The sequence below is a fragment of the Erythrobacter sp. JB3-1 genome, assembly GCF_057364995.1.
The window spans coordinates 1-114,716 of sequence record NZ_CP200289.1 but is presented as its reverse complement, the minus strand read 5'-3'; the positions used below and the strand labels follow the sequence as shown (position 1 = coordinate 114,716).

General features: G+C 58.1%; 96 protein-coding genes, 6 tRNA genes, 1 other RNA gene and 4 pseudogenes (1 of these 107 running past the window's edge). 66 read left to right on the top strand and 41 right to left on the bottom strand.

Features of this window, described 5'->3' with window-relative positions:
* On the top strand, positions 1-1,370 hold the 3' portion of the coding sequence (locus tag AC0V6M_RS00535) for a lysine--tRNA ligase (protein ID WP_486136917.1). It extends 238 nt beyond the left edge of the window; only the last 1,370 of its 1,608 coding nucleotides appear in the window; the start codon falls outside the window, past its left edge; it ends in the stop codon at positions 1,368-1,370.
* Positions 1,371-1,462: 92 nt separating this feature from the next.
* On the opposite strand, the gene AC0V6M_RS00530 is transcribed toward AC0V6M_RS00535, so the two are convergent.
* Together AC0V6M_RS00530 and AC0V6M_RS00525 are read right to left on the bottom strand one after the other, a co-directional pair.
* Complete coding sequence (locus tag AC0V6M_RS00530; protein ID WP_486136916.1) at positions 1,463-2,131, bottom strand: prolyl hydroxylase family protein; 669 nt, start codon at positions 2,129-2,131, stop codon at positions 1,463-1,465.
* Between the two features lie 117 nt (positions 2,132-2,248).
* Positions 2,249-3,094 (bottom strand): RcnB family protein, encoded by an 846-nt coding sequence (locus tag AC0V6M_RS00525; RefSeq protein WP_486136915.1) that lies wholly within the window; start codon positions 3,092-3,094, stop codon positions 2,249-2,251.
* 167 nt (positions 3,095-3,261) lie between these two features.
* Here AC0V6M_RS00525 and AC0V6M_RS00520 point away from each other — a divergent pair, with 167 nt between their 5' ends.
* Positions 3,262-3,852 carry a pyridoxamine 5'-phosphate oxidase family protein gene (locus AC0V6M_RS00520; RefSeq protein WP_486136914.1) on the top strand — a complete coding sequence of 197 codons (591 nt, stop codon included), beginning with the start codon at positions 3,262-3,264 and terminating at the stop codon, positions 3,850-3,852.
* Positions 3,853-3,855: 3 nt separating this feature from the next.
* Here the strand turns inward: AC0V6M_RS00520 and AC0V6M_RS00515 are convergent, their stop codons facing one another.
* Positions 3,856-4,410 carry a hypothetical protein gene (locus AC0V6M_RS00515; RefSeq protein ID WP_486136913.1) on the bottom strand — a complete coding sequence of 185 codons (555 nt, stop codon included), beginning with the start codon at positions 4,408-4,410 and terminating at the stop codon, positions 3,856-3,858.
* Positions 4,411-4,596: 186 nt separating this feature from the next.
* Positions 4,597-6,270: an energy-dependent translational throttle protein EttA gene (gene ettA, locus AC0V6M_RS00510; protein ID WP_486136912.1), complete on the bottom strand. Its 1,674-nt coding sequence runs from the start codon at positions 6,268-6,270 to the stop codon at positions 4,597-4,599.
* Between the two features lie 170 nt (positions 6,271-6,440).
* Here ettA and AC0V6M_RS00505 point away from each other — a divergent pair, with 170 nt between their 5' ends.
* The 3 genes from AC0V6M_RS00505 to AC0V6M_RS00495 all read left to right on the top strand — a co-directional run bounded on the left by AC0V6M_RS00505 (position 6,441) and on the right by AC0V6M_RS00495 (position 10,501).
* Entirely contained in the window at positions 6,441-7,661 is a 1,221-nt protein-coding gene (locus AC0V6M_RS00505) for a GGDEF domain-containing protein (protein ID WP_486136911.1), read from the top strand.
* 166 nt (positions 7,662-7,827) lie between these two features.
* On the top strand, positions 7,828-9,009 hold the full coding sequence (locus tag AC0V6M_RS00500) for a GGDEF domain-containing protein (protein WP_486136910.1): 1,182 nt from the start codon (positions 7,828-7,830) through the stop codon (positions 9,007-9,009).
* A gap of 82 nt (positions 9,010-9,091) precedes the next feature.
* The gene (locus tag AC0V6M_RS00495) at positions 9,092-10,501 is read left to right on the top strand and encodes a M28 family peptidase (protein ID WP_486136908.1); all 1,410 of its coding nucleotides are present in this window, start codon (positions 9,092-9,094) and stop codon (positions 10,499-10,501) included.
* 68 nt (positions 10,502-10,569) lie between these two features.
* On the opposite strand, the gene AC0V6M_RS00490 is transcribed toward AC0V6M_RS00495, so the two are convergent.
* From AC0V6M_RS00490 to AC0V6M_RS00475, 4 genes are all read right to left on the bottom strand, one after another.
* Positions 10,570-10,646: transfer RNA gene (locus tag AC0V6M_RS00490), tRNA-Pro, on the bottom strand.
* Between the two features lie 55 nt (positions 10,647-10,701).
* Positions 10,702-10,778: transfer RNA gene (locus tag AC0V6M_RS00485), tRNA-Ile, on the bottom strand.
* An 87-nt stretch (positions 10,779-10,865) separates the two neighbouring features.
* Positions 10,866-11,897 carry a polysaccharide deacetylase family protein gene (locus AC0V6M_RS00480; protein WP_486136907.1) on the bottom strand — a complete coding sequence of 344 codons (1,032 nt, stop codon included), beginning with the start codon at positions 11,895-11,897 and terminating at the stop codon, positions 10,866-10,868.
* A gap of 44 nt (positions 11,898-11,941) precedes the next feature.
* Positions 11,942-14,092 carry a histidine kinase dimerization/phospho-acceptor domain-containing protein gene (locus AC0V6M_RS00475; RefSeq protein WP_486136906.1) on the bottom strand — a complete coding sequence of 717 codons (2,151 nt, stop codon included), beginning with the start codon at positions 14,090-14,092 and terminating at the stop codon, positions 11,942-11,944.
* 233 nt (positions 14,093-14,325) lie between these two features.
* Here AC0V6M_RS00475 and AC0V6M_RS00470 point away from each other — a divergent pair.
* A pseudogene (locus tag AC0V6M_RS00470) lies at positions 14,326-14,788 on the top strand (Lrp/AsnC family transcriptional regulator).
* Positions 14,789-14,812: 24 nt separating this feature from the next.
* Entirely contained in the window at positions 14,813-15,289 is a 477-nt protein-coding gene (locus AC0V6M_RS00465) for a GFA family protein (RefSeq protein WP_486136905.1), read from the top strand.
* 19 nt (positions 15,290-15,308) lie between these two features.
* On the opposite strand, the gene AC0V6M_RS00460 is transcribed toward AC0V6M_RS00465, so the two are convergent.
* The 9 genes from AC0V6M_RS00460 to AC0V6M_RS00420 form a co-directional block, all read right to left on the bottom strand.
* Positions 15,309-16,493: a hypothetical protein gene (locus tag AC0V6M_RS00460; protein ID WP_486136903.1), complete on the bottom strand. Its 1,185-nt coding sequence runs from the start codon at positions 16,491-16,493 to the stop codon at positions 15,309-15,311.
* A gap of 136 nt (positions 16,494-16,629) precedes the next feature.
* On the bottom strand, positions 16,630-16,830 hold the full coding sequence (locus AC0V6M_RS00455; RefSeq protein WP_486136902.1) for a hypothetical protein: 201 nt from the start codon (positions 16,828-16,830) through the stop codon (positions 16,630-16,632).
* A 32-nt stretch (positions 16,831-16,862) separates the two neighbouring features.
* A complete protein-coding gene (gene accC, locus AC0V6M_RS00450) occupies positions 16,863-18,212 on the bottom strand; it encodes an acetyl-CoA carboxylase biotin carboxylase subunit (RefSeq protein ID WP_486136901.1) in 1,350 nt (449 codons plus the stop codon).
* 21 nt (positions 18,213-18,233) lie between these two features.
* Positions 18,234-18,731, bottom strand: a complete 498-nt coding sequence (gene accB, locus AC0V6M_RS00445; RefSeq protein ID WP_486136900.1) for an acetyl-CoA carboxylase biotin carboxyl carrier protein — start codon at positions 18,729-18,731, stop codon at positions 18,234-18,236.
* A 222-nt stretch (positions 18,732-18,953) separates the two neighbouring features.
* Complete coding sequence (locus AC0V6M_RS00440; RefSeq protein WP_486136899.1) at positions 18,954-19,415, bottom strand: type II 3-dehydroquinate dehydratase; 462 nt, start codon at positions 19,413-19,415, stop codon at positions 18,954-18,956.
* Between the two features lie 64 nt (positions 19,416-19,479).
* Positions 19,480-19,893 carry a holin family protein gene (locus AC0V6M_RS00435; protein ID WP_486136898.1) on the bottom strand — a complete coding sequence of 138 codons (414 nt, stop codon included), beginning with the start codon at positions 19,891-19,893 and terminating at the stop codon, positions 19,480-19,482.
* Positions 19,894-19,970: 77 nt separating this feature from the next.
* A complete protein-coding gene (locus AC0V6M_RS00430) occupies positions 19,971-20,840 on the bottom strand; it encodes an HpcH/HpaI aldolase/citrate lyase family protein (RefSeq protein WP_486136897.1) in 870 nt (289 codons plus the stop codon).
* 80 nt (positions 20,841-20,920) lie between these two features.
* Positions 20,921-23,038, bottom strand: a complete 2,118-nt coding sequence (locus tag AC0V6M_RS00425; protein ID WP_486136896.1) for a TonB-dependent receptor plug domain-containing protein — start codon at positions 23,036-23,038, stop codon at positions 20,921-20,923.
* A gap of 104 nt (positions 23,039-23,142) precedes the next feature.
* Positions 23,143-23,219, bottom strand: a tRNA-Pro gene (locus AC0V6M_RS00420).
* 235 nt (positions 23,220-23,454) lie between these two features.
* On the opposite strand from AC0V6M_RS00420, the gene yajC reads away from it, so the two are divergent.
* The 3 genes from yajC to secF all read left to right on the top strand — a co-directional run bounded on the left by yajC (position 23,455) and on the right by secF (position 26,435).
* On the top strand, positions 23,455-23,775 hold the full coding sequence (gene yajC, locus AC0V6M_RS00415) for a preprotein translocase subunit YajC (protein ID WP_486136895.1): 321 nt from the start codon (positions 23,455-23,457) through the stop codon (positions 23,773-23,775).
* Positions 23,776-23,841: 66 nt separating this feature from the next.
* The gene (gene secD / locus AC0V6M_RS00410; RefSeq protein ID WP_486136894.1) at positions 23,842-25,440 is read left to right on the top strand and encodes a protein translocase subunit SecD; all 1,599 of its coding nucleotides are present in this window, start codon (positions 23,842-23,844) and stop codon (positions 25,438-25,440) included.
* A gap of 14 nt (positions 25,441-25,454) precedes the next feature.
* Entirely contained in the window at positions 25,455-26,435 is a 981-nt protein-coding gene (secF, locus tag AC0V6M_RS00405) for a protein translocase subunit SecF (RefSeq protein WP_486136893.1), read from the top strand.
* 14 nt (positions 26,436-26,449) lie between these two features.
* Here secF and AC0V6M_RS00400 read toward each other — a convergent pair whose 3' ends face one another.
* Together AC0V6M_RS00400 and AC0V6M_RS00395 are read right to left on the bottom strand one after the other, a co-directional pair.
* Entirely contained in the window at positions 26,450-27,649 is a 1,200-nt protein-coding gene (locus tag AC0V6M_RS00400; protein ID WP_486136892.1) for a glycosyltransferase, read from the bottom strand.
* An 8-nt stretch (positions 27,650-27,657) separates the two neighbouring features.
* Positions 27,658-28,239, bottom strand: coding sequence for a helix-turn-helix domain-containing protein (locus AC0V6M_RS00395; protein ID WP_486136891.1), 582 nt, complete (start codon positions 28,237-28,239; stop codon positions 27,658-27,660).
* 100 nt (positions 28,240-28,339) lie between these two features.
* On the opposite strand from AC0V6M_RS00395, the gene AC0V6M_RS00390 reads away from it, so the two are divergent.
* Positions 28,340-28,825, top strand: a complete 486-nt coding sequence (locus AC0V6M_RS00390) for a DUF6456 domain-containing protein (RefSeq protein WP_486136890.1) — start codon at positions 28,340-28,342, stop codon at positions 28,823-28,825.
* Between the two features lie 23 nt (positions 28,826-28,848).
* Here AC0V6M_RS00390 and AC0V6M_RS00385 read toward each other — a convergent pair whose 3' ends face one another.
* From AC0V6M_RS00385 to AC0V6M_RS00375, 3 genes are read right to left on the bottom strand one after another with little or no spacing between them, the layout of a single operon-like run.
* On the bottom strand, positions 28,849-29,199 hold the full coding sequence (locus tag AC0V6M_RS00385) for a SnoaL-like domain-containing protein (RefSeq protein ID WP_486136889.1): 351 nt from the start codon (positions 29,197-29,199) through the stop codon (positions 28,849-28,851).
* Between the two features lie 42 nt (positions 29,200-29,241).
* Positions 29,242-29,817, bottom strand: coding sequence for a uracil-DNA glycosylase family protein (locus tag AC0V6M_RS00380; protein ID WP_486136888.1), 576 nt, complete (start codon positions 29,815-29,817; stop codon positions 29,242-29,244).
* Positions 29,814-31,622: an ABC-F family ATP-binding cassette domain-containing protein gene (locus AC0V6M_RS00375; RefSeq protein ID WP_486139544.1), complete on the bottom strand. Its 1,809-nt coding sequence runs from the start codon at positions 31,620-31,622 to the stop codon at positions 29,814-29,816. The genes AC0V6M_RS00380 and AC0V6M_RS00375 overlap by 4 nt, the downstream gene beginning before the upstream one ends.
* Before the next feature lie 152 nt (positions 31,623-31,774).
* On the opposite strand from AC0V6M_RS00375, the gene AC0V6M_RS00370 reads away from it, so the two are divergent.
* The 3 genes from AC0V6M_RS00370 to AC0V6M_RS00360 all read left to right on the top strand — a co-directional run bounded on the left by AC0V6M_RS00370 (position 31,775) and on the right by AC0V6M_RS00360 (position 34,355).
* The gene (locus AC0V6M_RS00370; RefSeq protein WP_486139543.1) at positions 31,775-32,092 is read left to right on the top strand and encodes a PepSY domain-containing protein; all 318 of its coding nucleotides are present in this window, start codon (positions 31,775-31,777) and stop codon (positions 32,090-32,092) included.
* Positions 32,093-32,218: 126 nt separating this feature from the next.
* Positions 32,219-32,896: a response regulator transcription factor gene (locus AC0V6M_RS00365; RefSeq protein WP_472639193.1), complete on the top strand. Its 678-nt coding sequence runs from the start codon at positions 32,219-32,221 to the stop codon at positions 32,894-32,896.
* 82 nt (positions 32,897-32,978) lie between these two features.
* Complete coding sequence (locus AC0V6M_RS00360; protein WP_486139542.1) at positions 32,979-34,355, top strand: sensor histidine kinase; 1,377 nt, start codon at positions 32,979-32,981, stop codon at positions 34,353-34,355.
* A 14-nt stretch (positions 34,356-34,369) separates the two neighbouring features.
* On the opposite strand, the gene AC0V6M_RS00355 is transcribed toward AC0V6M_RS00360, so the two are convergent.
* Complete coding sequence (locus AC0V6M_RS00355; protein WP_486139541.1) at positions 34,370-34,687, bottom strand: chorismate mutase; 318 nt, start codon at positions 34,685-34,687, stop codon at positions 34,370-34,372.
* A gap of 64 nt (positions 34,688-34,751) precedes the next feature.
* Here AC0V6M_RS00355 and AC0V6M_RS00350 point away from each other — a divergent pair, with 64 nt between their 5' ends.
* The 3 genes and pseudogenes from AC0V6M_RS00350 (at position 34,752) to AC0V6M_RS00340 (ending at position 38,564) form a co-directional block, all read left to right on the top strand.
* On the top strand, positions 34,752-35,765 hold the full coding sequence (locus tag AC0V6M_RS00350; protein ID WP_486136887.1) for a polyprenyl synthetase family protein: 1,014 nt from the start codon (positions 34,752-34,754) through the stop codon (positions 35,763-35,765).
* 8 nt (positions 35,766-35,773) lie between these two features.
* Positions 35,774-38,204, top strand: a pseudogene (hrpB, locus tag AC0V6M_RS00345) (ATP-dependent helicase HrpB).
* 81 nt (positions 38,205-38,285) lie between these two features.
* Positions 38,286-38,564 (top strand): ETC complex I subunit, encoded by a 279-nt coding sequence (locus AC0V6M_RS00340; RefSeq protein WP_486136886.1) that lies wholly within the window; start codon positions 38,286-38,288, stop codon positions 38,562-38,564.
* Here AC0V6M_RS00340 and AC0V6M_RS00335 read toward each other — a convergent pair.
* The gene (locus AC0V6M_RS00335; RefSeq protein ID WP_486136885.1) at positions 38,561-38,872 is read right to left on the bottom strand and encodes a hypothetical protein; all 312 of its coding nucleotides are present in this window, start codon (positions 38,870-38,872) and stop codon (positions 38,561-38,563) included. The two genes, AC0V6M_RS00340 and AC0V6M_RS00335, sit on opposite strands and share 4 nt — an antisense overlap.
* Before the next feature lie 162 nt (positions 38,873-39,034).
* On the opposite strand from AC0V6M_RS00335, the gene ffs reads away from it, so the two are divergent.
* Positions 39,035-39,129, top strand: an RNA gene (gene ffs / locus AC0V6M_RS00330) — signal recognition particle sRNA small type.
* 137 nt (positions 39,130-39,266) lie between these two features.
* Here the strand turns inward: ffs and AC0V6M_RS00325 are convergent.
* A complete protein-coding gene (locus tag AC0V6M_RS00325; RefSeq protein WP_486136884.1) occupies positions 39,267-39,548 on the bottom strand; it encodes a hypothetical protein in 282 nt (93 codons plus the stop codon).
* Positions 39,549-39,766: 218 nt separating this feature from the next.
* Between AC0V6M_RS00325 and AC0V6M_RS00320 the strand changes: the two are divergent.
* The 4 genes and pseudogenes from AC0V6M_RS00320 to AC0V6M_RS00305 all read left to right on the top strand — a co-directional run bounded on the left by AC0V6M_RS00320 (position 39,767) and on the right by AC0V6M_RS00305 (position 45,034).
* Positions 39,767-41,676, top strand: a pseudogene (locus AC0V6M_RS00320) (DNA polymerase III subunit gamma/tau).
* 7 nt (positions 41,677-41,683) lie between these two features.
* Positions 41,684-42,025 carry a YbaB/EbfC family nucleoid-associated protein gene (locus AC0V6M_RS00315; protein WP_486136883.1) on the top strand — a complete coding sequence of 114 codons (342 nt, stop codon included), beginning with the start codon at positions 41,684-41,686 and terminating at the stop codon, positions 42,023-42,025.
* A gap of 115 nt (positions 42,026-42,140) precedes the next feature.
* A complete protein-coding gene (gene lon / locus AC0V6M_RS00310) occupies positions 42,141-44,528 on the top strand; it encodes an endopeptidase La (protein WP_486136882.1) in 2,388 nt (795 codons plus the stop codon).
* Between the two features lie 233 nt (positions 44,529-44,761).
* The gene (locus tag AC0V6M_RS00305) at positions 44,762-45,034 is read left to right on the top strand and encodes an HU family DNA-binding protein (protein ID WP_472644775.1); all 273 of its coding nucleotides are present in this window, start codon (positions 44,762-44,764) and stop codon (positions 45,032-45,034) included.
* A 118-nt stretch (positions 45,035-45,152) separates the two neighbouring features.
* Here AC0V6M_RS00305 and AC0V6M_RS00300 read toward each other — a convergent pair whose 3' ends face one another.
* Together AC0V6M_RS00300 and rlmB are read right to left on the bottom strand one after the other, a co-directional pair.
* The gene (locus tag AC0V6M_RS00300) at positions 45,153-46,058 is read right to left on the bottom strand and encodes a hypothetical protein (protein WP_486136881.1); all 906 of its coding nucleotides are present in this window, start codon (positions 46,056-46,058) and stop codon (positions 45,153-45,155) included.
* A 27-nt stretch (positions 46,059-46,085) separates the two neighbouring features.
* Positions 46,086-46,877: a 23S rRNA (guanosine(2251)-2'-O)-methyltransferase RlmB gene (rlmB, locus tag AC0V6M_RS00295; protein WP_486136879.1), complete on the bottom strand. Its 792-nt coding sequence runs from the start codon at positions 46,875-46,877 to the stop codon at positions 46,086-46,088.
* Positions 46,878-47,011: 134 nt separating this feature from the next.
* Here rlmB and AC0V6M_RS00290 point away from each other — a divergent pair.
* From AC0V6M_RS00290 to AC0V6M_RS00275, 4 genes are all read left to right on the top strand, one after another.
* Positions 47,012-47,097, top strand: a tRNA-Tyr gene (locus AC0V6M_RS00290).
* 560 nt (positions 47,098-47,657) lie between these two features.
* Entirely contained in the window at positions 47,658-48,320 is a 663-nt protein-coding gene (locus AC0V6M_RS00285) for a hypothetical protein (RefSeq protein WP_486136878.1), read from the top strand.
* A complete protein-coding gene (locus AC0V6M_RS00280) occupies positions 48,271-49,908 on the top strand; it encodes a YadA-like family protein (RefSeq protein ID WP_486136877.1) in 1,638 nt (545 codons plus the stop codon). Before AC0V6M_RS00285 ends, AC0V6M_RS00280 begins: the two co-directional genes overlap by 50 nt.
* Before the next feature lie 157 nt (positions 49,909-50,065).
* Complete coding sequence (locus AC0V6M_RS00275; protein WP_486136876.1) at positions 50,066-51,190, top strand: beta-ketoacyl-ACP synthase III; 1,125 nt, start codon at positions 50,066-50,068, stop codon at positions 51,188-51,190.
* On the opposite strand, the gene AC0V6M_RS00270 is transcribed toward AC0V6M_RS00275, so the two are convergent.
* Positions 51,151-52,227, bottom strand: a complete 1,077-nt coding sequence (locus AC0V6M_RS00270) for a phosphatase PAP2 family protein (protein WP_486136875.1) — start codon at positions 52,225-52,227, stop codon at positions 51,151-51,153. The genes AC0V6M_RS00275 and AC0V6M_RS00270 overlap by 40 nt on opposite strands.
* 161 nt (positions 52,228-52,388) lie before the next feature.
* Here AC0V6M_RS00270 and AC0V6M_RS00265 point away from each other — a divergent pair, with 161 nt between their 5' ends.
* Positions 52,389-53,144 (top strand): phosphatidylserine decarboxylase, encoded by a 756-nt coding sequence (locus tag AC0V6M_RS00265; RefSeq protein ID WP_486139540.1) that lies wholly within the window; start codon positions 52,389-52,391, stop codon positions 53,142-53,144.
* Between the two features lie 137 nt (positions 53,145-53,281).
* Positions 53,282-54,009: pseudogene (locus tag AC0V6M_RS00260) on the top strand (CDP-alcohol phosphatidyltransferase family protein).
* On the opposite strand, the gene AC0V6M_RS00255 reads toward AC0V6M_RS00260, so the two are convergent.
* Entirely contained in the window at positions 53,969-54,238 is a 270-nt protein-coding gene (locus tag AC0V6M_RS00255) for a hypothetical protein (protein ID WP_486136874.1), read from the bottom strand. The pseudogene AC0V6M_RS00260 and the gene AC0V6M_RS00255 overlap by 41 nt on opposite strands.
* Before the next feature lie 327 nt (positions 54,239-54,565).
* Between AC0V6M_RS00255 and rpsB the strand changes: the two genes are divergently transcribed.
* From rpsB to AC0V6M_RS00230, 5 genes are all read left to right on the top strand, one after another.
* Complete coding sequence (gene rpsB, locus AC0V6M_RS00250) at positions 54,566-55,318, top strand: 30S ribosomal protein S2 (protein WP_472639181.1); 753 nt, start codon at positions 54,566-54,568, stop codon at positions 55,316-55,318.
* Positions 55,319-55,430: 112 nt separating this feature from the next.
* On the top strand, positions 55,431-56,357 hold the full coding sequence (gene tsf, locus AC0V6M_RS00245) for a translation elongation factor Ts (protein ID WP_486136873.1): 927 nt from the start codon (positions 55,431-55,433) through the stop codon (positions 56,355-56,357).
* A gap of 164 nt (positions 56,358-56,521) precedes the next feature.
* A complete protein-coding gene (locus AC0V6M_RS00240; RefSeq protein WP_486136872.1) occupies positions 56,522-57,268 on the top strand; it encodes a hypothetical protein in 747 nt (248 codons plus the stop codon).
* A 576-nt stretch (positions 57,269-57,844) separates the two neighbouring features.
* A complete protein-coding gene (locus AC0V6M_RS00235) occupies positions 57,845-59,104 on the top strand; it encodes a vWA domain-containing protein (RefSeq protein ID WP_486136871.1) in 1,260 nt (419 codons plus the stop codon).
* A gap of 74 nt (positions 59,105-59,178) precedes the next feature.
* Positions 59,179-59,316 (top strand): hypothetical protein, encoded by a 138-nt coding sequence (locus AC0V6M_RS00230; RefSeq protein WP_486136870.1) that lies wholly within the window; start codon positions 59,179-59,181, stop codon positions 59,314-59,316.
* Between the two features lie 398 nt (positions 59,317-59,714).
* On the opposite strand, the gene AC0V6M_RS00225 is transcribed toward AC0V6M_RS00230, so the two are convergent.
* Positions 59,715-60,545, bottom strand: a complete 831-nt coding sequence (locus tag AC0V6M_RS00225) for a metallophosphoesterase (RefSeq protein ID WP_486136869.1) — start codon at positions 60,543-60,545, stop codon at positions 59,715-59,717.
* 171 nt (positions 60,546-60,716) lie between these two features.
* Here AC0V6M_RS00225 and pyrH point away from each other — a divergent pair, with 171 nt between their 5' ends.
* From pyrH to AC0V6M_RS00130, 19 genes are all read left to right on the top strand, one after another.
* Positions 60,717-61,439, top strand: a complete 723-nt coding sequence (gene pyrH / locus AC0V6M_RS00220; protein WP_472644787.1) for a UMP kinase — start codon at positions 60,717-60,719, stop codon at positions 61,437-61,439.
* A gap of 3 nt (positions 61,440-61,442) precedes the next feature.
* Positions 61,443-62,000, top strand: coding sequence for a ribosome recycling factor (frr, locus tag AC0V6M_RS00215; RefSeq protein WP_486136868.1), 558 nt, complete (start codon positions 61,443-61,445; stop codon positions 61,998-62,000).
* Positions 62,001-62,012: 12 nt separating this feature from the next.
* Positions 62,013-62,702: a polyprenyl diphosphate synthase gene (uppS, locus tag AC0V6M_RS00210; protein ID WP_486136867.1), complete on the top strand. Its 690-nt coding sequence runs from the start codon at positions 62,013-62,015 to the stop codon at positions 62,700-62,702.
* Between the two features lie 4 nt (positions 62,703-62,706).
* The gene (locus AC0V6M_RS00205; RefSeq protein ID WP_486139539.1) at positions 62,707-63,435 is read left to right on the top strand and encodes a phosphatidate cytidylyltransferase; all 729 of its coding nucleotides are present in this window, start codon (positions 62,707-62,709) and stop codon (positions 63,433-63,435) included.
* Positions 63,436-63,440: 5 nt separating this feature from the next.
* Positions 63,441-64,604, top strand: coding sequence for a 1-deoxy-D-xylulose-5-phosphate reductoisomerase (dxr, locus tag AC0V6M_RS00200; protein ID WP_486136866.1), 1,164 nt, complete (start codon positions 63,441-63,443; stop codon positions 64,602-64,604).
* A 16-nt stretch (positions 64,605-64,620) separates the two neighbouring features.
* Positions 64,621-65,730, top strand: coding sequence for an RIP metalloprotease RseP (gene rseP / locus AC0V6M_RS00195; protein ID WP_486139538.1), 1,110 nt, complete (start codon positions 64,621-64,623; stop codon positions 65,728-65,730).
* A 163-nt stretch (positions 65,731-65,893) separates the two neighbouring features.
* The gene (gene bamA / locus AC0V6M_RS00190) at positions 65,894-68,536 is read left to right on the top strand and encodes an outer membrane protein assembly factor BamA (RefSeq protein WP_486136865.1); all 2,643 of its coding nucleotides are present in this window, start codon (positions 65,894-65,896) and stop codon (positions 68,534-68,536) included.
* On the top strand, positions 68,536-69,222 hold the full coding sequence (locus AC0V6M_RS00185) for an OmpH/Skp family outer membrane protein (RefSeq protein WP_486136864.1): 687 nt from the start codon (positions 68,536-68,538) through the stop codon (positions 69,220-69,222). Before bamA ends, AC0V6M_RS00185 begins: the two co-directional genes overlap by 1 nt.
* 47 nt (positions 69,223-69,269) lie before the next feature.
* The gene (gene fabZ, locus AC0V6M_RS00180; protein ID WP_472644794.1) at positions 69,270-69,755 is read left to right on the top strand and encodes a 3-hydroxyacyl-ACP dehydratase FabZ; all 486 of its coding nucleotides are present in this window, start codon (positions 69,270-69,272) and stop codon (positions 69,753-69,755) included.
* A gap of 221 nt (positions 69,756-69,976) precedes the next feature.
* Positions 69,977-70,201, top strand: a complete 225-nt coding sequence (gene rpmE / locus AC0V6M_RS00175) for a 50S ribosomal protein L31 (RefSeq protein WP_472639169.1) — start codon at positions 69,977-69,979, stop codon at positions 70,199-70,201.
* A gap of 367 nt (positions 70,202-70,568) precedes the next feature.
* Positions 70,569-70,645: transfer RNA gene (locus tag AC0V6M_RS00170), tRNA-His, on the top strand.
* Positions 70,646-70,721: 76 nt separating this feature from the next.
* Positions 70,722-71,789 (top strand): Leu/Phe/Val dehydrogenase, encoded by a 1,068-nt coding sequence (locus tag AC0V6M_RS00165; RefSeq protein WP_486136863.1) that lies wholly within the window; start codon positions 70,722-70,724, stop codon positions 71,787-71,789.
* A 139-nt stretch (positions 71,790-71,928) separates the two neighbouring features.
* On the top strand, positions 71,929-72,714 hold the full coding sequence (gene ccmC / locus AC0V6M_RS00160) for a heme ABC transporter permease CcmC (protein ID WP_486136862.1): 786 nt from the start codon (positions 71,929-71,931) through the stop codon (positions 72,712-72,714).
* Between the two features lie 103 nt (positions 72,715-72,817).
* Positions 72,818-73,300 (top strand): cytochrome c maturation protein CcmE, encoded by a 483-nt coding sequence (gene ccmE / locus AC0V6M_RS00155; protein WP_486136861.1) that lies wholly within the window; start codon positions 72,818-72,820, stop codon positions 73,298-73,300.
* Between the two features lie 9 nt (positions 73,301-73,309).
* On the top strand, positions 73,310-75,352 hold the full coding sequence (locus AC0V6M_RS00150) for a heme lyase CcmF/NrfE family subunit (RefSeq protein WP_486136860.1): 2,043 nt from the start codon (positions 73,310-73,312) through the stop codon (positions 75,350-75,352).
* Positions 75,352-75,879 carry a DsbE family thiol:disulfide interchange protein gene (locus tag AC0V6M_RS00145; protein WP_486136859.1) on the top strand — a complete coding sequence of 176 codons (528 nt, stop codon included), beginning with the start codon at positions 75,352-75,354 and terminating at the stop codon, positions 75,877-75,879. The genes AC0V6M_RS00150 and AC0V6M_RS00145 overlap by 1 nt, the downstream gene beginning before the upstream one ends.
* Positions 75,880-75,926: 47 nt before the next feature.
* Positions 75,927-76,349: a cytochrome c-type biogenesis protein gene (locus AC0V6M_RS00140; protein WP_486139537.1), complete on the top strand. Its 423-nt coding sequence runs from the start codon at positions 75,927-75,929 to the stop codon at positions 76,347-76,349.
* Entirely contained in the window at positions 76,349-76,990 is a 642-nt protein-coding gene (locus tag AC0V6M_RS00135; RefSeq protein ID WP_486136858.1) for a tetratricopeptide repeat protein, read from the top strand. The genes AC0V6M_RS00140 and AC0V6M_RS00135 overlap by 1 nt, the downstream gene beginning before the upstream one ends.
* 156 nt (positions 76,991-77,146) lie before the next feature.
* Positions 77,147-79,069 (top strand): potassium transporter Kup, encoded by a 1,923-nt coding sequence (locus AC0V6M_RS00130; protein ID WP_486136857.1) that lies wholly within the window; start codon positions 77,147-77,149, stop codon positions 79,067-79,069.
* Between the two features lie 24 nt (positions 79,070-79,093).
* Here the strand turns inward: AC0V6M_RS00130 and AC0V6M_RS00125 are convergent, their stop codons facing one another.
* A complete protein-coding gene (locus tag AC0V6M_RS00125) occupies positions 79,094-79,690 on the bottom strand; it encodes a hypothetical protein (protein ID WP_486136856.1) in 597 nt (198 codons plus the stop codon).
* Positions 79,691-79,938: 248 nt separating this feature from the next.
* Here AC0V6M_RS00125 and AC0V6M_RS00120 point away from each other — a divergent pair, with 248 nt between their 5' ends.
* On the top strand, positions 79,939-80,139 hold the full coding sequence (locus AC0V6M_RS00120) for a hypothetical protein (RefSeq protein ID WP_472644805.1): 201 nt from the start codon (positions 79,939-79,941) through the stop codon (positions 80,137-80,139).
* On the opposite strand, the gene AC0V6M_RS00115 is transcribed toward AC0V6M_RS00120, so the two are convergent.
* The 5 genes from AC0V6M_RS00115 to AC0V6M_RS00095 all read right to left on the bottom strand — a co-directional run bounded on the left by AC0V6M_RS00115 (position 80,136) and on the right by AC0V6M_RS00095 (position 85,504).
* Positions 80,136-80,795 (bottom strand): inner membrane-spanning protein YciB, encoded by a 660-nt coding sequence (locus tag AC0V6M_RS00115; RefSeq protein ID WP_486136855.1) that lies wholly within the window; start codon positions 80,793-80,795, stop codon positions 80,136-80,138. The genes AC0V6M_RS00120 and AC0V6M_RS00115 overlap by 4 nt on opposite strands.
* Positions 80,795-81,733 (bottom strand): signal recognition particle-docking protein FtsY, encoded by a 939-nt coding sequence (gene ftsY, locus AC0V6M_RS00110; protein WP_486136854.1) that lies wholly within the window; start codon positions 81,731-81,733, stop codon positions 80,795-80,797. The genes AC0V6M_RS00115 and ftsY overlap by 1 nt, the downstream gene beginning before the upstream one ends.
* Positions 81,730-82,920 (bottom strand): MiaB/RimO family radical SAM methylthiotransferase, encoded by a 1,191-nt coding sequence (locus AC0V6M_RS00105; protein ID WP_486136853.1) that lies wholly within the window; start codon positions 82,918-82,920, stop codon positions 81,730-81,732. Before AC0V6M_RS00105 ends, ftsY begins: the two co-directional genes overlap by 4 nt.
* A complete protein-coding gene (gene dapF, locus AC0V6M_RS00100; RefSeq protein ID WP_486136852.1) occupies positions 82,917-83,738 on the bottom strand; it encodes a diaminopimelate epimerase in 822 nt (273 codons plus the stop codon). The genes AC0V6M_RS00105 and dapF overlap by 4 nt, the downstream gene beginning before the upstream one ends.
* 98 nt (positions 83,739-83,836) lie before the next feature.
* Positions 83,837-85,504 carry a putative bifunctional diguanylate cyclase/phosphodiesterase gene (locus AC0V6M_RS00095; RefSeq protein ID WP_486136851.1) on the bottom strand — a complete coding sequence of 556 codons (1,668 nt, stop codon included), beginning with the start codon at positions 85,502-85,504 and terminating at the stop codon, positions 83,837-83,839.
* A 159-nt stretch (positions 85,505-85,663) separates the two neighbouring features.
* Here AC0V6M_RS00095 and AC0V6M_RS00090 point away from each other — a divergent pair, with 159 nt between their 5' ends.
* The gene (locus AC0V6M_RS00090) at positions 85,664-86,074 is read left to right on the top strand and encodes an EVE domain-containing protein (RefSeq protein ID WP_486136849.1); all 411 of its coding nucleotides are present in this window, start codon (positions 85,664-85,666) and stop codon (positions 86,072-86,074) included.
* Between the two features lie 3 nt (positions 86,075-86,077).
* On the opposite strand, the gene AC0V6M_RS00085 is transcribed toward AC0V6M_RS00090, so the two are convergent.
* Positions 86,078-87,772, bottom strand: coding sequence for a thiamine pyrophosphate-binding protein (locus tag AC0V6M_RS00085; protein WP_486136847.1), 1,695 nt, complete (start codon positions 87,770-87,772; stop codon positions 86,078-86,080).
* Between the two features lie 183 nt (positions 87,773-87,955).
* Between AC0V6M_RS00085 and AC0V6M_RS00080 the strand changes: the two genes are divergently transcribed.
* Positions 87,956-88,225, top strand: coding sequence for a hypothetical protein (locus AC0V6M_RS00080; RefSeq protein ID WP_486136846.1), 270 nt, complete (start codon positions 87,956-87,958; stop codon positions 88,223-88,225).
* 24 nt (positions 88,226-88,249) lie between these two features.
* Here AC0V6M_RS00080 and AC0V6M_RS00075 read toward each other — a convergent pair whose 3' ends face one another.
* Complete coding sequence (locus AC0V6M_RS00075) at positions 88,250-89,599, bottom strand: MFS transporter (RefSeq protein ID WP_486136845.1); 1,350 nt, start codon at positions 89,597-89,599, stop codon at positions 88,250-88,252.
* Positions 89,600-89,706: 107 nt separating this feature from the next.
* Here AC0V6M_RS00075 and pgsA point away from each other — a divergent pair, with 107 nt between their 5' ends.
* Positions 89,707-90,315: a CDP-diacylglycerol--glycerol-3-phosphate 3-phosphatidyltransferase gene (gene pgsA / locus AC0V6M_RS00070; RefSeq protein WP_486136843.1), complete on the top strand. Its 609-nt coding sequence runs from the start codon at positions 89,707-89,709 to the stop codon at positions 90,313-90,315.
* 2 nt (positions 90,316-90,317) lie between these two features.
* On the opposite strand, the gene AC0V6M_RS00065 is transcribed toward pgsA, so the two are convergent.
* The 3 genes from AC0V6M_RS00065 to rnd are packed head-to-tail and all read right to left on the bottom strand — an operon-like array spanning position 90,318 to position 93,153.
* Entirely contained in the window at positions 90,318-90,995 is a 678-nt protein-coding gene (locus AC0V6M_RS00065; protein WP_486136842.1) for a hypothetical protein, read from the bottom strand.
* A gap of 1 nt (position 90,996) precedes the next feature.
* Positions 90,997-91,893 carry a LysR substrate-binding domain-containing protein gene (locus AC0V6M_RS00060; RefSeq protein ID WP_486136841.1) on the bottom strand — a complete coding sequence of 299 codons (897 nt, stop codon included), beginning with the start codon at positions 91,891-91,893 and terminating at the stop codon, positions 90,997-90,999.
* Positions 91,894-91,902: 9 nt separating this feature from the next.
* Positions 91,903-93,153 (bottom strand): ribonuclease D, encoded by a 1,251-nt coding sequence (rnd, locus tag AC0V6M_RS00055; RefSeq protein ID WP_486136839.1) that lies wholly within the window; start codon positions 93,151-93,153, stop codon positions 91,903-91,905.
* Positions 93,154-93,358: 205 nt separating this feature from the next.
* On the opposite strand from rnd, the gene aspS reads away from it, so the two are divergent.
* The 10 genes from aspS to AC0V6M_RS00005 all read left to right on the top strand — a co-directional run bounded on the left by aspS (position 93,359) and on the right by AC0V6M_RS00005 (position 114,525).
* A complete protein-coding gene (gene aspS / locus AC0V6M_RS00050) occupies positions 93,359-95,161 on the top strand; it encodes an aspartate--tRNA ligase (RefSeq protein ID WP_486136838.1) in 1,803 nt (600 codons plus the stop codon).
* A 123-nt stretch (positions 95,162-95,284) separates the two neighbouring features.
* Positions 95,285-96,289, top strand: coding sequence for a tetratricopeptide repeat protein (locus tag AC0V6M_RS00045; protein WP_486136836.1), 1,005 nt, complete (start codon positions 95,285-95,287; stop codon positions 96,287-96,289).
* Between the two features lie 53 nt (positions 96,290-96,342).
* Complete coding sequence (locus AC0V6M_RS00040; RefSeq protein ID WP_486136834.1) at positions 96,343-97,128, top strand: hypothetical protein; 786 nt, start codon at positions 96,343-96,345, stop codon at positions 97,126-97,128.
* Positions 97,129-97,234: 106 nt separating this feature from the next.
* Entirely contained in the window at positions 97,235-97,471 is a 237-nt protein-coding gene (locus AC0V6M_RS00035; protein ID WP_472639148.1) for an acyl carrier protein, read from the top strand.
* 131 nt (positions 97,472-97,602) lie between these two features.
* Complete coding sequence (gene fabF, locus AC0V6M_RS00030) at positions 97,603-98,862, top strand: beta-ketoacyl-ACP synthase II (RefSeq protein ID WP_486136833.1); 1,260 nt, start codon at positions 97,603-97,605, stop codon at positions 98,860-98,862.
* 5 nt (positions 98,863-98,867) lie between these two features.
* A complete protein-coding gene (mltG, locus tag AC0V6M_RS00025) occupies positions 98,868-99,836 on the top strand; it encodes an endolytic transglycosylase MltG (RefSeq protein WP_486136832.1) in 969 nt (322 codons plus the stop codon).
* 55 nt (positions 99,837-99,891) lie between these two features.
* Complete coding sequence (locus AC0V6M_RS00020; protein WP_486136831.1) at positions 99,892-100,410, top strand: 2'-5' RNA ligase family protein; 519 nt, start codon at positions 99,892-99,894, stop codon at positions 100,408-100,410.
* A gap of 122 nt (positions 100,411-100,532) precedes the next feature.
* Positions 100,533-100,609, top strand: a tRNA-Met gene (locus AC0V6M_RS00015).
* A gap of 528 nt (positions 100,610-101,137) precedes the next feature.
* Positions 101,138-102,265 carry a TIGR03032 family protein gene (locus AC0V6M_RS00010; protein WP_486136829.1) on the top strand — a complete coding sequence of 376 codons (1,128 nt, stop codon included), beginning with the start codon at positions 101,138-101,140 and terminating at the stop codon, positions 102,263-102,265.
* Between the two features lie 107 nt (positions 102,266-102,372).
* On the top strand, positions 102,373-114,525 hold the full coding sequence (locus AC0V6M_RS00005) for a hypothetical protein (RefSeq protein WP_486136827.1): 12,153 nt from the start codon (positions 102,373-102,375) through the stop codon (positions 114,523-114,525).
* Positions 114,526-114,716 lie beyond the last annotated feature (191 nt).

Genomic DNA, 114,716 nt, shown 5'->3' with positions numbered 1-114,716 from the left:
CGTTCTCCGACGATATGGACGGCCTGCGCAAAGTGCCGGACAACCTGCCCAATCAGGCGATGCTGACCGAACATCTGGGTAAGCCGCTGTCGCGCATTCCCGATCCGTTTGAGAAGTATGAGAGCTTTGCCCATCACAACAATGCGATGCTGCGCGCGTTTCTGGACCGGTTTGGTTTCGAGTACGAGTTTGTGGCCGCCTCTGATCGCTACAATAGCGGTGCGTTTGACGATGCGCTGAAGAACGTGCTCGCGCACAATCAGGACATTCTCGACATCATGCTGCCGACCTTGCGGGCAGAGCGGGCGGCGACCTATTCGCCGATCATGCCGATCAGTCCGACAACGGGCGCCGTGCTGCAAGTGCCGGTCGAAGTTGTCGATGCAGAGGCGGGGCTGATCCGCTTCACTGATGAAGACGGCAGCGTGATCGAACAAAGCGCGCTGGGCGGCAAAGCCAAGCTGCAATGGAAGGTCGACTTTGCGATGCGCTGGGTCGCGCAAGGCGTCGACTATGAGATGTACGGCAAGGATTTGACCGACACCGGCGTACAATCGGGCAAGATTGCGCGTGTTCTGGGCGGCAACAAGCCGGAAGGGCTGATCTACGAGCTGTTCCTCGACGAGAATGGTGAGAAGATCTCAAAATCGAAGGGTAATGGCCTGACGATTGAGCAATGGCTGGAATATGGGACGGAGGAGAGCCTAGGCTTCTACATCTTCCCCAATCCTAAGAGCGCCAAGCAGCCGCACGTTGGGGTTATCCCGCGCGCGGTCGATGACTATTGGCAGTTCCGCGAGCGTCTGACCGAACAGCCGCTGGACAAACAGTTGGGCAATCCGGTGTGGCACTTGCTGCGCGCGAATGAGAGCCTGGCAACGCCGGAGGCACCGGGTGCAGGCGACACGGTGCCGGTCACGTTCGGATTACTGCTGAACCTTGCCAGCGTGCTGGGCGCAGAGGCGAGCGCGCAGAACGTCGCGGAATATCTCGAAAGCTATCTGGGCGAGCCCGTCGCAAACCCGGCGATTGATGCGATGATCGATGCGGCTGTTGCTTACACGCGCGACTTCATCGTGCCGACGCTTAACAAGCGCGCGCCCAGCGCTAACGAGGCAGAGGCGTTGCGGGCGTTGGACGAGGCTTTGGCCGCAGCGGCTCCGGGAACCAGCGCGGAAGATCTCCAGACCAGCGTCTATGAGATCGGCAAACGTGAAGAGTTCGGGTTTGAGAATCTGCGCGACTGGTTCCGCGCTCTGTATGAGACGCTGCTAGGCAGTGAACAAGGGCCGCGCATGGGCAGCTTCATCGCACTGTATGGAATTGAGAACAGCCGCAAGCTGATCGCAGAGGCTTTGACGCGTAGTTGAGTTTGCCATAGCCACCCGCATCCTCCGCCCTTCCACCTGGATAGCGTCCCGGTAGGTTCCGGGTGGCGAAGCACTCCACCAAAACGCCTTTCCTACTTCCACGTGCGTGTGCGATACCATTTGGTGATGATGTACTTAGAGCCTTTGATCACAGGGGTTCCTGCGTGCATTGTCCCCTCATTGGGGCTGCCATCGGGCAATGCGTTGTTCCACATCAGCAGGACGCCGGGTTTAGGCTCAATCTTGAGACCGGCTGCTGTGAAGTGAGTCTCTCCACCTTCCTCGACCGTATTGAGGAACACCATAGACGTCCAGCCGCGCTGGCCACCGCGTTTGCGCTCGTTCTGCCAATACTTCTCTGAGGTATAGAACCAGTCGTTATGCGGCTTGAACTGCTGGCCTTCGAGATAGCGTTGGCCCTGGATCGCCTCGCCGATTTCCGGCTTCAGGCCCATGAGATCGTCGATCCTGCGGCCGATGCTTTTGACGAAGCTGTCATGGGGGTCAAGATCGCCGGAATAGGAGGTGCGAAACCCGCTGGCATAGTCCTGTTCATGCAAGGCAGATGGCCGGGCAATCATGTCGATCATCATGCACAGGCGATCACATTCCGCCCTTGTCATGAAATCACCGACAGCAAACAGTTCGAGCCTGTCGGTCTCGATTGGATAAACGCCGGGATCAGCGGCCAAGCGCTGGCGAACGCTTTCGCCCACTCGTTTCAGGGCGTCTTGATCAGGAATGGTGCTGGCTAAGGTCATTGCTTTACTCGTTCGTGAAATGGCTATTTGCCAGCCAATGCAGCACAAGAAAACCCCCGCTGGCATTGCTGCGAGCGGGGGCTTTGAAATCGGCAGAAAGTCTGCTGTGTCAGGCGATCACCAGAAGATGTCGTAGATCACATCGACCACTTCACCGGTGTAGGTGTCGACCAGAACCGCATCGTCATAATAGCGGACCCAGCGATACGGGCCGTACACCTCTGGCAGGCGATAGCGCCATGGATCGTTGATGTAATACCGCGACGAGAAGAACAGGCTGTCGAGATAAAAACCAATGCTTAAGCGGCTATAGCGATAGCTGCGATAGGGCGAGTAATACCGGCCGAGGCGAAAGATGCTGTTGTTGGCGCGCCTGTAGTTGTACCAATTGTAGCGAGTGTTCTGTCGCCACTGCCGATTCCACCGTCGCTGATTTCGAACTCCAGCACGGTAGCCATTGCTGTAGCTGCGGCGCTCGTTGCGATACGCGCGCCGGCTGTCACGGTAACCATTCCGGCGTCCGTCACGATATGCGTCGCGGCGATCAACTCTACGATTAGCCCGGCGGTCGGAACGCTGATCCACTCTGCGCTCTGTGCGTTGGTTGGACCTACGCTCAGTCCGGCGCTCACTACGAGCCCTTGCAGGCGCTTCGCGAGCTTGGCGTTGAGTCTGGCGAAACTCGCGGTTGTCGGTGCGAACTTCGCGCCGTTCACTTCTGGCATCCTGGCGGTTGCCTCGGCGTTCGCCGCGCGCTTCTTGTCGATTGTTGCGCCGTTCCCCGCGCGCTTGGCCGCGGTTTGCGCGGCGCTCACTGCGCTGGTTTTGGCGAGCTTGCAACTGCTCCCCGCGATTTTCAAAGCCTCGGCTTTGCGCTTCTGCTTGAGCCGGGAAAGCGGCAACAGCCATTGCGGCGGCTATGGCGGAAAGTGCGCTGCCTTTGAGCAATTTTGCTAAGTACATAAATGCCTCCTTGGTCGCCGTTCCACCACTAACGGCTGCGTTGATATGCCCTTGTATACGGACGAGTCGCTGTATCGTAACTTAACCACTTGTTTAGGGCTACGTTCAGGTTCAGACCTGAAATCATGAACGCAGTGAGGGATTGACCTCGCGCACATATACTCCAAATGCAACGCATGTTTGAAACGCTCGATGATGTTCGCAATGATCTAAAACGCCAATTGGTGAGGGCGGCCAAGGATCGCAGGCACGCGATGCACACTCCATGTGTTGTGACCAGCGATGTCGATGCGCGCACGATGGTGCTGCGCGAATTTGATGGCGATGCTTGGACGCTCAGGTTCCACACTGACAATCGCGCTCCAAAGGTTGCCGCGATTGAAGCGGACCCGCGCATGGCTGTTTTGCTCTATGATAAGGGCGCCAAGATACAGGTTCGGTTGCGCGGCACAGGGCGCATCGTTCGCGAAGGCGAAGTGGTCGACCGTGCTTGGGCGAGCAGCATTAACTTCGCCAAACGCTGTTACTTGGGAGAGGGGCCAGGAGCAGCCTCCGACGAATCAACCAGCGGCCTGCCGCCTGAATTTGAAGGCGTGGAGCCCACTGATGAGCAGGTGATCCCTGCGCGGCCCAACTTCGCGGTGCTTCTGTTCGACATTGCCGAAGCCGATTGGCTGTATCTCGCGCACACCGGCCATCAGCGCGCGCAGTTTGTACGCTCCGGCGATCAATGGGAAAACGGCTGGGTCTCCCCTTAGGTTCTACGCCTCTGGCGCTGACCATTCGACGAGTTTCAGTTTGCCCAGTTTGGCGCGCGCCAGACCAGCATCGCGCTGTTCCTCGAACTCGACCGAACCTTGCAGCGCGCCCATGGCGATTTTGGCGTCCAGCAGCACACATTCGCCCGCCGCGACGCTCAAGGTGTAGGTCTTTGCCGTGCTCTTAGTCTGGCTCGCCATTTGCGCGAGGACGCTGTGTTCGCCCGGCTCTACGTCTGCCTTTACGAAACGGCCCGTGCGAAATTGTGCCGTCATGGCGTCATCAATGGTGATGTTCATGCCCTGCTGCCCGGCGATGAACGCATCGCGCATGACATAGATCGCCCCTTTGCCATCCGCCGCGGTGAACTGCTTGGCCGCCGATGTGGCCGCCTCGTCCGCTTCCGCGCCGCCTTTGTTTTTGAGCAGTACGAATACGACATAGCCGATCACCGGGATCAGCATCAGCGCGCCGAAGGCCGGATACATGAACCCAATAACCAGGCCGATCACGACCGCACCAGCGATCAAACCGACATTGCGAGTGGACAAATTCATGGCTGATGGACCCTTCTCAAAGCTAGGGGAGGTCCCTTAGCTTGTGTATAGATTGGATGCGAGGGAGATTTTGTGGGCGGTTAATCCGGCCTTGAACAGGCACCTCGCGCAGACTCACATTATGCTGGCCCTCGGATCAAGCCCGGGGTGACTTAGGTCATAAAGGGCGTATGCCGCTGCAGCGGCCTATCTGGTTAACTTCTTATAAGCCAAGCGTGTTGGACGATCCGCTGCGTCTCCGAGACGGCGGCGTTTGTCTTCTTCGTAGGCTTCAAAGTTGCCTTCGAACCATTCCACGTGGGAATTGCCTTCAAACGCCAGAATATGCGTAGCGAGGCGATCCAGGAAGAAGCGGTCGTGCGAGATCACCACGGCGCAGCCTGCGAAGTTCTCGATGGCTTCTTCAAGCGCGCCCAAGGTTTCGACGTCGAGATCGTTGGTCGGCTCGTCCAGCAGCAGTACGTTTCCGCCTTGCTTCAGCATTTTGGCCATGTGCACGCGGTTGCGCTCACCGCCGGACAGCTTGCCAACGTTCTTTTGCTGGTCGCTGCCTTTGAAGTTGAACGCGCCGACATAGGCGCGGGTTGAGGTGTCGTGGCCGTTGACCTGCATGTAATCGAGCCCGTCTGAGATTTCTTCCCAGACATTGTTGGTCGGGGTGAGGTCATCGCGCGACTGGTCAACATAGCCGAGGTGCACCGTATCGCCGATTTCGATTGATCCAGTGTCCGGTGTTTCCTGGCCAGTGATCATTCGGAACAGTGTCGATTTACCCGCGCCGTTCGGGCCGATTACGCCGACAATGCCGCCCGGTGGCAGCATGAATGACAGGTTTTCAAACAGCAGCTTATCGCCGTAAGCCTTCGAGATGTTTTTCGCCTCGATCACCTTGCCGCCGAGCCGCTCTGGCACCTGAATAACGATCTGCGCCTTGCCCGGTTTGCGGTCGCCCTGCGCGTCCTGCAATTGTTCAAACTTGCGCACGCGGGCTTTGGATTTGGTCTGACGCGCGGCTGGGGTTTGCTTGATCCATTCGAGCTCGCGGCTGAGTGCTTTCTGGCGGCCGGATTCCTCGCGGCTTTCCTGCTCCAGACGCTTCGCCTTCTTCTCAAGATAGGTCGAATAATTGCCTTCGTATGGATAGTAGGAAGCGCGGTCGAGCTCGAGGATCCACTCAACGACATTGTCGAGGAAGTAGCGGTCGTGCGTAATCATCAGTACGGCGCCAGCATATTCCTTGAGATGGTTTTCCAGCCATTCGACGGATTCCGCGTCGAGGTGGTTGGTCGGCTCGTCAAGCAGCAGAATGCCAGGCTTTTGGATCAGCAGCCGGGTGAGGGCGACGCGGCGTTTCTCACCGCCTGACAAATTGGTAACTGGGCTGTCTGATGGCGGGCAGCGCAAAGCCTCCATCGCGATTTCCAGCTGGTTGTCGAGCGTCCAACCATCGACCGCGTCGATCTTCTCCTGCAGCTCGGACATTTGCTCACCCAGAGCTTCAAAATCGGCGTCCGGCTCGGCCATTTCGGCAGAGATCGCGTTGAAGCGCTCCACCATAGCAGCGGTTTCGCCAGCGCCTTCGCGAACGTTTTCGAGCACCGTTTTGCTCTCGTCGAGCTGCGGTTCCTGAGGCAGGTAACCTACGGTGATGTTCTCACCCGCCCAGGCTTCGCCTGTGATGTCGGCATCAATGCCTGCCATGATCTTCATCAGGGTGGATTTGCCTGCGCCATTTGGACCAACAATGCCGATCTTCGCACCTTGATAGAACTGAAGATTGATGTTGCTCAGAACTGGCTTTTGAGCGCCGGGGAAGGTCTTGGTCATGTTTTTCATGACATAGGCGTATTGCGCGGCCATCGGGCGTTTCCTTTGGGTGAATCTGTTCGGAAAATGAATTGTCAGCCCTGCAAATAGGGCGAGAGCGCTGAAGGGGCAAGCCGCCTTAAGAGGCAATTTACTTAAGGGCTCTACAGGTGACCATTCATCAATCCGTCTTAGGCCGGATTGCGTTTTAAATAGGAACCAAAGTGCAGGCCCAGATCCTAACTCTCATCATTCCAGCGATGACGGCGATTTTCGCCGGCGTCTTTGCTGCGCTGTGGTGGCAAGATAGGTCCAAGGGTTACATCCTTGCCTACAGCTATTGGTTTGCAGCGGTCGCGTTTGGCATCGTTCTTCAGGCTTGGGTGATAACGGACTTTGGTCCCAATGAGGTGGTGCTGTTCCACCTGATTTCCTCTTCAGGACTGATCGCGCTGTTGTGGGGTGTGGCGAACCGAGATGGCCAGCGGGCGCCGGTGCTTGGCTACATCGCTGTCACGCTCGGCACCGCAGGCGTGATTTGGTACGGCCGCGCGGCCGAGGTGCAATCGGTTGTATTGATGGCGCAGAATTTTAACGCTGGGCTGCTGTTTGCGATGGGCGCCTATGGCAAATGGCAAAGCCCTTATCGTCACCGTTCAGACCGCGTTTTGGCCTACAGCTTGGTCGTTCTGGCAGCCTATTCAATTTTCCGTCCGTCACTCACCATTCTGGCGCAAAGTCAGATGACGATGGAACAGTATCAAACCTCTGTCTTGTTGACGATCAACATGGCGATAACGGCTGTGCTGTGCCTGCTGCTCTCTGTCACTCTGGTAGCGATTATTGTTGCTGACCGGATGGAGGATCAGCATGAGAAGGCCGGTTTTGACCCGCTCTCAGGCTTGAGGATGCGGGGCGGCTTTGAAGAAGAGGCGCGTGTGGTCGCAACCCGAGCGGCGCGTGATGGCCTGCCGGTAAGCTTGATCGTGGCGGACATTGATCATTTCAAGCTGGTCAACGATAGCCTCGGCCATGTTGCAGGAGACAAGGTGATTGCGCGCTTTGGCGGCCTGCTAAATGCGATGGTCCGGCGAGACGATGTGACCGGCCGGATCGGCGGCGAGGAATTCTGTGTTTTGATTTGGGATTGCGCGCTCGATGACGCGGCGCATTTGGCCGAGCGTATTCGCCAGGCTGCGGCTCATCAAGGCCGATCAGACAACGACGAAATTAGCTCTTACACCGTCAGTTTTGGCGTGGCAGAGTGGCGTAGCGCCGACAATTACAAGGCTGTGTTTGAACGGGCTGACAGCGCTCTTTACCGGGCGAAAGACGCAGGCCGCAATCAGGTCTTCACCGAGAGCGGCGCTTTCAAGGATGGTGGTGGTTCGGTCGTGCCTTTCGCATCACGCATGGCTCAGAAGCACGGGCTTGGTGCAGGCTAACTGCAAAGACTTGGCGGTCTGCATGAATAAGTAATCGATTAAGAATAATGGAAATTTTGTTACTTAGTGGGTTCCCTAAAGCCGGTGTTAACCATATTGACCTATTCCGTTTGAACGGGGGTCGTGCGGGTCGATGCAAACGCAAATTCTTGGATTGGTGACGCCAATGATAGCGCTGTTTTTTGCAGCGACTTTCGTGGTGCTGTGGCGCGCAGGCCGAATGAAACGCCACGTCCTTGGCTTTGGCATTGCCTTCGCCCTGTCGGCGATTGGGTTTCTTATCACCCACGTCATGCCCGCCGACGCGTTCTACCTCTTTCACGCAACTCAGGTGTTTTACACCCTTGGCTCGGCCGTTTTGTTGGCATCTGTGTGTGAGCGCGTGGGCCAGCGGTTACACCTTGGCAGCATCGCGGTCGTTTATATTATCACTGCTTTGACGCTGGCGCTGTGCGTGGGCTTATCCAACGATGTCGGCCCGCGGCTGATTATCGTCAACATGGGTTACGGCGTGATGTTCGCCATGGGCGTCACGACCCTGCTAACGGCCGGCCGCCGCGATACGATCGACTTACTGATCATTTTGGTGATGGCATTCCAAGCTGCCGACTTCCTCGTAAGGCCAACCCTGACCTTGCTGTTCGAACGGAGCATTCCGGCAGAGGCTTACCGCGATTCGATCTATTATTCCCTGATTGGGCTGGTCCTGGCGGTGAAAGGCATGAGCAGCGCATTGGTGCTGATCGGTGCGAGCATTGCCGAATGGACCAAGGCTCTGCGCGAAAGCAGCGAGCGGGACGCTCTCACTGGCCTGCGTAATCGGGGCTCGTTTGAGCAAACGATCCGGGCTTTGCTGCCGCGCGCCCAGACTGAGGGCCGCCCCCTAAGTCTGGTTGTGGCCGATATTGACCACTTTAAAAAGGTGAACGATTTTTGGGGACATCAGGCGGGTGATCTAGCCATTGCTGGCTTTGGTGAGATCATCGGTAAAATGGTGCGCGCATGCGACACCTCTGGCCGGATTGGCGGCGAAGAGTTCTGCATTGCGGCCTGGAACTGCGAGAATGAACCGGCTGAGCGGTTGGCTGAGCGGATCAGATGGGCATTTAACCGGTTGGAGCACGCCGATCTCAACAAAGAAATCCGCCTGACAGCAAGCTTTGGCGTTGCGACCGCGCGTGAGGGCGAAACCTATGAAAGCCTGTTCGCACGGGCCGATGCTGCGCTTTACCGCGCGAAATCCAACGGCCGAAACCGCGTCGAAAATGCCGAGCGCACGCCTCAGGATGAAGAGCACACTGCTCCAAGGCCAAAGCTGGTCGAAGTGAAGCAGGCTGCTTCAAGCTAGCTCAGCCTTACATACGCAGCACTTAAGCGCTTACTGATCACACGCTGGACTTGGCCCGCGCGGCTCGATAGCAGCGACAGCCATGAAAAACACACTCCTCGCGCTGACCGCGCTCTCCGCCGCCTCCCTCTCTGTCACCGCTAACGCTGCGCCCGGTCTATCGGAACTCGCCGAGGTTGCTCAAGAGCGTGATGAAATCGCATGGGATTTTGTCGAAGGGGTGACCACAGAGGTTGGCCCGAGGCAGGCCGGAACAGAGGCGGAGACGCGCGGGCGTGTTTGGGCAATGGCTTGGCTGAAGAAGCACGGCTTTCAAAATGTCGCCGACGAACCGTTTGAAATGGACACTTGGGTGCCCGGCGATATCGCTCGCGCGTCGGTGACCGGGCCGTTCTCACAAGACCTCGTGGTTCAGCCGCTTGGCAATAGTGCGGCGACACCAGAAGGCGGGATTGAGGCCGAAGTGGTTTTCTTCGCCAATGCAGAGGCCGTTCGCGCCGCGCCAGAGCGCAGTCTTGAAGGCAAGGTCGCCTATATCAGCCACCAGATGCGCCGCGCACAGGACGGCTCGCACTATGGTTTTGCTGGCCCAACGCGCTGGGTCGGGCCGGGCCTTGCCGCTAGCAAAGGTGCGATAGGTGTCGTGATCAAATCGGTTGGCACCGACCATCACCGCAATCCGCACACTGGCGGCACCAACTTCCCGGAAGGGGTTGATCCAATCCCAGCGGGCGCGCTGTCTCTGCCCGATGCAGAGAACCTTGAGCGGATGTTTAATCGTCCGCGCTCAGCGCCCATCACGCTCAAGCTGGAATTGAACCCAGAGCGTATCGGCACCACGATGAGCGGCAATGTTGTTGGTGAATTTGTTGGCCGCAACCCTGACCTACCGCCCGTATTGCTGGCATGCCACTTGGACAGTTGGTGGAATGCGCCGGGCGCATTTGACGATGGGGCAGGCTGCGGCATTATCGCCGCCGCCGCAATTAATGTGGCGCGCACCGGCAATCAATTGCGCACTGTTCGTGTGCTGTTCGCGGGCGCGGAAGAAGTGGGGCTTTGGGGCTCTCGCGCCTACAGCGCCGCTCATATCGATGAGCCGATTGGCGTCGGCCTCGAAAGCGATTTTGGCGCAGACCGTATCTGGCGTTTTGAGAGCAACTTTCGCGAAACCAACCCTGATCTTCACGCAAAGCTGGCCGCTGCGGTTGAACCGTTTGGCGTTGCCAATTCGACCATCGTGGCGCGCGGCGGAGCAGACCTGAACATCTCGCGCGACCAAGACGGCGCGATCATTGATCTGCAGCAGGACGGCACGCGTTACTTCGACCTACACCACACGCCAGATGACACGCTCGACAAGATCGACATCGTCCAATTGCGCCAGAATGTCGCGGTGTGGACGATGGTTGCTGGGATCCTTGCACGCGAAGAACGCACGATCAAAACCGGCGGGCCGGTGCCCAAGGCGCCTGCAGTGATGGAAGAGTAAGTGGCTCAGCGCTTGGCAAGCTCTTGCGGCTTGTCACTGCAAGCAGAAATCTTGGAAGTTTGAAAATCTGGTCGGGGAGAGAGGATTCGAACCTCCGACCCCCTGTACCCAAAACAGGTGCGCTACCTGGCTGCGCCACTCCCCGACCGATTTTTACCTGTCTTGCGTGCAGCACGACAGGGTGTAAGCATCATCGCTAGTGGTGGGCCCGGCAGGACTCGAACCCGCGACCTAGCCGTTATGAGCGGCCAGCTCTAACCAACTGAGCTACAGGCCCCTCTGGTCTAGCCAAGATGCAGGCCGAGCCTCTACATCGCAGTTGCGAATGAAACAAGCACCCGTTTCGTCTATTTTTGAAATGAGCCTACCGAATCACGTTTTGCATGATCTCAGCCACGCTGGTGCTGCGAATGTTTCGGTGATCGAGATAGGCGTAAACCCTTTCAAACCAATCATAAATGCCCTCAACTTCCGCCTCAGTCTCGACATAGGGCGTGTGCCCAGGTGCCAAGGAAGGGCTGTGAAACGACAGCGTTAGTACCGGCACGCCGTCGTCCAGAACCATATCAATTCCGCGAATGGCCTCCTCCACGCTCACGCCTTCCGGCGTCAGGGCGATCCGTTCCATCATGCCCAGACGCGATAGGATTCGGCCTAGCGAAGGGAAGCGCTCTTGAAGACGGCGCACCATGCCGCCTTGTCGTCTCAGCATGCCCCAATATGCGCTGGTCACGGGTATCTCGAGCAATTGCCGCTCTGCGTCAGCCCAATAGGGCCAAAGCGGATGGGCGGAATAGTCGGGACCATGCTGGCCGGAATAATCGAACAGAGACCTCACCGAGGTATCGACCGCAATGCCCGCCGACTTGAGCAAGTCCGGCGTTTGCGGGCCCAATCCATATCGACCAGCGCGGTAGATCAGCGGAGGTGCGCCAAACACCTCCTCAACCCGGTCGCGTAGCTGATTGAATTTGGCCGCCTCCAACTCGGGCGGCAGGTTCCCGGCATAGGAATTGTGTGCGCTCACCTCTTCATCGAACGGCGGATTGACCCAAGCATGCAGCTGAACGCCAACCTCTGCCGCGCCCCGCTGGACCGCATCACCAATGATCTCAGCGGCGATTGGCGAATTTACAATTGGCCAATCGACCAAATAGAGAGGGATTGCGCCCCGCCGCTCGCAAAATTGCTGAAACCGCCGCAATTCAGGGACATGCTCTAGGCCAAAGCCGTCTCTGCGGAAAGGGGCGTTCCAATCGAATTCTTCCTCGGTGTCGACCGTCAGCAGAACGCGCTGGCCAAAGCCGTCAGCGAAGCTTGCCCAGGCGCTCCGCGCAGGCGGATTGAGAATGGACTGTGATTGGCCTGTGTTGGCCGGTTCAGAAAGGGGCTGCATGTCGGCTCCCTCCCTGATTGCCAATTCAGCGGGATCGCTGGAGCTTATGCTTTCCCGCCGCCACGTTCGCCGCTGATCGAAGCGGCATTTTCATGTTCGGAATTAGCGCGGACGTCTTGAGGATTGCTTACCTGCAGGACCGCACCTGCGTCCGATCCATCTTGGCTAGGCAGGCCTTGCTGAGCGGTCAAGAGTGGGAGCATCAGCGCGAGATGTTCGCCCTCGTGAGTTAGTCCGCCTTTGGCGGCGCGCGCCTCGGCCCGGGCTAGGCGGAAGGTGAAGCCCGCGCCAAACAGACCCGCGTTGAGCACGGTGTTGGCGGGCCTAACTTGAGCAGCGAACAAATCGTCTTCGGAAATGAGCTGAGCTGGCAATTCGCAAATCAGCCGGACCAGGCGATCATCGCGGCGCAATTGGCAAGTGATCATCTCACCAGAGGCGCACGCCCCGCCTAGCGTCGCCAACACGCGCCAAATGAGCGCCTCGGTTTCGATGGCGTCCATCGCGACCATAATCGGCGGGCCTTCAGGTTGGACAAACTCAATGCCTGCCATCCGTGGCCCGAGCACCTGCGCCAATTGCTGAGCGGTTTTGGCGATCACTGCGCCTAGATCGGTTTCGCCTGAAATCAATTCAGCAGCGCCAGTTTCCAGCTTGGCCAGCCGGTCGAGCTCTTCGAATCCGGCCAGAATGCGCGCGGCGTCGGCAGCGACCGCCGCGGCCAAAGCGCGATATTCATGCGGGGCAGGGCCGAACAATTGCTGTTGGATAACTTCGGCATAGCCCTGAACGGCGGTGACCGGTGTGCGCAGCTCATGTAGCAATTGGCGAATACGGTCGCCTTCGCTGCCGCCCTGGCCGGGCATGCTGGCGGCTTTCGCAGGGCGGCGGCACCGGCCAACATAGCCGGTAAAATTGCCTTCGTCGGCAAAGTTCGGCTGCGCATCGACGATCCAGTCGCCCGCGATCGCTTCTGCACCTGCGATGGCCAAGGGTGCGTGCGCAATTGGCTGTCTACGGTCAAAGGCGCGTTCAATCAAAGTTTGCGCGGCGGGATTCGTAAAGGCTTGAGCCGGGACCAGCCGCTTACCAATCACCATCGGTGCGGCCTCCGGCTCGGCCCATTCGATCCGGCCGTTTGCGTCTGTGGCAAAGCCGAACCCGCGCACTTCACGCTCAGATTGACGCGGCTGCTCTTCCAGCGGCAGGCGCGGGGCGCTGTCGATGGACTGCGCGCCGCTTTCACGGTCGCGCTTGAACTGTGCAATTCGCTCCACCAGAGCCGAGATTTCGCTGCGATTGGGATCGACCTCTGGGCCGCCCAATGGGTTCGCCGCCATGCTTGGGGGGGCTGTCAGTCCGAACGGGTCATAGGACGCTCTGTCAGTTTGAGGTCTCTGAATGTCCTGTGCGACAGGCTGCTCTGGCTCTGGCTCTGGCTCTGGCTCTGGCTTTGGCTCAGGCGCGTGCGCTTCCTGAGGCTCGACTTTAGCTATCTGCTCCTCGGAGGGGCTTTCCTCCACTTCCTCGTCCGCTGGCAATTCATCGCTCAGCTCAAACGGCTCATTGGCTGGAGACAGAGGATAGTCTGCTGGCTTGTTGCGCAGCGGCATGATCGTTGCTGGAGCGCTCGACCCCATCAATGACGCGTAGGGTACGTCTGCAGGTGGATCAATCGGCTCAGCAGGGGTTTCACACGAGGCTGGCGGCCTCTCCAATCCCTCCGCATCGTCGTACCCGTTCGGATGAGGCAGCCCGCGGTCATGCACGCCCAATTGATCAAGCAAGCGTTCCGCATCGACCGGCAAATCATCTCTACGGCGCAAAAACCCACGCGCTCGTACTGGAAGCCTTGGGATCAGCGCAGTCCAATCCTCATCGCTCAATTCTGCGCGATGCAGCGCGGCGGCCGCCACTTCAGGTTCGAAGTCGGCCAGATGAGCGGCTAGATCTGCGCTGCGAAAACGCCAACCGCGCTCGCGAATCGCCGATGCTCTTGCGTGTGCCGGAATTTTCTCAGCTAGCGCATCCATACGCAGCCAGGAAGCCGCCACTAGGCTCTGCCGGCGGCCATCAAGGATGCCAAACTTACGGTTGCCAAGGATGTCGAGTAGCTGGCGAAATTGCGTGCGAGCGCCCACGTCGGTGTCTGCGCTTTGGCGCAGCACAGTCGCAAGGCGGTCGTCAAAAAACATATCTGCTCCGATACACACACACGGCCATCAGGCGCTAGTGGGGCCGAAAGTTTCATACCAAGCCTTTCTAACATTCACACATGGCTTTCAGACGCGTTGCAAAGCGGGACAATTGCTGGCAAACATAATAATATTAGCTTTGCACCTCGGTCTGAGGGTAAATACTTGCTAGCTCTTGTTCTCCTAGGAACATTGCTAGTCATAAATGAAGGCCAAATGGGAGCGTACGCCGCATGGCGAATTTGGATGAAATCGATAAGCGCCTGCTTTCTGAATTGCAGGCGGAAGGGCGCGTAACCAATGTAGAGCTCGCACAGCGCGTAGGCTTGACCGCGCCGCCGTGCCTGCGCCGAGTGCGCGGTTTGGAGGAAGATGGCGTAATTCGCGGCTATCACGCGGATCTCGACCCGTCGAAGCTAGGCTTTGCGATCACTGTCTTCGCCATGGTTAGCCTGAAGAGTCAGGCCGAGATCGAGCCTTCGTGAATTTGAAGACGCCATGCGCGATCTGCCAGAAGTGCGCGAGGTGCACATGCTGAACGGCGAGATCGATTTCATTTTGAAGATCGTCAGCAATGACCTGCAGAGTTTTCAGGAGTTTTTGACCAGCAAGCTGACGCCGGCGCCCAATGTCGACAGCGTGAAGACCTCGCTGACGATCCGCACCGCGAAATATTCGCCGGGAGTGCCTCTCTAACACTGCAAAGCCGGAAATCAGCCCATGAGCGAAATGTTCGAAGACAGCCCCGGCGGTGACAAGGTCGCCAGCTTAGACAACCCGCTAACGGGGAAATGCCTATGCGGCGCAGTGTCGATCACCTTGAATAGCATGCGGTGCGAAGTGGATGTGTGTCACTGCGAAATGTGCCGGCGGACCTATGGCAGCTTTGGCTCCATGGTCGCCGGAGCTGATTTTGTAATTTCAGGTGAAGCCAGCGTTGGAACCTACAAATCGAGCGAGTGGGCAGAGCGTAGCTTTTGCAGCAAGTGCGGCAGCGCGCTCTGGTATCGCTTTCTGCCGACGAATTTCTATAGCTTTGCTGCTGGCCACTTCGACCTGCCAGACGGATTGCCTATCAAGCAGCAAATTTTTGTTGATGAGAAGCCGGATTGGTATGATCTGACGCAGGACAGCCCGATGAAAACTGGGCCGGAAATCATTGCAGAGGCTCAGGCTGCAGGGATAAAGTTTGATTAGGACTAGGTTTTAGAGGTCCTTACTTTTCGCGGTCCCAATAATGCTCGCCATTGATAAAGACATTGTCATAGCCGCGCCCACCCTTGTTTGAGCTGGCGGCGATAAATCCGTGATAGACCCGTCCATCATCACCCTTAATCGTGATGGTATGACCGTTGAGGTAATAGCGCCCGGAAACGGCGATTTTGCGGTTTCCTCCGCCCGCGTTGGCGCCGCCCGCGCGGGCAGAGAAGGCATTGAACTTGCCTATCTCGATCCGCCCATCTTTGGTCATGCGTAAGGTGCCGCCCGAAATTGTCGAGGTCGATCCGCCAAGATTGCTGGATGAAGCGGATATCCGGCCAAATGAGACGGAAATGGTTTCGCCTGGACTAAACTTCCGCGCAGGCTTGCCTTTGCTGGAACCGCGTTTCACTTCGCAGCGCTTCATGCGGCCAGCCGAAGACGGGGTTGGCGTTTGGGTCAGCGGGTTCCATTTGGCACAGGTCGTCGAATAGCCATTGCTAAAGGACATTTCCGGCGTTGCTTCGTTAACCATAACAGCAGGGAAGCCGACCCATTTTTGCTTTAGGATGATGCGAGCGGACGCAGGCCTGCTTGGCGCGGGTATCTTCGCATTTTCAGCGGCCAAGGATTGGCTGTTTCTGGAGGCGGACGGTCCGCTTCTTTGATCGCGCGCTGGGTTTGTTAACGCAGTTCTCGTCGATGCGGCGCGATACGATGCCATCTGTGGATCGGTGCGGCAGACATCTTCGCCAAATTTGGCGGCGCGCTGGATAGCAGGCGCGGTTTTGCGCGATAGGACAGCGCGCAGCTCCATCAGCCTTACGGTTCCACCCTTGCCTGGGCAGGCATAGAGCACTGAAAGCTCGTCTCGGCCGTCCACTTTGACCGAACGAGTGAGGACATGGCTGTCTGCGATGGCAGGATCGGCTTGCAGATTTTGAGTAGCGACATAGGTGACACCGCGCGGTGTGATGCGTTCTTGCGATTTCAGCCAGTCCCGCGTGTTCTTACCGTTGGTGCTCTGCCAAGGTCCAACCTCGACAATCACACTATCATGGCTGAGAATTCGTTTGCCGCCCTGTTGAGTATCAGACCAGCCGGGCGGGGCAGCGACATCTTGCGCACCAGCGGTGGTTATGGGCAGCCCAGCGAAAGCTACACTCAATATCGGCAGAAGCGGCAGCGCAGTTCTTCGCATTCTATGCTCTCCCGGTCGGAGATGCAGCACGCACCCTAATACGACCCTGTGACTGGGCTAAGCCAGTGAGAATGAACAATAGATGAGTTGCCGCGCAGGGCCAAATGCGCACCAAGTCGAGGGCGTTGTCGCCCGCTCAGCTTGTCTTGCGGCTCGCGACAAGAGCAGCGATGATCAAAGCTAGGCCGACCCCGATCATCCCGCCGCCGACTTGACCTGAACGTTTGAACGCCTCTGGCTCAACCCGCACATCAGAGACGAGCGGCGCCCAATAGGGCAGCGAGAATACGGCCAAACCGAAGATCAGAAGCAGCATTCCCGGCAAATAGCGTATCATGCCTTCTTACCAATCTGAGTGCGCCTGCGAACTTAGCTGCCGCGTTCTTCAAGCCAGTTTTCGAGCCATTTGATCGAGTAATCGCCGGACAGCACATCGTTTTGCCTGAGCAATTCCTGGTGCAGCGGAATGTTGGTCTTCGGACCCTCAACCACCATTTCCTCAAGCGCACGGCGCAGGCGCATGATGCAGCCCTCGCGGTTTCGGCCGTACACGATGAGCTTGGCAATCATGCTGTCGTAATAGGGCGGGATTTTATAGCCTGCGTAAAGCCCGCTATCGACCCGGACATGCATGCCGCCAGCCGGGTGATAATAGGTCACCTGGCCAGGCGAGGGCGCGAAGGTGAAAGGATCCTCTGCATTGATCCGGCATTCGATCGCGTGGCCGTTAAACTCCAGCTCTTCCTGCTTCACGGACAAAGGCTTACCGGCTGCGATGCGGATTTGCTCTCGTACGAGATCAACGCCGGTGATGGCTTCCGTGACGGGATGCTCCACTTGAAGTCGGGTGTTCATTTCAATGAAGTAGAACTCGCCGTCTTCCCACAGGAATTCGATTGTGCCCGCTCCGCGATAGCTCATATCGCGCATCGCCTTTGAGCAAACCTCGCCCATGTGCATGCGCTCTTCGTGGCTGGTCACCGGTGAAGGGGCCTCCTCCAGCACCTTTTGGTGGCGGCGTTGCAGCGAGCAATCGCGCTCTCCCAAATGGATCGCATTGCCATTGCCGTCGCCGAACACCTGAAATTCGATGTGGCGCGGATTGCCCAGATATTTCTCAATATAGACGGTAGCATCGCCAAACGCGGCCTTCGCCTCGCTGCCGGCCTGTTGCATCAGAGTTTCGAGCTCGTCTTCGCTCTCGCAGACTTTCATGCCGCGGCCGCCGCCGCCCGATGCGGCTTTGATGATCACCGGATAGCCGATTTCGGCGGCGATTTTCTTGCCTTCTTCCGGGTCGGACACCGCTCCGTCAGAGCCAGGGACCAGCGGCAAGCCGAGCTCGCCAGCAGTTTTCTTTGCCTGAACCTTATCGCCCATTGTGACGATGTGTTCAGGCTTTGGCCCGATCCATTTGATGTCATGCGCCTCGACGATCTCAGCGAACTTGGCGTTCTCAGACAAGAAGCCATAGCCGGGGTGGATCGCATCGCATTGCGCCACTTCAGCGGCGGAGATGATCGCTGCAACATTGAGATAGCTGTCGGTTGCAGATGGCGGGCCGATGCAGACCGCATGGTCAGCAAGGCGCACGTGCATTGCATCAGCGTCAGCAGTGGAGTGCACCGCCACTGTCTCAATGCCCATTTCGTGGGCCGCGCGGTGGATGCGCAGAGCGATTTCGCCGCGATTGGCGATCAGGATGCGGGTAATGGCCATAGCCTGTTGTCCTCGCGCGCTTTACGCTATCACTACCAGCGGCTGGTCAAATTCGACCGGCTGCGCGTTTTCGACCAGGATAGCTTTGATCGTGCCCGACTTATCAGCGGGGATCGGGTTCATCACCTTCATCGCCTCGATAATCAGCAAGGTGTCGCCTTCTTTGACGGAGGCACCGACTTTGATGAAATCGTCTGCGCCTGGTTCCGGCGCGAGATAGACCGTACCGACCATCGGCGACAGCATTGCATTTTCGCTCTCGTCTGCGGGAGCCTCTGTGGCACTTGGCGCTGCGGCTGGTGCAGCGGCGGCAGGGGCAGGGGCTGGAGCAGCCGCAACCGGCGCGCTGATCGCGGCAGGCGCAAAGCCGCCGCGTGCAACGCGGATCTTGCGGTCGTCTTCTTCGACTTCGATTTCGGTTAAGCCGGTTTCGTTCAGCAGCTCTGCGAGCTCACGAACGAGTTTGGTGTCAACATCCATGCCGGATTTGCGTCCGCCATTTGTTTTGCTGGTCGCCATGGGGGCCCCTTATTGTGTCTGCTGCGGTCATTTGCGGGATCGCAAACTGGGGTGCAGCGTGATTGTGAGGGTGATTATTCCCGCAAATTGCGGCTGGCAAGTGGCATGGGCAGGTTTTGCCGCTCCTGACGGCTAAGCATGCTCAGTAGGGCGTTTAGATTTAGCGCTGTTGGTAGCGGGTTCAGGTCTTACAAACTGCGCGTCGGCTCATTTGCCTGTCGCTCAAACGTCGCCGTTGATGACCGCCTCTAGCGCAATTGTATAGCTCGCCGCTCCATGCCCCTCGATGGTTTTCGCCGCTGCCATCCCGACATAGGAAAGGTGACGAAAGTCCTCTCGCGTTTTTGGATCAGAGAGGTGTACTTCGATAACTGGCGTGGTTATTGAGCGGATGGCATCGAGCACTGCGATAGAGGTATGCGTGTAGGCGGCTGCATTGAGCAAGACGGCCCGCGCGCCTTCAGCCTGCGCTTCATGGAGCCAATCGACCAGCATTCCTTCGTAATTGGTCTGGCGCATCTCAATCGAGAGGCCGTGCTCACGCGCCTTGTCCTCAAGCATGCCTGCAATATCGTCGAGCGTATCGGAGCCATAAATCTCAGGCTCGCGCAGGCCGAGCAGATTGAGATTGGGACCGTTGAGGACGTAGACGGTGCCGGACGGCGCTGCAGCAGTATCTGTCATGAAGCCCGCTTAGCGCGGGGTCATCGGCAAGCTCAAGTCCGCATCGGCTGTTGAGGCTGAAAAACTACTGATCGACGCCTTTCACTTTGCCCCATTGGCGAGCGGCCGTGTAGCCGAGGTAGCCAGTTCCAAACAGGGCGTACAACGGCTCAGGTAAGCCGTTGAGATAGGCATTCATGCCCGCCGCTATGTTTGTGGCTGCGCTAGGGTTGAAGGCGGCGAGCACGCCCATCGGCAATGCCCACAATATCATGGCATACATTACATAGAGGAAGCTGGGGCGCGCTCGGCTCGTCCAGGGATCGCCTGACTTTGCCTCAGCGATGATCGCGGAGATTTGCGTTTCGATCAGCCGCATCTCTTGAGTGCCCTCTAACTTCAAGAGTTCAAGCTTGGCCGTGGCTCGTGCTTCCTTGTCAGGAATGATCTTGTCGATGATTGATGTGATCGGACCGATCAGCGTTTCCAAAATGGCCATTAGCGCAGCTCCTTACCATGAGTCGCACGTTAAATAACCAAATTGGTTCTGGTAGGAAAAATATATTTCCTAATTCGCTATTCGCCTGCTTCCGCCAATATCCGCTGAGCGAGCGCCAAATGCGGCCGGTCAAGCATATTGCCATTAAGTGCGAGGGTGCCTGCGCCAGGATTATTGGCGAATAACTCGACCACTGAACGGGCGTGGGCGAGCTCGTCTTCGCTGGGTGTGAAGGCGCTGTTTATAGGCTCGATCTGAGCAGGATGAATCGCGAGCATTCCGCGAAAGCCCTGCCGTCTGACGTTCAAGGCTCGCGTCCGCAGCGCATCAAGGTCGCGGAATTCCGGCTGAACGGTTTCAATTGGCGCGACCTGCGCCTTCACCGCGCCGAGCAAGCAAAGGCTCCGAGCCATTTCGTAGATGTGGGAGTATTCGCCGTCCGGGCCGCGCTGTTCTTGCGCGCCGAGCTCTGATGAGAGGTCTTCTGCGCCCCAACTCATTGCCACCAGCCGCGGCGCTCCGTCATAGGTGCCGGTCGTGAACATGGCGGCGGCTGTTTCGGTGACCAGAGCAGCGACCCGCGTCGAGCCATGCTCTAAACCTGCCTTTTCCTCGCGCTCGCTCAGCATTGCGTCCAAGGTCGCAACGTCGTGTCCGCCCTCCGCCTTCGGCAGGAAGATGCCGCCCGGCTCGGATGGCATAATGGCATCAAGATCGCGCTCTGTCTCGTCGCCTGAGAGTGGGTTTACGCGCACCCAAATGCGCGCTTTGTCTTCGCTGCTCGCGATCATATCGCGCACCAATTCTCGCGCAGCAGGCTTGTTTTCTGGGGCGACCGAATCTTCTAGATCAAGCAAAACGATGTCCGCTGCGCTATCGGCGGCTTTGGTCATCTTTTTCTCGCTGTCGCCGGGAGCAAACAGCCAGGAACGCATTCGCAGTGTCATTGATCTATCCCCTTTACCTGGGCGTGGTTAGGGCGAGCAGTGAAGCTGCGCAAGCACGCGCGCGTCGGCGCACGCTTTCGCTAGAAAGAGCCCTCGATATCGATCGAGAAGATGGTGCCAAAACGGCGGCGGCGCTCTTCGCGAAATTCTACGATACCAGCCGCACGGTCGACAAAGATCGTGCGATCGAGATCGTTGCGCCGGTCGAGCAGATTGGCAATCCGTCCGCGCACTGTCAGTCCAAAGACGTCTTTGTTCTCGACGAACACTCGCAGGAACCCTGGGCTTTCGGTGCGATCTGCGATCTCATCCAAACGAACGGTAGCTCTATTGTCGTCAGCAAAGAAAGCTGCGCCGAGCGCCCAAGCCGACCCGGTAAAATCTTGGCGCAGCTCGGCTTCAAATTCTAGGTAGCGTTGGTCGGAAATCTCTCGCGGAGTGCTCAGCAGAGGATCAAGCACTTCGCTATTGGAATATTCGATTTCGGTATCAAGCCTTAGACCTTTGATGCCGATTGGGTCGAACAGTAGTGTAAGCTCGCCGGATAGGCCATAGATTGAGGCGCTATCGATATTTCCCGGAGCCTGTCCGCCACCTTCAATCGGGATGAGGTCAACAATGTCGCTAATGTCTTCGTAAAAGCCGCGCAGGTTGAGCGAGCCCAAATCGCCAAAACTCTGGCTGGCCTCCACCTCGAATAGCCAGCTCTGCGGCGGTACCAGATTGGAATTGGTTACGTTGGTGCGGTCTTGATCGAGATTGGTCGTGGCGATGAAATCGAAGAAGCTCAGCTGGCCGACCTGGCGTTCGACCCTACCTGATAGATCAAGGCTGGAATTGGCATTCCAGTCGAGCGCGATAAACCCTTTTGGACGTTGGAAGCTGCGTGTTTGCCCCAAGGCACCCGACTGGCGAATCTTGGAATACTCGCCGCCAACCGAGACCTGCAATTGAACGCTGGGAGAGAGAGCGCGGCTATAGGTTAGGCTGGTTTCAGCGCGGTCTTCCTCAACCCGAGCGGTTGCTCCCTCAAATTCGACCGGTTGGAGAACGCCGCTGTCGTCTCGCTCTTCAAAGGTAGAATTGATGTCCAGGAAGTTGCGTACGCCTTCCAACGCAAATTGGAAATCTCCGCCTAGGCCCGCAAAACTGTACTCAGAGCGGAGGATAGTCTCGCCTTCGTCCGCATCGCGGGTGAAAACAGAGCCCTCGGGCGGGGAGCCATCGGCAAAAGTTGTCAGCACTGCAGAGCGAGTTGGACTGTCTTCGTAGCGGGTGAAGCCAATCAGTTTGAGCTGCCCCCTGCCAAGGGCAAAGCTGTAATCTGCGGTCAGTTCATAATTGAATTCGTCTTCGCTTGCTGTGAACTCACGAAGCCGGTCGCTGACAGAAATTGTGCCGGAGCGCTCGGAAATCTCGCGCTGGTTAAACAACAAACCGCCAACTTGCCCGGTAAGATTCAAGACGTTGCTATTGACGGCAATGCGAGCAAAAGAACCAGATAGAGTGATACGATCTGAGTTGAAGTTCGAGCCTTCCCGCCTCGTATCGATTAGATTGTCTGCGCCATCGAAGACGCGCTCAATTCCGGCATCACCGCGCCGACCAGCGTCATTTTCAAGAGCGAGGGTCCATTCCGTCCTTTCACCGCCCCCGGCCAGCGAGACCTGGCCATCGCCCCAGCGAAAGGGGACGCCCGAGGAACGCCATTCTGCTGAATAACGGAACTGGCCCGTGATGCGGCCTGTACTTTGGGTGATTACGTTCAGAACTTGGCCTGACAATCCGCCGATATCGAGGCTGGCGCCGTCAACCAGCTCCAACCGCACGACATCTTCGACCGGGATGCGTTGGAGAGCATCGACCGGGCCGTTCGACTTGCCAGATATGCGGCGTCCATTGATCAAAACGTTGGTGTCCGCTTGTCCAAGCCCGCGATCATTGCCGCCTTCGCGGATGGTGAAACCGGGAACCTGTTGCGCCATGTCCAGCGCATTGCGAGGGGCGAAACGTTCAAAATCTGCTAGTGTGAAGGTGGCTCGGGCGTCAGGGTCGGCACCAGTATCAACAGCATTCTCGGAGGCGGAAGACTGTGAAGGCCCGGGCGTTGCGACTGGCTCAGCCGCGTTTTGGGCTGCAGCTGGCGTAGCGCAAATAACGCTCGCAGCGCCGCACAAAAGAGTAAATCTAGAGCCCATAGGGTGCATCAAGCGTGCCTTTCCAACGCAAGTTCCGAAAAGGCCCATGAATGGAAATTTCAGATTGGAAAGCGGAATCGTCAAAAATTCGACGAACGTTCCACTGGTCGGGACGACTGGATTCGAACCAGCGACCCCCACACCCCCAGTGTGATGCGCTACCAGACTGCGCTACGTCCCGGAACCAGTGGAAGGCTGCGCTATAGGGCGAGGCCATGGGCCATGCAAGCGCGCATATTGGGCAGTGAAAATTGTGCGCACATTGGGCACATTGAATGGCCTTCGATTGCGAGGCCCTTGCATTGCTGCTAGGCGCGCCCACTTGACCCATGAAGGCGGAGAGAATGCAGGGCGATGGCGCTGCGAATTTCCACCTTCATGATTGCGATTTTGTATTTTTGACGGGCTAATTCGACATGCTTGATATTCTTGCTGCTGCTGGCGCTGGGGATGCGCCTCCGGGATGGCTGCAATGGCTGCCAATCCTTGGCATGATCCTGATCTTCTGGTTCCTGATTATCCGCCCGCAAATGAAGCGGCAAAAGGAGCATCAGCAAAAGGTCGAAGGCCTGAAAAAGGGCGACCAAGTGGTCACTGCAGGCGGCCTTATCGGCAAGGTGCTCAAGGTGACCGACGACAATGTCGAGCTTGAACTGGCCAAGGATGTTCGCGTGAAAGCTGTGAAGCACACCATTGGTGATGTGATCCAGCCAGGCGGAAAGCCAGCCAACGATTGATCTTGGGCCGCCGGGCCAACCCCTCGCATTACCATTCATTGTCACGCGGATTAGAACGAAACCAAAATGCTCGATTTTCCGACATGGAAGAAGTTCTGGCTCTGGGGCCTGACATTTGTCGCAGTGCTGGCGGCCATGCCGTCGCTGTTTGCCGCCGCCAATGTGGAATGGCCAGAGGCGCTGCCAAACCCTCAGGTCAATCTCGGTTTGGATTTGGCTGGCGGTAGCCACATTCTGCTAGAGGCAGACCCAGCCGAGGTCGCGGCGCAGCGGCTTGAGAATATGGAAGAGACCGTTCGCGGCGAAATGCGCCGGGCGGAACCGCGCATTCGGATCGGGGATATTTCTACTTCGGGCGGCGAGCTGTCGTTCATGCTCGACACGCCAGCCGACATTGATCGTGCGCGCGGCCTGCTAGAGCCGGTTATGATGGGCACCAATCTGGTGCGCGAATGGGATCTAAGGGTGGTCGATGGCCAGCGGATGGTCCTCACCCCGACCGAAGATGGGATTGAACAAGCCGTTACCGATGCGATGGACAGCGCGACCGAGGTGGTCCGCAAACGTATCGATGGACTGGGCACACGCGAGCCGACGATTATTCGCCAAGGCGACACGCGTATCGTTGTCCAAGTTCCGGGCCTTCAAGATCCCGACCAATTGAAAGAACTGCTTGGTAAGACCGCGAAGCTCGAATTCAAATTGGTAGATCTCAACGCTTTGCCAACAGATGTTCAGGCGGGCATTGTTCCTCCGGGTACACAGGCGTTTCCCTACTCAGATGAGACGCCGCAAGCAGGCCAAATGGTTGCCGTGCGGCGGTTGGGCGGTATCCGCGGAGACAGCCTGACAAACGCGCAGGCTGGCGTGAACCCGCAGAACAATGAGAACGTCGTCAACATTCAGTTTGACCAACAAGGCGCATCGAAGTTCTGCACCTTGAGCACCGAGAACGTCGATCGTCCATTCGCGATCATTCTCGATGAGAAAGTCATCTCGGCGCCGAATTTCAACGAGCCGATCTGTGGCGGCTCGGCTCAGATTTCTGGCACATTCACCGCTCAAAGCGCGGCAGACTTGGCGATTGCGCTGAATTCTGGCGCTCTACCAGTTGAGCTTGCTGTGATCGAAGAACGCACAGTTGGTCCAGATCTTGGCGCCGATTCAATTCGCAAAGGCATGCTCGCTATGCTAATTGGCTCGGTTGCGGTGATCGCATTGATGGTCGCGACCTATGGCCGCTTCGGCATTTATGCGACCATTGCTCTGGCGTTCAACGTGCTGATCATCCTCGGCTTGATGGCTGGTCTCAACACCACGTTGACCTTGCCGGGCATCGCTGGCTTCGTAATCACGGTCGGCGCGGCGGTGGACGCCAACGTTCTGATTAACGAGCGAATACGCGAGGAGCGGAAACGCGGAAGGCGCGTCGTCGCAGCGGTAGAGAACGGCTATAAAGAGGCCAGCCGCGCGATTTACGATGCCAACATCACCAACTTCATCGCCGGTGTCTTGCTGTTCCTGTTCGGCTCTGGTCCGGTGCGCGGCTTCGCCGTCGTGCTCGTGATCGGGCTGTTCACCAGCGTCTTCACCGCGCTTGTCCTAACCCGCATGTGGGTCGCCGGATGGCTGCGTAAAACGCGCCCCAGCGACATTAGCATTTAAAAGGGCGATTAGACATGAAACTGCTCAAACTCGTCCCTGAAAACACCAACATCAAGTTCCTGCGTTTGCGGGTGCCATTCTTCATTTTCAGCCTGCTGCTGATCGCGGCAAGCTGGGCATTGGTGTTGGTCAACGGCCTCAATTACGGCGTTGATTTCGCAGGTGGTCAGGAAATCCGCGCGACCTTCACGCAAACCGAAGAGGCTCCGATTGCGGAGCTGCGCGAGAGTGTGGGCGCATTGGAAAATGTCGGCTCGCCTGTGGTGCAAACCTTTGGTGCGCCCAACGAAGTTTCTATTCGGGTGAAGCTGCCGCCAGAGGCGGAAGGCAATCCCGAGTTCGCAGCCGAGATGACGACTGCAATCACGGACAGTCTCAAATCAGACTATTCCGATATTCGGATCGACGGCGTGGACTCGGTGTCCGGCAAGGTTTCCGGCGAGTTTCGTCAGGATGCCGTGCTGGCGCTGCTCGCTGCCATGCTTGCAGTTGCGCTCTATATCTGGGTCCGGTTTGAATGGCAGTTTGGCGTCGGCGCGCTGTTCGCCTTGTTCCACGATGTCTCGGTGACCCTGGGCATGTTCGCCCTGTTCCAGCTCGAGTTTAGCCTCCAGATTATTGCCGCGATTTTGGCGATTATTGGGTACTCGTTGAACGATACGATTGTGGTCTACGACCGCATTCGTGAGAACCTGAAGAAGTATCGCAAGATGCCTCTGCCAGAGTTGCTCGATCTCTCGGTCAATGAGACTCTGGCACGGACGGTGATGACCTCGCTAACCCTTCTGGTCGCACTTGTTCCATTGCTGCTGATCGGTCCAGCAAGCCTGTTCGGCTTGGTCGCGGCGATCACCGCTGGTCTGTTTATCGGTACCTATTCCAGCGTCTACTTGGCTGCACCGGTTCTGATTTGGATGGGTGTTACCTCGAACAGCTTTGTGCCTCAAGAAACCAAGGAAGAGCGGCAGGAAAAGATCGCTCGCGGCGAAGCGTAAACGCGCTTCGATCGTTAGGGTTTGGTGCCCGCTAGCTTGGCATAGTGCTCGGCTAGCTGCGCCCCATTGGTTGTCCAGTTGAAACGCTCTGCCATCGTGGCAACCTGCTGCCTGTCGGCGGGTTTCGCCATTAGGGATTGGACCGCGTCCACCACGCCTTCCGGCGTGCGCTCAATCAAATAACCCGCCACATCGCTGGTAATAATTTCGCGTGCGCCGCCGACGTCGCAAGTGATCACCCGGGTCCCGCAGGCGAGCGCTTCGACCCATGCATTGGCGAGGCCTTCGCTGCGTGTGGGCAGGACCATCGCATTGGAGGCTGAAAGGACGATTGGCAGCAGGTCATGGTCGATTGAGCCTGCAAAATGCACGCGGTCCGCCACGCCCAGATCGCTTGCTAGGCTGCGCAAATGCCGTTCATCCTCACCCTTGCCGATCAGGATTAGGCGCGCCTCAGGCAGAGAGGGCAGAGCACCAATCGCGATGTCTTGACCCTTGCGCTCAACTAGAGCGCCAATGCAGCTAAGCAGTGGCACTTTCTCGGGCAGATCAAAGCCGAGTTCCTGCGCCAGTTTTGCCCTAAGGCCAGTGTGATCAAGCGGGCGAAACCGGTCACGGTCGAGCCCGGTGTAATGCAGGCGGATCTTGCTGCGCTTCATGCCCAAGGCGACCATGTCTTCGCGCAGCGCCTCACTGACCGAGAGGATGCCATCGGCGCGCTCTGCGGCTTCAAGAATTTGCTCACGGGCGAAGTCGCGCCCGCACCAATAGCTGATGTCGGCACCGCGCGCTTTGATCGACAGGGGCAATTGCATTTGCTCGGCAATCCAGGCTGCCGCTGGGCCATCTGGAAAGAAGAATTGCGCATCGATTACGTGGATAGGATCGAGTTCATGAATACGCTTGATCAGCGGTAGAGTGGCCTTCGCGATAGCGCTGGCATTGCGGCGCGCGCCCATCTTTGGAATCAAAGTGAAGCGGGGCCGATAGACCTCAATTCCGCCTTCGATCGAGTGTTCGGGCAGTTTAGCGAGCGCGCGGTAACGGCCCAGTGCAATCGGCGGAATGCCGAGCGGATTGATAACGCTGACGCGCCAGTCGCCGCGTTTGGCGAGCGCCTCTAGTGAGCGCGCAACGAAGGTGCCAAAGCGCGGGTTCGCCTCGTTTGGAAATAGGGTGGATATTGAGACGACATGTTTGGGCGCGGCGGTCATGGGCTCGCTCACAAGCGGCGCACCAGCATATCAGCCACCGCGATCCACGGCGGGTTATCGACCACCTGCTGTTTTTCACCAGCGCCAGGCGGAAGAATGCCCACCAGAGTGCCTCGGCGATCAATCAAGCGGCCAAAGGCGAAGCGCCCGCCAGGTCTGGGAACGAGGCAGTCGCGATTGATCGCGCTTCCCGCGTCCTCTGGCGATAGCTGCCGCAGCCAAAGCAAGTCACCAAGGCGAAACTCTCCAATGCTGGCGGAGACGCTTAGCACCATGCGCGCTGTGCCGCCTTCGCTGGAGGCGAGATCGGTCGGCAGTATGGCCTCACGCGGGCTTTCGAGAGCCTCCGCGCCAGCCACGGTGAGTTCAGCGACGATCTGCGCTTGCGGAGTTTCTTCGGAGCGAACCAGTGCCTCTGCATCCACCCCAAGGGCGCCAGCAATCCGTTCCATCCATTTGAGCGAGAGATTGCGCATCCCAGTCTCTAGCCGGCCAATGGTTTGCGCCGTGGTCGGCGGATCACAAGCCTCGGCCAATTCTGCCAGCGTTAGCCCCTTGCTTTTGCGAATGTCGCGAATGCGATTGATCATGCCTTGCCTATCAAATGAACCAAATTGGTAATTTTAGCTTTCCTACACGAACCAATGCATTGCAAGCCCTTTGACGAGATTACGCACAAGGAGGGATTTGATGAGAAGAGAATTGGTTGAGCGCGAATTGACGCGCGAAGGGCCGAGGCGGGAACAGTCGAGCAAAAGCACGGCGAAAGGAAAACGCCGCAGTGTGACGATGAATTTGGCGGAATCCCCGCTCAGTTGGCTGCATTCGCGCGGGCATATTTCGGACCGGCTGTACGATGCGGGTGAGCGACTGCGCGCCGATTATGAGCGCGCCCAGCTGCCCGCGAACCTCACCATGCGCTGGGATCCGGTGCGGATCAAAACCACCGGCGAGCAGGGTCTTTCTAGCGGGGAAAAGCAGATCGCGGCCAAGCGCCGTTTTGACGAAGCTTTGCAGCAGGCAGGCAAAGGTCTGGAGGACATCCTCTGGCGAGTTGTGTGCGCAGGCGAGGGTCTGCCAGTGGCGGAAAAGACCCTCGGTTGGCCCGCGCGCAGCGGCAAACTGGTCCTGAAACTCGCTCTGGATCGTATCGCAGACTATTATCGGATCAATTAGCGGTGGGCGCACAGGTCCCGTTGTTACCCGCTGTAAAAGAAGCGTTCTTCGGCAATCTTGCCACCTTTGACGGTGTAGACAGCGGTTTCCGATGATTGGGTGCGTTCGCCCATCATGGTCACGTCCATTGAGTAATTCACGGCAAATTGCTCTCCGACCACAAACGGACCGGACATATCAAAGCCATGCATTTCGGCATTTTCGTTCCACCACTTGTGCTTTTCGAGCAATTGGTCGCGGCCTTGCACATGTGACATGGGGCCATCGCCGGGTTCCATGCTTACAATGTCATCGGACCACATGGCTTGGTAGTCAGCCTCGCGATCCTCTTTCACCGCGTTGAAGAAATCTTGGGCAGTCTGTTCAATCGTCATCTCAGCTCTCCTAAGTGTTCTCGGGCTAGCAATAGCGGCTGATTATGTCAGCAACGCGTCCACTTGTTGGCGCAATTCCGGCAGCACTTCTTCTGCAAACCATGGGTTTTTGCGCATCCAAATTGCTGATCGCCAGGCGGGATGAGGCAGCGGAAAATAGGGAGCATAATCGGCAAAGCACCTGACACGCTCGGTCATGGAGAGCTTCTTTGTTTCAGGCAAATAATAGGCTTGAGCGTAAGCTCCGACGAGCAGAGTGAGGCGCTGTGTCGGCAGTACGCGCAGCACCCGGTCATGCCACCGAGGCGCGCATTCCTTGCGCGGCGGCTGATCCCCGCCAGATGCTTTGCCCGGATAGCAGAAACCCATCGGCATCAGCGCGATCTTGTCCGCGTCGTAAAAGTCGGATGTCTCAAGGCCCAGCCATCCGCGCAGGCGGTCCCCGCTGTCATCGTCCCACGGGACGCCGCTGGCGTGGACCTTTGTGCCCGGCGCCTGGCCGATGATCAGCACGCGGCTGTTTTCGGAGAATTGGACTACCGGGCGCGGGCCTAGCGGCAGGTGCTCCGCGCAGATTGTGCAGGCGGCGATTTCCTCGTGCAGTTCAGCCGCGCTCACTCCTCAGCCATTTCTGCCAGCATCAGCCAGCGTTCCTCTGCGTCATCTTTTTCTTTTCGGGCATTCTCAATACCCTTCGAGATGTTGGTGAAGCGCTGCGGATCTGTGTTGAAAAGATCGGGGTCTGAAAGAATGCTCTCACCCTTGGCGATGGCCGCCTCCAGCTCTTCGATGCGGGCTGGTAACAGCTCATAATCGCGCTGATCCTTAAAGCTTAGCTTGCCTGCTGGCTTTGTTTGATCAGGTTTTTTCGACGCGGGTGCAGCGGCTGGTTTGTTCTTCTTCGCACCCACGGCGACCGGCTTGCGGCGCTTGCGCTCCCAATCCTCATAACCGCCCGCGACCACATCGACGCTGCCTGATCCATCGAGGCCGAGTGTCACGGTCACTGTGCGGTCGAGGAAGTCGCGATCGTGGCTGACAATCAGCACGGTGCCATCGAAGTCGGCGATCACCTCTTGCAGCAGATCGAGCGTTTCCAGATCGAGGTCATTCGTCGGCTCATCAAGCACGAGCAGATTTGCGGTGCGAGCAAACTCACGCGCGAGCAGCAGGCGTGAACGTTCGCCACCGGAAAGATTGGCGACTTTGGTGTCGACAAGGCCAGGGTCAAACAGGAAATCTTTAAGATAGGCTTGAACGTGTTTGCGTGCGCCGCGCACGTCGATCCAATCGCCGCCTTCGGCCAGAATGTCGCGCACGCTCGCCTCTGGGCTTAGCAACTTGCGCTGCTGATCGATCATGACGCCACTCAGTGTGCGGGCCCGCTCAACGCTCCCGCTGTCTGGCTCTATCTCGCCAGTGAGCATTTTGAGCAGCGTCGTCTTGCCCGCACCATTCGCACCGACGATACCGATTCGGTCTCCGCGCTGAATGCGCAGCGAGAAGTTCTTAATAACGTCGCGCTCACCAAAGGATTTGGAGACCTTCTCCGCCACGATAACCGACTTCGATTTGAAATCGTCATCATTGGCGAGTTTCAACTTTGCCGAGTTGGTGTCGGAAATCATTGCCGCGCGCGCAGCCCGCATTTGGTGCAGTTTTTCCAGCCGGCCTTGATTACGTTTGCGCCTCGCAGTTACCCCGCGCTCAAGCCAATGCGCCTCAAGTTTCAGTTTCGCATCAAGCTTCTCAGCGGCGCGGGTTTCCTCGGCATAGACGCTTGCTTCCCACGCTTCATACCCGCCAAAGCCAACCTCTTTGCGGCGCAGGTTGCCGCGATCGAGCCAGAGGGTCGCCCGGGTCAGACGTTTTAGGAACGTCCGGTCGTGACTGATCGTGATGAAGGCGCCTTTGTAGCGGTTGAGCCAATCTTCGAGCCAGTCAATTGCGCCCAGATCAAGGTGGTTGGTTGGCTCATCAAGCAGCAGGATATCTGGGTCTTGAGCCAGAGCGCGGGCAATCGCAGCGCGGCGGCGTTCACCTCCGCTGGCGGTGTCAGCCGGTCGGTCCATGGCGATACCGAGCTGACCGGCGATGGATTCGACCTCATAGGCTTCTGGTGCATCATCACCAGACAATGCGAAGTCCATCAGGGTGGCGTAAGCGCTGAGGTCAGGGTCCTGCTCTAGGAACACCAGCCGCGCGCCGGGTTTGATCCGGCGCAGGCCGCGGTCAGCCTCAATCCGATCATCGATCAGTTTGAGTAGAGTGGTCTTACCAGCACCATTGCGCCCGATCAGCGCCAAGCGGTCACGCGGGGCGACATGCAAGTCGATCCCATCAGTGCCGGGGCCGCCAAACAGCCAGCGGCCACCTTGCTGAAGACCGAGCCCTTCCCAGGAGAGAATTGGTGGTTGTGCCATAACGAGCGGGCGGTAGGGGCTTGGCAAAGCTCGGGCAAGCGCCTTGCATACGATTACCTCGCCAATGCGTGTTGCAATTTCCTTGCCTGAACGCTGCGCAGCGGCTTTATTCACGGCGTGTTCAACGCGTGACCATTAAACAGGGCAGCATCATGAAACGCGGTATCTCACTTTTTGGCGCTTTTGCCGCCCTGGCTATGGCTGGAATTACGGCCGCTCCTTCGCTCGCGGCGACTGCGCAGGCGCAGACTGATCAGAGCAATGCGCGCAAGGAAATGCGGGCTGGCAATCAAATGTCGCTGCGCCAGATCGAGGCGCGGGTATTGCCCCGGATGAAGGGCAGCGAATACCTCGGCCCGGCTTACGATTCCACCGCACGCGCCTATCGCCTGAAATTTATTAAAGATGGCCGCGTGACCTTCGTCGATGTCGATGCTCGCACAGGGCGCATCATCAATCGCTCTCGCTGACGGATTTTCCTCTCAGGATTAGGTGCAATCGGGGTGCAATTCGCTCCGCTCGCTTGACGCGTTTTGCGTAAAGGCGCACCAGATCACTTCACTTTTCAGGCACCGATCCAGGGACCAGACAGAAATATGCGCATTCTGATTGTCGAAGACGAACCGACACTTGGCCAGCAATTGAAATCCACATTGGAGCAGACCGGCTATGCGGTCGATCTCTCCACCGATGGCGAAGACGGCCACTTTTTGGGGAGCACAGAGGATTACGACGCCGTAATTCTCGATCTGGGCCTGCCAGAGATTGATGGTCTGTCGGTGCTGGGAATGTGGCGCAAGGAAGGCCGCGAGTTTCCTGTGCTGGTTCTGACAGCGCGGGACAGCTGGTCTGACAAGGTCGCGGGGCTGGATGCAGGCGCGGATGATTATCTTGCGAAACCATTCCAAACAGAAGAGCTGATTGCCCGCCTTCGCGCGCTGATCAGGCGTGCCTCGGGCAACACCTCTTCCGAGTTGACAGCCGGCCAAGTGCGGCTGGACACCCGTTCTGGCCGGGTGACTCTCAAAGGAGAGCCTGTGAAGCTGACGGCTCAGGAATACAAACTCCTGAGCTATTTGATGCATCACAAAGGCAAGGTGGTAAGCCGGACCGAGCTGATTGAGCACATCTATGATCAGGACTTTGATCGCGATTCAAACACGATTGAAGTGTTCGTGACGCGTATTCGCAAGAAACTCGGCGCAGAAGTGATAACGACGATCCGTGGCCTTGGTTATAGCCTCGACGATCCCGCAGACGCGCCCCGCGCTTAGTTCGCAGGGCACCGAATCCGCTTCGCAAACCAGCGGGGCAGAGGCGGTGACTGCGGCTGACGTGGAGGGCGCTTCGCCTGCAATGGCGGCAGATGCGGTGCAGGCTCGGCTCCAAACCGGCAGCCTTGCACGCCGCATGGGCCTCATCGCGGCTGGCTGGATTTTCGTGCTGCTCCTGGTCGGCGGCATTGCGCTGGATCGCACTCTGACTAGCCAGGTTGAACGGAACTTCGACAATCAGCTCGAATATGTTTTGACCGCGCTGATCGCCTCGGCAGAGATCGATCCTCAAGGCGATGTCTATCTCTACAATGAACTGGGCGACCAACGCTTTTTTGAGCCCAATAGCGGCGTCTATTGGCAGGTAAGCGGAGAGGGATTTGCGCCGTTTACCTCGCGCAGCCTGTGGGACAGCCCGCTGGAGCTGAGGGCAGACCACTTCGACAACAATCCGCATTTCTACGACTCGGATCAATTCGAAGGGGAGCCTCTACGCATTGTTGAGCGCACAGTGATCTTGCCCGCGAGTGAGACGCGGTGGACCTTTGCAGTTGCCTCTGCGACGGAAGAACTCGAAGCGCAGGTCACCAATATCCGCTCGATCCTGGCTTGGAGCTTTGCTGTTCTCGGGTTTGGCTTGCTGGCGATGGCCTTGCTGCAAATTCGTGTCGGCCTCTCGCCGCTTCGCCGGGTGCGTGCGGCCATCCAGAATTTGCGCTCAACGGGTGAGAACAGGATTTCAGAGCCTCTGCCGACCGAAGTCCAGCCATTGGTGCAAGAGCTCAACGGTCTGCTGGAGCACTCGGAAAAGCAGGCCGAGGAAGCGCGCACACATGCGGGCAATTTGGCCCATGCGCTGAAGACACCGCTAACGGTTCTCACCAACGCCGCCACGGCCCGTGCACCTGATTTGGGAGATGCGGTAATCCGTGAGACGCGCACAATGCAGCGGCATGTTGATCACCATCTCGCCCGCGCTCGCGCGGTTGGCAGGCGGGCCGTTGGCCACGCGCGCACCAGCATTTTTGACAGTGCAGAGGCAGTGCGCCGCGCGGTTGAACGCCTCTATCCGCAGGCGCGCATCGATATTGCCGGCAATCGCACCGCTATTGTTGCGATTGAGCGTCAGGACTTGGATGAAATCCTCGGCAACCTGATCGAGAACGCAGCGAAATATGGCGGCGGCAGCGTCTTTGTTACCGTGGATGCCGAAAGCGAAGACGAAGCCAAAGGTGCGCCATGCGTCATCTGGGTAGAAGATGACGGGATGGGCATTCCCGAGGCTGAGCGGGAGCGCATTTTTGATCGCGGTGCCCGGCTGGACACTGGTAAGCCTGGCACTGGGCTGGGGCTAGCCATCGTACGCGATGTTGCCGAGATTTACGGCGGCGGCGTGGAGATTGAGGAAAGCGAAGACCTCGGCGGCGTGCTTATCAAGCTGGGCCTGCCGCGCGCATAGCGCCGAGCGAAATCTTAGCCTTGCTGGTCCTCGCGCGCCTTTTCGTGGTGGCGAATAACCTCATCGATGATGAAGCGCAGGAACTTCTCGCTAAATTCCGGGTCGAGATTGGCGTCTTCTGACAGCGCGCGCAATCGATCAATCTGGCGCTGCTCGCGATCGGGATCAGCGGGCGGCAAAGTCGCCTTTGCCTTATACTCTCCCACCGCCTGAGTGATGCGAAACCGCTCGGCGAGAATGTGGATCAGTGCCGCATCGATATTATCGATACTCTTGCGAAATCCGGCAAGGATCGGATCAGGCTCGTTCGGTAGGTGCGCATCATTGGACATATCGTGCAAAACTAGCAGCAATTGAGCGCTTGCCAAGCGCGCGAGCCTCGCGCACAGCGCAAATATGAGCGCTGAAGTGGTTCAATTGCCGCGCGGAAAGCGGCCTACGCTTGATCCGATGCTGTCCCTGACAGCGCCGGGCATGAATTCCGTCAACACCGTGATCCTGGAGCGGATGCAGAGCGAGATCCCCTTGATCCCGCGCCTTGCAGGTCATTTGATATCTGGCGGGGGCAAGCGTTTGCGCCCGATGTTGACGCTCGCCGGGGCGGAGCTGGTTGGCTATCAGGGCGACCGCCATCACAAGCTCGCTGCCGCTGTGGAATTTATTCACACCGCCACACTTCTCCACGATGATGTGGTCGACGGCAGCGAACTGCGCCGGGGCAAGGCCGCAGCCAATATCATTTTCGGCAATCCCGCGACGGTTTTGGTCGGCGACTTCCTGTTCAGCCGCGCGTTTGAGCTGATGACCGAAGACGGCAGTTTGAAAGTGCTCAAGATATTGAGCCACGCCAGCGCGGTGATTGCAGAGGGCGAAGTTTCGCAGCCGACGGCTCAGCGCCAGATCAAGACCAGCGAAGAGCAATATCTGCACATCATTGGCGCAAAGACCGCGGCTCTGTTTGCCGCTGCCAGTCAGATCAGCGCAGTCGTTGCCGAATGTAGCGAAGAGCAAGAACGCGCTCTGGAAGATTATGGCCGGAATCTGGGCGTTGCATTCCAGCTCGTCGATGATGCGATCGATTACGATTCTGATGCGGACGAAATGGGCAAGGATCAGGGCGACGACTTCCGCGAGGGCAAGATGACCCTGCCGGTGATCCTCGCCTTCGCGCGCGGCGATGAGGAAGAACGCAAGTTTTGGAAGGCTGCGGTTGGCGGGCACCGAACCTCAGACGAGGATTTGGCCCACGCGATTGAGCTGATCGAGCGTCACAATGCGCTGGATGACACGCGCGAGCGGGCGAAGCACTTTGCCCAGCGAGCAATTGATGCAATCTCGATCTTTCCTGACAGCAAGGCGCGCGCGGCGATGGCCGAAGCGGCTCAGTTCGCTGTCGCACGGGGATATTGAGCAGGGTCTTGGACCCACAGCTACCCATAAACCACGTATTGCCAGACCTGCGCGCAGCTTTGGCTGCGCACGGGGCGGCTGTGCTGATTGCGCCGCCGGGGGCGGGTAAGACAACCGCCGTTGCGCCAGCTCTGCTGAGCGAGGAATGGTGCACCGGCCAAATCATTCTGACCAGCCCGCGGCGCGCCGCTGCGCGCGCGGCTGCTGAGCGGATGGCGCAGATGCTGGGCGAGAAGCCGGGCGAGACCATCGGCTACTCCACTAGGCTCGATAGCAAGAGCTCTGCGAGGACCCGAATTCTGGTCGTGACAGAGGGTATATTCGTCAATCGCGTGCTGGCCGATCCGGAGCTGCCCGGTGTCTCAGCGGTCCTGTTTGATGAGGCGCATGAGCGGCATTTGGATTGCGATCTCGGGTTGGCACTTGCGCTAGAGGCACGCAGCGTCCTGCGCGAGGATTTGCGCGTTTTGGCCATGTCGGCGACGATTGATGGCGCGCGTTTTTCTCAGTCTGCTCGGCAAAGATGCGCCGGTTATCGAGAGCAAAGGGCGCAGCTTCCCGCTCACTTTGAGGTGGTTAGGCAGCAATCCGGCGCAGCCTATTGAGGCGCAGATGGTGGAGGCGGTGCTCAAAGCGCGGCGGGAGAATGATGAGGGCGATATTCTCGCGTTCCTACCGGGCGTGCGTGAGATCGAGCGTGTTCGAGAGCGGCTTGAGGAGCGCCTGCCAGACACACCAATTTTGCCGCTTCATGGCCAGGTTGATCCTGCTAGCCAGCGCGCAGCGATAAAGCGCGATCCGCAAGGGCGGCGGCGTATTGTTCTCGCCAGCGCGATTGCAGAGACATCACTGACGCTGGATGGCGTGTCGATCGTCGTCGATTGCGGCCTTGCGCGCTACGCTGAGTTTGACGCGGCGGCAGGGATGCAGCGGTTGGTGACAAGAGCCGCGAGCCAAGCGGCGGCGACCCAGCGAGCAGGGCGGGCTGCGCGGCAAGGGCCCGGCGTTGCATACCGCTTGTGGGAGGAGCATGGTCATGCGGGACGGCAGGCATTTGCGCCGCCGGAAATTACCAGCGCTGATCTTGCGCCGCTGGTATTGTCGCTCGCCGCATGGGGCACGCGAGATCCCGCTTCGCTCGCTTGGCTGGATGCCCCGCCTGACGCGGCCGTTGCGAGCGCGCGTCAACGGCTGGAAGCAATGAGTGCGATTGATGGCGAGGGCGCGATCACTGAGTGGGGCGAGAAAATTGCCGCAATGCCAATGTCACCCGATCACGCTGCGACGGTGCTTTATGGCGCTGCAAGAGGTGCGGGCGAAGCGAGCGCGCGGCTCATCATGTTGTTGCAAGAGCGCGGGCTGGGCGGGCGCGGCGAAGACTTGCTTCAGAGGCTGTCACGCTGGAACACGGACAATAGCAAACGCGCGAGCTCTGCGCGTAAAATTGCTGATGGCTGGGCGCGCAAGGCCGCCGCGCTGGTGGGCGTGAATAGCGGGGACGAAGCCACCGCTGAGGAATGCCTTGCTCTTGCCCGGCCAGATATGATTGCAAAACGCCGCGATAGCAGCGGAGAGCATTGGCTGTCGGCGGGCGGGCGCGGCTTCGTACTTGATCCGGCCTCGCCAATCGCGCGGGCCGATTGGATTGTGATCGGTGCGGCTAGCGGACAAGCCAGGGGCGCTCGGATTATGTCGGCTGCAGTCCTACCATCGCCAGACAGTGGCGGATCGCTCCAATCCAAGATAGAAGAGCGCCTTATCATCCATTGGGATGCGGCTAAAAGCCGTGCGATGCCGCGCCGGGAGACACGGCTTGGGGCGATCACTTTGGCAAGCGGTCCAGACGAGAATGCGGATGAACAGGCGCTTGTGGACACCCTTGTGGATAAAGCTCTGGAAAGGCTGGGGGAACTGCTTCCTGCGCCCCTGCTGGCGCGTGGTAAATACGCCGGCGTTCATGGCCTGTCTGAGGCAGGTCTGACAGAGACAGCAGAGCTGTGGCTCGTCCCGCTGCTGACTGGGCGGCGCGATTTGAACCTGAAGCCAGATCAGCTGACAGACGCAGTTCTGGGACAGCTCGATTGGGGCGAGCGGCAAAGGCTCGAAAAGGAAGCGCCTACCCACTTCACTTCGCCCGCACAGACACGTCACGCGATTGACTATGCTAGCGATAATGCACCTAGCGTTGAGGTGCGCGTTCAGGCTTTGTTTGGCCTCGACAGCCAACCCATGATTGGCGGAACGCCTCTGCTGCTGAAGCTCACCAGCCCCGCAGGACGTCCGATCCAATCGACCCGCGATTTGCCGGGTTTCTGGCGCGGCAGCTGGGCCGATGTCGCGAAGGATATGAAGGGGCGTTATCCCAAGCATCGCTGGCCTGAGCAGCCGTGGAGCGAAAAGCCGAGCCTAAAGACGAAAAACGCCTTCAATCGCGAGTGAGTTTCGACTATTGCGCAAGCAAGTTAGCGCCGCACTTAGCCTTGATGGCAAGGCGGCCAATAATTGATGGACTAGGACACAATGTCAGCACGTATTTTTCAGACCCCAAAAAGCGCGATGCAATCAGGCAAGGCCAAGACCGACACTTGGGTGCTCGAGTTTGCACGGTCAGAGGCGCTGCGTCCAGATCCGCTGATGGGCTGGAGCGGCAGCGGCGACACACAGAGCCAGGTTCGATTGACCTTCCCCGACAAAGACGCGGCAAAGGCCTATTCCGAGAAATACGGTATCCCGGCCCGAGTGCATTCGACGCCGGTTAAGGGGCTAAAGCTTCAGGCATATGCGGATAACTTCCGCTAGAAACCTTCTGCTTCGACTATAACTATTTTGCCTTCCGCGTAGGCTTTTTGGCAGTCGCTGGCGTCCTGCATAACGTCTTCTTCTAAGAGCGGCGTAATGGTCATGCCAGGCCCTCGAAAGCGGGAATCGTCGCATTCTCCATCATTGGCAAAATCGCCATCGTCGGCTCCAAAATCAATCGAGGCGATATCTACACGAGCCTCCAATTCGGCTTCGGAAAGCGCGGAACGATTGGTGTCTGAACAAGCCGAAACTGCGATCAGACTTAGAATTATGGCGCTACAGCGTATCATAAATTTGCCTCCCATGACCCCTTAACCGACCAGTATACAACCACATGCTATCTACCGCGTGCTCCCGGACCATACAGATGTCTTGGTCATGGTGTCTCTGCGGATAGTATGTTCCTGGTGAAAGGTAGAGCGAAGACACCATCTTGCCAAGCGAGGGCATGATCGCCATATGGCCCTGCGGGAGTCGGGTGGACGTTTGCGTTCGCTCACCGGGTCAGGTCCGGAAGGAAGCAGCCCAGGTGAATTGCGACGGGTCGCTCGGCTCCTTTTTCAATCAGATCTGCCGTTAATGGCATCGGCCCATGTCCGAGGCATCAGATCTGCGCGCCCGCAATACAGACTAGTGCTTTCAATACCGCCTTCGATTTGCAGTAAAACTTCCGTTTCTTCCCATCAATCGAGACATTCTTCATCTACATCGGCAAATGTGCCCGTGAATATAACGGACACCGATGTCATCCGGGACGCGCGTCCAGCATAGTGCCTGCAAATGTGGCACGAACGCATTACTGATCGCGTCGCTCTGATCCCCGTCCGTTTCCGTTTCGTAGCGCAGCACCATCAATTCCCCCGAGTGAGGCGTGGTCCACACCTCTACGGTTGAGAATCGTCCGAAGCTTTCGCCAAGCGGAAATGGTTTTTCGCCCTGAACCTGTTCAGGCAATTCGGCCTGCCTGAAATGAAAGCCCATTCCGCCTTGCTCATTACACATCTGAGCCAGCAGTTCCTGCGAAGGCTAATCAACCGCGTGGGAAACGCCAGGTAGGGCCAACATTCCCGCGAGCATCGCCATTGCAATGCGGTGTTTCATCGATGTCCTTGCCATTTCATTCAGGCGAGCGAATTGCATGGCTATAAATCGCAACGGACCCTTCGACAATGTGCGAGGGTGCGCCTACATTCTTCGGGATGGACGACTCACCGGACAATATGGATTCGCCGCCTTGGGGTGGAGAGAATCAGGAAGAGGACAAGCCAAGCGCTGCTGAGCTCGAGGCCGCTGGCCAAAATTCTATGTTTGGCGATCCGGAGCCTGAGCCTGTTCCGGCCCCCGACGCTGCGACTCAGGACGAGCCACCGGCTAGTGAACAGACTGCTCCGGTCGAGCCTGCGTCTGCGCCAGCGGTTGAAACACCGCCGCCTGCTTCGGCTCCAGCTGAGACGCTGGCAAAGCCAGCAGAGGCTGACAACCAACCTTACCGTGTGCTCGCGCGCAAATACCGCCCGCAAACCTTCTCTGAGCTGATCGGGCAAGAGCCGATGGTTCGCACGCTCGCCAATGCGATTGAGCGAGACCGGCTGGCGCATGCGTTTTTAATGACCGGAGTTCGGGGGTTGGTAAAACCTCGACCGCGCGTCTGATCGCCAAGGCGCTCAATTGCATCGGGCCAGATGGCGAGGGCGGACCAACCATTGATCCCTGCGGGCAATGTGAGCCTTGCACGGCAATCGCTCAAGGTCAGCATATCGATGTGATCGAGATGGATGCGGCCTCGCACACCGGGGTCGACGATGTGCGCGAGATTATTGAGGCAGTGCGCTATTCGGCGGTCTCCGCGCGCTACAAGATCTACATCATTGACGAGGTTCACATGCTCTCGCGCAATGCTTTCAACGCATTGCTCAAGACGCTTGAGGAACCGCCTGCGCATGTGAAATTCCTGTTCGCGACGACTGAAGTTGAAAAGCTGCCCGTTACCGTGCTCAGCCGGACACAGCGGTTCGATTTGCGCCGTATTCCGGCGGAACTTCTAGCGACGCATTTCGGGAATGTCTGCGCGAAGGAAGGTGTAGAGGCCGAGGCAGAGGCGCTGCACGTTATAGCAGGCGCAGCCGAGGGCTCGGTTCGCGACGGTCTTTCGATCCTCGACCAGGCGATTGCGCATGCCGACCTTGAAGAAGGCGGGCAGGTAACAGGCGAGCGTGTTCGCGACATGCTGGGCCTTGCCGATAAGAGCGCTCAGCGCAAACTGCTGGAGCGCTTGCTGGCTGGTGATGCGCCGGCTTTGCTGGCCGCGATAGACGAGCAATATGCACTGGGCGTTGAGCCTCTCGCTTTGATGCGGGCATTGATGGATTTGGTCCACAAGATCACCTTGGCTCAGGTTTCTGGCGCGGAGGCGGATGCGCCGACCGAAGAAGAGCGCGCGGCCCTGAGCAAGTTCGCGCAGGAGCTGAGTGCGGGCCAGTTGCACCGACTTTGGCAGCTAATGCTGAAAGGCCACGAAGAAGTGCGTCAGGCGCCTGACCCGCTGGTATCTGTGCAGATGGCCTTGCTGCGCGTGCTTCACGCCTCTGATATGCCCGATCCCGGCAAGCTCGCCAAACGGATTGAAGAAATTGCCAAGGCTGGACCAGCGCCTGCTGCTCCGACCGAAGCGCACGCCGGAGAACCTGCCCCTGCGATGCAATCGGCACCCACCAAGCTCGACTGGGCAAACATCGTGCAGCAGGTCGATGATTCCGGGCAATTGCGCGTGGCACAGATTATGCGAGACCGCGTCCGAGTGATTGAGCTCGCACCGGAAAAGCTTATGTATCAGCGGGCAGACAGTTTTGCAGATGACCCAGCGCCAGAGATCCGCGAAGCCTTGTTTAAGCTCACCGGTAAGCGCTGGCTGGTTGAAACAGGCGCAGGCGATGCCCAACCTAGCTTAAGAGAGCAGGAAGACGCGGAGCGTGAAGCAGCAGCCGAGCGCACACGGTCCGATCCACTGGTGAAGGCTGCGTTCGAAGCCTTCCCGGAGGCAGAGCTGCTCGACCCGAAAGACCAAGCCGCACCCAGCGCATTGCGCGCCAGCGGCAGCAAATGGAGTTGATGAAGCTATGAAATCAATGGAAGAAATGATGCAGGCCGCTCAAAAGGCCGCAGAGACGATCCAAACCCAAATGAACGACATGCAGACCAAATTGGACAGCATGGAGGTTGAGGGTCAGGCCGGCGGCGGCTTGGTCAAAGTGCGCGCCACGGCAAAGGGCCGCATCTTGAAGGTCGAGATCGACGACAGCCTGATGAAACTGGAAGAAAAGCACATGGTCGAAGACCTTGTGACGGCTGCTTTCAACGATGCCCGCGACAAGGCTGACCGCGTTTCCGCCGAGGAAATGAAACAGATGCAAGGCGGCATGGGCTTGCCGGAAGGCTTTAATTTGCCTGGCATGGGTTAGGGCTCTCATGCGCCTGCCATTGCGGCGTGGCCGGAGCGTTCCCATATCCTGAGCCGATACGATAGCTCCAAAAAGCGCGTTCAATTGGTGCTCATAAAAACAAACGGCATATTCAATGACACAGCATTTCCCTCTCCTGCCATTGCGCGACATCGTGGTATTCCCCGGCATGGTCGTGCCCCTGTTCGTGGGCCGCGACAAATCTGTCGCTGCGCTTGAGGCGGCCATGGAAGCCAGCAAGGACATTTTCTTGCTCGCTCAGCTTGATCCGGGCTGTGATGATCCGGCTGGCGATGATCTGTATGATGTCGGCGTTGTCGCGCAGGTACTGCAATTGCTGAAATTGCCGGATGGCACCGTCCGCGTTTTGGTCGAAGGGACAGCGCGCGCGAAGCTTGAGGCGTTTCGCGAAGAGGGCGATTACGTCCTGGCCGAGGTGGCCTTGCAGGAACCGCAAACCGTTAGCGGTAGCGAAGTCACCGCGCTGATGCGGCAAGTGACCGAGCAATTCGCGGAATACAGCAAGCTTAACAAGAAGCTGGGCGATGATGCTGATATTGACCTCAGCGATGTCGATGATGCTAGCACTTTGGCTGACACGATTGCAGCCGCAATCAATGCCAAGGTTTCCGACAAGCAGGGCCTGCTGACTGAAGCCGATCCATTGCGCCGGTTAGAGCTGGTGATCGCCTTTATGGAAGGCGAGCTGTCGGTCCTTCAGGTTGAGCGCAAAATCCGCGGGCGCGTGAAGCGCCAGATGGAAAAGACCCAGCGCGAATATTACCTCAACGAACAGTTGAAGGCGATTCAAAGCGAGCTAGGCGGTAGCGAGGGTGAAGAAGTCGATGAGATCGGCGAGCTGACCGAGAAGATAGAGGAAACCAAGCTTTCCAAAGAAGCCAAGACCAAGTCGAAGGCGGAGCTCAAGAAGCTCAAAGCCATGCAGCCAATGAGCGCAGAAGCGACCGTCATCCGCAATTATCTGGATGTGCTGCTCGGCCTGCCATGGGGCAAGAAGTCTCGTCTCAAGAAAGACATCGGCAAAGCGCAAGAGATCCTCGACGCCGACCATTATGGTCTGGAGAAGGTCAAGGACCGGATCATCGAATATCTCGCCGTGCAAGCGCGCACCAACAAGTTGAAGGGGCCGATCCTGTGCCTCGTCGGCCCGCCCGGTGTGGGTAAGACGTCGCTCGGCAAGTCGATTGCGAAGGCAACGGGCCGCGAGTTTGTGCGTCAGTCGCTGGGCGGCGTGCGGGACGAGGCCGAAATTCGCGGCCATCGCCGGACCTATATTGGTTCGATGCCGGGCAAGATCGTCAACAACTTGAAGAAGGCTGGGACCAGCAATCCGCTGTTCCTGCTCGATGAGATCGATAAGCTGGGTCAAGACTTCCGAGGTGATCCGGCGTCGGCTTTGCTCGAAGTTCTCGATCCGGAGCAAAACGGCAAGTTTCAGGATCATTACCTCGAGCTCGACCTTGATCTCAGCGACATCATGTTTGTCACAACGGCAAACTCGCTCGATCTGCCTCAGCCGCTGCTGGATCGGATGGAGATTATTCGTCTTGAAGGCTATACCGAAGACGAAAAGGTCGAGATTGCTCAGCGCCATTTGATCGCGAAACAGATCGATGCACACGGCCTGAAAGATGGCGAATTTGAGCTGACAGAAGCGGGCCTGCGCGACCTGATCCGCTACTACACCCGCGAGGCTGGGGTGCGGACGCTGGAGCGCGAGATCGCTCGTTTGGCGCGCAAGAGCCTGCGCAAAATCCTTGAGAAAGACGCCACCAGTGTGGTGATCAATCCGGACAACCTTGGCGACTTTGCCGGCGTGCGCAAATTCAAGCACGGCATGTCTGAGGACGAGGCCCAGGTAGGGGCTGTCACCGGTCTCGCATGGACTAGCGTGGGCGGCGAACTGCTGACCATTGAAAGCGTCACGACACCGGGCAAGGGCGAGGTAAAGACCACTGGTAAGCTGGGCGAAGTGATGACCGAAAGTGTCGCGGCTGCATTCAGCTTTGTGAAGGCGAGGGCGCCCGTTTATGGCATCAAGCCATCGATCTTTCAGCGCAAGAACATCCATATCCACTTGCCCGAAGGAGCTGTGCCGAAGGATGGCCCAAGCGCCGGTATCGGCATGGTGACGTCGATCGTTTCAACCCTGTCAGGCGTTGCCGTGCGCCCGGACGTCGCGATGACCGGTGAAGTGACGCTGCGCGGCCGCGTGCTGCCAATTGGCGGGCTTAAAGAGAAACTGCTGGCGGCGCTGCGTGGCGGGATCAAAACGGTCCTCATTCCAGAAGAGAACGTCAAAGATCTGGTCGAAATTCCGGACAATGTGAAGGAAGGGCTGGAGATCATTCCAGTCAGCCATGTTGATCAGGTCCTGGAGCAGGCTTTGGTTGAAAAGCCAGAGGCGATCGAATGGACCGAAGCAGATGATCTAGCGAGCCAACCGAATCCGGCTGGAACAGGCGGCGCAACCGCACACTGACAAAGCGCTGGTTTACTCCAGGCTTGTATAAATGCGACAGCTTTTCAATGCTGCGTCGCAGCATTCCCGCATTCGGACATCGATTCACCGCAAATGGCCAACATTTGTCCAAAAATGGCGTTTTTCTGGGCGATTTGCCTTTGACAGAAGCGTCAAAAAGGTATCATTTGCGCGCTTTCGGAGAGGCGATTCACCGAAAACCAGTTTGAATTGCGAATGAGGGGGTTCCCAGAATGAATAAGAACGATCTGATCAGTGCAGTTGCCGAAACCAGTGGCCTTTCTAAAAGTGACGCGTCGAATGCAGTTGAGAGTGTTTTTGACGCAATTACCAAGTCGCTTTCTGGTGGTGAGGAAGTGCGCCTGATCGGCTTCGGCACATTCTCAGTCGCTAAGCGTAAAGCTTCGACCGGCCGCAACCCGCGCACTGGTGAGCCAATGACGATTAAGGCTTCTAACCAGCCTAAGTTCAAAGCCGGCAAAGGCCTGAAAGACGCGGTCAACTAAGACTGTTTCTTCCAGCGCGCATCGCCGCGCTTTAAAAGATTATGCCCCACCAGAGCGATCTGGCGGGGCCTTTCTTTTGCGCCGATTGGAGGGCCAGATAGTGCTCCTCCTTGCCAAATCAACGCGATAGATCGACCAGCGCGGTAGGCGCCGCTTTGGTGCGCGGTGTAATGTCCCACATGAGCGTTTGATTGCCTGACGTATCGGACGCCTCCGCGACCGGGCCTGCATCTGTGTTGTTTGCCAGAATGCGGCCGTCCGTCACAATTGCAAAGGTGCCCTCAATCGCAGGGATGTTGGGCATCTCGCCGCCGGGGGCTGGCCCTTCATCACCGAGCGCGGCCAATCCTGCCAAACTGCCCATTCCGCCAAACATCGCAGCCATAGGGGTGGTGTCGCTCTGGGCCGAGAAGCCCGGCGCGTTCACGCGGACGACATTGTCATCGCGCAGCACGATCTGAACGAACGGGTTGGTGGTTGGTACCCCTTCGATAGTTGGGAACAGGAAGTCATGCGAGAGCTTACCGGAAACGGTGTAAGAGACGTCGTACACCCCGTCACCTTTGTCCTCGACGCGGTTCCAACCCTTTTGGCGCAGTAGCAATTGCCGCAATTCCTCAGAGGCCTCTGGATCAGTCACATCGATGCCGCCCATGAACACCGCCATCTCTTCGGCATCCTTCTTGGCTTTGGCCGCGCGTGCCTCTGCGCCAGCTTCCCATTCTTCGCGCTGCTGAGCCAGTTCTGCTTCGGTGCATTCGCGGTCCGAATAGTCCTCTTCATCATAGCATTCCGTCGGCCAAAACTCTCCGCCGGCCGCGCCCATTTGCGCAAGGTCGGAGAGGCCTAGGAAGAAGATCTCGCCCTCGTAAGTGAAGGTGAAACTGTCCTTGCCGGTGAGCTCCAGCTGAGAGCTGAACTTGCCCGGCGTGATGAAGCAAGCGCTGAGCAGCAATGAGAGTCCGGCCAGCATTGCAGCGGCTTTCGCGCGGATGGGCAGGCGGCCCGGTGAGTGATCGGTCATAGTCTGTGCTCCCTGTTGCAAGGCCGCTTAGGCCCGCGTTGCTGTGGCGTATAGCGCAATCGCCGCAGCGTTTGAAACGTTGAGGCTTTCGATCGCTGAGCTGATCGGCAGCTTCGCCAGCGCATCGCAGTGCCCTTGGATGTTGTGGCGCATCCCTTCACCTTCTGCGCCCAGCACCAGCGCTACTGACCCAGTTGGCAGAGCATCGGCCAATGCCTCGTCCGCTTCACCGGTTAGGCCAATACGCCAATACCCAGCCTCGGCCAGGTCCTCCAACGTGCGTGCTAGATTGACGACCCGCACCCAGGGCACCGTCTCCAGCGCGCCGGAGGCGGACTTTGCCAGCACGCCCGATTCCGGCGGCGTATGGCGATCTTGGGTAACGATAGCAGCGGCCCCAAAGGCGGCGGCAGAGCGCAGGATCGCACCGACATTGTGCGGGTCTGTCACCTGGTCGAGCACCAGGATCGGCTTGGCTGGATCACCCAGCGCAACCTCGTCGATGAACACCGTCTCCAGCGCCTCGCATTCCAGCACCAGGCCCTGATGCGGTGCGTCTTTCGCAACCAAGCGGGCAAGATCGCTGACATCGGCATATTCCACAGGGAAGTCCGCTGGCAGTTCGCCGTCCAGCCCCTCAATCGCCTCGCGCGTCGCCCACAGCTTGCGATGCTTGCGCTCCGGGTTCTTGAGCGCCGCCTCCACCGGATGCCGCCCCCACAGCCGTGTTTGCCCGGCCGATGCCCGGCCAGACCCGCGTCCGCCCTTCATTCGTCCCGCTCTGCCTCGCAGCGCTTTTTTGCGTTCTGGTCGCGCCATGATGGCTCCTATTTCCTGACTTAGTTTGCTCCCCTGCCAGCAGCCCCATTGACAGGCAAGCATCGCTTCGCCATTGGGGCGCCTCTCGGCATGACGAGCCCGTGAGGGCACGCTCAATTTCCCGCAAGGTATGTGGACAGGTGGCCGAGTGGTTAAAGGCAGCAGACTGTAAATCTGCCCGCGCAAGCGTACATAGGTTCGAATCCTATCCTGTCCACCACTTGCCTTGTCTCTCACAGCTACCGGGCCGCGCCCCTTCTGTACGCTTGGATCGGCACTGGAACGCATTTGCGTTTTTCGAATCTGTGACTTTTGCGCAAAAACGTGTGTTCCCAGCGGTTTACACGCAAAATGCAACGTGACGTTGTGACTTTTGGGATTTGCGCGCGTTTGGCACGTCCTAAGCGCGCATAATAATGCCCCGCGCCATGCAAACACGCAGCCGATATTGACGGACACTCACGATGAAAAAGAGCCGCGACCGGGTTAGCGCAAGCCGCTGAGGTAGGAAAATTTGCAGCGCCCATTGGCAAGTCTGCTTTGTGCGATCATTCGGGTTATGACGGGTTCTCGCTGTTTTTCGCGGCTCCTGGAAAATGGTGTGATTACGTTATATCCGGCCCTTTCGGCTCTCCCCTATAATTGCGTCCAAGATCAGTGTCCCGGTCAGTGCGCGCCCGCCTGATCGGGCGCTGATCGATCGGACACGCTTCACACCCAATTGCAGGATACGGACATCATCCCTGCATTGTGAAACGTCCATGAGGGGAAATTTTGAACATGAAAAAGACACTTTTGCTTTCGACCGCAGCCACCGCAAGTTTGGCCGCGCTTACTCTTACCGCCGCGCCTGCGCAGGCTGATACCTGCCTGCTCGACCGCAATGATAATGGCGAAATTGATGTGGGCACTGACAATGATGGCGGCGCGACTGATAATGCGGGTGATGACGGTTCGCTGGCTTGCGGCGTGGGCGCACAGGCCACGGATACGAACGCCACAGCGATTGGGGGCTTTGCGACTGCCAGTGGCACCAACACCGTTGCTCTTGGTTCTAGCGCGGATGCGAGCGGCGGCGTTTCCATTGCCATTGGCCGCACCTCAGAAGCAACTGGGAATTTCAACGTTGCTATAGGTCCTTCAAGTCAAACCAGCGGAAGAAATGCCGTCGCACTTGGCGGCAGTACCGACGCCTTCGCGGATTCGGCTCTCGCCCTTGGTGACCGAACGAGTGCCACTGCAGAAAGCGCAACGGCGATTGGCCAACAAGCGAATGCAGCGGGCATCAATTCAATCGCGTTTGGCCGCAATTCAGACGCCACAGGATTGGCCTCCATTGCTATTGGTTCTGGAAGCGACGTAAGTGCAGCAAATGCCCTCGCAATCGGTCTCGATGCGTTCGCCGGCGGGGATCTCGTCGATTGCCATTGGCGACGGCACTAGTGTCGACGGTGACAATGCCATTGCCCTTGGCATCTCGGCTGGTGCCAATGGCATCAATTCAATCGCGCTTGGCTTTGACGCGCGAGCAGAGTCACTGAACGCTCTTGCCCTTGGTAGGTCGGCGAACGCTACTGATCTCGATGCAGTCGCTATTGGGACTTTTGCCGCAGCCGATGCGAGAGCCTCCGTGGCAATTGGCGGACTTGGGGCTGAGGGGGCTTTTTCTACCGGATTTGCATCAGTTGCCATTGGCGGTGCTACAAGGGCCACTGAAAGAGAGGCCATTGCCCTTGGCTTGCGCGCGCAAGCAACGGCAGAGAACGCTGTTGCCCTTGGTAGCGATTCAACCGCCGAAGGCGCTCGAGCGACCGCTGTTGGCAACAACTCTTCGGCTAGTGGCTTAACCGCGCTAGCTGTTGGAGCGTCGAGCAATGCATCCAGTGTCGGCGCATCAGCCTTTGGATTTCTCGCCGATGCCACCGGCGAAACCTCCTTGGCGGCTGGCTTTGCCGCGCAAGCCACGGCAGCGGGCTCCACAGCTATTGGAGGCCGTTTCGAATTTGGTGAAGCACCGGGCGCAGTAGCAGCGGCTGAGGGCGCAACAGCCATCGGTGCTGAATCCATTGCCAGCGGTGTGAACAGCTTTGCTGGGGCGGCAAGAGCAAATGCCACCGGCGTAGGCTCGATTGCCCTTGGTGCGGATGCGAATGCTCAGCAGGATAACGGGATTGCGATTGGTTCAGGCGCAAGCGCAACTCGGGCGAGCGCTTTGGCTGTGGGTGCAGGCGCTTTGGCTGAATCGGTTCGGGCAACAGCGCTGGGTGAGGATGCTGTTGCGCGCGGCGATGATGCCTTTGCGCTGGGGAACAGAACCTTTGCTCGCGGCGCGAATGCGGTGGCGATTGGCGGCTCTGCCCGCGCGACCTTGCAGCAAGCGACAGCGATTGGCTCGAACAGCCAGGCGCTAGCGGTGCAGGCTCTCGCAATTGGCGATGCGGCTGATGCGCGCGGAGTGGGTGCAAGCGCGATTGGTCAAGGCGCGAATGCAGCTCAAGATGGGGCAACGGCGCTGGGCGCAGGAGCGACCACAACGGCGGCCAACCAAGTGACGCTGGGCGGTACGGGCTCTTCGGTTCGCATTGGAGACATTGATGCCTCGACTGCCGCTCAGGTTGGCCCGGTTGATGCGGTGACGGTGGATGCTAACGGAACTCTGGGCCGTCAGAGCGTTGCCACAGCTGCCTCGGTCGACAATGTGCGGGTGGCGCTGAACGCTGTCGCGCAGGTCTCCACCGCGCAGTTCGATGCGCTGAGCGGGCGGGTGGACAACCTCAGCTTCCGTCTCGAAGACGTCAACGAAAGCCTGTCGGGCGGCATTGCAGCGGCCATGGCGATGGGCAGCGCGCCAATCGTCCCGGGTAAGAACATCTCGCTGACCGTGGCGGCATCGACCTATCGCGGGGAGCAAGCCTTCGCCGGGTCGCTCACCGGGCGGCTCACCGATAGTTTCTACATCTCCGCCGGGGTGAGCGGGAACACAGGTGATAACAGTGTGGGTGCGCGCTTTGCGGGCACCATCGGGTTCTAAGCCTGCACAAAGCGAACAAAACCAAAGGCGGGGCTTGGCAATGCTGAGCCCCGTTTTTGTTGCAGAAACGCACATTGCGGGGTGGACGTTCGCCCGCTGGCTCTTGCCCCGGCACATCTGCCTGCCTAATTGCACTGTCATGCACATCTCCCCAGACATGACCCATCGCCCCGTCATTTCAGGCACTGGCCTGTTCACGCCGGAAGAATCGATCACCAATGAAGAGCTGGTCGCGAGCTTCAACGCCTTTGTTGACCGCCACAATGCCGAGCATGCCGATGCGATTGCGGCGGGCGAAGCAGAGGCGCTGACCTACAGCTCGGTTGAGTTCATCGAAAAGGCCAGCGGCATCAAAGCGCGCCATGTGATGAGCAAAGCCCCAATCCTGGCGCCGGACACGATGTCGCCGCGCTGGGAAGAGCGGCCTGACGGCGAGCTTTCCATCATGGCAGAGATCGGCGTGATCGCCGCGCGCGAGGCGCTGGCAAAGGCAGGGCGCGAGGCCAAAGATGTGGACGCGGTGCTGTGCGCGGCCTCCAACATGCAGCGCGCCTATCCGGCCATGGCAATCGAGATCCAGCAGGCGCTGGGCATTGATGGATTTGGCTTTGACATGAATGTCGCGTGCTCATCGGCGACATTTGGCATTCAAACGGCGGCGGATTATGTCCGCGCCGGCAATGCGAAAAGCGTGCTGGTCGTCAGCCCAGAGATCACCTCTGGCCACCTCAATTGGCGCGACCGTGACAGCCACTTTATCTTTGGCGATGTTGCCACCGCCGTGCTGGTGGAAGATGCAGCGATTGCCCCGGCGGAGCATTGGGACATCCTTGGCACGAAGTTGAAGACGGTGTTCTCCAACAATATCCGCAACAATTTCGGCTTCCTCAACCGCGCGACGCCAGAGACCGCGGACACTGCTGACAAGCTGTTCGTGCAAGAGGGGCGCAAGGTCTTCAAGGAAGTCGTGCCGATGGTCGCGCAGATGATCCTGGACGAGGCGGAACGGCTGGGGATTGATCCCAAGACGCTGCGCCGGATGTGGCTGCACCAGGCGAACTCGGGCATGAACCGCCTGATCGCGCAAAAGGTGCTGGGCCACGAGGCGAGCGATGATGAAAGCCCGACGGTGCTCGACACCTATGGCAACACATCAAGCGCGGGCTCGATCATCGCCTTTCACTTGCACAGCGAAGATATGAAGGCCGACGACACCGGCCTTATCTGCAGCTTTGGCGCGGGTTATTCGGCCGGGACAGTGTTCGTGCGCAAGGCGGCTTGACCGCGCGCCTCTAGGAAGCGGTCCCATGCGGCAATGATCCGCTTGGAACCCCACCAGATTGCGGAGACAGCGATCACGGAGACCAGCCCGTCAACCGCATAGTGGTAGGCAAGGTGGACGCTGCTCACCCAGGTGATCGCGAAGAACGCGGCGAAGAACAGGCCGAGGCGCGGTGAAATCTGGCGCATGGCGATCCAAAAGAGAAATGCGATGGCGACATGCATCGACGGCATGGCTGTGATCCCGCTGCCCAGGCCGTTGTCGGCTGAGGCATAGCGTTCAAGCAGCATTTCCTGCACTGGCAGGACGAGTATCGGGATCTGCTCGTTCGCAGCCTTGAGATAGGCCATCTGCTCATCAAAACGGGTGTCGCCGAGCAGGGGACCGACGAACACTGGGCCGACCGAGGCGAGCCATGTCGCCATCGCGCCGCCAATGACGCTCCAACTGAGCACATATGTCAGGAAGAATTGGCGCCTTAGATCGCTGCCCATTTTGCCGAACGCGAAAAACAGCACGCCGGGGTAGAGCAGCAAGATCCAAACGTGATACAGGAACGCAAGGAATGCGGTCACAATAGGGAAGCCCAGAACTGGCTGGATCACTTCCCACGCGTCATAACCAAAGAAAATCGCGCGGTCCCAATCGACGAAAGTGCTATCCCAGGTGTAGTCGTTAAACAGCGGAATGGCGGACTTCATCTTCGAAAAGAAGGGGAGCAGCACGATCGCGACCGCCAACATTGGCAGGCCAGCCAAGGCCTTGCTCAGAAACTCAGGCGATGAGTAACGTGCCTTAAGAAGGGCAATGGGGCTGTCCGGACGATGTTTGTAAAGCTGACGTGCCGCATCGATTGCTATGATTATCGCCAAGCACAAGCCAAACAGGCGCGTATTGACCCAAGTCGCACCGAAGCTCGGCGCAATTCCGCGCGCCGCAAGCAGCCCGATGCACAGCGCCATCAGCGCCAAACCAATCACATAGATCGGCGTTTCACCGCGCCAGCGCGCATTTACGATGTCCCTGATCTCATTCATGCCTGCGCGATTTAAGGTAAATAGATAACTAAAGAGTGAATGAATGCGCGGCCTTACAGGGGTTTCTCGAAAGGCCTAGCGTCCACCGCAACGCGATAAAGCTGGGTGCAGAAATCGCGGCATTGCTTGCGAGGGGGCAGCTCAGCTCCTAGATGGCTCAGATGGCCGGAGAAATACTCGATAACGAAGGACGCGGTGATGTCGGCTGGAGCTGGCCGCCGATTCACCCCGAAGGACGCAAATATGGCGTGATTGCAGTTGCGATCAGCCTCTTCTTCCTCAGCCCGTGGGTTGATTGGGAGATTATCGGCTGGCCATTGCTGGCGTTATCGGCCGGGGTGTTCGCATTCTTCCGCGATCCAGAGCGGGTCGTGCCGCAATCGGACAATTCCATTGTCGCGCCTGCCGACGGCCTCGTCTCGCTGATTACGCAGACTGAACCTCCGCACGAGCTGACCATTGATGATGGCTCGGGCACGCCGGGCCTGCCAGAGGGGCCAGTCACCCGGATTTCGATTTTTATGAGTGTGTTTGATGTTCACATCAATCGCGCACCCATAGCAGGCGCTATTCGCCGCGTGATCTACATTCCTGGTAAGTTCGTGAACGCTGATCTTGATAAGGCCAGCGAAGAGAACGAGCGCCAGCATATTCTGGTGGATCGCGGCGACGGCGTGCAGATCGGCTTCACGCAGATTGCCGGCCTTGTCGCGCGCCGGATTGTGCCATTCGTCAAGCCCGGCGACACTGTGGCCAAAGGGCAGCGCGTTGGCCTGATCCGGTTTGGCAGCCGTGTCGATGTCTATTTGCCTGCGGGCACCGCGCCCAAGGTTTTGTTGGGTCAGAAAATCATCGCGGGCGAGACGATTTTGGCTGAGCTTGGCGAGCAGAAACTGCTCGAAGGCATCTCTCAGTGAGTGAACCCAAAGGTCTATCTGGGCAGGGTGACAATCAGGCCGAGATAACCAAAAGTGCACCGCGCGTTGGCCCGAAGGCCGCCGAAGATGATGGCTTGCCCGGTGCGGTCGATCCCAAAGGTTTGTCGCTTAGGGCGATGCTGCCCAATGCGATCACGGCTGGCGCACTTTGCGCAGGTCTGACCGGAATACGTTTTGCCATTACCGGAGAATGGGGTCTGGCGATCCTGGCCGTGGTTATTGCCGCCGTGCTCGACGGGGTCGATGGTCGCATTGCGCGGCTGCTCAACGCTCAATCCCGCTTTGGTGCGGAGCTCGACAGTCTGGCTGATTCGCTGTCATTCGGCATGGCACCAGCGATCATTCTGTATCTATGGGTGCTGCAAGACCTGCCGCGTTTCGGCTGGTTCGCCTCGCTCGCCTTTGCCATCTGCTGTGCGGTGCGTCTGGCGCGCTTCAACGCTCAGATTGATGTTGATGATCAGCCGCACAAATCAGCGGGCTTTCTCACTGGAGTGCCAGCGCCGGTTGGGGCAGGGCTTGCGTTCCTGCCGTTCTATTTCTGGATTGAGACGGGCAATGATGCGTTTCGCGATCCATTGCTGATCGCGCTGTGGCTGACGGTGATCGCATTTCTGCTGATTTCCAACATGGCGACGCTCAGCTGGGGGCTCTGCGCCCGCGCCGGGCGATTAGGCTGTCGGTAATTGTGATATCGGCGATGGCATTTGCTGCGCTGCTGCTAGAGCCATGGTGGCTGCTCATCACGCTCAGCATCGGCTATCTAGCGCTGATGCCGTACGGGCTTGTCAAATACGGTCGGATTAAGCGGCAGCGACGTCTTGCAGCGCAGACAGACGGTTAGGCAAACGGCGCGCAAATGGCCGAGTAGCTGACCCGCGATAGCTGGGTGCTGCTGGGCGCAAGCGAACTTCGGTAGCCTCTACATGAGGGACAAAGCCCGCATCGGCGAGACTGCGTTCACGCTGAAGTCTGATAAAGGCGTTGCGCAGGCGCAGCCCGCTATCGGTAAGGCTCACAAAAGCGCTCAGGGTCGCTGCGGTAAACAGGCTGGCCAGCAGATAGAAAATCATGGAATTGCTCCTTCACGCCTTCATTCGTTGGAACGTATAGTCAGTTTATATGCCCTGTCGTTCCATATTTGTTCTGATCGCCTTGTTCACTAGCTGTTCCATTGCGTCAAGCATTTTGTTCCACTTGTGTTCCAAACATGCTCTTTACACTAGATTTTGTGTGGGATGGGCGCTAATGGCCCCTCCATCGCAGGAGCAAGAGAGGCGAATCGCTTCATCCTGATTGTGCGAAATTCACATGGAAGGCGCTTTATACCGGTGCCGCTGGAGGGCTCTCCACCAGCAGGTTCCTTGCCTTCCAGAGGACTAACCGGAAAGGAATTACCTATGGCGGCCACTACCGTCACGATGCAGCAATTGATTGAGGCCGGCGCACACTTCGGCCACCAGACCCACCGCTGGAACCCGCGGATGAAGCCGTATATCTTCGGCGCCCGCAACGGTGTTCACATCATCGACCTGTCGCAAACCGTGCCATTGTTCGCACGTGCGCTCGACTTTGTTGAGCAAACCACCCGCGCAGGCGGCAAGGTTCTGTTCGTTGGCACGAAGCGCCAAGCGCAAGAGCCAATCGCTGAAATCGCCCGCGCGTGCGGTCAGCACTTTGTAAACCACCGCTGGCTCGGCGGTATGCTGACCAATTGGAAAACCATCAGCGGTTCGATCAAGGAAATGAAGTCGCTTGAGGAAAAGCTCTCGGGCGACACCAGCGGTTTCACCAAGAAAGAAGTTCTGCAGCTGACGCGTAAGCGCGACAAGCTGGAACTGTCGCTTGGCGGTATCCGCGATATGGGCGGCATTCCGGACGTGATGTTCGTAATCGATGCCAACAAAGAAGAGCTGGCCATTAAAGAAGCCGCTGTTTTGGGCATCCCTGTGATCGCAGTGCTCGACACCAACGTCGATCCGTCCAACATCGCATTCCCTGTACCGGGCAATGACGATGCCACCCGCGCAGTACGCCTGTATTGCCAAGCGATTGGCGATGCGGCTGTTGCTGGCCGCGGCGGCGCAGCTGCGGCGTCTGGCGCAGACATTGGCTCCATGGAGCAGCCACCTGCAGAAGCACCAGCAGCCTAATCACAGGCCGCCTCGTCAGCGCACCAACGCGCGCTGGCACATTCACTGATACACGCGCCGGGCATCCTGATTGGGGCCCGGCGACCAATTTATTTTTTGAAGGAATTCAGAAATGGCCGATTTCACCGTCGCTGACGTGAAGACACTGCGCGAAAAAACGGGCGCAGGCATGATGGACGCCAAAAAAGCCCTCGTTGAAGCGGGCGGCGATATTGAAGCAGCCGTTGACGCTCTGCGCGCCAAGGGCCTGGCAACCGCACAGAAGAAGTCCAGCCGCACTGCGGCAGAAGGCCTGGTTGGCGTCGCCGTATCCGGCACGTCAGGCGTTGCTGTTGAGGTGAACTCTGAGACAGACTTCGTTGCGAAGAACGACCAGTTCCAAGACTTCGTTCGCAAGACCACAGGCGTTGCTCTGACGCTGGGCAGCGATGATGTCGAAGCGCTGAAAGGCGCAGCTTACCCGGATGGCGGCACCGTCTCTGACAAGCTGACCGACAATGTTGCGACCATCGGTGAGAACCAGCAGGTTCGCCGGATGAAGAGCGTTTCTGTCGAGAAGGGCTCTGTCGTTGCCTACATGCACAACGCCGCCGCTGACAATCTCGGCAAGATCGGCGTTCTGGTTGCTCTGGAAAGCGAAGCAGGCGCAGACGTGCTTGAGCCGCTTGGCAAGCAGCCGGCGATGCACATCGCCTCGATGTTCCCGCAGGCGCTCAACGCTGAAGGCCTCGATGCCGACGTGATCGCTCGCGAACGCGCAATCGCTCAGGAAAAAGCGGCCGAAAGCGGCAAGCCTGAGAACGTGCAGGAAAAGATGGTCGAAGGCGCGATCAAAAAGTTCGCTAAAGAGAACGCTCTGCTCAGCCAGATGTTCGTGATGGACAACAAGGCGACGGTTGAAGAGGTCGTTGCCCGCACCGGCAAAGAAGCTGGTTCTGAGATCGTCCTGAAGGACTACGTCCGCTTCCAACTCGGCGAAGGCATCGAGAAGGAAGAAGAAGACTTCGCAGCGGAAGTGGCTGCGACGCTTAAGGGCTAAGGTTCCCTGATGGTGGCTAGGATAGCTAGACAAAAGAGGCCGTCGCAGCACCACGCTGCGGCGGCCTTTTTGTTGCAGCGGTAGGTTTCAGTTATCGCGCGGCACTGAGTTCGATAGGTAGTTCCGGCTCGACAATGCCGGGCGCTTTAACCAGTGTCGCGGCGATGACCTCAAATTTGCAATCACGCCCGATTATCTGGCCCTGGCTCGCATGGACTTTTGCGGCGCTGGCCGGGTTTTTCGCGCCTGCCTGTTTTCTGCTGGTGACCGCAGGGTCGCCTGATGCGGCAGGGATCGGCCCGGCAGCGGCTCCTTTAATGGCGATAGGCCTGATGGGGGCAGGTATGATTGGGGCAGCGGCAGCCGGGCGGTTCTGGGTCGGCATTTTACTGGCTGTTCTGGCGGGGTCTGGCCTTGCGGTCTTGGCGCTCACACTGGGCATGCAGAGCCTGCCGCATCCTGCTTTCACGGCGCTCGCCTTCCTTGTCGCAGCCGTCAGCTTTGCTGCGCGCGGGGCCCTGTTTGCGCTATCGGGAGGGGCGAAGGGCTGGTGGATTGCCTTGGCAGTGGTCACCGGCGAGGCGGCCATCATCCTCACCGCCTGGACACAGCCCAGCGCCTTGCCCGATTGGCTGCTCTTGCTGCTGCCTGCGCAATGGGCGGCCATAGCCATCGAAGCCTTGCTAACAGGCGCGGGCGAGCACATTGCAATCGCTGCCTTGATCGCATTGGCAGGCACCGCAGCAGCGACGATGCTGGTGGCAAAACTATGGCCGCGCCGCTGGACCTATGCGGTGATGTTCACGACTTGGCTCGCCCTGTCTGCGCTCGTTTGGCACAGCGGGTATGCGGAGCAGGCGAGGGGCGGAAGCGGTCGGGATGGAGTGCAGGTTGTGGGGTTCAAGGGCTAGGGCTTGGTCCATGAATTCAGGCAATTTGCGGTCGTTGGGCCTGTCATAGTTTCAATGGCGGAGCTTTTCGAGGTTAGTTTGTGAATGGCAATTAACGACCCAGATCAAGAAGTTAATCCGTGAATGGACCTGGTCCGCAAACGGGCAGTCAGCTTTCTCGAACTACCGTGATCACGTTATCCATCTGCTATGACCTGAGTGAACGTTGCAAATCGCGCTTAAGGCAACCTCCAGAAGTTGACCTGAAGTGCGGCCACGAGAGCCTTGATAACGTCACACCTGCCGATGCCCAATTCGGCAGAGCTGTAACCATCATTCAGAGACGAGATAGGACCAAACGACAGACACTAAAACATTGGCGCTTGCTTCACTGTAAGCTAGCCTCCTAAAACACAACGACCAGATGAGGCGAGACACTCACTAATCTAAAGCCCAAGAATACCTCAATCTATCTAACGACGGACAATGGGGTGGGTAAGTTGGTGCAGCCCGTTTCCCAGGGTATTGAACCCTCCAAATTAGACGGAGACGGCTTCAGGGTCCCTCAGGGAACATCATCGCGAGATGGGAAATTTTATGATTCAAAAAATCAAGTATCTTTCTTTTTTGATGATCCTGGGCTCTGGACTTGCGTCGTGTGACGGCCGGTCCAATGGCGAAGATAGTGCGCGATCTGACGACATGGGCTCGGGACCCATTGCCTTTCAAGATGGTGGTCCAGAGTTCTCCGACGCACTTCTAAAAACGAGTTCCGCTTCGCACGCTTTACACGCAGATTTCATCCAGCAATATGGTGAAGATATCGAACGATGCTTTCAAAACCTGCCTGAGATGCGAGATGGATCGAGACTAGAACTAGACGAAGAAGAAGCAAACGACATTGCAGTCAATCGACTGATAGTCGCAATTGACGCCTCAGGTTCGATGGCAGGACAGGTGTCTGGCGCGCCCAAGATGGAAGCCGCAAAAGAAGCTGCGATTCAGTTTCTTGAGGCAGCACCACCAGAGATCGAAGTGGGGCTCATCGCTTTTGGCCACAAGGGGAATAATCAAAGCTCAGGGAAAGCAGAAAGCTGTTCTGGAGCAGAGACCGTCTTTCCACTTGGGACGTCAGACAAGGGAGCGGTCAGTCGCGCCCTCAACAGTTTTAGTGCCACGGGATGGACGCCTCTTGCCTCAGCTATTGAACTAGCAGGACGCTCTTTTGATGCTGATCAAGGCCCGGGTGCTCAGGTAGTCTATGTCGTCTCGGATGGAAAAGAAACTTGCGGTGGCGACCCTGTTGCTGCAGCTCGAACGCTGAGTAGCAGCAATATGAAGGCAATTGTCAACATCATAGGGTTCGATCTGCAGCCAGCAGATCGTGATCAACTTCTCAAAGTTGCAAATGCTGGCGGCGGCGAATTCTTGGAAGTCAACGGCGGAGCAGAATTGGATGCTTTGATGGCTGATCGGAGCCGGCAACTGCACAATCGCTCGAAGTTGCAGCAATCAAAGTTCGAAAATCTAGAGCAAAGAAACCGGAATGTCTTTGATATGAGGCGCGCCAGAGTTGAATTAGATCAGTGCTTAACATCAAAGGTCGTAGGTGAGCAGCGCGCCGCTCGTGTCTTTAGGAAGAATCTCATGTCTCAGGAGCGCCAAACTGCTGAGCAGGGGAAGAGTGGTCGAAATCTGTCTCAAGAGCTAAGGTTGTTACTGAGCGCGCGGCACACAGATTTTCGCGATAGGAAAGACGAATTTTGGCAGAAGAGCCGCGCTATTCAAGATGATGCTAATCAGAGCATTGAAGAACTTGAAAGCCAGAATGAAGCGACCTTTGATAGTGCCCAGTAAGCTGCGGTGTGTCCAATGAGGACTATTCCTAGCAAGAGCTTTGAGCCAGGATTGGAGTGGAGGACGATACCGAGATGCCCGTCGACACCATGGGTCAACCGCTAGTCTATGGCGGGGTCAATATCCGTCTGCGCGATATGATAAGGTTCGGAAAACTCTATCTCGACCAAGGAAAGAACCACCTTGGTAAACAGATCATCTCAACAGACTGAATCAGGGAATCGACCAAACCAGAAGCGCCGCATTTGATGCCTGATGCGGAAAATCTGCAATCAGACGCAGCGTTTGGCTGTTAAGTGTCAATGGTGGGTGCCGCTGCCGCCCCATGGAGACGATTTTGCGGGGGGCGGGATGTATGGACAGTTTATCTATGTAAACCCAGCGCGGGGATCGTGATCGCCAAGACTTCAACCCATCCTGACTATGCGATTGATTGGGGCAAAAAATCATGGAACGATGTCGCTGTTTCAGACCGTTGCTAGCCATTTGAATCCGGATATCGTGCTGTGAAGGATGTGTAAGAACGTCCAGTCGACACCGATGTCCGCTCCCACCCTCAAATCCACACACCCAGCTTCAGCCCCAAAAACCCCCTCACTCGTCTCGCTCCTCACCGCCCTCTAGCCCGCACCTCGATCATCCAAATCTCCGGTTTCGTGAACAACCGCACAGGCAGCAGGCTCGTCCCTAAGCCCGCGCCGGTGATCAGTGTTTTGCCGTGCTGTTCCACCACACCGCAGGCGTAGAGATCGCCGTAGTCTGACATGGTCGCGGGCGCGCCGCCCCAGGGGTAGGCGATCTGTCCGCAGTGTGTGTGTCCTGCCAGCACCAGGTCGAAATTCACCGGAACCTGAGGGAAGATGTCCGGGCTGTGGGTGAGGGCGATGCGCGGGCCGGTCAGCGCTGCCATCCCTTCCAGCGCCAGCGGCAGGTTCGCCTTGCCGGTAAAGTCATCATCGACACCAGCGATAGCGAGCGGCCCGATTTGCGCCGCTTCATTGGCGAGAACTGTCATGTTCTCAATTTTGGCAAGCTCGCTTTCAAGTCCGGGCCAACCGAACCAATGGTCGTGATTGCCTGGCACCAGAACGGTGCCTAGCGGCGCGCTTAGCTCTCCGAGCGGGGCGACGATCTCCTCAGCACTGTAAATGTGCGTGGCGGTGCGTTTCTCGCTCACCAGGTCGCCTGCTATTGCGACCAGATCCGGCTCCAGCGCGTTTATCTGGGCGACGATTTCGCGCAAGCGGCTGGGCGGCATATCTGGCCCGGCCACGTGAATATCGCTGATCAAGGCAATGGTGATCGGCGCCGCGCCCGGGGCCAGCTCGTCGCTCTCGACAACGTGGCGCTTGGCGGCGGGCGCGCCCATCGTGTCGGACCATGCCTTTGCGGACAGTACCAATCCAATCACCAGAGTAAGCAAGAACAATCTGCGGATCATTGGGGTCCCTTTGTCGGCTTGTCGCCAATCATCGAAACGCAGCATTCACAGCTTTTGCACGCTCATGCAAACCCCAAGGCGGCGCAATTACTGCTAATGCTCTTGGCATCATAGCGCCTGCCGGATAAGGGCGAGGGGCAAAGACACATTCTGCCAGAAAGCAAACCACCCATGGCCCTTCCCGAAATGAAACGCGTTCTCTTGAAGCTCTCAGGCGAGGTGTTGATGGGGGAGCAGGATTACGGGATTGATCCGGCATACGTGGCGCGGCTGGCTGAGGAAGTGAAGGCGGCCAAAGACACCGGGCTGGAGATTTGCCTGGTCATTGGCGGCGGCAATATCTTTCGCGGCGTTGCGGGCGCTGCGCGCGGGCTCGATCGGACCACCGGCGATTACATGGGAATGCTCGCCACGATCATGAATGCGCTGGCGATGCAAAACGCGCTGGAGCAGGCGGGCGTGCCGACCCGGGTGCAATCAGCCATCCCGATGAGCACCGTGTGCGAGCCCTATATTCGCCGCCGTGCAGAGCGGCATCTTGAGAAGGGCCGCATCGTGATTTTCGCAGCCGGCACAGGGAACCCATTCTTCACCACAGACACCGGCGCGGCCTTGCGCGCAGCGGAAATGAACTGCGATGCGCTAATGAAGGGCACCAGCGTCGACGGCGTCTATGACAGCGACCCGAAGACCAACCCGGATGCCGCGCGCTTTGATGCGATTTCTTATGACAAAGTGCTGTCCGACAATTTGAAGGTGATGGATGCGACCGCCGTTGCCCTTTGCCGCGAGAACAATATCCCGATAGTGGTGTTCTCAATCCGTGAAAAAGGAAACGTCGTGCGCGTGCTTGATGGCGGCGGCGTACAAACAATTGTGAAAGAGGAAGCCTGACCTATGGCTCAATACGATAAGGCCGATATCGAGCGCCGGATGAACGGCGCAGTCGAATCATTGAAGAGCGATCTGGGCGGTTTGCGCACAGGCCGGGCCAATGTCAGCCTGCTCGATCCGGTGGTTTGCGAAGTTTACGGCGCGATGATGCCGCTGGCTCAGGTGGCGACCGTTTCGTCGCCTGAGCCGCGCATGCTGAGCGTGCAAGTGTGGGACAAGTCGAACGTCAGCGCGGTTGAGAAGGGCATCACCAAAGCCAATCTTGGCCTCAACCCAATGACCGACGGCCAGACCGTGCGTCTGCCAATGCCGGACCTGACCGAGGAGCGCCGCAAGGAGCTCGCCAAGCTGGCTGGTCAGTATTCTGAGAATGCCAAGATCGCGATCCGCAATGTTCGCCGCGACGGGATGGAATCGCTCAAAGCTGATGAGAAGAGCAAAGACATCTCAGAGGACGAGCGCAAGCGGCACGAAGAAGACGTACAGAAGCTGACCGACAAATATGTCGCCGAAGCCGACGAAGCAGCGGCCAAGAAAGAACAGGAGATCCTGACCCAGTAAGGTCAGGCTCTGATGGGGAAGCAATCAGAGACCAGTCGCGCCCGGCATGTCGCGATCATCATGGATGGCAATGGCCGCTGGGCGAAGAAGCGCGCCTTGCCGCGCGCCATTGGCCATCAACGCGGTGTTGAGGCAGTGCGCGATCTGGTGCGCAATGTCGGCGGCATGGGCCTCGATTGTCTCACGCTATATGCGTTTTCATCGGAGAATTGGAAACGGCCCGATGAAGAGGTCGATGATCTGATGAACCTAATGCGCAAGTTCATCAAATCAGACTTGCCGGAATTTGTCGCCAATGACGTGCGGCTTAAAATCATCGGCGATTGGCAGGGGCTGGCGCCGGATATCGTCGCTATGCTCGAAGACGCTTTGGAGCAAACCTCTGGCGGGTCAAACACGCTGGCGGTTGCGCTCAATTATGGTTCGCAAAACGAAATTGCGCGCGCGGCGGCAAAGGCGGCCGCGATTGGCGATGTGACGCCAGAGGCGATTGCGGCGCATCTCGACACGGCGGAATTGCCTCCGCTCGATCTGCTGATCCGCACCAGCGGCGAGGTTCGCCTGTCGAACTTTCTACTGTGGCAATCGGCCTATGCCGAAATGCTGTTCGTTGATACGCTTTGGCCGGACTTCAAACCGGCGCATTTGCAAGAGGCGCTCGATAATTTCGCGCAGCGGGAGAGACGCTTTGGCGGACGCTGATGGCATGACTGGCGCAGAGGCGGGCAAGCCGCCTTCCAAGAACGCAGACCTGCCAGTGCGGCTGGCCTCTGCCGTGGTGATGGTCGGCGTCTCCAGCATCGCCCTATGGTTGGGCGGCTGGTTCTGGGTTGCGTTTGTCGCGCTGCTCGCGGGGCTCGTTCTGTGGGAATGGAACCTGTTGGCAAAGGCGTTTGCGAAATCGGCGCTGACCGAGGTGTTGTGGCTGTTCTTTGGCGCGATCTATGTCGGCGGCGCGGCGCTCGCCATGGTGGAAGTGCGGCAAAGCTATGTGCCGTTTTTTATGCTCATCGGGTTCATCCTGCCGATTATCGCGGTGGATGTAGGCGCCTATTTCGCAGGCCGCGCGATTGGCGGGCCTAAGATCGCGCCCAGAATCAGCCCATCGAAAACCTGGGCTGGGCTGGGCGGCGGGATTGTCGCGGCCAGCGTGGTTGCAATTGCGGTGCAATATTTCTTCCCAGAGGCTGGCCATTTTGGCGCAGTTCCACCGGAAGGTTTTGGTGCTGCGAACCTGATCGCGCCCGTGGCGGCTGGCACGCTGATCGCGGTGCTGGCGCAGGCTGGCGATTTCTTTGAAAGCTGGATGAAACGCCGTGCAGGCGCGAAGGATTCTGGCAAGCTGATCCCGGGGCATGGCGGTGTGTTTGACCGGCTGGATGGCTTCATCGCCGTCTTCTTTGTGCTCGCGCTTACGCGAATTTTCCTAGGGTAGCGCCGATGACCCGCTCGATCACAATTCTTGGCGCAACGGGGTCTGTGGGAGCCTCAACGCTCGATCTGATCCGGCGGGGTCGCGATGATTGGCAGGTTGAGGCGCTGACCGCGAATTGCTCGGCACAAGAGCTTGCTGCACTGGCGCGCGAGTTTGATGCGCGGATTGCGGTGGTTGGCGATGAAAGCTGCCTCAGCGATCTGCGCGCGGCGCTCGGCGATAGCGGGATCGAAGCGGCGGGCGGCGCTCAGGCGCTTTGCGATGCGGCGGCTCGCGGAGCCGATCTGACGGTGGCGGCGATTGTTGGCTGCGCTGGGCTCGCCCCAACGATGGCAGCGATAGAGCAGGGCGGCACAATTGCGCTTGCCAATAAGGAAGCGCTGGTTTCCGCTGGTGACGTCATGACGGCAGCGGTTGCGAAATATGGCGCGACCCTGCTGCCCGTCGACAGCGAGCACAATGCGATCTTCCAATGCCTCGCGGGCAATGACATCGCCGATGTTGCGCGTGTCACTCTTACTGCTAGTGGCGGGCCGTTCCGCGAATGGACGCAGGCTCGGCTGGATGCGGCAACGCCAGAGCAAGCCGTTGCGCACCCCAATTGGGATATGGGCGCGAAGATCAGCGTCGACAGCGCGACGATGATGAACAAAGGGCTGGAATTCATCGAGGCGCACCATCTGTTTCCTGTTGGGCTGAACCGCCTCGGGATCGTAGTGCACCCACAAAGCGTTATTCACTCCATGGTGGAATACAAAGACCGCTCAACGTTGGCGCAGCTTGGCCCGTCTGACATGCGCGTGCCGATCGCATCCTGCCTTGCATACCCTGCGCGGATGGAGACACCGATGGAGCCTCTCGATCTGCCCAGCATTGGAGAGCTCACCTTCTTCGCCCCTGACGAGGCACGCTTCCCAGCCACCCGATTGGCGCGTGAGGCGATCCATGCTGGCGGCGGCGGACCCGCCACACTCAACGCAGCCAATGAAGTGGCGGTTGCGGCGTTTCTTAACGGTCAGATTGGGTTCACCCGGATTGCCGTAGTGGTCGAGCATGTCCTAAATCGCTATAGCGTGGCTGCGCCGCAAGGATTGGATGATGTGCTAAGCATCGATGCCGAGGCCCGCGTGCGCGCCCGTGAATTGTTGGAAAGCTCTGAACTTGTTTGAATCGCCCCCTATCTGGATGTACGCCGCTGGCTTTATATTGCTGCTGGGGCCGCTCGTTACAGTGCACGAGCTGGGGCACTATCTGGTCGGCCGCTGGTTCGGCGTGAAGGCAGAGGCGTTTTCGGTTGGTTTCGGAAAAGAGCTGCTCGGCCGCACCGACAAGCACGGGACGCGGTGGAAACTCTCCGCATTGCCATTGGGTGGCTATGTCCAGTTTAAGGGCGATATGGATCCAGCCAGCGTTCCTAATCCCGATGCTCCGGCTGAGCCGGGATGCTTTCAAAACGCGGCCCTGTGGAAACGCGCGCTGATTGTCGCCGCTGGTCCGGTTACAAACCTGCTGGTTGCAATCGCGATCTTTGCTGCCTTCTTCACGATCTATGGCCAGCCCAAGATCGAAAGCGAAGTCGATACCCGTCAGATTGGCGAGTTTGCTGAAGAATCCGCCGCGCGCGATGCGGGGCTGGAAGTTGGCGATCTTATCGTTGAGATCGACGGCGATGCCATCGCAGACTTTGAGGAAATCCGCGACAATATCGCGCTTTATCCGAACAAATCGATTGTCATCGGTGTGGAGCGCGATGGCGCTCAGATCGATATTCCGGTGACCATCGCCAGCGTTGAGCAGACCGACAACTTCGGGAACACGGGTACGATTGGCCTGATTGGGGTAGCCCCGGTTGAGGCGGAATATGTATTCAAAGACGTCGGCATTCTCGAATCCATCCCGCTCGCGGCCAGCCAATGCTGGGAAATCACCAAAATGATGGTGACCGGGATAAAACAGATTTTGGTGGGCGACCGTTCGATAAAAGAGCTGGGCGGGCCTCTAAAGATTGCGAAATTTTCTGGTGAGCAATTGAGTCTAGGTCTGGTCGCGTTCGTGAATTTCGCCGCTTTGATCTCGCTTAATTTGGCATTCATCAACTTCTTGCCAATCCCTGCACTCGATGGTGGCCACTTGGCCTTTTATGCCGCGGAAGCGGTTCGTAAGAAGCCAGTGGGGCCACGTGCGACTGAATATGCTTATCGTACTGGTATCGCTTTTGTGCTGGTCTTTATGGTGGTCGTGACATTTAACGACCTCGTTTCGCTGCCGGTCTTCGGGCCACTATTTGGCAGTTAACCGGGGAAAGGGGTCCGGTGAACGGCAATTGGCGGGTCTCTCCGCTTGATTGCTCAGGCAGCATCGGGCACAGGCAAATCTGTGCTGTAACAGCCTATGATGGGATCATGCCCCGGGGCAGGCGTGCGTGATTAGATACGGGTTAGACGGGAACACTTACTCAATGAATCGATGCAGCGAGACAGACGCCGTGTCTGCTAAGTCAGCCGGGCGGCTCTCCATTGCACTTTTGTGCACCAGCGCTCTTGTCAGCCTTCCGCAGGCGGCCTTGGCGCAGGATCAGGCAGAGCCCAGCGATGCCGCAACCGCGCAGCAGGCAGAGGAGCAAGCCGAGCAGGCTCCGCCTCCAGCGCCCGCACCAGCGGCGGACACAATCCGTTCAATCAGCGTGGTTGGCTCAGAGCGGCTCGAGCCGACGACCATCCTCAGCTATATTCGCCTGCGTGTGGGCCAGACCTACACCACAGCGGGTGCGGATGCGGCGCTGAAGGATTTGGGCGCGACCGAGCTGTTTTCGAACTTCTCGATCCGCAATGATGGCGGCAATGTCGTCATCAATGTGACAGAAAACCCGGTGATCAACCGCATCGTGCTGGAAGGCAATGAGCGGATCAAGAACGACAAGATCGTCCCTGAGATCAAACTCGCGCCGCGGCAGATTTTTACCCGCTCAAAAGTCCGCGCAGACGTTGCTCGGATTATCGAGCTGTATAAGCGGCAGGGCCGCTTTGCCGCGACGGTTGAGCCAAAGATGGTTCAATTGCCGCAAAACCGCGTCGATATTGTGTTTGAGATCAGCGAAGGGCCAAAGTCTAAAGTTCGCCAGATCAACATCATCGGAAACGAAGAGTTCTCCGATGGCCGGCTGCGCAGCGAAATGGTGACGAAGCAGGCGCGCCTTACTAGCTTCTTCAGCTCCAACACGAGCTATGACCCTGACCGTCTGGCCTTTGACCAGCAGAAGCTTCGTCAGTTCTATTTGACTGAGGGCTACGCTGATTTCCGTGTTGTCTCGGCGGTTGCCGAGCTGACCCCGGATAAAGAAGACTTTATCATCACCTATGTGGTGGAAGAGGGTGAGCGCTACAAATTCGGCGATGTCGAGGTTGAAAGCCAGATTCGCGATTTCGATGGTGATGCGCTTGCGGGCCGCCTGCCGATGCAGTCCGGTGATTGGTATGATGCGAAATCGGTAGAAGACACGGTTGAGCAATTGTCCGATCTGGCCGGAACCTTTGGCTACGCCTTTGCAGATGTTCAGCCGCGCTTCGACCGTGACAAAGACAATCTGACGATGAACATCAACTTCGTGCTGCGCCAGGCGCCGCGCGTTTATGTTGAGCGCGTGGACGTCAACGGCAACACGCTGACCCAGGATAAGGTTATCCGCCGTGAATTCCGGATTAGCGAAGGCGATGCGTTTAACTCGCTCGGTGTTCAACGCACCACCGCGCGGATCGCGTCGCTCGGCTACTTCCAAGAGAATTTTGAGGTCAATCAGGTCGAGGGCAGCCAGCCTGACCGAATTGTTCTGGAAGCAAACGTCCAAGAGCAGCCGACCGGCGAATTGCAATTCTCCGCTGGTTTCTCTTCGATTGAGAGCTTTATTCTTTCCGGCAGCATCCGTCAGCGGAACTTCCGCGGGCGCGGCCAGACTGTTGGTTTGAGCCTCAACTACTCGCGTTTCTCGCGTTCTGCGCAGCTTAGTTTCTCTGACCCATATGTGTTTGATCGCAATATTTCGGCCGGGATTGATATCTATCGCCGCGATTTCGAAAACCCGAGCTTCCTTCTCGATGATCGTGCGCCTTCGTTCGAGCAGGCGACTACAGGCTTTTCGATCCGCGGCGGTGTTCCGCTCACGGAATTCCTGTCACTGATCGGCAGTTACACTCTCAACTACGATGACGTGAACCTGGGCGACCAGTTCTTCTCCGATCAAAATGGCGATGGCATCGCGACTTGCGATCCAAACCTTGCCGGACGTTTCCTCTGCGATGCTTTGGGTGAGCGGCTTAGCTCTATTCTCGGGGTGAGTTTGGCCTACAACACGCTGAACTCTCGGATACGTCCATCACGCGGGGCTAGCATCGATTTCACCACGCAATTCGCCGGTCTTGGCGGAGATGTGAGATATCTTCGTCTCCGCGCCAAAGGCACGCAGTATTTTAACGTTGGCAGCGGCTTTATCTTCTCGCTGAGTGCGGAAGGTGGATCGATCATTCCTCTCCAGGATCGCGTTGGTGCGGGCGTTGATGACGTTTTGCTTACCGATCGTTTCTTCCTGGGCGAACCGCAAATTCGCGGCTTTGATATTCGCGGTGTTGGACCGCGCATCTTGCGCCGTCCGCTCGATACTGACGGCAACCCGATTCTCGACCGCGACCAGGCGCGCGATGATGCGCTGGGTGGCCGCAAGTTCTATCTGGGACGTGCAGAACTGGAAATTCCGCTCGGCACTGGTGCGCGTGAGCTAGGCCTCCGACCATCGATCTTTGCAGATGTCGGCGCATTGTGGGGGATCACCGATCCGCTCCTTGTTTCGTCACCGCAGTTGTTCCAAGAGGCCGATGGGACAGTAACTACCGAAGCTGTAACCGCCGATGGTGTCGCCAATTCGCTCATCCAAGCCGGCTTCCAAGAAGTCTTCTTGGGCGACTCTCCATCACCGCGTGTGACCGTCGGTATCGGCGTCAATTGGAATTCACCCTTTGGACCATTCCGCATCGACTTTGCGCATGCATTGCGCAGTGTCGAAGGCGATGAGACCAAAACATTTTCATTCAACGTAGGAACTCAGTTCTAATGAAATTCTTTGCTAAGTCGCTCGCGATTGCGGGCCTCGCTCTGTCGGCGGCTGTTGCTGTGCCTGCCACCGCTCAGGTGCAGGGCAATGTTGCGACCGTCGACACCGCGCGTGTTGTTATCGGCACCACCGCGTTCCAGACCGCCTATCAGCAGATTTCGACGACGTATCAGTCGCAAATCGACACGCGCCGTGCGCGCAATCAAGAGCGTCAGACGCTGCTGCAACAGCTTGACACGAACAACGACAATCAGCTGGACGAGGCCGAGCAGGCCGCCGCAGCAAACGCCACGCAAACCACGCGGATTCAGGCGATTGACCAGGAAATTCAAACGCTGACCGCGCAAATTGATGGTGCGCGCGTTTATGCGGTTGAGCAAATTCTCATGCAATATTCCGCTTCACTGCAAGAAGTGGTGCAGGCGCAATCAATCCAAATGATCGTCTCGCCTGAAGCGATTATCTATGCGCCGCCTCAGGCGGATATCAGCCAGCAAGTAACCGCTGCGCTCAATGCGAAGGTTCCAAGCGTCACTATCGTGCCGGCTCAAGGTTGGCAGCCAAACCGTAATTCGGTCGCTGTGTTCCAGCAGATCCAGCAAGTGCTGCTCCAGGCTCAGGCTATTCAGCAGGCGCAGGCTGCACAGCAACAGCAGCCAGCAGCACAGGCCCCAGAGGGCCGCTAAGTCCGGCTGGGCAAAGCAGCAGCAACAGATAATTTAGGGGGCAAGGCATGAGTGAGGGTTCGGAAACACCGGCCAGCGCGGAACAGATCGTGGACTATGACATCCACAAGATCCTGAAAGCCTTGCCGCACCGTTATCCATTGCTGCTGGTTGACCGCGTTCGCACCATTGATCTGGGCGAGCGCATCCACGCGGTGAAAGCCGTCAGCATGAATGAGGAGTTCTTTCAGGGGCATTTCCCTGGCGCTCCGATCATGCCGGGTGTGCTGCAGATCGAAGCCTTGGCTCAAGCAGCGGCAATTCTGGGGATTGAGACGCTGGAGCTTTCGGGCACTGGCAAGTTGGTGATCTTCATGGGGATCGAGAATGCAAAGTTCCGCGCCCCTGTGACACCGGGATGCCTGCTCGACCTCAATGTCGAATTCCTCCAGAAGCGCAGCCGGGTCTATAAGTTCAAAGGCAAGGCGAGCGTCGAGGGCAAAACCTCTTGCGAGGTTGAGTTCACCGCGATGATCGCTGACCCGCCTTCTTGATTAGGCTTCAAGCGCCAGCGTTCGCGTTCGCTCACTTTGCTTTCCTCGCTCAAGCGACCTGACGGTCGCATCGCTGCGGGCGGGCACAAGGCCCTTGCGATCACTTTGTGATCGTATCGAAACTACTCTTGCATTTTTGAGCAGGAGCGCTAAACGCGCCGCTTCTCAATTCAACAGCGCAGCCGGTCGGTACCGGCGAAAGCTACGAAGGAAATACCGCCATGAAGGCCGATACACACCCCGATTACCACATGATCACGGTCAAGATGACTGATGGTACAGAATTTCAGACACGCTCCACCTGGGGTAAAGAAGGCGACACTCTGGCGCTTGATATTGACCCGACCAGCCACCCGGCTTGGACCGGCGGTAAGCAGCAAATTCAAGAGGGCGGCCGTGTTGCTGCGTTCAACAAGCGCTTTGGTGGTCTTTCGCTTAAGAAATAAGCGCTTAGCGAGATTTGCGATGGCAACATCGCACCAATGGGGCGGTCCTGCGGGTCCGCCCTTTTTGTTTGCCCAAAGGTGCCCTCAAAGCCACCATTGCCAATCACCCGCACGGCGCTAGTCTCAGCGGCCGAAGATTCGCGCCAAGAGCCGCCAATTCGCGCGCCGCCAACACAGTCCAAAGAACGAAGCGAAATATTCTTGCGCAAATGCGATTTCCGCGCAGTTTTCGCTTCACACGGGTCTGTGTTTGTGCAACAGGCTCGCCCCGCACGCAAGCGGCCTTGACCAGGCCGTCAGCACGCGTAACACGCCCCTCTTGCGTAGGCTTGGCAGCGACTTAGGTTGCGTTGAGACGGGGCATTTGGCGATCGTAGCTCAGTTGGTTAGAGCGCCGGTTTGTGGTACCGGAGGTCGGGGATTCGAGCTCCCTCGGTCGCCCCATTTTCCCCCATCAATGCCCCTTTCGATGCGTGGTCATGCAAAGCGCACCGCCATTTGAACTGGGGCTTGATCGCTGATGACCGCATTCTGGACCGAACCGGACTTTGACAAACACGAACTCGTGCAGGTTGTGCATGAGCGTAAGAGCGGTTTGACCGCGATTATTGCCGTGCATTCGTCGCATCTCGGCCCGGGCGCGGGCGGCACGCGGTTCTGGCACTATCCCAATCCCAAAGACGGCCTGCGCGATGCGCTGCGCCTCAGCCGCGGTATGAGCTACAAAAACGCAATGGCTGGCCTCCCGATGGGCGGCGGTAAAGCGGTGATCCTGGCCAATGATGCACGCACCAAGACGCCTGAAATGTTGGCCGCATTCGGTGATGCCGTCGAAGCTCTTGGTGGCCGCTATGTGACGGCAGAAGACGTCGGTATCAGCGAAGCCGATATGGTCGCCGTAGCCAAGCAAACCGCGCATGTCTCTGGCCTCCCAGTAGAAGGCGAGGGCAATGCTGGCGGTGATCCCGGCCCGTTCACCGCGATGGGCATTTATCACGGCATCAAAGCCGCCGTTCGCCACAAGCTGGGCAAAGACAGCGTCGAGGGTGTGCATGTCGCCGTGCAGGGCACGGGCAGCGTTGGCGCCGGTGTTGCCCGCTTGCTCGCAAAAGATGGAGCGAAACTGACCCTCGCAGACATTCACGCTGATCGCGCATCGGAATTGGCGCGCGAATTGGGCGGCGAAGCCGTGAGCGCGGATGCGATTATGAGCACATCCTGTGATGTGTTCAGCCCCAATGCGCTGGGCGCGATCTTGGATGAAGAGGGCATTGCCCGTCTCGATACGCCAATCGTCGCTGGCGGCGCGAACAATCAGCTCGCCCGCGCCGAGCACGGCAAGGTACTGGCGGAACGCGGAATTCTCTACGCGCCTGATTATGTCATCAATGCAGGCGGCATTATTTCGGTCGCACTGGAATATCTCGCACGCCGCAATGGAACCCCGGGCGACATCAATGACGTTCGCAAACGGATTGCGCAAATCCCTGAACGGCTTGAGGAAATTTGGCTCAAAAGCGAAGAAACGGGCGTTTCATCCGACGTGGTTGCCGACCGTATGGCGCAAGAGCTGATCGGCCGCGGCTAAGTCTTTGGGCGCGCTCAACCGGGCGTTTCTGACGCGCGGATTGCCGGTGTTTCATGAAGCTTACCGGGTGTTGACAATTTTGCGCCCTTGCCGCGCGGCGAGGGTACGCTAAATCAACGGCGAACAAGCAACGGTATTTATGCACGGCTACGCCAACCCAACCCGTTTTCTCTCTCTTGCCCGCTGGCTGACGCCAGTGCTGCTGCTGAGCGGGATTGTGCTTTCTGTGGGCGCGGTCGCGTGGGGGCTGTTCGTCGTTCCGCCTGATCGGTTGATGGGCGAGACGGTCCGCATTCTTTACATTCACGTGCCATCGGCATGGCTCGGCATGGGCGGTTGGACCGGCATTGCGCTGTCCAGCGCGGCGCTGCTGATTTGGAAGCATCCGCTCGCCGCGATTGGTGCGCGCGCGGTTGCTGTGCCGGGCATGGTGTTTACCGCCATTTGCCTTGCGACCGGTTCTATCTGGGGGCGGCCCACCTGGGGTTCTTGGTGGGTGTGGGATGGCCGGCTCACCAGCATGCTGGTGCTGCTCTTCCTTTATGCAGGCTATATCGCTTTGGCTCAGGCCAGCGCGCGCGATGGCGGATCGAGCAAGATCCCAGCGATCTTTGGCATTGTCGGCGCGGTTAACATCCCGATCATCAATCGCTCGGTTGTGTGGTGGAATTCGCTGCATCAACCGCCCAGCATCACTGTTGGTAAGAGCGCGATTGCGGGCGAATTCCTGATCCCGTTGCTGATCGCTGTGCTCGGTTTCTCGCTGCTGTTCGGCGGAATTGTGCTAATGCGAATGCGCGCGCTGATCGCGGAAATGCAGGTTGAGGCGCGCCTGCGCCGCCGCGCGCTTGAAGATGATGTGCCGGCTGCCGCAACTATGGGAACCAGCCGATGCGTGAAGCGCTCAACCAGTGGGACTACGTAATTGCGGCGTATGTGGTCGGGATTGGCGCATTGATCGCAGTGACGATTTGGGCGTGGCAAAGCATGCGGCGGGCCGAACGCCGCCGGGATGAGGTGAAGCGGCGATGACAGAGACAAGCACAGGGCTACGCGCGAAGCATCAGCGAATGGTGCTGGTGGTGATCGCCATTGTCGCTGTTGTCGCAGCGGGCCTGCTGGCGGCTTATGCGCTGCGCAATCAAGCGAACTTCTTCTATCTGCCAGAGCAAATGAGCGCGAACCCGCCGGAGGCTGGCATAGCGGTGCGGCTGGGCGGCATGGTTCAGCCCGGCTCGCTCGAAACGCTGGATGATGGGATTACCGTCGCCTTTGTTGTCACCGGCAACGAAACCGCAACCATTCCGGTGCGCTACAGCGGTATCTTGCCTGACCTATTCGTGGAGGGCTCCGGCGTGGTCGCCGATGGCAGCCTGCAGGAAAACGGCACCTTCCTCGCCACCAACTTACTGGCGAAGCACGATGAGAATTACGTGCCGCGTGAGCTGGAAGGGCTGGAGCAGCATCAATCGCCTGAGCAATCCTACACCACCACGATGTACACGGATTAAGGCCGCCCGATGATTGCAGAGATTGGCCTTGCTGCCCTGTGGCTAGCGGCTGCGCTAGCCGCGCTGCAATTGTTCGCAGGCGTTCTGGCGCTGCGCCAGGAACAGGGCGAGGATGGTGAGCTGGCGCGATTGATGCGCCCGGCGGCGATGGTTCAGGCTTTGCTCGCGACGCTCGCGTTCTTCATGCTGATGTGGTGCTTTGCGATCACCGATCTGTCGGTGAAACTGGTTGCCGCAAACTCGCATTCGCTAAAACCGATGCTCTACAAAGTAACCGGCACTTGGGGCAATCATGAGGGCTCCATGCTGCTGTGGGTGGCGGTGATGGCGCTGTCTGGCGGGCTAATCGGCTGGTTGGAAAAGCGCCTGCCCGTGCGCACAATGCAGGCAACGCTGGCAACGCAGGGCTTTGTCGCCCTCGGCTTTTACGCGTTTCTGTTGCTTAGCTCTAACCCGTTTGAGCGCCTGCCTATACCAGCGCCAGAGGGGCAGGGCCTCAACCCGCTGCTGCAAGACATTGGCTTGGCGCTGCATCCGCCGACGCTTTACATTGGCTATGTCGGCCTTTCGGTTGCCTTCAGCTTTGCGATTGGCGCGCTGCTGACCCGTAATGTGACCCCGGAATTTGCGCGCGTTATGCGGCCATGGGTGCTGGGCGCTTGGGTGTTCCTGACGCTGGGTATTACCGCTGGCAGCTATTGGGCTTATTACGAGCTTGGCTGGGGCGGTTGGTGGTTCTGGGACCCGGTTGAGAACGCCTCACTGATGCCGTGGCTTGCCGCGACCGCTTTGCTGCATTCGACCAGCGTTCTGGCCGCTCGCGATGCCTTGCGCACTTGGACAATTATGCTCGGCGTGATTGCCTTCTCTATGAGCATGCTGGGGACTTTCCTAGTGCGCTCCGGCGTGTTGACCAGCGTCCATGCCTTTGCGGTGGATCCAGAACGGGGCAGCTTTATCCTGGTCCTGCTTGCGATCTACATCGGCGGCAGCCTCGCGATCTTCGCTTTGCGCGCTGGCACGGTGGCAGAGGGCAAGCGCTTTGCCATGAGCAGCCGTGAGGGCGCGCTGGTGTTCAACAATGTGATGCTATCCGCGATCCTCGGCATTGTGCTGCTCGGCACGCTCTATCCGCTGTTGACCGAGGCGTTTGATATTCGCGTGTCTGTTGGCCCGCCGTACTTCAATCCGGTGAGCGCGATTTTCGCTGTGCCAATGTTCCTGGTGATGGCTGCTGGCCCATTGATGCGTTGGCGCGAGGATAAACCTGCGCGCATTCGGCTGGAGCTGGCGATTGTCGGCGCGATCATTCTTGGCGTGCTGGTGCTGGTCGCGGTGCTGGGCGATTATTCTGTCTTGGCAATCATTGGCCTCGCATTGTCGGCTGGCCTTGCGATCGCATCCTTCATGCCCTTGCGCGGCCGCAAATTGTCGCGCGTGCCGCTGGCGACATGGGGCATGGTGATGGCGCATTTCGGGGTGGCGGTGTCGCTGTTCGGCATGGCTAGCGAGAGCGCCTTTACGACAGAACGCTTGTCGGCGGTGACTGCGGGCGAAAGCCAGCAGGTTGCGGGATGGAACATCACCTTGGAAGGCGTCGATCCGATTGCCGGTCCGAACTGGACCGCGATGGAGGCCCGAGTGCTTGCCCAGCGCGGCGGAGGCGAAGCCGACGTGATGATCCCGCAGGCGCGCAATTTCTGGGCGCCCGCGCAGGCCACCAGCGAGAGCGCTTTGCTCACCCGCTGGGACGGACAACTGTATGCGGTAATTGGCGATTCCGCCGGGGTTGATGCCAATGGCAATCAGCGCTGGCGGCTGCGGATCTGGTGGAAGCCGTTTGTGACTTTCATCTGGTATGGCGGTCTGCTGATTGCGTTCGGCGGCGCGCTGGCGATTATTGGCCGGGTTAGCGCAGATTTGAAACGCCGCCGTGCGGTTCTGCGCGGCACCGAAAAACGCGCTGAAGTCGCAGCATTGAAGCACGGCGAGCTGGGCGAATCAGCGCTCGCCAAGGATGCGCAGGGTAAAGCGCAAGGGGAGCCTGCGTGATGCGCTGGACCGTATGGATACCTCTGGGCCTGTTCGTCTTCTTCCTGGGAGTGGCGGGATATCGGCTGACCCAGCCGAAGGACGATCAAATCCCCTCCGCCATGGTTGAGAAGGCTCTGCCTGAATTTGAATTGCCCGCAGCGGTAGAGACCATGCCCGGCGCATCGCGTGCGGACTTTATCGGTGGCAAGCCAAAGTTGCTCAACATCTGGGCGAGCTGGTGCCTACCGTGCATTGCCGAGGCAAAGCGGCTGGAAGTGCTGGAGGGGCAGGGCGTTGAGATCATCGGCGTCGCGATCCGCGACGAGCCGGAAGACGTGGCAAATTTCCTCGAGCGCTACGGCAATCCCTATACCCGCATTGGCAAAGACGATATTTCGTCACTGATGCTGGAAATCGGCGCGTCTGGCGTGCCGGAAACCTATGTGATCGATGCCGAGGGCGTGATCCGATATCAGCATATTGGTGACATCCGGCTGGAGCATATCCCGCTCCTACTCGAACAGCTCAAGAAGGCGGAAACGTGAGGGCGCTCTACACTGCTCTGCTTGCCGCCGTGCTCGCGCCTTTGGCGATGCTCAGCGTCCCGCTGACCGCGCAAGATTCGCTGCCGCCGGCACCTTATGCCTATACGCAGCTGGAAGACCCAGCGCTGGAGGCGCAGGCCGTTGAGCTGATGGCGACGCTGCGCTGCCTGACCTGTCAGAGCCAGAACATCCACGATAGTGATGCGCCGATGGCCGGTGATATGCGCCATCAGGTCCGCTCACGCTTGGCCGCTGGAGAGAAACCAGAGGCGATCCGCCAATGGTTGATCGTGCGTTATGGGGATTATGTCAGTTACCAGCCGGAGGTTAGCTCCACGACTTGGCCGCTGTTCCTCGTGCCGGCGATCATCTTTGGCTTCGGTTTCCTGCTGTTGTTCCGCCGTCTGGGGCGCAAGCGCTCCGATGGGGGCGATGCAGACAGCGCGCCCACTCCTGAGGAAAGCGCATAATGGGCTGGATCGCCGTCTCACTCCTGGCGCTGGCCGCGTTTGGCTTTGCCGCATTCGTGCTGCGCCTACCGAAATCGAGCTGGACGCTATTTGGCGCGGTCTTGGTGTTCGGTCTCACCGGCTATGCTTGGCAGGGCAGCGCCAGCCAGCCCGGCAGTCCGAAGGCCGCGATGGTTCAGGAACCGCGCTCTGGCGAACAGATGGTCGAGGCCCGCCGCGCCCTGTTTGACGCGGGCGTGCCGAAACCAAATTATCTCACGGTATCCGATGGCTTTGCCCGGCGTGGCCGGTTCGCTGATGCCGCAGGCTTGCTACGCGGCGGCCTCGCAGACAATCCGGGGCACGCAGAGGGCTGGTTGGCGCTCGGCATGGCTCTGGTCGAGCATGCCGATGGCAGCGTCACACCGGCGGCGCACAATGCCTTTGACCGGGCTAGCAAGGCCGATCCGGCCAATCCGGGGTCGGGTTTCTTCCTTGGCGCGGCTTATTTCCGTAACCGCCAAGTGCGCGAGGCGCGCGCCGTTTGGGCTGAACTGTTGGAGCGCACGCCAGAGGATGCGCCGTGGCATGCAGAGCTCACCCGGCGGCTCGAGGCCATTGATGCGATGCTCTCTGGTGCTCCCAATCCGGCGGCCCAATAAGGCGCGCATCCACCGCCTGAGTTGCAGGGCCGCTAAGGCGGTGCTAGGGGCGCCCACCTCACAAGGTTCGTGGGGGCAGAGTCGCTAAATCGGGCGGCTTTTTTACGAGGGCAGTATCGATAGGGCCGCGGCTCTACTTCGGGAAATCCATTACGCATGAGCGATACAGCAGCGCCAGCACACCAACCGCCACAAGGCGGCAAGGGCCATAGCGCGTCTAAAAAGGCGCTCGCGGTTGGCGCGATTGGTATCGTCTTTGGCGATATCGGTACCAGCCCGCTCTATGCCTTTCGCGAGACATTTGTTGGCCCGCACCCGCTTGCGGTCGATAACGCGCATGTTCTGGGCGTCATTAGCCTGATCTTCTGGTCGATGACGCTGGTCGTCTCGATCCAATATGTCACGATCCTGATGCGCGCCGATAACAAGGGGCAGGGCGGTTCGCTCGCTTTGGTTGCGCTGATCTCCAGCCAGCTCAGCAAATCCAAATATGGTTGGGTGGCGCTGCTGCTCGGCGTGTTTGCGACCTCGCTGTTTTATGGCGACAGCATGATTACGCCTGCGATTTCGGTCCTGTCTGCGGTCGAGGGCCTAACGGTGGTGGACCCCGGATTGCAGCGTTTCGTTATCCCGATTGCGCTGGGCCTGCTCGTATTCCTGTTCATGCTGCAAAAGCGCGGCACGGCGAAGGTCGGGGCGCTGTTTGCCCCGGTCATGATCGTCTACTTTACGGTCATCGCCAGCATGGGCGCGTGGCAGATATTCAACACGCCAGAGATCCTGTGGGCGCTCAACCCCTATCACGCGGTGAATTTCTTTGTCCTTGATGGCTGGCTCGCGTTTCTGGCGCTCGGCTCAGTCGTTCTGGCAGTGACTGGCTCAGAGGCGCTCTATTCCGATATGGGGCACTTTGGCCGCGGCCCGATGCGGCTCTCGTGGTTCGGCTTTGTCATGCCCTGCCTGCTGCTCAACTACTTTGGGCAAGGCGCGATGATCATTGGTCTGCCGCCGGAACAAGCCGCTGAAGCCATCCAGAGCCCGTTCTTCTTCCTCGCCAGCGAGGAATGGCGCCTGCCGCTGGTGTTCCTGGCCACGGTCGCGACCTTTATCGCCAGCCAAGCGGTGATCTCTGGCGCGTTCTCGATCACGCATCAGGCCATCCAAATGGGCTATATCCCGCGCCTCTCGATCCGCCACACAAGCGAGACTGAGGGCGGCCAGATCTACATTCCAGTGGTGAACTGGGCGCTGATGGTCGCGGTGATCATTCTGGTGCTGACGTTCCAGAACTCCTCCAACCTCGCCAGCGCCTATGGCATCGCGGTGACCGGCGCGGTCACGATCGACACGCTGCTGATGGCGGTGCTGCTGGTAGGCGTGTGGAAATGGAAGTGGTGGTACGCCGCGCCCGTCGTGATCCTGTTCCTAATCGTCGATGGTGCGTACTTCGCTGCGAACCTTACGAAGGTGCCGGATGGCGGCTGGTTCCCGCTGATGGTCGGCTTCATCGCCTTCCTGCTGCTCACCACCTGGGCGCGCGGGCGTAAGTTGATGCGCGACCGGATGAGCGAGGTTGCTCTGCCGATGGAGATATTCGCCAAGTCCGCCAAGAATTCCGCCACCCGCGTGCCAGGCACGGCGATCTTCATGGCCTCCAGCACCGCTGGCGTGCCCTCTGCGCTGCTGCACAATATCAAGCATAATAAGGTGTTGCACGAACGCGTGGTGATCCTGACGGTCGATATTCAGGACGTGCCCTATGTCGATCCGAGCAGCCGCTGCGAATACACCGACATGGGCGACGGCTTCTACCGCGCGGTGCTGCGCTATGGCTTTATGGAAGAGACGAACGTCCCGCTGGGCCTGAAGCAGATGGAGCAGTGCGGCGGCGAGTTCGACATGATGCACACCAGCTTCTTCCTTTCGCGGCAAACCCTTCTGCCCAGCGACAAGCCGGGCATGCCGATCTGGCGCGAGAAGATCTTTGCGTGGATGCTGAGAAACGCAGCAACGGCGATGGAGTTCTTCCGACTACCGACCAACCGCGTGGTGGAGCTAGGCAGCCAGGTCGAGATTTAGGTCTCGTCCTGGTGCTTGGACCTTCTAAGAAAAGTCGGTTCCGCCTTCAGGATTTATCACGAATGAGAATGTAACTTCGTCTTTGTTATCACTGCGACTAGAATCTTTGATGTCATGGATTTCGATGGCTGCGAAGTTACCACTTGTGTTTTTGAGGATCACTATTTCGCCCTCTTGGGGTTTCACCACTCTATTTGAGAAATCGAAAGCACTGACGTCCCTGATGTCCCGAAAGCTGCCAACGCCTTTGGCGATTGCCAAACATTCGACGTTCGTCGCGTCCTTGTAGATGTAGATACTCTCTCCCGAGGCTTTGCTGAATCTGAGCGTGAATGAGAGATGTTCATAATTACCGATTACAAATGACTGATTATTGCTCATGTAATCGCAGGCCACGCGCCCGATACGACGACGATCTCTATAGGTGGGTTTCCATGGCCAATAGGTTGCCGAGAGAGTCGCTATGCCACCTATGAATACTACAATTGGCTCAATTGGAAACGACCAACTCGCAATTTCCGCCCAAAGCCAGATGACTGTGACAAAAAGAAAAGCGACTCCCAGTGCCGTAAGGAACCGCTTTTGATTGCGCTCAAGCCTATACAGTGTGTTGTGGAACATTTTGAGTAGCTAGCCAGTCAGCGGTTTGTCTTTCGCTTATTCCATATCACTCTGCCCAAAGCCATCTTATCCCTCAACAGATTTTGGGGCTGAGAACTCAATCGTTATTACGCAGTTTAGTGCGAGAATATATCTCAAGACCAAAACGAACCACACCTGTCGACCGTAACAAGATGTTACATGCTCACAGGTTGAACAGAATCTGGGTAAGGGTCGATGGCCGCAGTCACCAACGAAAGAGAACGCAAATGACTGCACATCGCATTTTCGCATCAGGACCGCGCGAGGCCAAATATGGTCATGGTCGCTATCTGAATGTCATCACCACAACCCGCTCAACCGACAATCAAGAACAGGTTGTGCGCGATGTCTTGCAAGAGCGGGCTCGCCGCGCGCTTTATGCCAATTGTGACCGCGCGCCGCTTGGCTGGGAAGACTGCGCCGCTTAAGGCGTTTCGTCTTTCGCCTCGGCCTTATCTTCCTCACCCAGATCCAGCCCATGCTTCAGCAGCATCGGGATATTGGCGAAGGTGAACAGGAAGGTGAGCGGCAGGAACACCCACAGCTTCGCCCACAGCCAGCCTTCAAAGGTCATATAGGCGCGAAGGCCTTCGTTGAGCGCAGCCAGCGCGAGGAAGAACACGCCCCAATTGCGTGACAGCTTTAGCCAGCCTTCGTCTGTCAGGCCCTCAAATGCGGCCTCCAGCAGGATCTTGAGCAGCGCCTTGCCCATCTTCCATCCGACCAGCAGGGCCACTCCAAAGAAGCCGTAGATGATGGTTGGCTTCAGCCGCACGAACACCGGATCGCCGAGGAAGATCGTCAAGCCGCCAAACCCTACGATGAGGGCGGTGGAGAACCACAGCATCGGCGATATCTTGCCGAGGCGCCATTTCGACACCGCCAACGCGATAAGAGCCGCAAGCATGAAGGCGCCGGTGCCGCGAATAATCGCGGACAGCTCGCTGATCGGCTCAGGCTGATCCGGTGCATAGAATTTGTAGACGCTGAGAAAAACCAGCAGCGGCCCGTAATCGACCGCGACATTGAGCCAGCCAGAGCCTGCCTTTTTTGTAGGTGGGGCGGCGGTTTCAGTGTCTGACATTACGCCACTCCTGCAATAACTTTGGCAACCAGATCGGGGTCGAACGGACGCAGATCATCCATGGTCTCGCCAACTCCAATCGCGTGGATTGGCAGGCCATATTGCTCCGCCGCCGCCACCAGCACCCCGCCGCGTGCGGTGCCATCCAGCTTGGTCATGATCAGGCCCGTGACGCCGGCGACCTCTTTGAACACATCGATCTGGGACAAAGCATTTTGGCCGTTGGTCGCATCCAGAACGAGCACGACATCATGCGGCGCCTCTGGATTGAGGCGTCCCAGAACGCGGCGGATTTTCTCCAGCTCGTCCATCAACTCGCGCTTGTTTTGCAGCCGTCCAGCGGTGTCCACGATCAGCGCGTCAATGCCGGTGTCCGTCGCCTCTTTCACTGCATCGAACACGATAGAGGCCGGATCGCCGCCTTCTGGTCCGCGAACGATGGGGACGCCGACACGCTCGGCCCAGGTCGCCAATTGCCCGATGGCGGCAGCACGGAACGTGTCTCCAGCGGCCAGCATCACGCCGTAATCATCCTCTTGGAAGAGATGTGCGAGTTTGGCGATGGTCGTTGTCTTGCCGGACCCGTTGACGCCGATCACTAGGATTACTTGCGGGCGGGGGAAGGCGACCACGTCGAGCGGTTTTGCGACAGGGCGCAGGATTTCGGCGATTTCCTCAGCGACGGCCTCTTTCAATTCCTGCTCAGTGATCTCCAGGCCGAAACGCTTTTCAGACAGTTTGGCGCGGATCCGCCCGGCGGCTGACGGCCCGAGGTCTGAGATGATCAGTGCGTCTTCCACCTCGTCCAAGGTGGCATCATCGAGCTTTGCCGTGCCGACCACGCCGGTGAGATTGGTGGACAGCCGCTCAGAGGTCTTGCGAAAGCCCCCAAACAGCCGGTCACTCCAGCTAGAGCCCGCATTCTCGGGATCGCTCATTGCAGCAGGCCTTTCTCATGGGCAGTCGGTGTGACGGTCAATATCGTGCCGCGCTGTGTGCCGCTGGGCAGAGCGACGCGGGCATAGCTCTCGCTGTAGCCGCTGTTGTCGCCCTCGGCGAGGACCAGAAGAGGTTCGCCCACAAGGCTATCCAGCCAGTTGGTGCGTGTTTCAGCGGCTAGCGCACGCAGTTCGGCTGCGCGCTCTTTAATGAGCGTGCGGTCATGTTGAGGCATGCGGGCCGCTGGCGTTCCTTCGCGCGCGGAGAAAGGGAAGATATGGCCGTGGACGATGTCCAACTCGCGAATGATCGAGAGGTTCGCCTGATGATGCTCAGCGGTTTCGGTTGGGAAGCCCGCGATCAGATCTGCGCCAATCGCAATATCCGGGCGGCGTGCCTTTAACCGCTGCACGAGATCCACCGAATCGCCGCGCAGGTGCCGCCGCTTCATGCGCTTCAGGATCAGATCATGGCCATGCTGCAGCGATAGGTGCAGATGGGGCATAAGGCGCGGCTCGCTGGCGAAGAGCTCAAACAGAGCCTCGTCAATCTCAATGCCGTCGAGTGATGACATGCGCAGGCGGACGAGGCGTGGGAAACGGTCTAGGATCGCGCCGACCAGCGCACCGAGCGGCGGGGCAGCCGGCAGATCGTGTCCCCAGCTGGTCACATCCACTCCGGTCAGCACGACCTCACGCGCGCCTAGCTCCAGATGCTGCTCCACCTCGCGCAGCACCTCGGCAATGGTCATGGATCGGCTGGTGCCGCGCCCTTGCGGGATGATGCAGAAGGTGCAGGCGTGATCGCAGCCATTCTGGACCGCGATAAAGGCGCGGGTCTTTGTGGGTGCAAGCGGAGCGTGATCGCTGGGTAGGTTCCAGGCGCGCGGATCAAGTTTTGACTGGTTGGAGATCAGCCCGTCGATTTCTGGCATATCGGCGAGCTGTTCACGCTCGATATCAGCGGCGCATCCGGTCACAATCAGGCGCGCATCGGGCCGTGCGCGGCGAGCCTTGCGGATGGCTTGGCGCGTTTGGCGCACAGCCTCATTGGTCACGGCGCAGCTGTTTACGACGACGACATCCTCGCCGTCTGGCAGCATCGCGCGCAGCTTCTCGCTTTCGGCAATATTGAGGCGGCAGCCGAGCGAGATTACGTCAGGCTGATTGGCGAGGGGCGCGCTCATGTGAAATCGTCCCACTCAAATGTACCGCGAAAGGCTTCGGTTGCCGGGCCTGACATCAGGATCGTATCGTCGCTGCGCCATTCGATCCGCAGATCACCGCCCGGTAATGACACCATGACGTCACGTCCGGTGATCCCGCAACGCGCCGCTGCAACCGCTGTGGCGCAGGCTCCGGTGCCGCATGCGCGGGTGATGCCCGCGCCGCGTTCCCACACATGCAAGCGCAGATGATCGGGCTCAATCAGGCTCGCGACATTGACGTTCACGCGTTCGGGGAACACCGCATCGTGCTCGATGATGGGGCCGTAGGTCTCAAGGGCGACCGCATCGGCATCTTCGACAAAGAACACCGCATGCGGATTGCCGACATTGACGGCGGCAGGGTTTTCCAGCGCTCCCTCGTCCATTGGCCAGCCAAGTGGCATTGAGAGCGTGTCCATTGGATAGTCGAGCGGGATCGCGTCCCAATCGAAGCGGGGGACGCCCATATCGACGCTGGCGCCGCCTTCGCTGGGGTGCAGCGATAGAGTGCCGCCAGCGGTCTTTACCTTGGCGGGCTTGCCATGCAGGATCGCCACCGCGCGGCTGGCATTGCCGCATGCGCCCACTTCACCGCCATCGCTGTTGAAGAAACGCATTTTGAAATCGTGCGAAGCGCTTGGCTCCAGCAGCACAAGCTGATCACATCCAATGCCCGTGCGCCGATCCGCAATCGCCTTCGCGAGCGCACTCGTAACGCTTGGCAATTGGGTTTCGCGGGCGTCGAGCACCACGAAGTCATTGCCGAGGCCGTGCATCTTGATGAAGGGAGTGCGCATGATCTGGAGCGCATTTATGCACGCACAGGCGCTACGTCCAGTTTTGCGTCAGTGATTTGTCTGTGCGCAGGCGATACCGGAGCCTCAGGAATACGCCTTTATTCGGCAACGCGCCTGAGGTTCTCGGGATCGACTGTGCTTTCGGTGGCGCTGTCCTGCGATGTAGAATCTACGTCTGGCTGCTCGACTAGGCGTCCAGCGGCTTTCAAGCGCAGGCGTACCTCTTCGGCGGTTTCTGGACGGCCATAGAGATAGCCTTGGCCTTTCAGGCGGCCCATCGTTTTGAGCAGGTCGAGGATGTTCTCATCTTCGATGCCCTCGGCGGTGATCGGCATATCCAGACCATTGCCAAGCGAGACAATCGCATCGACGATCTTGGAACTCGCATCGGGATTGCGCAGCTCGCTGATGAAGCTGCGATCAATCTTGAGCCGGTCAAACGGCAGCGAACGCAGCTGCTCAAGGCTCGAATAGCCCGTGCCAAAGTCATCGAGGCTGACCTTGACGCCTTGGTTACGCAGGCTCGCAATCATCGAGCGGACCATGCCGACATTGTCGTGCAGGCAGCTCTCGGTGATTTCAATCTCAAGCCGGTGCGCTGGGAAATTGTGCTCAACCAGCAGCTTCAGAAGTTTTTGCGCAAACCATGGATCGCGCATTTGGATTGGCGAGATGTTTACTGACAGGGTCAGATCCGGGTCCCAATCGCGGGCATCGGCAAAGGCCTCAACCATCAGCTTTTCCGACAAGTCGCCGATCACGCCAATGTCTTCGGCAATCGGAATAAAGATGTCCGGGCTGACGAGGCCCAGCTGAGGCGACTGCCAACGTGCGAGCATTTCGAAGCCGACCAGATCGCCGCTTTCTAGGTCAATTTGCTGCTCATAGAATGGCACAAACTCACCAACCGCAAGGCCGCGGCGAATGCCCGTTTCCAGCTCATTGCGGAAGCGCAGCTCATTTTCCATCGTTGGCTCAAACCAGTAATAGCGGTTCTTGCCTTGGTTCTTGGCGTGATACATCGCGATATCGGCGTGATGCATCAGGGTTTGCGCGTCGCTTACCAGCGGGTTGAATCCTTGTTCATCATGATCGGTGGCAATGCCAATCGACATGGTCAGCTCAACCGCCATGTCATCGACTTGATACATGGCTGTCGCGGTTTCAAACAGGCGGATCACCTGCTCATCAATGCGTTCTGGGTGCTTACCATCATACGGCATGACAAAGGCAAACTCGTCACCACCAAGGCGCGCCAGCAGAGCGTCTTTGGGGAGTTTTTCTTTGAGCCGCGAAGCCAGCTCGATCAGCAATTTGTCCCCGATCGCATGGCCGTTCATGTCATTGACCTGCTTAAAGTTGTCGAGGTCAATCATGACGTAGGCTAGAGCTTGGCCATGACGGTTTGGCCCGTTGCGCAGTTCTTCGGTGGCTTTCGCCATGGAGCGGCGGTTGAGGCAGCCGGTCAGCGGATCAATCTCGGATAGCTTGCGCGCCTGCTCTTCGGCGGCACGGCGCTGCTGGATTTCAGAATGGAGTTCGCGGTAGCGGCGCCAGCCAAATATGATCAACGCTATATTCAGTAGCATTGCGTTGACGAGCAATGGGTCGGGCCCTCTGCCTTCGCCAAACGTCGCTTCGGCGATGTCGCCCATTACAGAGCCGCCGATACCAACAAATATAATGATCGCAGCGGTGGCAATCCCCAGCGCAACAATGTCGCGCTCGGCCTTTCCTACCCGTTGCTCAGTTTTTTCTTCAGCCATAATCGGCTGTGCCCCCAGCGATTTCAGTCTCGGTCGTAATGAGGGCACATATTAAATATCCGGTTAAGATGAGCGCGCGCTCAATTTGGCGCTTGGCGCGGCGCGTTTCTATCGTCAGAACGATGGCCGTCTGACAGCGCTAAACTGGGGAGCGACCCTGTGCCCAATTACTGGCTGATAAAATCCGAACCGTTCAAATACGGCTGGGATGATCTGATCGCAGAGAAAGAGGGCGTTTGGGACGGGGTGCGCAATCATTTGGCGAAGAACAATCTCAAGGCGATGGAGGTCGGCGATGAGTGCTTCTTCTACCACTCGCGAGAAGGGCTAGAGATTGTTGGCATTTGCACGGTCAGCGTGGCTGATATTCTCGATCCCACCGATGAAACCGGCAAATGGGCTGCGGTAAAAGTGAAGCCGAAACGCAAGTTCGAAAACCCGGTGTCACTCAAGCAGATCAAGGCCGAGCCCAAGCTCGCAGAATGTCGGCTGGTGAAGCTGTCCCGATTGTCGGTCGCGCAGATCACGCCGGAAGAATGGCAGATCATTTGCGATATGGCCGAGGGATAGACGCTATCCCTTTGCGGCTGCATTCGCGCGCAGTCCGCTGATGCTAGCTCCGCTCGCGGCGAGTTGTTCAATATCAATCGACATGTGGATAAGGCGCAGGCCGCTCTTCTCGCGCGCTTCTGTGAGAGCGGATTGGAACTCTTCCGTTGTGCTTACGTGGGCGCTCCACGCTCCAAAGGCTGCGCCGAAAGCTGCGAAGTTTGGGTTGGCGAGTTTGGTGGCGGAAACGCGGCCGGGATATTCGCGCTCCTGGTGCATGCGAATGGTGCCATAGGCGCTGTTGTCGACCACCAGTACGGTTAGGTTTGCCCCGTACTGCGCTGCGGTTGCGAGCTCTTGGCCGTTCATCAGGAAATCGCCATCGCCTGCGACGATGACCACTTGCCGGTCCGTATGGCGCAGAGCCGCTGCGATCCCCGCTGGGACGCCATATCCCATCGCGCCGGCGGTCGGGGCCAGCTGCGTCGGATAGCCTTCATAGCGCCAATAACGGTGCCACCATCCGGCAAAATTGCCCGCGCCATTGGTGACGATCGTATCGGCGGGATAGACCTCCCGCATAAAGGCGACGCAGGCCGCCATATCGAGCGCATGATCGGAGGATTCGGTAGGGTCGTAGCTCGACCATTCGCGCCATTCCGCATTCGCTTGCGCGCCAGCATCGAAGGGGATGACGCTGTGATCTTCCCATAGCGCCGCAGCCTCTGCAAATTCGTCGACGGCGCAGCATAGCGCGAGGTCCGCCCGGTAAACTCGGCCCAATTCTTCGGGGTCTGGGTGGACATGGATCAGCGTTTGATCGGGATGCTCCAAAGTCGGGACGGTGTAGCCATCGGTTGTCGCCTCCCCCAACCGAGCGCCGACGGCGAGCACCAAGTCAGCGGCTTTCACCCGCTCTACCAATTTGGGGTTGGGACCATAGCCGAGATTGCCCGCATAGACCGGCGAATTGGGCGAAATAGCGTCTTGGCGGCGAAAGGCGGTTGCGACTGGTAAGCTAATGCTCTCGGCGAATTGCTGAAAGTGCTCGCGCGCCTTCGCGTTCCAACCGGCACCGCCGATAATCGCAATCGGGCTCGCCGCATCGCCAATCATTGCCAGCATCGCTTGCATTGCATCCGGGCATACCGCTTGCGCGGGGCGGGTAACCTCAGGGCGGGACTGCGGCGGGTTTTCGCCCATCAGGTCGCACAGCATGTCTTCCGGCAAAGCGAGCACGACCGGGCCAGGCCTGCCTGAAATCGCGACCGAGTAGGCTCGAGCGATGTATTCTGGGATGCGGGCCGCATCATCAATCCGCGCCGCCCATTTGCAGATCGGACCGAAAAAGGCGGCGAAATCCACCTCCTGAAAACCTTCGCGGTCTTTCATGCCGCGTGCGACATCGCCCACGAATAGGATCATCGGCTGCGAGTCCTGATGGGCGACATGAATGCCGATGCTGGCGTTGGTCGCGCCGGGGCCGCGGGTGACAAAGCCGATGCCGGGGCGGCCAGTCATGGCTCCATCGGCGCAAGCCATGAAAGCTGCGCCGCCTTCTTGCCGGCAAGTGACGACATCCACACTGTCGCTCGCATGCAAGGCGTCGAGCACGGCGAGAAAACTCTCTCCCGGAACGGTGAATATCCGGTCTGCGCCTTGTTCGATCAGGCAATCGACCAGCAGCTCTGCCGCTGTTGGAGCAGTCTTTTCCATCATTCCCTGTCCCGTCCTTGCGGCGCAATTCGCTGCGCTCTCAACGCGCTTAGCGGGGGCGCTGCACGCGCGCAATCCGGCCGAACTTTCCACAGGCCCAAATGAAAAAACAATTAATGTCCCGCAGCGCGACAGTTTGCAAATCACCCCTGCCAAAACGGTTAAGAAAGTCTTAACAAGTAGCCCATGACATATGCGAGTCTCAAAACAGTCGCCATCGAACGGAATCTGCCAGAGCTTGGTTTAGAACCGAAAAGGCGGGGCGGCCGCCGCGCTTTGGTGCTGACTGATGAAGCGGCTCAGCATTCGTTCCGCGCGTCATTGCCGCCGCATGTGCGCAGCGACGAATTGGCCGCACCGGCGGAATGCCTATGGCAATTGACCCGCGATGACGTGCGCGGTTTTGCGACGGTCTATGTCTCGACCTTTGCGGCGATCATCGCCTTTATCGCTTAAGTCATTGACGCTGCCTCGCGCGCTCTAAGCGGCGGCGTCAGAGTGCTCTAACTCAGCATTGTGCAGCCGTTTGCCGAGCCAGGCAGAGACGAGGCACATTCCAGCGCTTAGCAGAACCTGCTCCACCACCGGCACGCCAAGCGCGCTGAGCCCAATGGCCAGCAACGACCCAACCACCATCGCGCCTGAATTGACGATGTTGTTGGCTGCAATCGTCCGCGCGGCTTCGTCGGGTGCACAGCGAGTGGTTAGAAACGCATAGAGCGGCACCACGAACATGCCGCCCGCCACCGCAATGCCAAGCAGACATAGCAAAATGACAGCGGCCAGCGGCCATGCGACGAATTCCGCGACATTCAGCAGCTCTGTCGGCTGATCCGCCTGCCACATCCGGCAGACTAGATAGAATGCAACCACGAATGCGCCCATCGCGATAACGGATATGGGTGAATAGCGCGCCGACACTTTGCCTTTCAGCAGCTTGTTGATGGAAACCGAACCGATCGCCACCCCAACGGAGAAGATCACCAGAAATAGGCTGGCGACTTCTTTGCTAGCCATCAGCGTGTTTTTGGCGAGCGGCGGGAATTGGATGAACAGCACAGCGCCGATCGTCCAAAAGAAGCTGATCGAGAGGATCGCATAGAAAATCTGGCGATCATGCATTGTGTTTTTGATGAGCGCGATCGACGCGCGGATGATGTGCCAGTCTAGTTTTTCTTCCCCTTTGCCCAAAGGAGGTGCAGCGGGGATTTGTCGACTTGAGATATAGCCGATCACCGATGTCACTATGATGCCGCCGGCGGCCCATTCGACCGGGATCCAACCGGCCAAGATCGTGCCCAGCAAAATGGCGATGTAAGTGCCTGCCTCAACCAGTCCGGTCCCCGCTAACACTTCTTCTTTCTTCAAATGTTGCGGCAGGATGGCATATTTGATCGGGCCCAAGAATGTCGACTGAACCCCGGTCAGAAACAGGGCGAACATCAGCAGCGGTATCGCAAAGCTGTCGACCGCGATCCCGCGCCACGCGATCAGATGTCCGGTCTTGTCGAGCCACAAAAGAAGCAGGCCTGTTGCGCCGATCAGCATCAAACCAATCTCGCACATCTTGACCGTGCGGATGATCGCCGCCTTATCCCGCAAATCGGCGAGTTGCCCCGCCAACGCTGACAGAACGAAAAATGGCAGGATGAACAATCCCGAAGCAATGGCGCTAAAAATCGCCTCTTGGCTTTCATCGTCGTAAACTTTGTACACGACGAACAGGACCATCGAGGTCTTATACAAATTGTCATTAAATGCGTTCAGCGGCTGAGTGCAGAACAATGGCAGGAAGCGCCTGCGGCGCAAAAGATGCGTCGTCGTGGTCATGAAAGTGTTCGCTCCCCTGACGCAGGAGATAGACGATACGCAGGCGTTAACAAGGTGCCTGTTTCATCTTTTGCGCTGTGGTAAAGGCGGCTAAGGACGCATTCATAATGATGACATTGCCCAATATTCTCACTTTGTCGCGCATTATGGCGTTGCCATTGCTGGCCTTCTTTTTGTGGTGGCCGGAATGGCAATTGGGCTATGCGATAGGCTTTGTGCTGTACGGCCTGATTGCGATCACCGATTTCTTCGATGGCTATCTGGCCCGGGCGCAGGGCACGGTGTCAAAGCTCGGCATTTTCCTCGATCCCATCGCTGACAAGATCATGGTCGCGACCGTTATCCTTGTGCTCACCGCGCAAGGATATTTGCGGGGACCTTATGTGGGTGATTTCCATGTGATTGCCGGTCTGATCATTCTGATGCGAGAGATTGCCGTCTCTGGCCTGCGCGAATTTCTGGGCGGTATTCAGGTCTCCATGCCGGTCAGTAAACTGGCGAAATGGAAAACCGCGTTTCAGCTGGTCGCTTTGGCGGCTCTGATTGGCGGCGGGGCATTGCACGGACAGCCATGCCAAGTCCCCGGCGATGCCTGCGCCTCGGTTGAGCAGACCTGGCTACACTTGATCGGCCTGACGACGCTCTGGGCGGCTGCGGTGCTGACCTGCATCACCGGCTGGGATTACTTGCGGGTCGGCCTCAAACATATGGATTGAGTTTAGAAGTCTGGACGAAGAAGTTCAGTCAGTTCATTCTCATCATTCGTCAAAATCTCAGCCCATGGGATTTGATCCCAATGGGTGAACAACATCTTTTTGACGTCATCGGAATATCTCGTTTCTTTCAAGACATGCTGTTTCAATTCCATTTCACGCTCGATTTTTGGAATTGACGAAAGTTTTTCGATTGTCGGTTGTGCCTGACGCAAAATTAGTTCGGCGATCACTGTTTCGTAAACAAAGAATGCACCGATTAAAACTTCATGTGGTGGGATGTGAGTTTGATTTTGACGGTTGGAATCGGGGATCTCAGTTGGGCTCAGAGCTAGAACGAAGTTATCACGTACCGTGCAGAGCGACGTCGGATCGAACCCACGGTGGACAATTGCATTTCTAAGCTCCCGTAAGTATTTTGCTGGATTGTTACCGACTATCTGATTTGAGCTAAGCAGCGCGGAATTCCATTCGTCTCGCAGGCTGGCTCCGAAGATGTCAGCTGAGGCATCTACTAGGCCGACTAAGTTCACGAGGTATTGTGAGTATGCCATTCGCATCTGAAAAGGGTCCGCAGGAGGAGCAAAGCGACGAATGCGGTGAAATGCATCCTTCTTGCATTTTGAATACCAAATAAGTCCGCTGAGATTTTCCATCAGATGGTGTGCAGTCAAATCTGCCATCTCAACCCGCCCGCAATTCCTCAGCCAGCAGCTTAAAGTCATCCGCGCGCGGGCTGTTCTTGCGCCAGATCAGAGCGATCTCGCGGCTGGCCTGCGCGGATTTCAGCGGGCGCGCGACGACTTTGGTGCCGTCTAATATTCCGGCGTCCAGCGCCATTTGGGGCAGCATCGTCAGGCCCAGATCATTGTCGACCATCTGCACCAGAGTGTGCAGCGACGTGCCAATGATCGCGGCATTGGCGCGCATTTCTGGCCGCGCGCAGGCGGCCAGCGCATGATCGCGCAGGCAATGCCCATCTTCGAGCAGCAGCAAGCGGCCTTCATCAATCATGCTGGGCGGGACGCTGTCTGGCGGATCGCGCGGATCATCCTTGGGAAAGGCAACGAACAGCTTGTCGTCGCTGATGTGCTCGACTTCGACCTCACCGGTGCCAAAGGGCAGGGCGAGCAGCACACAATCAACCCGGCCATGTTGCAGCGATTCCACCGCATCTTGGCTGGTCTCCTCGCGCAGCAGCAGCTTTAAATCAGGCCGCTCGCGTTTTAGGCGCGGCAACATATGCGGCAGCATAAAGGGCGCGATGGTCGGAATAACGCTCATGCGTAGCGTACCGGACAGCGGCTTGCCCGCAGCTTGGACGAGGTCGGACAGCTCCTCTGCCTCGCGCAGCAGCCGGTGCGCCTTTTCCACCACCTGATCGCCCAGCGCAGTAAAGCGCACGACCCGGCGGCTGCGCTCAACCAGCGTTACGCCCAGCAGCGATTCCAGTTCGCGAATGCCCGCCGATAGGGTCGATTGCGAAACATAGCTCGCATCTGCCGCGCGACCGAAGTGCTTATGCTCGTGCAAAGACACGAGATATTGCAGTTGCTTGATGGTGGGGAGATAGGTGGACATGGCTAAGTTTTATTCGGCCGCTGCCGTCTCTGCCTCGGCTTCCGCCTCTGCTGCGTCATCGCTGGCGGCCGCGGCCTCTTCCATATTTGCGTGCATGTCATCGATGTGGGTCATGGACAGTTTGCCATTTTTCACCGCAAAGCCGAGCTTGCCTTCGACTAGTTCTAGCGCGTCTTTGCCAAATACTTCGTAGCGCCAGCCTTGCAGCACTTTGAGATCGCGCACGCCGGCGGCGAGGGCTTCCATCTCGTCGGCTCTGGTGAGCAAGCGCGAGGCCACATCGATCTCGCGCGCCCGGATTTTCAGGAGCAGTTTCAGAAGGTCGGCGACCAATGCGCCTTCCTTGCCCAGAGGCGCCCCGCGTTTCATCTTCTCGGGAAGCTCGCTTTTGGGCAGCGGCTCCGCCTCTTCGATGACGCGCATCAGGCGCTTGCCAATATCATTGTCGCGCCATGCGGACGACAGCCCGCGCACTTTGGCGAGATCAGCCTGTTTCTTGGGTGGATGGCTGGCGATGTCTGCCAAGGTCTCATCGCGCATGATCCGGCCGCGCGGAATATTCTTGTGCTGCGCTTCGCCCTCGCGCCACGCGGCGAGGCCCTTCATCCGGCCAAGCACCGCTGGATTGCGGCCCGGCTGACGAATGCGGCGCCAGGCATTGTCGGGATTTACAATGTAATTGCTCGCATTGGCGAGCTTTTCCATCTCCGCATCAAGCCAGCGCCCGCGGCCCGTCTTGATCAATTTCTTGAGCATTTTCGGGAAAATCTCGGACAGGTGCGTCACATCACCGATGGCGTATTCGATCTGCCGGTCGGTCAGCGGGCGGCGGCTCCAATCGGTGAAGCGCGCGCCTTTGTCGATTTGTAGGCCCAGCCAGCTATCGACCAGATTGGCGTAGCCGATTTGCTCAGACTGGCTGATTGCCATCATCGCGATTTGCGTGTCGAAAATGGGGAAGGGGGTCTTGCCAGTGAGGTTGACGATGATCTCAACATCTTGCCCGCCCGCGTGGAAGACTTTGAGCACTTCGTCATTTTCGCACATCAGATCGAGCAGCGGCGTGAGATCGATCCCATCGGCCAGCGGATCAATCGCCGCGGCCTCTTCCTCATTGGCGATCTGCACTAGGCACAGTTCCGGCCAATAGGTGTTCTCGCGCATGAATTCGGTGTCGATGGTGACAAATTCAGATTTCGCCAAACGCTCGCAAAGGTCGCTTAGAGCATCGGTCGTGGTAATCAGATCATGTATTTTCATATCTGTCTTTTCAGTGTGTCAGGCGGAGTACCGCCTCCGGGCGTGAGCCCATTGATGATTGCTTAGCATGCGTGAAACTTGACAAAGCCCCGCGCTTGCCCTGTTAGCGCGCGCATATTGATATGCGCTCTAAACTAGGCCACGCCATGCAATCATTGCTGGCGCGCCTTTAGCGCCATACTCTCGAACAGGACAAGAGTTTAGCATGCACGCTTATCGTACTCATACTTGCGCACAGTTAAGTGAAGCCAATGTCGGTGAAACCGTTCGCCTTTCCGGCTGGATTCACCGCAAACGCGATTTTGGCGGGGTGCTGTTCGTCGATCTGCGCGACCACTACGGGATCACTCAGATTGTAGCTGATGTCGATTCGCCCGCTCTGCCCATTCTTGACAAGCTGCGGCTGGAATCGGTCGTGACGATTGATGGCGATGTAAAGGCGCGTAGCGGAGACACAATCAATCCCGCGATCGAAACTGGCACTGTGGAAGTGTTTGCCCGCGCGGTGGAAGTGCAAAGTGCGGCGGAAGAACTGCCGATGCCGGTTGCTGGTGAGCAGGAATATCCTGAGGACATTCGCCTCAAATACCGCTTCCTCGATTTGCGGCGTGAGACAATGCACCGCAACATTATGCTGCGCAGCCAGGTGATCACCTCGATCCGTGGGCGCATGATCGACCAAGGTTTCACAGAGTTTCAGACGCCGATCCTGACGGCTTCCTCACCAGAGGGCGCGCGCGACTTCTTGGTGCCAAGCCGCATGCATCCGGGCAATTTCTACGCGCTGCCGCAGGCGCCGCAGATGTTCAAACAGATGCTGATGGTCAGCGGGTTTGATCGCTATTTCCAGATTGCGCCGTGCTTTCGCGATGAAGACCTGCGCGCTGACCGTAGTCTTGAGTTCTATCAGCTCGACTTTGAAATGAGCTTTGTGACGCAGGAAGACGTGTTCCAGACGTTGGAGCCGGTTCTTGCGGGCGTCTTCGCTGAGTTTGCCAATGGAAAGAGCGTGACCGCGTCGGGCGACTTCCCGCGCATTCCATATGCCGAGGCGATGCTGAAATATGGCAGCGACAAGCCTGATCTGCGCAACCCGCTGATCATCTATGACGTTACCAGCCATTTCGAGAAGTCAGGCTTTGGCCTGTTTGAAAAGATCGTAGGCGGCGGCGGCGTTGTCCGCGTGGTGCCTGCGCCAAACACGAATGAGAAGAGCCGCAAGTTCTTCGATGATATGAACAATTGGGCGCGAGGTGAGGGCTTTGCTGGCCTTGGATACGTCACCCGCAAGGGCGGCGAGTTCGGTGGACCAATCGCCAAGAACCACGGTCCTGACCTGATGGCTCAGCTCTATGACGAGCTCGGCCTTGGCCCGGATGACGGCCTGTTCTTTGCCGCGGGCAAGGAAAAGGACGCAGCGAAGTTGGCCGGTGCCGCTCGCACTCAGGTTGGCGAGCAACTTGGTCTGATTGAAGAGAACTGCTTCAAGTTCTGCTGGATCGTTGATTTCCCGATGTTCGAGTATGACGAAGACGCCAAGAAGGTCGATTTCAGTCACAACCCATTCTCAATGCCGCAGGGCGAGATGGATGCACTGGAAAATCAGGATCCGCTTGAGATCAAAGCGTGGCAATATGACATTGTCTGCAACGGCTATGAGTTGTCTTCCGGTGCGATCCGGAACCATCGCCCGGATATCATGTACAAGGCGTTCGAAATTGCTGGCTATTCCAAGGAAGACGTCGACCGCGAGTTCGGCGGCATGATCGAAGCGTTCAAGCTTGGTGCACCGCCGCATGGCGGATCAGCTCCGGGTATTGACCGGATCGTAATGCTGCTGGCCGGCGAAGAGGCTATCCGCGAAGTGATCGCATTCCCGATGAATCAGAAGGGTGAAGACCTGATGATGGGCGCACCGAGCAAAGCGGAATTGCCGCAATTGCGCGAGCTGTCCTTGCGGGTGATTGAGCCGCCTAAGAAGAAAGGCGATGCGGCGAAACCCGCATAAGGCAGCTAACGCGCAAATCTTTGCTTCGGCGAATATATCGCAGCCGTAGCGGGCAAAACCGGTTCACCTTTCCCTAATCTCCAGGGCGCAATAGAATGCGCTCAGGGCAATTGGGGAATCGGCATGACGTTCACAATTTTGACACGAGCTGGCGCGCTATGCGCCGGGTTGGCATTGGTTGCAACGCCGGCAAATGCAGAGACGCTGACCGTGGGCGCACATATGCCGGCGACAACGGATGCTGGGCTCGAGATCGAAACGATTTCTGTCGATACGCTGAGCGGCAGCAAAGGCGCGCAGCTCGCCTATGAACTCAAAGATGCGCTGCAAAAAGCGCGCGCTCAAAATGAGCCGTGGTTTGATGTGATAACGATCGGTGGCGGCCCCGTGGATGCGATCATCCAGGGCAGCGCCAGCATTCAATCCTCGGTTATTGAGTTGGAGCCAAAGGGCGAGCGCAAGTGCGCTGAGAAGGACGATGATAAGAAGTGCGTCCGTTATCGAACGACCTATTACGATTGCAGCCGGACCGAGGTGTCATTCTATCCTGATATCGAGATCATCGCTCAGGATGGTGCCATCTTATATGCCACTCGCGATGAAATGACGCGCAGCAAAGAGGCGTGCACCAATAGCAATTCGCAGGCGTCGATACCAGACATGTCAGATGGGCTCGTATCGAGCTTCGCCTGGCGGGTGAGAACAGCTCTCGCGCCTCGCTTTTTGGAAAGCAAATACCGGATTCTTGAGCGGCGCAAAGGGCTCGAAAAGGCTGATCGCAAGGCATTTAGAAACGCCGTTAAACTGACAAAGAGCGATGAGGATGCGGCGTGTGATGGTTTCAAGGCGCTGGAGGCCAGCAATCCGCAGCAAGTCTCCGTGCTGTTCAATGTTGCGATGTGCCACGAGCGCAATGGCGAGTTTGCGCTCTCGCTTGAAACCTTGCAGCGAGCCTTGGCGATTGAGCCTCAAAAACTGATGGCGCTGGAATCTGTAGACCGTGTTGAAGGGTGGATGCGCGCAGAAGATCAACTCGCGGCGCGCACCGAAATTCTGAATCGGCGCTATGCTGATGTCGAAGAACCGAGTGATACCTCCGAAGGTGGTGGACCGGCTGAAGGCGGATAGGCACTATATCTGCACATTGTAACTGAGCAGGTGTGCGGTACGAATAACCGCTTATGATAATCACCCGCCGCTCTGTTGTTCTTGGCTCTATGGCCGCCGCGATATCGAGTTCGCTGCCGTTGAGTGCATGCGCTCCGGGACCGTCTAAGCCATCCACCACAACGCGCCTGCATGTGCTCGGCGCGATCCATTCCAGGCACCGCACCAGCACCAAATATTCGCTCGGCGTTCTGCGTGAGGCGGTCCGCCGGGCAAAGCCGGATGTGATTATCACCGAAATTCCGCCAGATCGGCTCGAGGCTGCGAAGGCCGGGTTTGCTGAAACGGGCGCAGTGACGGAGCCGCGAACCAGAGTTTTCCCCGAATATACTGATGTCATTTTTCCGCTGAGCCGCGAGATGGACTTTAAGATTCTGGCTGGCGCGGGCTGGACACAGGCGATTGCGGATGACCGCCGCGACGCGCTTAAGCAAATCGAAAATGATCCAGCCAGAGCTCAGCAATGGGCTGAGCATTTGGCCGCTCGCAGGCAGTATTCTGTAGAGCTGGCCGGACGCGGCGATGACCCTAAATTCATCCATACATCGGAATATGACGCCATCGTAGAGCGCGCCCAGACACCTTATCAGCGCTATTTCGACGCGGATCTGGGCCCAGGCGGATGGACGCAAATTAACCGCGCGCACAATGACTTAATCAATTTGGCGCTCGATTCCATTACCGGCAAAGGGTTGCGTGCCCTTGTAACTTTTGGAAGTTGGCACAAATATATGATTGCGCGGTCCGTGGCTGCGCGCAGCGATATTGAATTGCTCGACACCCGGGCGCTGTTCGATTGATGCATCCATCACCGCTTGGGACGGGCAATCTTCCCCCCTTGCACTCATGCGCGCCGTTCATTAGGGCGAACGCGAGTTTTACACCCCAAAATTAAGAGGGAACATTATGAGCGATACTGCCGACCGCGTGCAGAAAATTGTTGTCGAACACCTCGGCGTAGAGGCCGATAAGGTTTCGCAAGATGCGAGCTTCATCGACGATCTGGGCGCAGACAGCCTCGATATTGTCGAATTGGTTATGGCTTTCGAAGAGGAATTCGGCGTCGAAATCCCTGACGATGCAGCCGAGAAAATCACCACTGTTGGTGATGCGACCAAATATATCGAAGGCAATAAGGGCTAATCAGCTGAGGCTGACGGTTCGCATCTGCGCGCCGATCATTCCATAGCTTTGCCAAAATCACAGGCCCGCGCCCCGAAGTGGGCGTGGGCCTGTAGCGTATTTGAAAGGCCAAGAGCCTCGAAAGGACTGCAATGCGCCGTGTTGTCGTTACCGGTTTGGGCCTCGTCACGCCTCTGGGGGCAGATGTCGAGACCGTTTGGGCGAATTTGATTGCTGGGGAGAGCGGGGCTGGGCCAATTACCAGCTTTGATGCTTCCGATCAGAAATGTCAGATCGCCTGCGAGGTCAAAGGCAAGGATCACGAATACGGATTTGATCCTGACAAGCGTGTTGATGGCAAGATCCAGCGCCAGGTTGATCCGTTCATTGTTTATGGCATTGATGCCGCCGGTCAGGCGCTAGAAGATGCTGGCCTCGAGGACATGGACGATGCGCTGAAATTGCGCACCGGTTGCTCGATTGGCGCCGGGATCGGCGGCCTTCCGGGCATTGAAAAAGAGAGCGTCAATCTGCATGAGCGAGGCCCTGGCCGGGTCAGCCCGCACTTTGTGCATGGCCGCTTGATCAATCTGGTCACCGGTCAGGTTCAGATCAAATATGGCTTTATGGGCCCCAATCACGCTGTTGTGACGGCTTGCTCCACTGGCGCGCACTCAATCGGCGATGCGGCCCGCATGATCATGCTCGACGATGCCGACGTCATGCTTGCAGGCGGCGCGGAAAGCACTGTGAACCCGCTGGGCATCGCAGGCTTCGCTCAGGCGCGCGCGCTCAACACCAGCTACAACGACCGCCCGACGGAGGCGAGCCGACCTTACGACAAAGACCGCGAAGGCTTTGTCATGGGTGAGGGCGCCGGCGTTGTTGTCCTTGAAGAATATGAGCACGCCAAGTCACGCGGCGCGAAAATCTATGCCGAGGTAACCGGCTATGGCCTCTCTGGCGACGCCTACCATGTCACTGCCCCTCATCCAGAGGGCAAGGGCGCAGAGCTGGCTATGCGTATGGCGCTTAAGAAGGCGGGACTGTCCGCTGGCGATATCGACTATGTCAACGCACATGGCACATCGACTATGGCAGACACGATTGAGCTTGCCGCGGTAAAACGCGTGCTCGGCGATGATCTGGGCGGGGCCTCGATGAGCTCGACCAAATCGGCCATTGGCCACTTGCTGGGCGGTGCGGGCGCGGTTGAGGCTGTGTTCTGCGTGCTCGCAATGCGCGACGGCATCGTCCCGCCGACGCTCAACCTTCACAATCCTGACGATGGCACAGAGGGGATCGATCTCGTTCCGCTCACCGCGCGTAAGCGCGACGTGCGCGCCGTGCTAAACAACAGCTTCGGTTTTGGTGGCACCAATGCCTCGCTCGTCATGCAAAAGGTCGACTGAGGCCGATGAAGCGGCTCGGCCTGATCGCTGGCCTCATTTGCGCGCTGTTTCTGGCGGCGGGTGTCTATGCGGGCAGCCTTTATCTTGGCTCGGCCACGGTAAAGGTTGAAAGCAGTTTCATCATTCCGGCCGGCGCTTCGCTCAGCTCGGTTGCGCGCAAGCTTGAGGAGGAGGGGCATATCACCTCTTCCGAAGGGTTTGTGATGCGTGCGCGCCTGTTCGGCTCTCGCGATCCGATCCAAGCGGGCGAATTTATGCTGGCGCCTGGCATGACGCAGGGACAAATCCTATCGACCTTTCAAAGCGGGGATGTGATCCGGCGCTTTGTCACCGTTCCAGAAGGCATGCCCTCGATCCTCGTGCATGAGCGCCTGATGGCTGAAGAGCTGCTGACCGGTGAGATTGAAGTCCCGGTCGAAGGTTCGATCCTGCCAGACACTTACGATTTTGAGCGTGGGGAAAGACGGCAAAAGGTTGTCGAGCGGATGCAGACGGCGATGGACCTGTATCTCGCCGAAGCCTGGGCAGAGCGCGGCCCAAATATCGCGGTTGATACCATGCGAGAGGCACTGATCCTGGCGGCCATCGTCGAGAAAGAAACGGGCAAAGCGTCCGAACGCCGTAAGATCGCTGGGCTCTATTCCAACCGGGTCAAGACAGGGATGCTGCTGCAAGCGGATCCGACGATCATCTATCCGATTACCAAGGGCAAGCCGCTTGGCCGCCGGATTCGCCAGTCTGAGATCGCGGCGGTCAATGGCTACAATACGTACACGCGCGTCGGATTGCCGGTCGGGCCGATCACCAATCCGGGCAGGGAAAGCATCGCCGCCGTGCTAAACCCGGACGAGACAAGCGCGCTGTTCATGGTGGCGGACGGGACCGGCGGCCATTGGTTTGCCGAGACCTTGACCGAGCACAACGCCAATGTTGAAAAATGGTACGCGATCCGCCGTGAACGCGGTGAGATGTAGCAGCAGCGTGCATTTGAGTGTGCCCAGTGCGACGTCTCAGAAAGCGATTTAGGACATGGCTCGTCCGTTCATTGTCACTGCCGCTTTGCCGCCTGAGATCGCTTCTTGGGCCGAAGGATTGCGGCGTGAGCATTATCCCACCCATCGCAACCATTTGCACGCGCATGTCACCATGTTCCATTCCTTTGCGCCTTCCTTGCTTGACGAGCTGAAAAGCTACCTGCCGCGCATCGCAGCGGAATATTCGCCGCTCGAAGGGCGCGTTACCGGGGTGATGGATCTAGGGAAGGGCACAGCCATCGCCCTTGAGAGCCAGCAATTGCTCAGCCTTCGCGCAGAGATTGCCGATCATTTCCATGGCAGTCTGACGGATCAGGATCTGTACGAGCCGCGCCCGCACATAACGATCCAAAACAAGGTCACGAAAGAGGAGGCGCGCGCTTTGCAAGCGGCCCTAGCTCTGGAGATAGAGCCGCGCAGCTTTACGTTTCCTGCGCTGGAACTGCACCTCTATGAAGGTGGGCCGTGGACTTTTGTAAAGCGCGCAGCCTTTCGCAGAGCGGCGCGCCGCTGAGTAGAGTGCCAGTTCAAGCGCAAACAGTGTCAAACAGGTGTTGACCCGGGCTCTGCCCCCGCCTAAACGCGCCGCCTGCGGTCCGGGCGAAAACACCCTAGAGACCAGCCAGACTTTGGTTTGGCGGAGTAGCTCGGCTGGTTAGAGCAGCGGAATCATAATCCGCGTGTCGGGGGTTCAAGTCCCTCCTCCGCTACCAAACCATGGAATACACCCGCACAATTGTTTGATGAGCCGAACTGTCGCGCTTGCGGGCTTTCCTGACAGGAAAATCGCACTGGCTTGACGAGTTTCAGCGCCTCACCACATCGGCAGAAAATGCCGCGCGTTTCTTGGAAGCATTCTCAACCATCGATGTGCGGAATGATTTGGCGAAGGTTCAATGCCGGACACTGGTTGTTCACAGCCGCGGGAACATGCGCATTCCGTTTGCGACAGGGCGGTCCATCGCATCGCGAATTCTGGGTTTGCGGCTGCCCAGCGTTGAGAGGCCGAATCACTTGCTGCTGGGCCGCGAATCGGTTTCGACTCGATTCGCCCAAGAGGTCCAAGATTTTCTGAAATCCGGCTGAAAATCCAAAAAAAGCCCATTTTTCGCAAAAAAAGTGGCCAAAAACGCAAATTACAACGCTTTTTACAACGCTTTTACAACGCTCATTACAACGGTCGCCTGTCATCACTGATCCATCTGGAAGCCAATTGTTGGCTGCCAATGAAAGGGTCAGACATGCAAGACACACCAACCAAACGAGCGGCATCGACGCCGCAAAGCGTTACAGCGAGCCAGGCGCGGCCCAAAGAGCCCAAAGCGGAATATTCCCTGTCTGGCGGCTTACTTCAGCGGCTGCATGGAATGAACGCGGCGCTTGCTTTCACATCTTACCAGTCTGGATTGCTTTATATGCTGGGCAGCAATGCTCAGGGCAAAGCGCAGCTTCACCAATCAGGAATGCCAAAGCCGATGGGTTTGTGTGCGGATGGCAATGGCCGTCTGGTTATGTCGACCGGTGCGCAAATCATGCGCCTGGAAAACGTGCTCGGGCCTGACGAGCGGATCAACCAAACGTATGACGCCTGTTTTATGCCGCGGACACATTATGTGACCGGGCAACTCGACGCGCATGATGTTGGCGCGATGGCCGATGGTTCTATCGTGTTCGTCAACACCCGCTTTAATTGCCTCGCCAAGGTGTCTGAGCGCCATTCATTTGATCCGATTTGGAAGCCTGAATTTATCAGCGATATCGTTGATGAAGATCGGTGCCACCTCAACGGTTTGGCGATGCGCGATGGCGCCCCGGCCTATGTCACGGCGGTCTCCAAATCCGACACAATCGATGGCTGGCGCGATCGCCGCGCCGATGGCGGTGTGGTGATCGATGTTAAGTCCGGCAAGATCGTGTGCGAGGGGCTGTCCATGCCGCATTCGCCGCGCTGGCATAATGGCAAGCTGTGGGTGCTGAATGCGGGCACGGGCGAGCTTGGCTATGTCGAAATGCCAAAAGGCAAGGCGAAGATGGGCAAGTTTAAGCCGGTCGCGTTTTGCCCCGGCTTCCTGCGCGGATTGTCGTTCCACGATGGCTTTGCCTTCGTTGGCCTGTCGCGCCCGCGCTACAAACGCTTCGAGGGGTTGGAGCTTGATGAGCGCCTGAAGAAGGCCGACAGCGAGCCATGGTGCGGGGTCCAGGTGATTGACCTCAAATCGGGCAATTGCGCCGATTGGTTCCGGATCGATGGCGACATTGGCGAACTTTATGACATCGAACTGGTCGAGGGCTTCCGCTGTCCCATGACTGTGTCGCCCAGCTCTACGGATGCGGCGACATTGCTCACCTTTGACAAGCTCAAAACCTAGCCAATCAAGCATCAAAACACCGCATTTTTCGCCGGGCCGATCAGCTCAGCAGCAAACCATTCAAACAAGAATTCGCGCTCAACAATCAGCAGCGCATCGAGGGCAAAATGACACAAGCAAATAACACGAATTCAAGCGCACTGAAGCTCAACAACGTGGCGTTTGGGGCGAACAATTTTCTGCGCTGGAGCCGGTCAGCCATGCTGCGGGGCGGACGTGTCACAAAGTTCAAAGGAATTGCAGCGAGTTTCTCTCCTGAGCTTGGCCTGGTTTGTCCAGAGTCAAGCCCAGAGGCAGTCGGCGGGCAAGGATCATCGACCCTTTCTCTTGCCCGCCGATTGCTAAAATGGTCCACGGCTCCGGCTGCCTTACTCGCGGCAAGTTCGCCCGCATTTGCTCAGGCGCAGGATGCGTGTGTGGAGATCACGCCGAACAATTTTGTGTGCCAGGATAATGGCGATCCAGCGACGACCGAACAGGATGTCTCTGACGGGATCGGTAACGTTCCGGTTATAGCGGTCATTGAAGATGGGTTTGATATTGTTACCTCTGGCACCGGTCAGCGCGGCCTTACTGCCATATCGGCTCAAGGGATCACCATAACGCTGGCTGATGGCGCGCAAAGCACGATCATCGGCGGCACTATCGGTGTACGCCTCGACAACGAAGATAATGGCGCGATCAACGCGGTTCTGGGCAATGTCACCGGCGGAGCAGAGGCTGGTATCTCCATTATCAACACGGCCACGCAGGGCGGAGGTGTTGCGCTTGATACCACAGCGGGCGACGTCACTGGCGGCGAAAATGGCATCGAAGTTCGCACTGGCGGAGCGGGCGATGTGACCATTGTCACAGCCGATGTCGATGGTGAGGGCGGTGATGGCATTGACGCTAGAAACTCCGGCACTGGCGGCGATATCGTCATTGACACCACCGCTGGCCCGGTAACAGGTAGCCAAAACGGCATCGATGCGATCAATAGCGGAACTGGCCTAACCAGAATCACCACAGCCGACGTCACTGGAGAAGCTGGCGATGGCATCGATGCCCGCAACGAGGCCAGCGCCACTGATCTTATCATAGACAGCACCGCTGGCGCGGTGGCCGGCATCACAAATGGTATCGATGTGTCCAACGAAGGCACCGGTGACACCAGGATCACCACTGCGGATGTTACCGCGTCAAACGACGTTGGTATTTATGCGCTCCAGTCCAATTCTGACCTTATCATTGATAGCAGCGCAGGCGCGGTAAGCGGCGGCTATGCTGGCATAATCACCCGAAACACTGGCGCAGGCAGCACAGCGATCACCACGGGCGATGTAACGGCCAGCGACGGAAATGGCATTTTCTCAACGAACTACGGCGTTGACCTTAGTATTGATAGCAGCGCAGGCGCGGTCAGCGGCAGCGCTGATGGCATTCGCGCAAGAAATTACGGCACGGGTGATCTTTCGGTCACCACAGCTGGTGTCACGGGCCAGGGCGGCAATGGCATTTACGCCACTAATGAAGCGGCTGCTAGCAACCTCACTATCGATAGCGCCGCAGGCGCGGTAACAGGCAGCCAAAACGGCATCGATGCGTCCAACGAAGGTGTTGGAAACACGACCATCACCACAGCCGATGTCGACGGTGAGGCTGGCGACGGTGTCAGTATCGAAATCGACGCTCCAGCCGGTGAGATAGTCTTGGATACAACCGCTGGTGCAGTGACCGGCGGCCAAGATGGTATCGATATTGGCAATTTTGCAGACGCCGCCAACGCCGCCATTACTACCGGCGATGTCACTGGTCTGTCTGGGGATGGCATTCGTGTATCTGACAATGGTGAGGATTTCGACGGCGGTGATATCGTCATCAACTCTGTCGCTGGCACCGTTTCTGGCACAAATCGCGGCATCTATGCGGACAATCGGGGAACAGGTTCGCTCTCCATCACAACCGCAAATGTGAGCGGCGGTGATACTGGCATCGAAGCGCGTTCTTCAGGCGCAACGACCGACATTTCGATCGACAGCAGCGCGGGCACGGTTATTGGCGCACTCTACGGCATCGATGCAAACAGCAACGGTACCGGCGACACCTCCATCACGACCGGCGATGTTTCCGGCCTCAACGGAACTGGTATCCGCGTTGAAACTCAGCGCGGTAGCGGCGACCTCTTGGTTGACAGCACAGCCGGGAATGTTTCGGGACAACAAGCTGGAATAGGTGTGGCTCATCGCGGTGAGAACGCGACAATCCGAACCGGGAATGTCTACTCTGCTGGCGGCGCGGGTGTTGATTTCATCTCGGGTATCATCGTGGGCGCAGTTTCGGTTGATACAAGCGGCGGAAGGATCGTCGGTCAGTCTGACGGCATTAAACTCTACTCTGGAACACGTTACGGCGCTTCGATTGTCACAGGCGATGTAGAGGGCACTGATGGCAACGGGATTGATGCGGAACTTCGCGGTGAGCTTGGTACCGGAGCTGACCTGACGATCGATAGCAGCGCGGGCAGCGTAACGGGTGGAACCAACGGGATTTTGGCGTCGCACGAAGGCTCAGGTGTTCTTTCTATCACGACAGCCGATGTGACTGGCCTTAGCGCAAGCGGAATTGATGCGACCAGCTTTACCGAAGGGCTTTTCATCGACAGCGCCGCTGGCACTGTTTCCGGAAACAGTGATGGTATCTCAGCGTTCAATCGTCGCGATGGCGTGTTGTCTATCACCACGGCCGACGTCACTGGAGCGACTGGCGATGGCATCAATGCCCGCAACGAAGACGACGCCACTGATATCATCATCGATAGCAGCGCGGGCGCTGTGGTTGGCGATGATAATGGGATTTTTGCGCGCAACAATGGCACGGGCGACACCGCCATCACGACTGCCGATGTCGATGGCGAACGCGGCAACGGCATTGACGTAAGGAACGCAGCTCGCACCGGCAATTTGTCTGTCGACAGCAGCGCTGGCGCGGTGTTCGGTGAATACAGTGGCATTGTTACCCAAAACAGGGGCAATGGTGCGACCACGATTATCACTGCGGACGTGGATACTGGCGCTGGTGAAAGCGGCATTGTCGACGGGATCAATGCAGTAAATGACACAAGTGCAACTGATCTGACGATCGACAGCAGCGCGGGTACAGTGACGGCCCAAAATAACGGCATTTTCGCTCGTAATAATGGCACTGGTTCCGTTACGATCACTACCGCCGCAATTACCGGACAATCTGGCGCCGGCGTTGATGTTATCAACAATAATATTGGTGGTGAGCTTGTCATCGACAGCACCGCGGGCGCGGTAACAGGCAGCCAAAACGGAATCGAAGCGCGCAACGATGGCTCAGGCGCGACAACAATCGCCACGGCTGATGTGACCGGCTATGGCGATCATGGAATCAGGGCTTATAGTTTTGGCACTGATCTGGTCATAGACACTACTGCAGGCACCATCGTTGGGACCACCGACGATGCCATTTACGCCAGAAACTTTGGCACCGGTGAAGTTATCATCACCACGGGCGATCTGAATGGTGATGACTATGGCGTCTATGCTGGCAATTCAGAGGATGGCACCAATCTTACTGTCGATACGAGCGCTGGTTCTGTCATCGGAAACTCTGATGGCATCGTGATTGACAATGACGGCACGGGCTCTGCGACGCTGATCACGGCCGATGTAACTGGGGTTCTCCGTGAGGGTATTGAGGCATTTAACGAGGGCACCGACCTCACGATCAACACCGCTGAAGGCAGCGTCTTTGGCGACGATTATGCTATGTTCGTCCGTAACAGGGGTTCCGGGGTTCTCTCCATAACGACAGCCGACGCGACCGGCGCCACTCGAGACGCGCTTAACGTTGAGAATTATGGCACCGATCTGCTGATTAACACAACGGCAGGCACGGTATCCGGCGGTAGGGACGGGATTGAGGCCCTCAACTACGGCTCTGGCACCACCACGATCGCCACCGCCGATGTGACGGGCTCCACAGGCTACGGCATCTTTGCGTATTCAGGTGAAAGCGGCAGCGGTCTTTCGATTGACAGCACGGCCGGCGCTGTTTCTGGCGGCACTGTTGGGATTGTCGCTGACCATAGAAGCTATGGCGGTTTATCAGTCATCACGGGCGATGTGACCGGCGATACTGATGATGGGATCAACTCAAGTCTCGTCGAAGTAGGCGATGCTCACACAATCGACACCACCGCGGGCACAGTCACCGGCGCCCTTAACGGCATTAACGCTTTTACAAACGCAAATACTGGTATCGTCCCACAAACGACGATCAGCACTGCGGATGTCACCGGTATAAATGGCGACGGCATCTATGCGGAGGTCACAGGGGATGCAGGTGACCTCACTATCGACAGCACCGCTGGCGCGGTAACAGGCAGCCAGAACGGCATCCGCTCGCGCAATAATGGCTCAGGTGCGACAATAATCACCACGGCGGATGTTGCTGGCACCGGTGAAATCGGCATTCTCGCTGGGATCAATGCAGTAAATGACACAACCGCAACCGATCTGACGATCGACAGCAGCGCAGGCAGTGTAAACGGCCAAGCCTTCGGCATTTACGCGATCAATTACGGAACGGGCCAAACAAGCATCACAACTGCAAATGTGAATGCCGATGGCGTTGGTATTGGGGCGCTATCTTACGGTACGAGTGGCTTCACGATCGACAGTACTGCGGGTGCGGTTCAAGCGGGTAATGTTGGCATTGCCGCGCTTCATTTTGGGACTGGCGATCTCACCATCACGACAGGCGATGTCACAGGCGAATTTGGAGACGGGATCATCGCTTACAGCGAGGCGGTCTCTGGCGATATCATTATCGACAGCTCTGCTGGCGATGTGACCTCACGTGAGGAAGGCGTTACCGCGGTCCACAGTGGTTCTGGCGCTATATCAATCACCACTGGCAATGTGACCACCACTGATGCCGTTGCGGTCTTAGCTTATGCGTACGCGGGTACTGACGGCATTCTGGTCGACACCAGTGCTGGTGCAGTGATGAGCGGCTATCGCGGGATTGAAGTGCGTAACGAGGGCAATGGTGACACTGTGATCATCACCGCCGATGTGACGGGCGAACGTAGATTTGGTATCCTCGCTACACACGAAGAAACTGCGGGCGCTCTCACAATCAACACATCTGCTGGTGCAGTAAGTGCATCTTATATCGGCATTTCAGCCGAATCCAGCGGCACGGGTGATGTCGCGATTACAACGGCCGATGTGACGGGCACCGACGATTCTGGCATACGGGCCACTATCAATAATGGAGCCACCGGCGATCTCTTGATCGACAGCAGCGCGGGTGCGGTATCGGGCGGGCGATCGGGCATCAACGCCACCCAAAATGCGGCTGGTGATCTTGCGATTATAACCGGCGATGTGACCGGTGACACCAGAGACGGTGTGTTCGTCTATGCTGGATTTGCATCGGGCAACGTAACCGTCGATACCTCTGCTGGAGCAGCCTTCGGTGACGATGAAGGCATCGACCTGACCCATCGCGGAACTGGCGATGTGACAGTGACTACCGGCGATGTAACTGGCGCGACCAATAGTGGTGTTAGCGTCAACTCAAGCGGTGCCACGCAAAACATCACAGTCGATACGGTACTGGGCACTGTTTCAGGCTATGGCAACGGCATTTCGGTCTCCCGCAGTCTAGTTGATCCCGATGCGGCGGCGACTTCGATCACGACTGCGGATGTGACAAGCGCAAATGCATCCGGCATCCGCGTCAATTTGAATGACGGCACTGATCTTACCATCGACACAAGTCTTGGTTCAGTTTCTGGCAGGTCCGAGGGGGTTTATGTTGCGAGTGATGTAACTGGCGTGGCGAGCATTGTGACCGGCAACGTCACATCGAGCGAGCGCGATGGCATCAATGTCTCCCACAGTGGAACTGATCTTGTGATCGACACACTTGCAGGCGCGGTCACAGGCAGTGCTGACGGTATCAACGCCCGCAACAATGGCACCGGCGATACCAGCATCACCACAGCTGATGTGACCTCCGACGATGGTTCGGGTGAAGGCGGCGATGGGATTGATGCCTCCAACGGCCTCAGCGCAGGCGCTCTCACTATCAATACTGTTGCTGGCGCGGTCAGCGGCGATACGAACGGTATCAATACCTCCAACGTCGGAAGCGGCGCCTTGTCGATCACCACCGCCAATGTCTCAGGCGCAGGCAGCGACGGGATTAGGGCAAGGAACTTTGGTACCGACCTTTTGATCGATACAACCGCAGGAGCGGTTAGCGGCCAAGGATATGGCATTCGCGCCGAGAACGAAGGCACTGGCATCACCTCGGTTGTCACCGGCGATGTCACCGGGGTTACGGGCTTCGGGATTGACGCGAGCGATGACGGTGAAGGCACTTATGGCAGTGACGTAATCGTCAATTCCACTGCGGGCAGCGTCACAGGAGCTTTCGGCGGGATCTTCGCTGACAATCGCGGCACAGGCGATCTTTCGATCACCACTGCCGATGTCACCGGGACAAATGGTGACGCCATCAGAGCGCAGAACTTTGACGCCAATGCCGGAGCGATCAGCATTGATACGACGGCGGGCGTTGTCACTGGCAGTTCTGACGGTATCGACGTCAGCAACAATGGCACTGGCGACACGGTTATCACGACTGGTGCGGTAACTGGTGAAGGCGGCTATGGTGTTGATATTTATCATGGGGAACTTGCTGGTGAGCTGATTATCGACACCAGCGCTGGCCCGGTCATAGGTGGGCAAGACGGAATTAACGCGCGCAACTATGCCGAAGGACAGAATGCGACAATCACCACCGCCGATGTCACTGGTATGGCGGGCGATGGTATCAACTTCAGGGACGGAGGCGAAACCGTGTATGGCGCTGATATTGCGATCAACACGGTTGCAGGCACCGTAACGGGTGCGACCAACGGCATTTATGCAGAAAACCGCGGGACAGGCGACCTTTCCATCACCACGGCTAATGTAGATGGCGAAGCGGGCGATGGGATTTTTGCTCTCAATGCTGATGCAACCACGGGCGCCCTTACTGTTGACACCAGCGCCGGTGCGGTCGTTGGCGGTGAAGACGGTATTAATGCGCGCAGTTTCGTGACAGACCTTACCACGATCACCACGGCTGATGTCACAGGCAGTGACGCAGGCGTTCTTGTCGAGATTGAAGAGGGGGCAGGCGACGTAATCGTCAACACGGCACAAGGCAGCGTGAGCGGCGGCTCCCTAGGGGTTGGTGTCGATAAGGACGATGATGGCGCTGGCGATGTGTCAGTGACCACTGCGGACGTTACCGCCAGCGATGAAGATAGTTTTGGTGTCATTGTAAATGGCGGTGATGGCAATGTTACCATCGATACGACCGCAGGTGCGGTGTCGGCAGGTGGAATTGGTGTCGCAGGGAACAGCAGTGGTGATGGGGTTGTCTCCATCACAACCGCAGATGTGTCGACATTTGGCAATATAGCCGTCGTTTACGGGTTTGCAGTGGCTGGCATTGGTTACGGCAGCGGCGATGTTATCATTGATACCACTGCGGGCAGTATCGATGCGAGCGTTGATGGTGTGGCTGGGTCGGCTAACGGTGGTTCAGTCTCTATAACTACGGCCAATGTGGATGCTGCTGCGGGATCAGGCGTAACCGCTTATGCTGAGGGCGCAGATGTTACGATTGACACCACTGCAGGGACCATAACCGCAGGTCAAAATGCCATTGCGGTGAACCATCAGGGGACAGGTTCTGTCTCGATTGCGACAGGCAGTCTAACGGCAACGGGCGGCGACGGGGTGAACCTGACGACGGATGCGGATAGCGACACGCTGGTCATCGACACGAGCGCCGGCGCTGTGGTTGGCGGCAATCGCGGTATTTACGCCAATCATGCAGGTTCTGGTGATCTGACCATTACGGTCAGCAATGTGACGGGCCAGGGCGCAGAGGGTATTCTGGCCTCAACGTCGCAAGACACCGCCAATATCTTTGTCCAAGGCGGCGAAGGCATCGCCAGCAATGTGATCGGCGCAACAACCGGTATCGCAGCATCGACAGAGGGCGCGGACATCACCGTTACGGGGCTCGACAGCGTGACCGGCCAGGCGGGCGATGCGCTGAACCTTGTATCGAACGGCGGCAATATCGCGGTCAGCGACATTGGCACGATCACAGGGCTTGGCGGCAATGGCATCTTTGCCAATGCGGACACCGGCAATATCACGATCGACAATGTTGGCCTGTTCGGAGGGATCACTGCGACCGATGGCGTGGGCATTGCGGCCTATGCCGACAATGGCGGCGCGATCACCATCGGCACCTCGGGCGAGGTTTCGGGCACGACATATGGCGTGGATGGCTCTGCTCAGGGCGGGACGGGTGATATCACGATCAACACCACCAATTATGCTGTGAACGCAGCGGTCGGTATCCGCGCGGTCAATCTGGGCAGCGGGAACACCAGCGTGACGACTGCGGATGTCACCGGCACAGGCGGCGAAGGCATTAACGCCTCGGCCTCTGGTACGGATGTGGTTGTGAACTCCGTTGCAGGGACCGTCACGGGCCTTACCGATGGGATTACCGCTGCGAATATGGGCAGCGGCAGCACCGCCATCACGACCGCAGGGGTCACCGGGACAACGGATGACGGGATTGACACCTATAACGGGTCCGACACTACTGACCTGACAATTGACAGCACCGCTGGCGCTGTCACCGGCGGCGATGATGGGGTCTATGCAGCCAATAACGGCTCCGGCGCCACCACTGTTACCACGGCTGATGTAACCGGCACCGCTGGCGATGGCATTGATGTCATCGGCCGCGGGACAGACCTTCTCGTCAACACGACGGCTGGCACGGTCACAGGCGGCGAAGATGGCATCAATGCATCCAATAACGGAACGGGTACGACCACCATCACGACGGCTGATGTGACCGGGCAAAACGGCGCTGGCATTCAGTTTGGAACGGGTTCTAATGCTGGCGACATTGTCGTTAATAGCAGTGCGGGGTCTGTTAGCGGCTCAACCGAAGGAATTCGGATCGCCAATTTCGGTACTGGGAATGCGACACTTGTCACCGCCGATGTAACCGGGGCGTCTGGTGAAGGCATTTCCATCAACGATGATGGCGAAGGCGGCATTTATGGCGCTGATATGACTGTCAACACCACTGCCGGAACGGTTACTGGCAATTCGCGCGGTATCTATGCGGACAATCGCGGCACAGGTGACTTAACGATCACAACCGCTGATGTGATCGGCACGACGAATACTGCCATTTTTGCGAGCAACCAAGCTGGCACTGGCGATCTGACCATCGACACTTTGGAAGGAACCATATCCGGCGGCGAAGATGGCATTGATGCACGCAACAGGGGCACTGGTGCATTGTCGATCACGACCGGTGATGTGACGGGTGTAGAAGGTGCTGGTATCGCGGCACGCAACGAAGCAACCGCCACCGATCTCATAATCGATAGCTCGGCAGGAGCAGTCGCTGGTGCGTCGAATGGTGTGATCGCCCAAAACTATGGAACTGGCTCCACGTTTGTCACCACGGCAGATGTGTATGCGCTCGATGCTGGCGATTCTGAAGGAGGCGGCATCGGCATTTTCGCCTCTACTGGCTCGGACGGACAAGACCTGATCGTGGACAGCACAGCAGGTTCAGTGAACAGCGCAGACACCGGCATCTATGCCCGCGGGAGCGGGGCAGGCGAAACCTCGATCACGACCGCAGACATTGTCAGCGAGAGCGGCAATGGTATCTTCACCCGTGCCTACGGCACTGACCTCACGATCGACAGCTCCGCTGGCTCAGTCAGCGGCGGGTTGCGCGGAGTCTTTGCATCTAACGCAGGTGAAGGCGATCTGACGATCGTAACCGCCTCCGTTACGGGAGGCAGCGATGCGGGCATTTATGCTATCAACGAAGGTGGCAGCCTTAGCGTGGACAGCAGCGCAGGTGCAGTCATGGGCGCTACTTATGGCATCACCGCTGAACACACTGGAACCGGTGGATTAAACATCACCACAGCCGATGTGACCGGAACGGCTGCGATTGGCATTCTGGCGACGAGCACGGGCGGGAGCATCGACGTCAACAGCAATGCTGGCGCAGTGACCGGCGCGACTATCGGTGTTCAGGCGCAGCAATCGGGCGCCGGCGATATCACCATGCTGGTGAATGAAGTGACCGGCGCGGTTGGCATTGATACCAATGCAACCAGCGGTGCGACTGAGATCACGCTTGGTTCGACTGCGATTGTTACGGGCACGGCGGGCTTCGGCATTGATGCACGCTCAACTGGCGGTGCAATCACGGTGCGAGGTTCCTCGGGCAGCGTCACTGGCGCGGCCGATGGTATTTATGTGCGGCCAACCACGGGTGATATTACGATCGCCAATATCGATCTGGTCGAAGGGCTCGCAGGCGATGGCCTTGACCTGCTCACGGCAGGCGGCGCGATCACCGTTAGCGACATTGATGCGGTTATCGGCACTAGCGGCAATGGCATCACTGCGACGACCACTGGCGGCGTGATCGATATTCAGAACGCTGGCGATATCACTGGCACGGTCTCTGGTATCGCGGCGACAACCTCGGGTGCTGGCACAATCGGTATCATTGTTGGCGGCGATACGGCGGGCGCGCAAAACGGGATTGATGTCTCAAGCGCAGGCGGCGCGGTTTCCATCAGCAATACAGGCGCATTGAGCGGCGGCGACTTTGCTGTCCTCGCCAGTGGAGCGGACACAGGCGTGATCACGCTGGACAATGCTGGCACACTCGCCAGCGCAGTGCAGCTTTCCGCGAACGACGACCAATTCCTGAACTCCGGTACGTTCAACGCGGCGGGGATCAGCGACTTTGGCGAAGGCGAGGATACACTCACCAACTCCGGCACATTGTTCATTGCGGCCTCAGCTCAGTTTGACCGTTTGGAACAATTGCAAAGCTCCGGTCTCATCGATCTGTCCAATGGCCGCGCCGATGGGGTGCTTTCCATTGCGGGTGATTTCGCCGGAGATGGCGGGGAGCTTAGCCTCGATGTCAGCTTCGCTGCTGGTACGAGCGATTTCCTGACGATCAACGGGGCTGCAACCGGCAACACCGGTCTGGTGATCAATGTCGTCGATGGCGATTTCTCGCTCGGCAATGACGTTGTCGTTGTTGATGCTGGTGCGGGCACAGAGGCAAGCGCCTTCAGCGTGGTGGCAGACGCGGGATCGGCCACACCGTTCCTCGCCTTTGAGCTAAATTTCGATGCGGCAACAAACGACTTCCTCGTCGCAATCGAGCTTGAAGAGCGTGTGTTTGAAAGCACCAAGATCGCCGAGGCGGCGCAGGCTCTTTGGTATCGCAGCGCCGATGCCTGGGCCGACCACCGCGCCTCGGCACGCTTTGATGGGTCTGATGCTTCGCCTGCATGGGCGGTCGCTTATGGCTCCGTGGCTCAGCGCGATGAGCAGTTTGCCGACCCAACCGGAATTGGGCTGGCCGATACCAATCTTGATTACGAGCAGGATTTCTTCGGCTTCCAAGGCGGCGCGGATCACAAGCTCAGTGACAATCTGACCCTTGGCGTGACTGGCGGCTATCTCAGTTCCAGCTTCCGTCAGGATCTCACCGGCACCCGCGCTGTGTTCGATGTGCTCAATATCGGCCTGTCGGCCTCGCTTGAGACGGGCGGCTTCTTTGCGGACGCATTGCTCAAATATGATAGCATTTCGGGTGATTTGTCCGATCCGGCACAGGGCGGTTTCACCGGCCAGCTTGATGGCCAGGCCTTTGGCGCGCGGATCGATGCGGGCTACCGGATTGGCGGCGAGCGCTTCTATATCGAGCCGCGCGTTAGCCTGGATCTGCAACGCACGGATCTGGACGATCTCATCGTCGATGCGGCAAGCTTCGAGTTCGACAACCTCGATGGCCTGCGCGGCGCCGCGGGCATTCGCCTCGGCGGCTATGGCAAGACCGGGGGTAGCACTAGGATCGGCTACTTCCTTGATGCCAGCGCCGTGCGCGAATTCAGCGGCGAGGCAGACGTTCGCTTCCGCGTATTGGGCGATGTTGTTGACTTCCAAAACAACCCGCTTGGCACCTATGGCCACGTCGAGGCCGGGATCACACTCGATGGCGAAGGGCCGATCTCTGGCTTCTTCCAAGTCGAAGGCGACGCCGGCTCAAATTACTCCAGCTTCGGCAGCAAGGTGGGTGTGAAAATTCAGTTCTAAAGCGGGAGCCCAGCCGGCCGCAGAACTGCAGGCCGGCTGGGCGCCAATGCTAAAAGAACGCAAGGGGTGCGTCCAATCGGCCGGGCCAGCTCTGTTCCCAACAAATGAGATATTTGCTCTGGATGGGAAAGCGAGCAAACGATCAAATCTGACCTTCAAGACTATTCCACTGGCACACCATTGTGCGTTGT

Coding starts and splice junctions, on each gene's coding strand:
- AC0V6M_RS00035 (WP_472639148.1), top strand. CDS start 97,235: ATGAGCGATACTGCCGACCGCGTGCAGAAAATTGTTGTCGAACACCTC.
- rlmB (WP_486136879.1), bottom strand. CDS start 46,877: ATGGCGCGACCAGAACGCAAAAAAGCGCTGCGAGGCAGAGCGGGACGA.
- AC0V6M_RS00085 (WP_486136847.1), bottom strand. CDS start 87,772: ATGATGGAAAAGACTGCTCCAACAGCGGCAGAGCTGCTGGTCGATTGC.
- secF (WP_486136893.1), top strand. CDS start 25,455: ATGAAACTGCTCAAACTCGTCCCTGAAAACACCAACATCAAGTTCCTG.
- AC0V6M_RS00360 (WP_486139542.1), top strand. CDS start 32,979: ATGGCGGCAGATGCGGTGCAGGCTCGGCTCCAAACCGGCAGCCTTGCA.
- AC0V6M_RS00370 (WP_486139543.1), top strand. CDS start 31,775: ATGAAACGCGGTATCTCACTTTTTGGCGCTTTTGCCGCCCTGGCTATG.
- AC0V6M_RS00230 (WP_486136870.1), top strand. CDS start 59,179: ATGCCCGTCGACACCATGGGTCAACCGCTAGTCTATGGCGGGGTCAAT.
- AC0V6M_RS00300 (WP_486136881.1), bottom strand. CDS start 46,058: ATGACCGATCACTCACCGGGCCGCCTGCCCATCCGCGCGAAAGCCGCT.
- AC0V6M_RS00010 (WP_486136829.1), top strand. CDS start 101,138: ATGCAAGACACACCAACCAAACGAGCGGCATCGACGCCGCAAAGCGTT.
- AC0V6M_RS00095 (WP_486136851.1), bottom strand. CDS start 85,504: ATGGCTGAAGAAAAAACTGAGCAACGGGTAGGAAAGGCCGAGCGCGAC.
- pgsA (WP_486136843.1), top strand. CDS start 89,707: ATGATGACATTGCCCAATATTCTCACTTTGTCGCGCATTATGGCGTTG.
- uppS (WP_486136867.1), top strand. CDS start 62,013: ATGGGGAAGCAATCAGAGACCAGTCGCGCCCGGCATGTCGCGATCATC.
- AC0V6M_RS00465 (WP_486136905.1), top strand. CDS start 14,813: ATGAGCGAAATGTTCGAAGACAGCCCCGGCGGTGACAAGGTCGCCAGC.
- frr (WP_486136868.1), top strand. CDS start 61,443: ATGGCTCAATACGATAAGGCCGATATCGAGCGCCGGATGAACGGCGCA.
- AC0V6M_RS00125 (WP_486136856.1), bottom strand. CDS start 79,690: ATGTTCCACAACACACTGTATAGGCTTGAGCGCAATCAAAAGCGGTTC.
- dapF (WP_486136852.1), bottom strand. CDS start 83,738: ATGCGCACTCCCTTCATCAAGATGCACGGCCTCGGCAATGACTTCGTG.
- AC0V6M_RS00240 (WP_486136872.1), top strand. CDS start 56,522: ATGACCTCAAATTTGCAATCACGCCCGATTATCTGGCCCTGGCTCGCA.
- AC0V6M_RS00225 (WP_486136869.1), bottom strand. CDS start 60,545: ATGATCCGCAGATTGTTCTTGCTTACTCTGGTGATTGGATTGGTACTG.
- AC0V6M_RS00525 (WP_486136915.1), bottom strand. CDS start 3,094: ATGTACTTAGCAAAATTGCTCAAAGGCAGCGCACTTTCCGCCATAGCC.
- AC0V6M_RS00325 (WP_486136884.1), bottom strand. CDS start 39,548: ATGGGCTTTCATTTCAGGCAGGCCGAATTGCCTGAACAGGTTCAGGGC.
- AC0V6M_RS00040 (WP_486136834.1), top strand. CDS start 96,343: ATGATAATCACCCGCCGCTCTGTTGTTCTTGGCTCTATGGCCGCCGCG.
- AC0V6M_RS00130 (WP_486136857.1), top strand. CDS start 77,147: ATGAGCGATACAGCAGCGCCAGCACACCAACCGCCACAAGGCGGCAAG.
- AC0V6M_RS00495 (WP_486136908.1), top strand. CDS start 9,092: ATGAAAAACACACTCCTCGCGCTGACCGCGCTCTCCGCCGCCTCCCTC.
- AC0V6M_RS00340 (WP_486136886.1), top strand. CDS start 38,286: ATGTCAGCACGTATTTTTCAGACCCCAAAAAGCGCGATGCAATCAGGC.
- AC0V6M_RS00005 (WP_486136827.1), top strand. CDS start 102,373: ATGACACAAGCAAATAACACGAATTCAAGCGCACTGAAGCTCAACAAC.
- AC0V6M_RS00120 (WP_472644805.1), top strand. CDS start 79,939: ATGACTGCACATCGCATTTTCGCATCAGGACCGCGCGAGGCCAAATAT.
- AC0V6M_RS00400 (WP_486136892.1), bottom strand. CDS start 27,649: ATGACCGCCGCGCCCAAACATGTCGTCTCAATATCCACCCTATTTCCA.
- fabF (WP_486136833.1), top strand. CDS start 97,603: ATGCGCCGTGTTGTCGTTACCGGTTTGGGCCTCGTCACGCCTCTGGGG.
- rpsB (WP_472639181.1), top strand. CDS start 54,566: ATGGCGGCCACTACCGTCACGATGCAGCAATTGATTGAGGCCGGCGCA.
- AC0V6M_RS00135 (WP_486136858.1), top strand. CDS start 76,349: ATGGGCTGGATCGCCGTCTCACTCCTGGCGCTGGCCGCGTTTGGCTTT.
- AC0V6M_RS00460 (WP_486136903.1), bottom strand. CDS start 16,493: ATGCGAAGAACTGCGCTGCCGCTTCTGCCGATATTGAGTGTAGCTTTC.
- AC0V6M_RS00060 (WP_486136841.1), bottom strand. CDS start 91,893: ATGTCCACCTATCTCCCCACCATCAAGCAACTGCAATATCTCGTGTCT.
- rseP (WP_486139538.1), top strand. CDS start 64,621: ATGTACGCCGCTGGCTTTATATTGCTGCTGGGGCCGCTCGTTACAGTG.
- AC0V6M_RS00500 (WP_486136910.1), top strand. CDS start 7,828: ATGATAGCGCTGTTTTTTGCAGCGACTTTCGTGGTGCTGTGGCGCGCA.
- AC0V6M_RS00185 (WP_486136864.1), top strand. CDS start 68,536: ATGAAATTCTTTGCTAAGTCGCTCGCGATTGCGGGCCTCGCTCTGTCG.
- AC0V6M_RS00145 (WP_486136859.1), top strand. CDS start 75,352: ATGCGCTGGACCGTATGGATACCTCTGGGCCTGTTCGTCTTCTTCCTG.
- AC0V6M_RS00235 (WP_486136871.1), top strand. CDS start 57,845: ATGATTCAAAAAATCAAGTATCTTTCTTTTTTGATGATCCTGGGCTCT.
- AC0V6M_RS00395 (WP_486136891.1), bottom strand. CDS start 28,239: ATGATCAATCGCATTCGCGACATTCGCAAAAGCAAGGGGCTAACGCTG.
- AC0V6M_RS00430 (WP_486136897.1), bottom strand. CDS start 20,840: ATGACACTGCGAATGCGTTCCTGGCTGTTTGCTCCCGGCGACAGCGAG.
- AC0V6M_RS00355 (WP_486139541.1), bottom strand. CDS start 34,687: ATGTCCAATGATGCGCACCTACCGAACGAGCCTGATCCGATCCTTGCC.
- bamA (WP_486136865.1), top strand. CDS start 65,894: ATGAATCGATGCAGCGAGACAGACGCCGTGTCTGCTAAGTCAGCCGGG.
- lon (WP_486136882.1), top strand. CDS start 42,141: ATGACACAGCATTTCCCTCTCCTGCCATTGCGCGACATCGTGGTATTC.
- dxr (WP_486136866.1), top strand. CDS start 63,441: ATGACCCGCTCGATCACAATTCTTGGCGCAACGGGGTCTGTGGGAGCC.
- AC0V6M_RS00530 (WP_486136916.1), bottom strand. CDS start 2,131: ATGACCTTAGCCAGCACCATTCCTGATCAAGACGCCCTGAAACGAGTG.
- AC0V6M_RS00515 (WP_486136913.1), bottom strand. CDS start 4,410: ATGAATTTGTCCACTCGCAATGTCGGTTTGATCGCTGGTGCGGTCGTG.
- fabZ (WP_472644794.1), top strand. CDS start 69,270: ATGAGTGAGGGTTCGGAAACACCGGCCAGCGCGGAACAGATCGTGGAC.
- AC0V6M_RS00365 (WP_472639193.1), top strand. CDS start 32,219: ATGCGCATTCTGATTGTCGAAGACGAACCGACACTTGGCCAGCAATTG.
- AC0V6M_RS00520 (WP_486136914.1), top strand. CDS start 3,262: ATGCAACGCATGTTTGAAACGCTCGATGATGTTCGCAATGATCTAAAA.
- AC0V6M_RS00045 (WP_486136836.1), top strand. CDS start 95,285: ATGACGTTCACAATTTTGACACGAGCTGGCGCGCTATGCGCCGGGTTG.
- AC0V6M_RS00115 (WP_486136855.1), bottom strand. CDS start 80,795: ATGTCAGACACTGAAACCGCCGCCCCACCTACAAAAAAGGCAGGCTCT.
- AC0V6M_RS00275 (WP_486136876.1), top strand. CDS start 50,066: ATGACCCATCGCCCCGTCATTTCAGGCACTGGCCTGTTCACGCCGGAA.
- AC0V6M_RS00480 (WP_486136907.1), bottom strand. CDS start 11,897: ATGCAGCCCCTTTCTGAACCGGCCAACACAGGCCAATCACAGTCCATT.
- AC0V6M_RS00020 (WP_486136831.1), top strand. CDS start 99,892: ATGGCTCGTCCGTTCATTGTCACTGCCGCTTTGCCGCCTGAGATCGCT.
- accC (WP_486136901.1), bottom strand. CDS start 18,212: ATGGCCATTACCCGCATCCTGATCGCCAATCGCGGCGAAATCGCTCTG.
- rpmE (WP_472639169.1), top strand. CDS start 69,977: ATGAAGGCCGATACACACCCCGATTACCACATGATCACGGTCAAGATG.
- AC0V6M_RS00065 (WP_486136842.1), bottom strand. CDS start 90,995: ATGGCAGATTTGACTGCACACCATCTGATGGAAAATCTCAGCGGACTT.
- AC0V6M_RS00385 (WP_486136889.1), bottom strand. CDS start 29,199: ATGACGATTGAACAGACTGCCCAAGATTTCTTCAACGCGGTGAAAGAG.
- AC0V6M_RS00140 (WP_486139537.1), top strand. CDS start 75,927: ATGCTCAGCGTCCCGCTGACCGCGCAAGATTCGCTGCCGCCGGCACCT.
- AC0V6M_RS00265 (WP_486139540.1), top strand. CDS start 52,389: ATGGCCGGAGAAATACTCGATAACGAAGGACGCGGTGATGTCGGCTGG.
- tsf (WP_486136873.1), top strand. CDS start 55,431: ATGGCCGATTTCACCGTCGCTGACGTGAAGACACTGCGCGAAAAAACG.
- AC0V6M_RS00440 (WP_486136899.1), bottom strand. CDS start 19,415: ATGACAGATACTGCTGCAGCGCCGTCCGGCACCGTCTACGTCCTCAAC.
- rnd (WP_486136839.1), bottom strand. CDS start 93,153: ATGAAAATACATGATCTGATTACCACGACCGATGCTCTAAGCGACCTT.
- accB (WP_486136900.1), bottom strand. CDS start 18,731: ATGGCGACCAGCAAAACAAATGGCGGACGCAAATCCGGCATGGATGTT.
- AC0V6M_RS00205 (WP_486139539.1), top strand. CDS start 62,707: ATGACTGGCGCAGAGGCGGGCAAGCCGCCTTCCAAGAACGCAGACCTG.
- AC0V6M_RS00425 (WP_486136896.1), bottom strand. CDS start 23,038: ATGGGCTCTAGATTTACTCTTTTGTGCGGCGCTGCGAGCGTTATTTGC.
- AC0V6M_RS00150 (WP_486136860.1), top strand. CDS start 73,310: ATGATTGCAGAGATTGGCCTTGCTGCCCTGTGGCTAGCGGCTGCGCTA.
- AC0V6M_RS00080 (WP_486136846.1), top strand. CDS start 87,956: ATGACATATGCGAGTCTCAAAACAGTCGCCATCGAACGGAATCTGCCA.
- ccmE (WP_486136861.1), top strand. CDS start 72,818: ATGACAGAGACAAGCACAGGGCTACGCGCGAAGCATCAGCGAATGGTG.
- mltG (WP_486136832.1), top strand. CDS start 98,868: ATGAAGCGGCTCGGCCTGATCGCTGGCCTCATTTGCGCGCTGTTTCTG.
- AC0V6M_RS00335 (WP_486136885.1), bottom strand. CDS start 38,872: ATGGGAGGCAAATTTATGATACGCTGTAGCGCCATAATTCTAAGTCTG.
- AC0V6M_RS00280 (WP_486136877.1), top strand. CDS start 48,271: ATGCGTTCGCCGGCGGGGATCTCGTCGATTGCCATTGGCGACGGCACT.
- secD (WP_486136894.1), top strand. CDS start 23,842: ATGCTCGATTTTCCGACATGGAAGAAGTTCTGGCTCTGGGGCCTGACA.
- AC0V6M_RS00255 (WP_486136874.1), bottom strand. CDS start 54,238: ATGATTTTCTATCTGCTGGCCAGCCTGTTTACCGCAGCGACCCTGAGC.
- AC0V6M_RS00270 (WP_486136875.1), bottom strand. CDS start 52,227: ATGAATGAGATCAGGGACATCGTAAATGCGCGCTGGCGCGGTGAAACG.
- yajC (WP_486136895.1), top strand. CDS start 23,455: ATGCTTGATATTCTTGCTGCTGCTGGCGCTGGGGATGCGCCTCCGGGA.
- AC0V6M_RS00165 (WP_486136863.1), top strand. CDS start 70,722: ATGACCGCATTCTGGACCGAACCGGACTTTGACAAACACGAACTCGTG.
- ftsY (WP_486136854.1), bottom strand. CDS start 81,733: ATGAGCGATCCCGAGAATGCGGGCTCTAGCTGGAGTGACCGGCTGTTT.
- AC0V6M_RS00315 (WP_486136883.1), top strand. CDS start 41,684: ATGAAATCAATGGAAGAAATGATGCAGGCCGCTCAAAAGGCCGCAGAG.
- ettA (WP_486136912.1), bottom strand. CDS start 6,270: ATGGCCGCGCAATACGCCTATGTCATGAAAAACATGACCAAGACCTTC.
- ccmC (WP_486136862.1), top strand. CDS start 71,929: ATGCACGGCTACGCCAACCCAACCCGTTTTCTCTCTCTTGCCCGCTGG.
- AC0V6M_RS00105 (WP_486136853.1), bottom strand. CDS start 82,920: ATGAGCGCGCCCCTCGCCAATCAGCCTGACGTAATCTCGCTCGGCTGC.
- pyrH (WP_472644787.1), top strand. CDS start 60,717: ATGGCCCTTCCCGAAATGAAACGCGTTCTCTTGAAGCTCTCAGGCGAG.
- AC0V6M_RS00390 (WP_486136890.1), top strand. CDS start 28,340: ATGAGAAGAGAATTGGTTGAGCGCGAATTGACGCGCGAAGGGCCGAGG.
- AC0V6M_RS00285 (WP_486136878.1), top strand. CDS start 47,658: ATGAAAAAGACACTTTTGCTTTCGACCGCAGCCACCGCAAGTTTGGCC.
- AC0V6M_RS00075 (WP_486136845.1), bottom strand. CDS start 89,599: ATGACCACGACGACGCATCTTTTGCGCCGCAGGCGCTTCCTGCCATTG.
- AC0V6M_RS00435 (WP_486136898.1), bottom strand. CDS start 19,893: ATGGCCATTTTGGAAACGCTGATCGGTCCGATCACATCAATCATCGAC.
- AC0V6M_RS00350 (WP_486136887.1), top strand. CDS start 34,752: ATGAGCGCTGAAGTGGTTCAATTGCCGCGCGGAAAGCGGCCTACGCTT.
- aspS (WP_486136838.1), top strand. CDS start 93,359: ATGCACGCTTATCGTACTCATACTTGCGCACAGTTAAGTGAAGCCAAT.
- AC0V6M_RS00455 (WP_486136902.1), bottom strand. CDS start 16,830: ATGATACGCTATTTGCCGGGAATGCTGCTTCTGATCTTCGGTTTGGCC.
- AC0V6M_RS00375 (WP_486139544.1), bottom strand. CDS start 31,622: ATGGCACAACCACCAATTCTCTCCTGGGAAGGGCTCGGTCTTCAGCAA.
- AC0V6M_RS00305 (WP_472644775.1), top strand. CDS start 44,762: ATGAATAAGAACGATCTGATCAGTGCAGTTGCCGAAACCAGTGGCCTT.
- AC0V6M_RS00475 (WP_486136906.1), bottom strand. CDS start 14,092: ATGTTTTTTGACGACCGCCTTGCGACTGTGCTGCGCCAAAGCGCAGAC.